This window comes from Microbacterium cremeum, assembly GCF_015277855.1.
Taxonomy (GTDB): Bacteria; Actinomycetota; Actinomycetes; order Actinomycetales; family Microbacteriaceae; genus Microbacterium; species Microbacterium cremeum.
In genome coordinates this window covers 1-114421 of sequence record NZ_CP063812.1, presented here as the reverse complement: position 1 = coordinate 114421, position 114421 = coordinate 1, and the positions used below count along the sequence as shown (strand labels likewise).

Genomic DNA, 114421 nt, shown 5'->3' with positions numbered 1-114421 from the left:
GAGATCACCCTCCGCGTCCGCCTGACCGATGACGGAGCCCGCGTGAGCGAGGTCACGTGGGAGGGCGCCGGCTGCTCCATCTCGCAGGCGTCGGCATCGATGCTCGCCTCGCTCGTCGCCGAGGAGGGCGGGATGACCCGGGCCGAGGCATCCGTCCTCATCGACGGGTTCCGCGAGGCGCTGCGCTCGCGCGGCGGCATCGCCCTCGACGAGGAGACCTTCGGCGACGCCGCCGCCCTGTCGGGCGTCTCGAAGTTCACCGCGCGCGTGAAGTGCGCGATGCTCGCGTGGGTCGCGCTCGAAGACGCCCTGGCCCGCGCCTGACACGCGGGTGCCGGCGCGCCGCATGGATTCCGTGAGGGCACGGCGAGAAGCGGCCGGGGGCGGCATCCGTCGATCTAGGCTTCTCAGCGTGCAGGCCACAGACCGGCCGTCGACCGGCGCCCTCCGCGCCCTTCCCCGCATGACGGGCGGGGCCCTGACCCGACGGCGCATCATCGCCGGGTTCGTGATCGCCCTCGTCGGCGGTCCGCTGCTCACGTGGCTGCTGTACTCGGTGCGCACCCCCGAGTCGATCACGTCGGACGTGCTGTCGTACCAGCTGCTGGTGGTGGTCGTCGCCCTGGTGGGCGGAATCTGGCCGGCCGTGTTCGCCGCGGTGCTGTCTGGGTTGACGCTCGACTTCCTCTTCGTGGCGCCGCAGTTCCAGATCGCGATCGCCGACCCCCTGCACCTGTGGGCCCTGTGTCTCTACGTCGTGATCGCGGTGCTCGTCAGCTACATCGTCGATCAGGCCGCGCGGCGAGAGCGTGCCGCCGTCCGGGCGACGGCCGAGGCCGAGCTGCTCACGGCGGTCGCAGGGAGCGTGCTGCGCGGCGAGAGCGCCGCGCCGACGCTCGTGTCGAAGGCGCGCGAGGCCTTCGGAATGACGGGCGTGCGGCTCGTGTCCGCCGACGGCGGCGTCCTCGCGACCGACGGTGAGCCGGTGCCCGACGGCCGCGTGATCGCGGTGTCGGTCGGGCACGGCACCGGGGCGACCCTCGAGCTTCACGGCGGGACGCTGGATGCCTCGGAGCGCCGCATGCTCGACGTCGTGGTCGCCCAGCTCGGCGCCGCCCTCGAGCGTGCCGAGCTCACCGAGACCGCACGAGCCGCCGAGGTGCTCGCCGAGACCGACCGGGTGCGCGCGGCCCTGCTGTCGGCGGTGAGCCACGACCTGCGCCGGCCCCTCGCGGCCGCCGTCGCCGCGGTGGGCGGACTGCGCTCCGCGGGCGGCGAGCTGTCGGACGACGACCGCGCCGAGCTGCTTGCCACGGCGGGCGAGTCGCTCACCACGCTCTCGCGTCTGGTGACCGACCTCCTCGATGTGAGCCGCGTGCAGGCGGGGGTGCTCGCGGTGTCGCTGCGGCCGGTCGACGTCGCGGAGGTCGTGGCGGCGGCGGTCGACGAGCTCGGCCTCGGGCCCGACGAGATCGAGCTCGATCTCGACCCCGCGCCGCCCGCAGCGAACGCGGACCCGGTGCTGCTGCAGCGCGTGATCGTCAACGTGCTCACCAACGCGGTGCGGCACAGCCCCACCGGAGCGCGCGTGCGCATCGTCACGGCTGCCCGACGCGGGGCGGTCGAGATCGCGGTCGTCGACCGGGGGCCGGGCATCGAGCCCGAGCGTCGCGACGACGTGTTCGCGCCGTTCCAGCGCCTCGGCGACACCGACAACGACACCGGCCTCGGCCTGGGCCTCGCGCTCTCGAAGGGCTTCACCGAGGGGATGGGCGGCACGATCGCCGCCACCGGCACGCCGGGCGGCGGGCTCACGATGCTCATCGCGCTGACCCCCGTGGCAGACCCCCGCGCCGAGCGCTCCGCACCGCGTGGAGCGACGCGGGGCGCCACGCGGTATGGCGCGCCGGGAGCATCCGACGGGGACGCCCGATCGTGAAGGTGCTGATCGCCGACGACGACCCTCAGCTCGTGCGCGCGCTGCGCATCACCCTCGGCGCACACGGCTACGAGGTCGTCGCCGCCCCCGACGGCGCGTCGGCCATCACCCTGGCCGTGAAGGAACGGCCCGACATCTACATCGTCGACCTCGGGATGCCCCGCCTCGACGGCATCGGCCTCATCGAGGCGGTGCGGGGCTGGTCCACGGCGCCGATCATCGTGGTGTCGGGCCGCACGGGTTCGGCCGACAAGGTGGAGGCCCTCGATGCCGGCGCCGATGACTATGTCACCAAGCCGTTCCAGGTCGACGAGCTGCTCGCTCGACTGCGGGCGCTCGCGCGGCGCGCGGTCGCGGCATCCGATGAACCGGTCGTGACGTTCGGCGACGTCATCGTCGACCTCTCGACGACCTCGGTGACGCGGGGCGGCGAGCGCGTGCACCTGACGCCGACCGAGTGGCGGATCCTGGAATTCCTGGTGCGCAACCCGGGTTCGCTCGTGACGCGGCAGACGCTGCTGAAGCGCATCTGGGGCTCGGACCAGGTCACCGACACCGGGTACCTGCGGCTGTACATGTCGCAGCTGCGGAAGAAGCTCGAGGCCGATCCCGCGCACCCGCGTCACCTGCTGACCGAGTCCGGCATGGGCTACCGCCTGCTCACCGACTGACCCTCCGGGCGCGACCCGCCGTTCGCCCGGAGGCTTGGGTCTCCGGGCCGCCCCGCCGAGCCTCGTTCGCTGCAGCGCGCGGAGCGCGCGCCACGCTCTCGCGTCCGCTGCACTTTGCGACGGTGCCAGCTGCACTTTGCGACGAACGTGACGTTTCGCGACGCCGCGGGCGTCGTGAAGTGCAGCGCGGGGTTCCTCCCCAGCCGGGTCCTCCCCAGCCGGGTCGCGCGGGGAAGAGTCCACAGATCCTGGACGGTCGCGCAGCGGCGCGTCTCCCGCACGCGAAGGTCAAACCATGTGGCTTGAACAACCTCCACTTCGCACCGTGTTCCGCCGGAACGAGAACGAGGGTGAGCCGGTCAACGATCGCCGCCTGCGCAGCCGCATCGCAACCGGTGAAATCGAACGGATCGCCCGCGGCGTGTACGCGGACCGCACGGCCTGGCGCTCCCTCACCCCGATCGCGCGCCACGCCCAGCTCGTGTGGGAGTGCGCCGCTCGCATGTCGCCGGGGCAGACGGTGTCGCATTTCGCGGCAGCTGCCCTCCACGGCATCGACATCCTCGGCAACTGGCCCCCCACCTTCGATGTGTCCATCGCGGACGCGTCGGGAGGACGCTCGAGCGGGACCATCCGTCGACATCCGCGCGACATCGAGGTCCTCGCGACCGCGACCTGGGGTCGGCACAGGGTGACCACGCCGCTCCAGACGACGATCGACCTGATCGGATCGGTGCGCTACGTCACCGGTGTCGCCATCGCAGACCAAGCGTTATGGGCACGTCGATCCGCGGGCGCCTTGGTGGAGGGTGCCGAACTCCTCGAGGCCGCGCACAGTGTGGGGGGGCGTGCAGCTGCGCGCACCGTGCGAGCCGCCGAGTTCGCCACCCACCTCTCCGACAGCGTGCGCGAATCGCAGAGCCGCGTGCTCATCTCGGTGATGGGGTTTCCGCCGCCCGAACTCCAGGCGCGATTCGTTCTCGCTCACGGCCGCGAGGCTTTCACCGACTTCTTCTGGCGCGAACACCGGCACATCGGGGAGTTCGACGGCGCGGGCAAGTATCGGGATCCCGCCCTCCTCAGGGGCCGGACGCCCGAAGAGGTGCTCCTGGCTGAAAAGGACCGCGAGGACGCGCTCCGCCGACAGTCGGACGCATTCTCCCGCTGGCGCGTGCCGGCGCTGAATTCGCCCCGCCTCCTCTACGACATCCTCCACGGGGCCGGACTCCCCACCTCGAAGCCGCGCCCGGGTCGGTGAGCGCCGCAACCTCCGGCGTCCGCGCCACTTCGCGACGGCGACCGCTACAGTTCCCGGCACCCGCTACGGCGCAAACTGCAGCGCCCGCCAGAAAGCGCCGCGAGCACCCGGGGCTCCACCGCGACCGCTCCACCCGGGGCTCCGCCCGAGCACCCGGGGCTCAGCCGCGACCACCCCGCGCGCCGGGCTCAGCCGAGGCCCTGACGCTCCTCGCCCGGCGCGGGCGGCACGTCACCGGCCACCGGCTTGCCTGACAGGCCCACCGACCCGGCGTGCGGGTCCTTCGACAGGGCGGCCGCGACGGCGACGGACTCGTCGACGTCGGGGTACTGCGGCCGCAGCTGCACGGCCGTGCTGCGGCGACGCTCGCGCTTGGCCCGCGAGGCCGCGGCCCACAGGTTGAGCGCCTCGACGAAGATCGCGAACGCCATTGGGCCGTAGATGAACGCCTTGTCGATGTGGAACCCGAAACCCTCGGCGACGAGGAAGACGCCGATCAGCAGGAGGAACGACAGCGCCAGCATCTTCACCGTGGGGTGCTTGTTGACGAACGCGAAGATGAAGCGCGCGGCGAACAGCATGATGCCGAACGACAGCACCACGACGGTGATGATGACGACGAGGTTCTCGGTCATGCCGACCGCGGTGATGACGGAGTCCAGCGAGAAGACGATGTCGAGGGCGAGGATCTGCGCGAGCACCGATCCGAACGTCACACCCTTGCGAGCCCCGCCGTCGTGCCCCTCCTCGGCGCCCTCGAGCTTGTGGTGGATCTCGGTGACGGCCTTGTACACGAGGAAGAGGCCACCCGCGATGAGGATGAGGTCCTTCCACGAGAAGCCCATCGCCCCGAGGAAGAAGACGTCCTCCTTGAGCGTGATGATCCACCCCGCGAAGAGCACCAGGACCACCCGCATCACCATCGCGAGCGTCAGACCCAGGTTGCGCGCCTTCGCCTGCTGCTCCTTGGGGAGCTTGGAGGCGAGGATCGAGATGAAGATGACGTTGTCGACGCCCAGCACCACTTCCAGAACGAACAGCGTCAGGAAGACGGCGATCAGGTCGGGCGTGAAGGCGAAGGAGAAGTCCACGGGGACCACAATACGGACGAAGATCCGGATGCCTCGGCACAAGGCATCCGGATCTTCCAGTCCGTGTGGTCAGACGGCCGCCAGCACGCCCTCGAGGCGTGCGTAGCTGGCCTCCATGCCCTCGGTCATGCCGGTGGCGAGCACCATGTCGCGGGTCTGCGCGTCGGGGTACTCGATGAGGATCGTGATGAGCGTCGCGCCGTCCTCCTCGTAGAGGTTGAGGTCGTTGAGCGTGGACGGGAAGTCGGTGCCCGTCATGTGCTCCGTCGTCACGGCGCGGCGCGGGGCGTCGACGAGTAGCGTCTCGCCGTCGAAGCCGAAGCGCTCGCCTTCGACGCCCTCGCCGGGCTCCCACACGTAGCGGTACTTGTCGCCGACGGCCGGCGCGACCTCGCACTCGACGAGGCTCCAGCCGTCGGGCCCGAGCATCCACTCCTTCAGCAGCTCGGGCTCGTGGTGGGCGCGCCACACGAGGTCGATCGGGCCCTCGATGAGCCGCGTGATGCGCACGTGCGTGTCGTCGAGGATCTCGGTCTGCGTACCCTTGCCGGCGGCGTACGCGCGCAGGCCCTCGAGCACGCGGTCGAGCTGGCTCATGGCCATCGTGGCGCCCTCGACCATGCCCATCGCGAGGACCTGCTCGAGGGCATCGGCGGTCGTGAAGTGCGTGACGTTGCGCAGCCGCGAGCCCTCGTCGGTGCTCTCGAAGCTGAAGACCATCCGCGAAGCGGGCATGTCGGGAATCGGCGTGCCGCTCTCATCGGCGAACGCGTCGAGCACCTCGAAGCCGCGCGGCTCGTCGATCGAGAGGAACTCCCACGACCCGCCCGACTTCTCGCCGCGCGGGCTGGTCATGTAGTAGGTCGCGCGGCCGCCGGGCTCGAAGTCGAACGACGTGAAGGTCGCCGGCCAGCCGGGAGGGCCCCAGAACCGCTCGAGCTGCTGGGGGTCGGTGAAGGCCTCCCACAGCCGCTCGACGGGGGCCGCGAACTCGGCCGTGAGCGACATGGTGAGCGCTTCGGGGTCGGTGGTGACATCGGTGACGGGCATCGTCATTCTCCTTGCTCGGGGTTCGTGCGTGTCTGGCTCTTGCGTGAGGGTCGGTCGGTCGAGTCGACGGCGTCGGCGGATGCCGCATCCGCCGTCCGCGGCTCGGCCAGGAGCGCGTCGAGACGGTCGATGCGGGACCGCCACAGCTCCTCGTACCGCGCGAGCAGCGCGCGGGCCCGGGCGATCATCGCGGGATCCGCCCGGACGAGACGTTCGCGCCCTTCGGCGCGCTTGATGATGAGACCGGCCTCTTCGAGCACCGCGACATGCTTCTGCACCGCGGCGAACGACATGTCGTAGTCGCGTGCGAGCGCTGACACCGAGTGCTCGCCCTCGATGGTGCGACGGAGGATGTCGCGCCGCGTCGCCGCCGCGAGCGCGTGGAACACGCGGTCGATCTGTTCATCACTGAGTTCCGTTCGTACAACCATTTGGTTGTAGATTACGGATGCCGCGGACTGATGTCAACCGTTGACTCGTTGTCGTGGAGCTACTCGACGGCGGCGTCCAGCTGAATGTAGTCGAGAGGAAGCTTGTAGCCGTGTGAGCTCGCGTTCTTCCCTATGGCTGTGAACGTGAACTGATGGACTCCCGCGCTCATGGTCACGTTCCCCAGATCGACCTCGACCACCTTCCCCGACGGTCGATACAGATCTATGGGATCGCCGAAGTCGTTCCCGTCGATCTGCAGCTGGTACGTGCCGCTGTCGCTGAATCTCATGACTCCGACGGCGAGATGGTAGGTCCCGGCTTGACTTACAGGCACCGCATAATCGATGTGCTCCGCGACGCCGTACGCATTGAAGATGCGGTACTGACCTCCGCTGGCGTCCGCATTGCTCTTGATGACCCCCGTGCTGGCGGTCAGCACCTCGGCCTCCAGCCTTTCGCTGACGCCGGCGGCAGCCGGAATCAGGCTGAGGTAGTCCAGCATCAGCTTGTAGCCCGAGGCGTTCGCGTTCTTGCCTGTCGTCGTCAGCCGGAACAGGTGGCTGCCAGGCGTCGCGAAGGTGTGCGAGCCGAGATCGAAGTCCTTCCGGGTCTCGGAGGTGTTCCAGAACAGGTCCTGGGGCGCTCCTGCATCCACCCCATCGACCGAGAGCTGGTAAGTGCCGTTGTTACTCGCCTTCAGCACCCTGGCGATGACATCGTAGGTCCCCGGTTGCGTCACATCGACGCTGAACTCGACATAGTCGCCGACCGCGTTGTTGTTGATGCCCAGCTTTCCTCCCCCGCTGGCGTTCGCGTCGGTGTAGATCGAGACGGAGTCCGTGCGGAAGTGCACGGGCAGCGCTTCGGCCTCGTACACGTCCGGGATCGCGATAGGCGCGGGGTTCGGCGCCTGCGCGCCGCTCAGCGAGAACTTCACCGTGAGAGCCTTGCCTCGCGTGCTGTTCACATCCACCTTGAGCATGACCGTGGGGTGGTATTGGATGACGGTGACTTCGGGGTCCTTGGAGATCAGCCCCGTCGCGCTCGTGTCTACTGTCAGGTAGATCGTGCCGACGTTCTTCTGTGTCGGGTCGGAGACCGAGAGCTCGAGTTCGTCGGCCGTCTTGCTCATCATGACCGATGCTTTGCTGTCGGAGGTGACCAGGCCCGCGGTGGTCGGTTCGTCCTTCCAGAAGTTGATCCCTGTGACATCCAGGCTGTTCTCCCGCACCGCCTGCACGGAATCGGAGTTCTCCAAGATGCTGATGTCGGGCGCCGCCGCGTAGTCGCCCACCTGCGAGCTCGTCTTGTCCGGAAGCAGGACGTAGGAGTAGGACTGGTCCGTCGGGTTCGTTCCGTGGCCGACCGCCAGGGCCATGTAGTTCCGGGTGTGGGGAGTCGAATCGCCCCAGGCGGAGGACGAGTTGAGCTGCTTCCAGTTCCCCGTCCGTGCCTCCCGCAACCCGTTGACCGTTGCACCTCCCGGGAAGTAGTAGCCGATGTCCGAACCGGGCACGGTGCCCGCGAGGTGCGCGTAGTCGACACCGGTCAGCGTCTCCGACCATCCGAGTGCGGTCGGCTCTGCCGCGCCGTTCACGGTGAGCGCGTTATCGCCCGCGCCGTTGAGCTTCCGGTTCTCCACGATCGTCTCGGTGGCGATCCCGTCGGTGCTGCTGATCCCCGCTCCGAGCGCGACGATCTCGTCATCGAACATGAACCAGGACTTCTTGGCTTCCAGACTCCGTCCCATCGGGTGCAGTTCCATGCCTGTGACGCCGTACTGTCCGCGCAGGCCGGCGCCGCCGACCCAGTCCTTGTCGTTCCGGGTGTTGGCGGCCTGGGTGGTGTTCTGCAGCACGGTGGTGCCCGGCAGCCGATAGCTGTCGACCGTCGGCCAGAAGTTGTCGTTGAACTGGCTCAGATCGTCGTTGTACAGGTAGGTCATGCCGTCGCCGGTGTGCCAGCCCTTGTTGTTCTCCGAGTTGATCGCCTCGTAGTTGCCGATGCGGCTGGAGGACATGCTGATGCCGAACCCGAAGTCGGGTCGGAGATGGACGGCGCGATCCATGGCGGAGAACTGGCGGTGCGTCGTGAGCTCGCCACGAGCCGTGATGGAGGGATCGCTCAGAATCTCTTTCGCAGCGACGATCAGATCGACCGGGACAAGCTCGAGGAAGGTCTTGTCCGTATCGAGCTGCAGCCAGTACTTGGTCATGCTCCCGAATGCGCCGGCATCCGCGGCCGGAGCGACCTCGGACAGCCGGATGATGGCTGCCACGACGTCGACGGCCTCGTAGAGGTCCTGGGCCCCATGGCGAGATATCTCCCTGCCCCGCACCATGTCCATCAGATTTCCCTTGTAGACGAAAGGCTCGTACGAGTCGTAGATCCACTGGAACACGTTGGCCTTGTTCGGGTCGACGACCTCCCAGGTGGAACCGTCCAGCAGATACAGGAGGTCGGAGATCCCCGCGAGCAGGGATACGCCGTAGCCGCCGTTGTACGCGTAGAAGTTGTGCTGGACGAAGGATCCGTCGGTCGAGAAGCCGTCCCCTGCCGTGACATAGGGGAACAAGGCGCTCAATCCGTCCCGCCCCGCGGCGACCCGGGCTGAGTCCTTGTCGTTGATACCCGAGAGTGCGATGACCTGGCTCTCCCACAGTCGGTTGGCTCCGCTCATCGTCACGCTCGGCTGGGCGTAGGAGACAGCCGCCATGTAGTCGGAGACCTGAGTCGGGGTCAACTCGTCGTAGATCAGCGCGACGATGTCGTTCAGGGCGAGCGGGGCGCCGATCTGCCAGTGCCACCAGTTCTGATACATGGTGACGCCATCGAAGAACTTGTTGGCGTTCATCCAGTCCAGCGCGCTGATCAGGTCGGTCTTGAGCGCGAGGTCCCCCTCCAGCTCGGAGCCATGAGTCTCGTAGGCGAGCGCCATGTCCTTGAGACGGCTGTACGTCGCCGTCATGCTCGCCGAGTCGTTGCCGAACGGGGCATCGTTCCACAGACGCAAGCGGTCGGGCGCCTTCTGCATGGTGTCCCAGTGGCCCTGCGCCGTGTCTGTGATGTGAGCGATTCTTGCGGCGATGTCGGGATCGGAGAGGCTGTAGCCCGTCCCCCCGGTCAGCATGGTCCTGTACTTCTGCCTGAGCCCGTCGAACTCATCCGCGACGGTCGCGTCCGCCGAGAACCCGCTGACGTTCGTCTCGGGAGCCACGTCAGCTCGTGCGTCGACCGGAGTGAACAGCAGGGCGGTCGTGACCATGAGCGCGACCGTCGGTTTCGTCGCGCTCTTCATCCAGATCTTGAACATCATCGTCCTCGTCTTCTCGGTGGCGGTTGTGTGGGGTGGTCATGCGGCAGGGGCTGATGCGGTCGGTCTCATCCGGTACCGCAGGGTGACGATCTGGAATGGACGAGTCTCGAGGGTCACGCGACACGGATCCCCGACGAACGGCACAGCGTCGGAGAGGGGACGCTCGAGCAGGTCGACGATCTGCACATGATCCACCGCGGCATCGGTCGCGACCACCGTGGAGCGACGTCCCCCACTCGATTCATACAGACGCACGATCAGGTCTCCGGTGCGGTCCTCGGCCAGCTTGATCGTCTCGATCCGCACGGCCGGATCGGTCGACCAGACCAACGGTGCGACCTCGCGGACGCCCACGACATCACGGAGGGACCGATCCAAGCGATAGCCCTCGGCGGCCGCATCCGCGACGGACGCATCGGGTCGGAGCGCGAACCGGAGGATGTGCCGACCCTGATCCGACTCCGGGTCGGGGAACGTCGGGGCCCGGAGCACCGATAGCCCCACCCGCGTCGTGGTCCCGCCGTCGGGCCTGGTGTCGCGCGTGACGGAGTGCCCGAACGTCGAGTCGTTGGCGATCGCGACTCCGTAGCCGTCTTCGGCGACCCGTATCCAGCGGTGTGCCACGACCTCGAACCGTGCTTCATCCCAGGAGGTGTTGGCGTGAGTCGGCCGGTCCAGGTGTCCGAACTGGATCTCAGAGGTCGAACGGTCGGCATGCACGTCGAGGGGGAAGACGAGCTTCAGGAGCTTGTGGCGTTCGTGCCAGTCGACCTCGAGCGTGATGTCGACGGCATCCCGGCCCGGCTCGAGCGCGATCGTCTGGACGACGACCGACGTGCCGATGCGGCGGATGGCCTCGACCACCGCGACGCCGTCGCGGATCGATGCCGAGATCTCGTCCGCCGAGTCGAGGTCGACCGCTGTGGCGAGGTAATGCCGGTCGATGTCCCATGCGTCCCATTTGTCGGGCACGTCACGATGGAGCCGCAGCAGCGCTCCGCGTTCACCGGGCGCGATGGCGTCGCGCCCGGACGCGTCGCAGACGGACTGCAGAAGCCCGTCGACGTCGACGACCGCACGCACCCGTCCGTTGTCGAGCACCCACCCGCCGCGGGCGTCGTCGCTGTGATCCGCGGGGCGGATCTCCGCCGGGGCGGGCTGAGCGGACGGCGGTGCCGTGATCGCTGCCGCTGCCGTTCCGGCGAGCGAAACGGGCGCCGAGTTCGCCACGAAGCGCCGATCCCCCCGGCCGGTGAGCGCAAGGATCGCGTTCTCCACCAGCGCCTCCAGCTCGCCGGCGAGGCGTTCGTGATCCGCTTCTGCCTCCCGGTGCACCCACGCGATGGAGCTGCCCGGCAGGATGTCGTGGAATTGCAGAAGCAGCGTCCTCCGCCAGATCCGCTCGAGATCTTCGTAGGGGTAGGGAGAGCCGAGGACGATCGAAGCGGTGGTCGACCAGAGCTCCGCCTCACGCAGGAGCCGTTCGACCCGGCGGTTGCCCTGCTTGGTGCGCAGCTGACTGGTGAGGGTTCCGCGGTGCAGTTCGAGATACATCTCTCCGGACCAGACCGGCAGCTCGTCGCGCTCGGCACGTGCCCGCTCGTAGAACTCGCGCGGGGTTCCGAGGTGCACGCGCGGCGACCCGTCGAGATCGGCCTGGCGGTGTGCTGCGGCCATCATCTCGCGCGTGGGGCCACCGCCGCCGTCGCCCCAGCCGAACGGGGCGAGCGAGACCGTGCCCGCACCGTGGTCGCGATACGTCCGCTGCGCGTGGGCCAGCTCGGCCGGCGAGAGCTCCGCGTTGTATGTCTCGATCGGCGGGAAGTGGGTGAAGACCCGGGTGCCATCGATGCCCTCCCACCAGAACGTGTGGTGCGGCATGGCGTTGGTCTGGTTCCATGAGATCTTCTGCGTCATGAACCAGTCCGATCCGGATAGGCGAACGATCTGGGGCAGGGACGCGGTGTACCCGAATGTGTCGGGAAGCCACACTTCGGTCGTCTCGACGCCGAACTCCTCGAGGAAGAACTTCTTTCCGTGCACGAGCTGCCGCACCGTCGACTCAGCGCCTGGCATGTTCGTGTCCGGCTCGACCCACTGTCCGCCGACCAGCACGAACTGCCCGGCGGCCACCTTCTCCCTGATTCGGGCGAACAGATCGGGATAGCTCTCCTTCACCCAGGCGAGTTGCTGCGCAGAGGAGCAGGCGAAGCGGAAATCGGGATGCTCGTCCATGAGCGCCAGGACATTGGAGAAGGTCCTTGCGCACTTGCGCACCGTCTCACGCACCGGCCAGAGCCACGCCGAGTCGATGTGCGCGTGGCCTGTTGCCACCACGGTGTGAGCGCTTGACGCAGTCGGGACCGCGAGCGCCGGTGCGAGCACAGCGCGGGCCGCAGATGCCGTCGCTCCGACCGCATCCGGGTCGGCGATGTCGAGCATGTCGTCCAGCGCTGCCCACAGCTGTGCCGCTCGCGGGTGGTCGGCAGGCAACTGGCCAGCGAGGCCGCGCACGACGTCGAGGTCCTGCAGCAGCTCCCAGACCTCGTGGTCGACGAGCGCCAGCTCCAGCGTGCGCAGGCGATACAGCTCTTCCGCGCCGGCCGTGGCCTTGTCCCCGAGCCCGGTTGCCAGCCAGTGGGACTCCGGCGGGATTCCGGGGTTCGCGGCGAGCTCGAGGAAAACATCCACCGCTCCACCGGGATCGACGGGAAGATGCGAGTTGCGCGGCGATACGCCCTTGACGATGGTTCCGTCGGGCCGGAACGCGAGCGCCTCGGCCTGGAACCCGGGGGCGAGACCGTCGAAGCCCAGGTCGATCGTGACCTCGGCGCGGTGGCGCGTGTCGAGAGTCCAGTCGTCGGGAACCGCGCCACGCACGCGCAGCCACCGCGTGCTCCATGGCCTTCCCCACCTCGTGCCGACGGCGAACGGCTGAAAACTCTGCCTCCGCGCTTCGGCGAACGGCACCGGTTCGTCAGGCACCTCCCAGCTCGAGATCTCGAGCGGTGCGGTGCGGGTATGGACGGCACCACGCAGGCTCTCCTCCACAAAGCGGGTGAGCCGGTCGCGGACGCGGCGAGGATCGGAATGCACGATGCGTCTCGTCCCGTCAGTGCGCGGACGCGGCGAGGTTCGGAGACGCAGGAGCGACGGCGCGGGAGAAACCGACCGGATAGAGCGGGTCGGCGGTGTCGTCCGGCACGTCCTCTCGCGAATGCCGCACTGCATCCATCGACCGGGGGATCTCGAAGGGCAGCCGGCCGCGCGGCTCGACGGCTCCGGTGAGTGCTGCGATCAGCGCGGCGTCACTCGTCCCGAAGGTGGCGACCAGCGCGGAGGTCAGCGGCACGAGAGGGGTGAGGATCGCTGGCCGGTCCAGTGCGACGTCGAGCACGAGGGGCACGAGCGCGGCGATGCGCGAGAGTCGCGCCACGAGTCCTGGCCGGAAATCGAGCGACCCCTGACGGAACCGCGACTCGAACAGCAGATCGTCGCGCGGCTCGAACGGCGCCGCGATGCGCACCACGGCGAAGTCAGCGTCCTCGGGCCGCTCGACGACGACGCCCAGGACTCTCGCCGCAGCCGGGTCGATTCCCTCGACGTAGACGCGGCGGCCGGGCGTCCGGGCGAGCGGCAGCAGCGGCATGCCGTCCGGCCCGCTGTCGCGGAGGACCGCGACAGCCTCCCCCTGCGCGCGCAGGCCCGAAGCGCGGTGCTCGGGGCAGCCGACGACGTCTTCGGCGGCATCCTCATCGACGAAGGGAGCGTCGAACAGACCCAGACGGAACTTCAGCTCCAGCAGGCGCCGCGCCGACTCGTCGATGCGGGACTCGCTCACCCTGCCCTCGCGCACGAGGTCGATCAGGAGGTCGACGCACTCCTCGCCGCCGAACTGATCGCAGCCCGCGTCGAGCACAGCGAGAAGCCGTTCCGCAGGGTCGAGATGCTCCACCCCCCATGCCTTCGCGGGGAGTACCTGCCCTTGGGCGACGTTGTCGTTGACGAGCTCCCAATCGGTGACGACCACCCCGTCGAACCCGAGCTCCTCTCGGAGCAACCCCGTCACGATCTGGCGGTTGTACCCGAAGCCGACGGCCTCGACCGGCACCCCGTGACGTTCGAGGCCGATCGGCATCCCGTAGTACGGCATCATCCCGGCCGTGCCGGCCTCGATCGCCGTGCGGAAGGGTTCGAGATGAACGTCGAACGCGCCTCCCGGGTAAACCTGCTCCCGGCCGTACGGGAAGTGCGCGTCCTCGCCATCCTTCTGCGGGCCCGCGCCTGGGAAGTGCTTCGTGACGCACGCGACCGATCCCGGACCGAGGGCAGGACCTTGGAAACCGTCGATGTAAGCGGCGAGCGCGCGGCACGTGCGCTCGGGATCTGAGCCGAACGTGTGCAGTTGCCGCCCCCAGCGCGGTTCTGTCGCAAGGTCGACCTGGGGATGCAATGCCATCCGAATCCCCACAGCGAGGTATTCGCGGCGCGCAATGCCCGCGAACTCGCGGATGTCGTCGTCACCCAGTGTGGCCAGCCCGAGCGGCTCCGGCCACTGCGAGAACGACCCCGCGGCGAACGAGGTCCCCTCGTTCTCGAAGAAGCCGTGACGGGGGTCGGTGCTGATCGTGACCGGAATACCGTGGGGTGTCTGCGCGGCCAGGCGTTGCAGCGCATTCGCCCACCGCGCCGCGTCGCGGGCCCTCCCCAGCGCATGGACGTTGAAGTGATTCATGCGCTTGCCGAGCACCACCGCGCTCGTCGGCGACTTGCTCAATGCGCCGGGGGTCTCAAGGAGCGCTCCCTCCGGACCGGCCTCGATGACCGTGTGGAACATGAGCCCGACCTTCTCCTCGAGGCTCAGCCTCGCGAGGAGGTCGGCGGTGCGCTCCTCAGGAGTCAGCCTCGGATCCTCATAGGGATCGAGGCGTCCGTTGCCGTTGAGGTCGCGCCACACGAGGTCGGTGGGAGAACCGGTGGCGGGGAGGTGTGCGGGCACGGCGGTGCAGTCCTTTCGGGGTCGAACGGGGTCAGCCCTTGAGGCCGGTGAATCCGATCCCGCGCACGATGGAGCGCTGGAAGATCAGGAAGATCAGGATCGGAGGGATGCTGGCGATCAGCATCCCTGCGATCAAGTAGGCGGGGTCGGTGGCCTGGGCGAGACGGGGAAGCGCCACGGCCAGTGGCTGGGTGGTCGGGTCGGTGAGCACGATCAGGGGCCAGAGGAATTCCTTCCAGGCCGTCATGATCGACAGGAGCGACACCACTGCGAGGATCGGCCGTGACATCGGGAGCACGATCCGCCAGAAGATCGTCCACCACCCGGCGCCGTCGAGCTGAGCCGCTTCGAACAGGTCGCGCGGGATCTCTTCGAAGAATTGCTTCACGAGGAGGATGGTGAACGCGTTCGCCCCTGCGGGGAGCCACACGGCCCACGGCGTGTCGGTGAGCCCGACCCCGAGGAGCGGCATGTCGAGCACGGTCAGATAAAGGGCGATGAGCGTCACCGTGCCGGGGACGAAGAGAGTCACGAGGAAAGCGCCGTACACGAACCTCCCGTACCACGGCCGGATGACGGCGAGCGCGTACCCGGCAGTCGCCGACACGACGAGCTGCACCACCCAGGACCCCCCGACGAGCACCACCGTGTTCATGAGGTAGTGGCCGATATCGAGGAGGTCCCACGCCGTCGGGATGTTCTCCCAGCGCGCGGGGTCGGGGACGAGGCTGAGCGGACGTTGCACAAGGTCGGTGGTGCTCGAGATCGCGGCGCGCACCATCCACACGATCGGGATCGCACCGAACGCGACGAGGCCGGCGAAGAGGGCCACGTGCATGGCTCGCCAACCGACGAAGATGCGCGGTCGGCGCCAGTCGAAGGATGACAGCAGGCCGCGGTCGTACGTGCCGGACTCGCGCCGCGGCGCACGACGGAAAGGCGCAGTGCGGGTCATCGGGAGCTCCAGGACCGGGTCAACCGGAGGTACGCGGCCGAGACGATGATGAGGACGACTGCGAGCAGGACGCTGAGGGCGGTTGCGACACCGTAATTGCCGAAGAGGAAGGCGTACCTGTAGATCATCAGCAGGATGGTGACCGTGGCGTTCGCCGGCCCGCCATCGGTCATCACGTACGGCTCGGTGAACACCTGGATCGCACCGATGATCTGGAGGAGCAGCAGCACCAGGATGATGCCCCGCATCTGCGGCAGGGTGATGTAGCGCACGCGCTGCCAGACCGAGGCACCGTCGAGCTCGGCCGCCTCGTAGAGCTCGGTGCTGACACCCGCGAGTGCAGCGAGGTAGATGAGGATCGCGGTGCCCGCCCCCGACCAGGTCGCCACGATGACGAGGCTCGGCATCGCGAGTTCAGGCGATTGAAGCCATGGCAGCGGGCCGATGCCGATGAGGGCGAGGAGCGAGTTCACGACTCCGGTCTCGCCTGGGCTGAAGAACACCTTCCACAGGAGCACGGCGACCACTGGCGGCACTACGACGGGCAGGTAGGCGAGCACGCGGGCGAGCGTGCCACCACGGCGCAACTCGGACATGAGAACTGCGCAGAGAAGGGGCACGGGCAAGCCGATGGCGAGCGAGAGAAGGGTGAACCACAGGGTGTTCAGCGCGGCTTTCGGCAGCAGCGGATCAGCGAACAGCATCTCGAAATTGCGAAGGCCCACCCATTCCGCGGGCTCGACCAGATTCGTCTGCTGGAAGGCAAGCATGGCGCTTTGGAGGATCGGCCACCAGGCGAAGTAGCCGAAGGTCACCAGCGCGGGGATCAGGAACACCAGTGCGGCGAGCGCGGCCCGGCGGCGCGACGGGCTGCGGCGGTGCCGCTCCACCACCGCCGCCTGGGCGGCACGGTCGAGGACCGCACCACCCAGGCGCTCGGGAGCGATCGTCATGACGCGTACTGGGCCAGGATCGCGTTGACCCGGGTCTCGGCGTCGCCGAGGAGGGCGTCGATGTCCGCGTTGGGGTCGGTCAGGATCGCCTGGACGAGGGGGTCGAGCGCCGCGTAGATCTCCTGCGAGGCGACCTCGGGCTCGGGGACGTACTCGAACGCGTCGAGCGATTCGACGTAAGGGGCGAAGTTCGCGACCGGGACGTTGACGTACTCGTCGATCGCCTCCCGGTACGCCGCGTACGCCTCGTCGCTGAAGATCGGAGCGATGGGCACACCGACGGGGAGCCCGTCAGCGGCCGAAGCCTCTGCCGTCTCGGCAGCGACCTCCAGGTCGTAGTTCGGTCGAAGCGCCCGCCAATCGATCCACTTCACGGCGGCGGCCTTCTCGGCCTCGGTCGCCTGAGCGTTCACCATGAGGACCGTCGCACCCGCGAGGGTCGCATCGGCACCCCCCTGAGGCATCGGGCCAGCGCCGAACGCCTCCGGGTCGCCACCCGCGGCGATGTAGTTGGGGTAGACGTCCGGCGGAGCGGAGACCCACATGCCGACGTTGCCGGCGGTGAACTCAGCCACGAGGTCCTCCTGCTTGCCGAGCACGTTGTCGCCCAGCGAGTCGTCTTCCCACCGCATCGCCTTCCACAGCTCCAGCACCTCGCGCGTGCTGTCGTCGTTGAACGACGCCTTCCACTCGCCGCTGGAGTCCTGCTCGATGATGCGCCCACCGAAGGTGTAGTCGTATCCCGTGAGGTGCCACCCACCGCTGTTGTTCGTGGTGATCTCGCCGAACCCGGTCTTGCCCGTCGTCTCGGCGATCTGCGCGGCGTACTCACGCACCTCGTCCCAGGTCTCCGGCGGGCTGTCGGGATCGAGACCGGCCTGCTCGAACAGATCCCGGTTGTAGACCAGGCCGAAGGCATAGCTCTTCTCAGGGATGCCGTAGACCGCGCCGTCTCGCTCCAGGAACTGCATGACGCGCGGGTTGAGGTCGTCGAAACTGTCGAGTTCCGACGCCACATCGGCGATGTCGGCCACCTGACCGCGCTCGATGAGCGCGGGGGGTTCGGTGAGAGGTACGCGCAGGAGCGTGGGGGCGCTGCCACCGGCGAGTCGCGTGGCGAAGGTCTTCGCGTCCCACGGCACGTCGGATGCCTCGACGGTGATGTTCGGGTTCGCCTCCTCGAACTCCTCGACCTGACGCTCGAACAACTCCACCGCTGCCGTGTTGGTCGCCGCGGGCTTGCCCATGACGGTAATGGTGACTTGTTCGTCGCCGGCCTCGTCAGGGCCTTCGTTCGGGCTGCTCGAGCAGGCAGCAGTGCCTGCGAGGAGCGGGACCACGACGAGCGCCGCGAGAGCACGTCGGTTGCGTCGATGCATGATTCCTCCGTTTCGGCGCGGCCGCCTGCTGCAGCCGCGATGGTCGCCGACAGGCGGCGTCCGGAGGCTCCGGTCAAACACCACGTCGTGCGTCCCGCCCAGTATGCAGACAGTCGGAACAGTTCGCAACCTTTGTGATCATTTGGTTCCATTTGTCTTTCAATCTTGTGAACTTTGTCGTCTCTGTGCTCTCATTGTCGGCATGGCACACCTCAGCGGAGAGCACCTAGGTCCGGACCGCCCCTCGGGCCTCCTGCTGATGAGTGCGCGCGCGTTCACCGACCTCTTCGACCCCGGCCGCCTCGCGAGATTGCATCGGCTGGTCGCCCTCGACGACCCGATCCGCCTCGACGACCTGCACGATCCCGCCGCGGCGCCCCGCCTCGCACACGCCGAGATCCTGGTGACCGGATGGGGATCTCCTGTGCTCGGCCCCGACACCCTGGCGGCGGCTCCCGCACTCCGTGCGGTCATCCACACCGGCGGCTCGGTCAAACAGCATGTCTCGCCCGCGTTCTGGGATCACGGCATCCTCGTCACGAGCGCCGCCGACGCCAACGCGATCCCCGTCGCCGAGTTCACGCTCGCCACGATCCTCCTCGAAGGCAAGCGCGCCGCGACCTATATCGACGGGTACCGACGTCACCGAGAGGTCGGCGGAGCCTGGCGCGACACGATTCCCTCCGCTGTCAACTTCGGCGGAACCGTGGGCATCATCGGCCTGTCGCGGGTCGGTCGTCGCGTCGCCGAACTCCTGCGCGCGTTCGAGCTCGAGGTGCTCGTCGCCGATCCGCACGCCAGCGCCGACGAGGCATCCGCCGTCGGCGCCCGCCTCGTCGATCTCGACACGATGCTCTCGGCGAGTGACATCGTCAGCGTGCACGCCCCCGAGCTGCCAGACACGCACCATCTGCTGGACGAGCGTCGGATCGCACTGCTGCGCCCGCATGCCGTCGTGATCAACACGGCCCGCGGAACGCTCATCGACACCGACGCCCTTGTCCGGCGCTGCCGCGCCGGCACTCTCCGTGCGATCCTCGACGTGACCGATCCGGAACCACTCCCGCCGGACTCGGACCTGTTCGATACACCAGGAATCGTGCTCAGCCCGCACATCGCTGGTGCGATGCACGCCGAGACCGGGCGGCTGGCCGACTCGGCGCTCGATGAGATCGAGCGACTGCGTCGTGGCCTCCCGCCCGCGCACCGCGTCGAGGGAGAGTCGCTGGGCATCATCGCCTGACAGAACGGGCAGAGACAGACGGATGCGGCGGGGAAGCTCCCCCGCCGCATCCGCTTCTCGGGATCAGCCCACGGCGACGCCGGTCACCACTGGAGTCTCGACGACTGCGGAGGTCGTGTCGGTGGTGCGCACGAAGTAGCTGTGCACTCCCTTCACGAGTGAAACGGCGACGGCGTACTGCGCGCCGTCGGTCACGTCGGTGTCGCCGGGGTCGACGGGCGACATCCGGTGGATCACGCCGTCGACGACGAGTTCGACCGCGAACGGAGCCGCTCCGTCGGCGTCGGTGTACGTCGCCTCGACCGTCACCGGCGTGGACGGCGTCAACGAGCCCGCCGTGTGACTCACGTCCGAGAGGACGGGCGCGGTACCGGCGGCGTCGTTCGTGAACTCCACGGCGTCGACGAACAGCTCGCCGTCGGTGTCGGCCGTCTGCTGCAACCAGAACACGATCTTGGCCTGCGAGCGATCCAATCCGGGGAACGCCGCGAGATCGAAGTCGTACGTCGTCCAGTCGTTCGAGATCGCGATCGGCGTCGTCCCGGTCACACGGTGGTTCGAGTCTCCGTCCGACACCTCGATCCGCAAGCGGAGATTCGACGACGGACTGCGCATGGTCACCGATAGATAGCGGTACCCGTCGGCATCCACCGAGTGATGCCACGGCTGAAACTTCGCCTGCGACATCGCGGTGGCGGGATTCTGGAAGAACCGGCCCGCAGTGCGCCCGTCGACGGTGGTGTTGGTCACCTGCCCCACGCCCGCGTGGTTGTTGTACCAGTTGGCCCACGTGTAGCCCTGCACGCCGAACAGACCGTCACGGCCGAACCCGTCGTAGAGCAGCGGAGCGTCGGGTGTCGGCAGAGGCGGCGCGACCGTGTAGTGGGCGGAGCTGTAGCTGTGCGCTCCGCTCGCCTGCGTGCCGCGCACGTCGATGCGGGCATTCGTGTACGGCGCGAGCCCGCTCACATCGACCACTCCGGTGGAGACACCGGCGGATGAAGTCATCGGCGTCCAGTCCGGTCCGAGCGCGTGTCCCGTGAGCGATGAGCCGCTCTGGGCGAACACCGTCACCTCGTCGGTGACGTACTGACCGATCTGCGGCGATCCGATCGTCAGCGCTGTCGGCGGCGTTCCGGTCGACCAGGGCGCATCGCCAGCGGCGGTGAGTCCGAACATGGCGGAGAACAGCCCCGACTGGATGCTGACGCTGTACTCGTTGTACCGCCACTGCTGGCCGACGTCGGCGGAGCCGGGGCGATCTTCGTACCAGGGGCTCGCGCTGGTCGCATCGAGCGGGTCCTTCACGTTCGGGCCCGACACGAGCGCTCCAGGAAGGACGACTCCCGTTCCGCCCGGGGTCTGCGCCTGCTCGTCGAGCCTGGTGTGCAGGAACATCGTGTGCTTCTCGCCCACACCCGAGACCCAGCTCGTTCCCCAGGGGTTGTTCCCGAACACCCAGTACATCCCCTTCTGCACGGCTCGCAGCGCACGCTGGTCGCCGAACAGCTCCCAGTAACGCAGCGTGTCGGCCATGTAGGAGACGTGCGGCTCGTTCACGCCGAAGTTCTTGAACTGGTTGATCACGCCGTACGGGGTGTCGTCGGTGGACGAGAGAACGTAGTCCAGCTGCTTCTTGAGGTAGCGCTGGATATTGGTCTTGCCGGTCGCGGTCGCCGCCGGATACAGCTCCGCCATCGACAACGGCCCCATGTCCCAGTAGTTCGTGTTGGACAGGATCGTGAACGGCGTCGCCGCGATCGTCGCCTCAGCCGACGTGCGATACGCCGCGTCACCCGTCAGAAGGTGCAGTTGCACTTCGGCGTAGAGGAGCGAGTTCGAGATGCCGCCACGCGTGGTCGAGTACCCGCCGAGCGGGTCTCCGCGGTGCGTGTCCGCGTAGTCGTAGAACGCGACCGCGCCGTCCTCGGCCTCCGCCGCCAGCGCCTCCCACGCCGTGGCGTCCCCGGCGGCGATGTCGCCGCTGTCGATCGCGGCTCTGATCGCCCGCGCGGTGGCGGCGAGCGAGCCTGCCGCCTTGGCCGAACCGCCGACGCCCATGCCCGAGATGCGCCGGTCGTCGGCCGTGCCGATCACTCCGTCGGTGTGGTCCTCGGGATGCTGGAACCCGCCGCTGCCCTTGACATCCCAGAACGGGCCGCCGAACGCGTCGAGCATCCGGAGCAGATACTCGCTGCCGAACCAGGCCTCGTCGACGAGGTCCGGCACGCCGTTCGAGTCTCCGTCAAAAGCGACCTCGGGGGTGTCGCCGTAGCGCAGGTAGGTGATAGCGATGTTGCCCGCGACCCACTGGTTGCCGCCGTAGATGCCGTAGTCGCCGGCGTCGTACCAGCCGCCCGTGAGGTCGTAGTGCTGCGTGCCGTCCTCGGATGCGGCGTCGTCGAGGTGACCGGCTGCATGGAAGACCTTGTCCGAGGGGGCGATGCTGCTGTAGCCCGCAGGGTAGGCGTCCTCGGTATCCACGCCCGAGCGCTGCAGCCGGTAGAACGCCGTCATCTCGTCGAGGTAGCCCGCCCATACGTTCTCCTCGATCGCGAAGCGGGAGGAACGAACGCCCCCGATCTCGAGCGCGAAGTCGGTCCCGACGTCGTCGAAGGCGCTGAAGTCGACCTGGTACACGCGGTCGCCCCAGGTCATGCCGCGATCCAGAAGCGTGCACGACGGAAGCACGACGGTCTCACCCTGCAGGACGCGGCAGCTCGTCGCGCCTGGCATGGCACCGTCGGCGACAGCGAAGCCGACCTTGTAGCCGCCGGCGCTGTAGCCGCCCTGGCTCACCGCGACCTGTTCGATCGTGGCGGCAGCGGCGGGCGGCGCTGCGATCACCGTCCCGCCCAGCACGGCAGCCGTGACGACCGCCACCCCTCTCCACATCGCGCTCGCTCGTCGTCGGGACATGACTTCTCCTTCGAAGGTTGAGTCGGCGTCATCGCCGGCGCCCCAGTATCGACACATATCGAAACCAAGCGCAAGGTTTGTATACTTGCTGCCACATGTTGGCCGCTTTTGGCGCAACGGTGATCGATACCGTTCGCCGCCCTATGATGGGGTCACCGGCTCAGCCCAAGGAGGGGAATATGCTCGCAGCCGAGCGACGGGCACTGATCCTCGATCGCGCTCAGCATGATGGCGCCGTGCGCATCGCCTCTCTGGTGAATGACATCGGCGTCTCCCATGTCACTATCCGTCGTGACCTCGACGCGCTCGTCGCCGAGCGGATCCTCGACAAGGTGCGCGGCGGGGCCGTCCTCCGCGGCGACCATGCTCCCCGCCAGGCTCGTGAGACCTTCACCGGCACGATCGGCGTCGTCGTCCCGACCTCGTACTACTACCGCTACGTCGTCGAGGGGATCGACGATGCCCTCGCCCTCGGCGGCGACATGAAGCTCGTGATCTCCGAGTACGACCTCGAGGAGGAGTACCGGCTCGTCGACGAACTCGTCCGCGAGGGCGTCGACGGACTCCTCTGGGTTCCCACGGTGTCGGAGCGCGAGGCGCCCGCCGAGTTCCGCGAGACCGTCGAACGGCTGCAGGTGCCGGTGGTTTTCGTCGAGCGCGAGATGCCCGGCGGCGGGCTGGGCTCGGTCTCGTCCGTGCGCTCGGCCCATGAGCGGGGAGCGCTCGGTGCGCTGAGCCATCTCCACGATCTCGGTCATCGCCGCCTGGTCATGGTGAGCCGCGGAAGCTCGCAGAGCTCGGAATTCGTACGACGGGGATGGCGCGACGCGATGGGCCGACTCGGCATGGACGAGGAGAGCGTCATCCTCGGGCCGGACGAACTCGGCGCCGGCCCCCGGTGGGAGCGCGGGAGCGCCGACGTCGTGCTCGACACCGTCGAGCGCATCGGGGCCACGGCCCTGTTCTGCCACGGCGACGAGAACTCCCTGTTCGGCCTCCTGCAGAGCGCACGCCCCCGCGGCCTCGCGGTGCCCGAGCGACTCTCGATCGTGGCCTATGACGATGACGTGTCGGCACACGCCGACCCGCCGATCTCGGCCGTCGCTCCTGACCGCCGACGCGTGGGCGCTCTCGCGACGCGACTGCTGATCGATCTCATCCGGGAGCCGAGCGCCGAGCCTCCGCTCCAAATCCAAGTCGAGCCCCGCCTCGTCTTGCGCGCATCGACCGCTCAGGCGTCGTAAGCCGCATCCTCCTCTTCTCCGGCGGCGGCGACTACGTCGATCCGTGGCATCCATTCGCCGAGACCACCGCGAGCGTGTCCGCGATCCTGAGCGACGACGGCCACGACGTCGCGGTGGTCGACACCCTCGACGCCTTGTCCCGCGGGCTCGACGCGGCCGACCTGCTGGTCGTGAACGCCGGGAGGTCACCCTGCGCCGCATCCTCTCGACGATCGACTCGCGAGCATTCCGGCGGGCTACCACGGCCCGCTGCTCGCCTTGCACGTCGCCGGGACCCTGCTCCCCGAGCACGACGAGTGGGAGGACACTCTCGGCGGGCGATGGGTCAGCGGCGTCTCGATGCATCCCGAACGGGGCCGCTGTATCTCCGCGCGGCGTTGAGCTCTCCCCCGTTTGGCGACCTCGCCACGCGGGAGACGACCGTTCGCGCTCGTGGCTGAGCCACATGCGTGCGGGATTCAGCGAGTGGATGAGCAGTGGGCCCGCGCTCGTGGGCTCTTCGAGCTCGCCGAACCAGACGGCCGTGTGCCGGCGATGATCGTCCACCCGTCGATGGCGTCGACGACGATCTGCGTGGCGCGGGCGTGGGCCGCCGCCGGCACGAGGCAGCCGCCCGGGAGCAGCTCGACCTCGCCGTCGTCGGGCACACACCACGCGCCGGGCGGAGCGACCCACTCGGGGATCGTGTATCCCTCGTCGTGGCGGCTTCGTGGAGATCCTGCCGCTGGACGTGGATCGGAACGCCCCGGAACAGGTGATTGCCGCCCAGGTGGTCGAAGTGCAGGTGGGCGTTGAGGCTGCCCCATTCATGAAGGGTGCCCTACGGCAATCTCGGGCGATCAGGAGAGTGTCACCGCAAGGGGAACGGGGAATACGTCAGACGGACTCTCCTGGGTGACATTCAGTGTCACGCCAGCCCGATTCCGACAAGACTTGTCGTCGCATGCGACCTCGGACTTTCGGCCGAGGAACCCGGGCCTCTCGGCCGATGTCCTGCCGTCGCCAGGCCGGGAGCATCGAGGGATGACCTCCTCCGCGCCCCCACGCTCCCGCCGCGAATGGCTCGCCCCCGCGGGGCTCATCGCGCTCTCGCTCGTGCCGATGATCGCGGGCGCCTCGCGCCTGACACAGCTGTCGACGGGCGCTGCGGTGACCGCAGAGAACGCGCGCTTCTTCGACTCGCCCCTCCCGGTGATCGCGCACATCGTCGGATCCTCGGTTTATCTGCTGCTCGGGGCCCTCCAGTTCGCGCCGTCGCTGCGCCGGCGGCGCTGGCACCGGATCGTGGGGCGCGTGCTCGTGCCGGCGGGACTCGTCTCCGCCCTGTCGGGCATGTGGATGGCGGTCGCGTACGACCTTCCCGCCCACAGCGGCCTCGCGCTCATGCTCATGCGCCTCGTCCTCGGCACCGTGATGGCGGCCGGCATCGTCTTGGCGTTCGTCGCGATCCTGCGACGGGATGTGCCGACCCACAGCGCGTGGATGACCCGCGCCTACGCGATCGGGCTGGGCGCCGGAACCCAGGTGTTCACGCTGGCACCCTGGGTCGCACTGGCCGGGCCGCCGGACGAGCTCGCGAACACCGTGCTGATGGGACTCGGGTGGGCGATCAATCTCGCCGTGGCCGAGGTCGTGATCCGCCGGCGAGCCCGGCGGTCGCGCCGGCGTACGCGTACGCCGCAGCCGCGCACGGCTCCCGCCGGCACCCACCTATCATGAGGGCATGACGAGCCCCGTGCGGGCGCTGTGGAACACTCCCGCCGCCGTGCCCGCGCCGCCCGCTCGGGTGTGGCGCGACTGGGTGCTGGTCGGGGTGCTCGGGCCGCTCATCGTCGTCGAGGCCGCGGCGCGCCCCGAGGTGCCGGGGCGCTGGATCTGGGCCGCCGTGCTCGTGGCGTTGCTGCCGACGCTGCTGTGGCGGCGCACCCGGCCATTCACGATGCTCGCGATCGCGTTCGCCGCGACCTCGGTGGTGGGCCTGTTCGCGGGCGCCGACCCGCAGCTCTACACGACCGCGTACGTGATCGTGCTGCTGTACGCCGTGATGCGGTGGGGCAGCGGCCGCGCCATGGTCGGGGGCGGGCTGGTCGTGACGGGCGGCTGGCTGGTGTCTGTGCTCCGCCCGACCACGCCGGGGGATGTCGTCGGCAGCCTCGCTGTCATCGTCAGCACGTGCAGCATCGCCGCGGCACTCCGCTGGCGCGCGGCCGTGCGTGCACGAGAGCTCGACCGCGTCCGGCTGCTCGAGCGCGCGGAGCTCGCGCGTGAGCTCCACGACACGGTGGCACACCATGTGTCGGCGATCGCCATCCAGGCGCAGGCGGGCACGGTGCTCGGAGCGGACGATCCGGATGCCGCAACCGCGGCCCTGCGCGTGATCGAGGACGAAGCGGCTCGCACCCTGTCCGAGATGCGGTCGATGGTGCGCGTGCTGCGTCAGGCCGGCGACGCAGACCTCGAACCGTCACCCGGTATCGCGGAACTCGATCGGCTGACCGCCGCCGGGCCCCCTGCCGTGCAGGTGACGGTGACCGGAAGTGCTGGCGCGCTGCCTTCTCCGCTCGGCACCACGGTCTTCCGCATCGCCCAGGAGGCGGTCACGAACGCGCGACGCCACGCCCGGCATGCCACGCTGGTCGATGTGACCGTCGGCATCGCCCCTGACCGGGTACGGCTCGAGGTGCGCGACGACGGCGAGGCCGCGGCATCCGTTCGTCCCGGCTTCGGCATCACCGGCATGATCGAGCGCGCGACGATGCTCGGCGGCGCGTGCACGGCGGGCCCGGCGCCGGACGGCGGCTGGGTGGTCGCTGCCGAACTGCCGACGTCAGGGGCACGGGCATGACGGTGCGCGTGCTCCTCGCCGACGACCAGGACCTGGTGCGCGCGGGCCTGCGCGCGATCCTCGATGCGCAGCCCGACATCGAGGTGATCGGCGAGGCCGCCGACGGCGAGCGTGCCGTCGCCCTCGCGCGGGAGCTGCGGCCCGACGTGTGCCTGTTCGACATCCGGATGCCGCGCGCCGACGGCCTCGCGGCCACCCGCGCCGTCGCGGGCCCTGAGGTGGCCGACCCGATCCCGGTCGTGGTCATCACGACCTTCGATCTCGACGAGTACGTGTACGAGGCGCTGCGCTCGGGTGCGCGCGGATTCCTGCTCAAGAACGCGGGGCCGGTGCTGCTGCGCGAGGCGGTGCATGCCGCCGCCCGCGGCGACGCCCTCATCGATCCGAACGTCACGGTGCGGCTCATCGAGGCGTTCGCCGGCTCGTCGCGCTCCGCGCGCCGGGCACCGGCATCACCTTTGACCGACCGCGAGGAGGAGGTGCTCGCCGCCGTGGCGCGCGGCCTCGGCAATGCCGAGATCGGCCGCGAACTGCACATCTCGCTCAGCACCGTCAAGACGCACATCGGCAGCCTGATGGCGAAGCTCGGCGCGCGCAATCGCGTCGAACTCGCGATCTGGGCGGCCGAGCAGCCCACGCAGGCGGCGCGGCGAACCGGTGGCGACGGCTGATCCGGTCAGCCGCGCGTGAGTCGCCCGAGTTCTTCGGCGTCGCGGTCGAGGAGGACGAGTTCGCCGCCGTCGAACCCGGCCAGTGACGCGTTCGCGAAGAGCCACGGCACGTTCACGCCCTCGCATCCGATGAGGGTCGAGGGCCCGGCCGTCACGAACAGGTCGCCGGCGTCGCCGATCGCCCATCGACCGCTGCCGCCATTGCATCCGTCGCTCCCCGTCCAGGTCCCCTCCGGCGAGACGTCGACGTGCGGATCGCTGGGATACGACTCGCGCGGCACCCATCGACCCACGAGCGACTCGGTCGTGACCGGCTCGAGGGCGGGTGGGAGGGCGGATGCTGCGGCGAAATGCTCGCGCACGCGCGCATCGATCACGGGGGGCTCGGTGTAGAACTCGGCCGCCGTCTCTATCGGCTCCGGCGCGCCGTCGACGAAGAGCGAGGCCGTGACGTCGCCCTCGGCATCCCGCAGGATCCAGCGATCGCCGTCCTTCTCATAGCTCACCGTCGCGTCGAGCCACGGCACTGCGGGGACCGCTCCGCCGGCCGTGCACTCGCCACTGGCGGCGTAGGCGAACGCGGCGATCAGCTCGTGCCCTGCCCGCCACGAGCCCATGACCATGCCGCAGTCGCGCCAGAGCTGGAACTCGCCGGCGTCCAGGCGCAGCCAGGTGGCGTCGGCCTCTCCCGCGGCGTCCGCGACCCGCCACAGTCCGACCAGATCGATCGGGCCGCCTTCGGCATGAGGCGCCGACGGCACCACCGACGGTCCGGAAGGCGGCGGGCCGCCGGGCCCGCTCGCGCAGGCCGACAGGGCGAGGGCGATGGCGAGTGCCGCCACGAACACCGGGGTGCGTCGCATCCTCAGACCCTACTGTCGGCCGGGATCGACCCCCGCCACCCGTCAGCCCATTCCCAGCCGCGCGCGGTCGTACGCACCGCCGCGTCGGCCGGGCGCCACACGAGACCGACGGATGCCGCGGCCGAACTAGACTGGTCGGGTCCGGCATCCCCCGAATTCCTGGAGTTGAGCCGCGTGACCACCCCCTCTTCGAAGGCCCTGGCCGACACCGTCTCGAACGCCGAGGCCACGCCCGAGAAGGAGCAGCCGTACGCGGCGCTCGGCCTCAAGGACGACGAGTACGCGAAGATCCGCGAGATCCTCGGCCGCCGCCCCACGTCGGGCGAGCTGGCGATGTACTCGGTGATGTGGTCGGAGCACTGCTCCTACAAGTCCTCGAAGATCTACCTTCGCCAGTTCGGCCAGAAGGTGTCGGAGGAGATGAAGGAACGGCTCATGGTCGGCATGGGCCAGAACGCCGGCGTCGTCGACATCGGCGAGGGCTGGGCGGTCACCTTCAAGGTCGAGTCGCACAACCACCCCAGCTACATCGAGCCGTTCCAGGGCGCCGCGACCGGCGTCGGCGGCATCGTCCGCGACATCATCTCGATGGGCGCCCGGCCGGTCGCGGTGATGGATCAGCTGCGCTTCGGCGCCATCGACCACCCCGACACCGCCCGCGTCGTGCACGGCGTGGTGAGCGGCATCTCGTTCTACGGCAACTGCCTGGGCCTGCCCAACATCGGCGGCGAGACCGTGTTCGACGCGGTCTACCAGGGCAACCCGCTCGTCAACGCGCTCGCGGTCGGCGTGCTGCGCCACGAGGACCTCAAGCTCGCCAACGCGTCGGGTGCCGGCAACAAGGTCGTGCTCTTCGGCGCCCGCACCGGCGGCGACGGCATCGGCGGCGCGTCGATCCTCGCCTCCGACACGTTCGCCGATGGCGGCCCGACCAAGCGCCCTGCGGTGCAGGTGGGCGACCCGTTCGCCGAGAAGGTGCTCATCGAGTGCTGCCTCGAGCTGTACCAGGGCGAGCTCGTCGAAGCGATCCAGGACCTCGGCGCCGCCGGCATCTCGTGCGCCACCTCCGAACTCGCCGCCAACGGCGGCTCGGGCATGCGCGTCGACCTCGAGAGGGTGCTGCTGCGCGATCCCACGCTCACGCCCGAAGAGATCCTCATGAGCGAGAGCCAGGAGCGCATGATGGCGATCGTCGCGCCCGAGAAGCTCGACGCGTTCCTCGAGGTCGTCAAGAAGTGGGATGTCGAGACCAGCGTCCTCGGCGAGGTGACCGGCGACGGCCGCCTGCAGATCTTCTGGCACGGCGAGCAGATCGTCGACGTCGACCCCTCGACCGTCGCGGTCGACGGCCCGGTGTACGAACGGCCGGTCGCCTACCCCACGTGGATCGACGCGCTGCGCGAGGACTCGGCATCCGCCCTCCCCCGCGATCTCGACGCCGACACCCTGCGCCGCCAGTTCACCCAGCTCGTCGCGAGCCCCAACCTCGCCGACACGTCGTGGGTGACGAACCAGTACGACTACTACGTCCTGGGCAACACGGCGCTGTCGTTCCCCGACGACGCCGGCATGATCCGCGTCGACGAGCACTCGGGTCTCGGCTTCGCGATCGCGACCGACTGCAACGGCCGCTACTGCCAGCTCGACCCCGCGCAGGGCGCGAAGCTCGCGCTCGCCGAGGCGTACCGCAACGTCGCCGTCACCGGCGCCGTGCCGACGGCGGTCACCGACTGCCTCAACTTCGGCAGCCCCGAGAACCCCGAGGTGATGTGGCAGTTCTCGCAGGCGGTCGAAGGACTGTCGGACGGATGCCTCGAACTCGGCATCCCCGTCACCGGCGGCAACGTCTCGTTCTACAACCAGACCGGCGACCAGCCGATCTTCCCGACGCCGGTCGTCGGCGTGCTCGGGATCATCGACGACGTCGCGCGCCGCATCCCGTCGGGGTGGCAGGACGCGGGCGAGAACATCTACCTGCTCGGCGTCACCGCGACGGAGCTCTCGGGCTCGCAGTGGGCGGGCACGATCCACGGCCACCTCGGCGGTCGTCCGCCGGCCGTCGACCTCGCGCACGAGAAGAAGCTCGCCGAGCTGCTGCACGCCGCGGGCCAGCAGTCGCTCGTGTCGTCGGCGCACGACCTATCGTCGGGCGGCCTGGCCCAGGCCCTCGCGGAGGCCGTCATGCGCTTCGGCGTCGGCGCGCGCGTCTGGCTCGACGAGATCATGGAGCGCGACGGGGTGGATGCCGCAACCGCCCTCTTCTCGGAGTCCACCGGCCGCGTCATCGTCTCGGTGCCGCGCGAGGACGACGTGAAGTTCCGCGGCCTGTGCGAGGGCCGGGGCTACCCCGTGCTGCGGATCGGCGTGACCGATGCTGCGGCCGGCGACGACCCCGCGCTCGAGGTGCAGGGCCTGTTCACGGTGCCCCTCGCCGAGCTGCGCGACCTCGCGACCTCGACGCTCCCGGCGGCCTTCGGCGCCACGGTCGCCGAGCCCGTCGCCTGACTCACTGCGTTTCGTCTCGGGCGCCAGAGCGCCCTTCGCTCAACGACCGGGACCTCAGTCGCCGAGCGAGCCAGGAACGATCGAGACCCCGGTCGTTGAGCGTGCGAGACCCCGGTCGTTGAGCGAGCGAGGAACGAGCGAGACGAAACGTCCGAGACTCTAGGATGGACGCATGGCGGCGGAAGACGAAGAGTACAGCGGTTTCAACGACACGCGGCAGCGCCGCGTCAAGGTGATCGCGTGGGTGACGATCGTCGCCCTCATCCTCGTCGGCGGCGGCGCCACCGTCTTCGCGCTCCTCTTCGGCTAGGCTTCGGCCAGGAGGTCCTCATGGCCAAGAAGCAGTCGCTGTGGACGCGGATCACGCACTTCATCTCTCCCCCGCGGGAGACCTACGACACCCGTCAGGCCCGCCCGGACGCATCCGTCGAGGGCCCCGCGAACCCGGTGTACGAGGCGACGGATCGTCGCCGCAGCGGCGGCTCGATGGGCATCGGCTCGCACTGACCGCACCGAACGCTCGGCAGACTCCCTGCGACGCGTGGCCGGTCCGCGGTTAGCATGACAGGGTGGAGGCGATCCTGCTCATCGTGTCGAGCTGGTGGTGGGTCGCTCCGGCAGCCGCCGGCGTCGGAGCGGTGTCCTACGCCGGCTTGACGACGCGCAGCCGCCGGGCCCGGCGGCTCGAACTCGACGCCGCACGGCACGAGGAGTCCCGCGCGTACCGGGAGCTGGTCGCCGCGAAGGCGCGCGTCCGTGCCGCGCACGCCGATCTGCTCTCCGCCAAGGCTCACGGCGGCGGTCACGCCGTCGGCGCGAGGCACGCCCTGCAGTCCGCGAAGCAGTCCGAGAAGTCCGCATCGCTCGCCCTCCGCGCCACGCGGTCGCGCGTGAAGGGCGTGCGAGCCGAGTACGTCGCCTCGTCCTCCCGCGACCCGCTGCCCATCGACCGGCTGTACGCCGCGCACGATGCCGTCAACGCACGGTGGCTGACGTACGAGACCGACGTCGACAAGGCCCTCGCTTTTCCGCAGCTGACCGACACGCGGCATCCGTCGACCGTCACGTTCCTGCGCGCGCAGCGCGAAGCACTCGCTCGTCGCCCGATGCTGCGCGACCGCGTCTCGCCGCAGCAGTACGCCGAGTACCGCGCCGCCGTGCAGGCGCTCGAGGCCGCGCTCACCGAGGCGGAGCGGCAGGCCGGAGTGCCGGGGTCGGGTCCTGCGCCGGCGTCGCCCGCGGCCTCCGCGGCCGCCGCTGCCGTCACGGCGGCCGCCAATGTCTCGGCCGCGGCAGCCGCGCTGGCCGACCTCGCCGGGCGCCTTCCCGAGCTGCTCGCGAAGCCGCCGGCCGCGCGAGGCGGCGACGTCCCGCCTGACAGGGCGCCTTGAGGCCGGGCCTGCGGGCGTACCCGACGGCTACCATGACAGGGTGGAGCAGATCTTCGAGGCGCTCTCACCGTTCTTCAACTGGCTCGGCGGCAACTGGTGGGTGATCTTCCCGGCCCTCGGCGTGGTCGGGTGGGTGGGCAGCGCGTGGGAGCAGAGCGCGCGCCGACGCCACAAGCGGCGCCTCGAGGTGCTCCACGCGAAGGCCGAGCTGAAGGCCGCGCAGGCGGCGGCCCGCGGCAAGCCGGTGCACAACGCGGCCGCCGGATCGAGCAGCGGGCTTGCGAGCGCATCGAGATCATCCCTCCCTCCGGTCGCGGGCGAGACGCAGGCGACCCAGCTCGAGCGGCTCTTCGCGACGCACGACGCGGTCACCGCGCGGTGGCTCGAGTACGAGCTGGACGTCGCGAAGATCATCGCGTTCCCGGCCATGAGCGATGGGCGCCAGCCGCTCACCGCCGCGTTCCTGCGCGCCAAGCGCATCGCCGACGGTCTGCGGCCCGCCTCGGCGAAGGCCCGCATCACCAATGAGCAGCTCACCGAGTACCGCAACGCGGTCGCCGACTTCGAGGTCGCCTTCGACGTCGCCGAGCGCGACGCCCGGCGCCTCCGCGACTCGAGCTTCAGCGAGGTCGAGCGCAAGCGTCTCGAGACCGCGAAGCAGCTGCTGACCGTCGCCGTCGACGACGCCGCGACGCCGGCCGAGCGCCAGCTCGCCTACCGCCGGGTCCGGGAAGAGCTCGACGGGCTGATCTCGATCTCGGACGAGGCGATCGAGGTGCTCGAGAAGAAGGTGATGCTCGAGCTCGCGCCGTCCGCCGAAGCCGAGACGACGGATGCCGCGGCCGCACCCGCCGCGAATCCCGCGGCCGACCCCGCCGCATCCACCGCGCCGGAGCCCAAGACGTGGCCCATCCCGGCGCGCTCGCCCGGCGCTCCCGGACGCGTGGTGCACCCCAAGAGCCGCCCTTCGGGTTGATCCCGACCACGCGAAACGGCACGCCGCCCGACCGAGGTCGAGACGGCGTGCCGCGCGCGGTGCGATGCCGGGTCAGGAGGTCAGCGCGTCGACGTACTCCTGGTTGTCGGCGATCCACTGCTCGACGACGGGTCCGTAGTCGTCGCCGTCGTACTGGTTGAACATCGCGTCCTCGAGCGAGTACAGCACGTCGCTGGGCATCTTGAAGTTCGAGATCCACTCGAACACCTCGGGGAAGTCCTCCTCGAAGCTCGTGGCCGCGACCGAGTGGATGCCCTCGGCGTCGCCGAGGAGGCCCTGCGGGTCCTCGAGATCCTTCACCGGGAACGCGTTGTACGCCCAGTGCGGACGCCACAGCGTCACGACGACGTTCTCGCCCGCGTCGGTCGCCGACTGCAGTTCGGCGAGCATCGCCGGCGTGGAGGACTCGATGAGCGTCATGCCGTCCAGGCTGTAGCCCGGCACGACCTCGTCACCCGTGATCCGCATGAGTCCCGAGCCGGGCTCGATCCCGACGATCCGGTTGCCGAAGGCGTCGGCGTTCGCCGCGAGCTCGTCGAGCGAGTCGATCGGAGCGTCCTCGTTCACCGCGATGGTGAGCTTGGCCTCGTCGTTCCACGAGCCGAGGTCGACGATGTCGTCGCCGTACTGCTCCAGGTAGTCGGCGTGCGTGATCGGCAGCCACGTGTCGAGCACGAGATCGAAGTCGCCGCGCGCGAGGCCCGCGTAGACGGGGGCGACGTCGGCGTAGGTGAGCTCGACGTCGTATCCCTGCTCCTCGAGGATCGCGGCCCACAGCTGCGAGGCGGCGATCCCCTCGTCCCAGCCGTTGAATACGGCGAGTTCGATGGGACGATCCGCACCGCCCTCGGATGAGCCCGAACCCGCGTCGTCGCCGCCGGCGCATCCGGTCAGCACGAGCGCGGCGGCTCCGGCGAGCGCGATTCCCGAGACGAGGTGCTTTCTCTTGGTCATCATGTCGACTTCCTCTCCATCCGCGGTGTGCGCGGATCGGTCTTGGTCAAGACACGCGAATCTCGCGTGTCTCCGGCGGGCTGATGCACCCGCCTGGTCAGGGAATGACGGATGCCGCGAGCCGCGGCATCCGTCACCGTTCGTCAGCCGGCGATCGGAGCGCGACGGGGCGACGTGAGCAGGCGCTCGCGATCGGCCTCGGCTCCGGCCGCATCCGTCTTCTCCTCCGTCGACGAGCCGCGCGTCGAACGCGTCGCGGCTCTCTTCGCGCGCGCACGGTCGGGGTCGGCGAAGGCGGACGTGATCCGGTCGAGGATCATCGCGATGATCACGATCGAGATGCCCGCTTCGAACCCGAGGCCGACGTTGATGCGGCCGATGGCGCGGGTGATCTCGCCGCCGAGGCCGCCGGCGCCGACGATCCCGGCGATCACGACCATCGACAGGCTCAGCATGATGATCTGGTTGACGCCGGCCATGATGCTCGGCAGCGCGAGCGGCAGCTGGATCTGGCGGAGGATGCGCCCGGGGGTCGCGCCGAAGGCATGGCCGGCCTCGACCACCTCGCGGTCGACGCCCCGGATGCCGAGCTCGGTGAGGCGCACGCCGGGGGCGAGGGCGAACAGGATGGTGGCGATCATGCCGGGCACGGCGCCGACCCCGAAGAAGATGATGGCGGGGATCAGGTACACGAACGCCGGCATCGTCTGCAGGAAGTCCAGGATCGGCCGCACGACGCGCGACACGTGGTCGTTGCGGGCCGCCCAGATCCCGACGGGGATGCTGATGGCCGTCGCGATGAGCGAGGCGACGAGCACGAGCGCCAGAGTGTCCATCGCGTTGTCCCACTGATCGACGAGCACGATCACCAGGAGGCCGAACGCGGTGCCGAGCGCGAGCCGCCAGCCTCTCACCCAGAACGACAGGGCGGCGAACACGACGATGACCACCCAGAACGGGGGAGTGATCAGCACCCAGTCGAGGGCGCCGTACACCGCGCCGAGCACGGCCGCGACGGCGTCGAAGAGCCAGCCGAACACGTCGCCGAGGAAGTCGACGAACGCCTCGATCCACGCGCCGAGAGGCAGTCTGAGGTTCTCCATCACACGCCCCCTTCCGCCGGTTCGGCGACCGCCACGGCGGCGACCGGAGCCATCGTCGCCGATTCGCCGACGGCGACGAGCGTCTGCGCGAACTCCGCCTCGGGCACCGACACCGGCGCCCCCACGATCGGGATCGGCGTGGTCTGCGGGTCGACGTTGCCGAGAGCGGCCAGCAGCGTGACACGCGGGATCATGCCGAGCAGACGCCAGTCAGCGTCCACGACGGCGATGGGAAGGGGGCTCTCGACGGCTCGCTCGACGACGTCGCTGAGCGGTTCGTCGGTGTTCACGACCGGCAGGGTGCGGTCGACCAGGGACCGCAGGTCGGTCTTGCCCTCCTTGACGGCGCGCACGACGACGCGGTCGGTCACGGTTCCGAGGTAGCGGCGGTTCTCGGTCACGGCGACGGAGCCGACCTGCCGGTCGCGCATCACGCGCAGCGCACCGCGCACGCCCGCGCTGACGGGGGTGGTGGCGAGGGCCGGCGCCATGACCGATCCCGCGGTCAGGACGCGGGCCCGGTCGACGTCCTGCACGAACTGGGCGACGTAGTCGTTCGCGGGATCGGTGAGGATCTCCTCCGGCGTGCCGTTCTGCACGATCCGGCCGTCGCGCATCACGGCGATCCGATCGCCGAGGAACATCGCCTCGTTCAGATCGTGCGTGATGAAGATGATTGTGCGGCCGAGCTCCCGCTGCAGCTCGACGAGCTGCTCCTGCATCTCGCGGCGGATGAGCGGATCCAAGGCCGAGAACGCCTCGTCCATCAGCAGGATGTCGGTGCCCGCGGTCAGTGCGCGGGCGAGGCCGACGCGCTGCCGCATGCCCCCCGACAGCTCGTCGGGCATCGCCTCAGCCCGGTCTGCGAGGCCGACCTTCTCGAGGATCTCCATCGCGCGGCGACGACGCTCGGCGCGCGGTACGCCCTGGATCTCGAGCGCGTACGCGGCGTTGTCGATCACGGTGCGGTGCGGCAGCAGGGCGAAGTGCTGGAACACCATCGAGATCGACGAGCGCCGGATCTCGCGCAGCTCCTTCGGCGAAGCCGTGCCGATGCTGCGCCCCTGCACGGTCACATCCCCGGCGGTGGGCTCGAGAAGTCCGTTGAGCATGCGGATGATGGTCGACTTGCCGGAGCCGGACAGGCCCATGATCACGAAGATCTCACCGCGCTGGACGGTGAAGCCCGCATCGATGACGGCGGCGGTTCCGGCATCCGCCACGTCGGTGCGTGTCTCACCCGCCTTCAGCCGGTCGACGATCGCTTTCGGATTCTTCGCGAACACCTTGAACAGATTGCGCGCCTCGAGGGCGGGTTCGACGGTCACGTTGCTTCACCTCCGCGGCGCGCGGAACGCGCTCGGCATCGGTTACGCCCGGGTGACGGTCACCGGCGCCGAAGCCGCGTCGTCGGGTGACGCGGAGGCGCATCCGGCGACGTACATCGGGTTCGTCGCCCAGACCGCCGACCATACGTCCGGCACACGCGATCCCCCAAGGATCGTCTCGCGCGACGGCCGCGGACTGGTCGTCAGGGCCCGGAAGGGCCTCGCCTACGCTAGCGGCGTTGTCGCCGCGATCAAAACCGAGCACCGGAAGGTGATCCGTTCGTTATGGGCTTGACACGCACGCGACTTCGTTGCATGGTTAGTTAGTCAAGTAAGTAACCGAATAGGCGAGGTGCCGCGTGATCGAAGAAGGAAGAGCGCTGTTCCTCCAGATCGCCGAGAGCATGGAGGACTCGATCGTCGAGGGCTCGCTCGCCGAAGAAGAGCGTGCGCCCTCGACCAACGAGCTCGCCGCGTTCTACCGCATCAACCCCGCGACCGCCGCCAAGGGGGTCGCGATGCTCGCCGACAAAGGCGTGCTGTACAAGCGGCGCGGCATCGGCATGTTCGTCGCGCCGGGCGCCCGCGAGCTGCTGCTGCGCGAGCGGCGGTCCGCCTTCACCGACCGCTTCATCGATCCGCTGCTGGCCGAGGCGCGCAAGCTCGGACTCGGACCCGAAGACCTGGCACTGCTCATCCGCGATCGCGCTGAGGCGCTCACCGCGATCACCACCGAAGGGACCACACGATGACGACCGCGAACCACGTCGTCGAGGTGAGGAACCTCACGAAGCGCTACCGCGAGACGCTCGCGGTGGACGACGTGAGCTTCACCATCGAGAAGGACACCATCTACGGACTGCTGGGCCGCAACGGCGCCGGCAAGACGACGGTCATGTCGATCCTCACCGCCCAGAACTTCGCCACTCGCGGCGACGTGCGCGTGTTCGGCATGGATCCGTACGAGAACGCCCGGGTCCTCTCACGCATGTGCTTCGTGCGCGAGAGCCAGAAGTACCCGGACGACGCGCTCCCGCGCCACGCGTTCGAGACCGCACGGCTGTTCTTCCCGAACTGGAGCCAGGAGCTCGCCGACCGGCTGATCGCCGACTTCCAGCTGCCGATCAAGCAGCGCATCAAGAAGCTCTCGCGCGGACAGCTGTCGGCCGTGGGCGTCATCATCGGGCTCGCATCGCGGGCCGAGATCACGTTCTTCGACGAGCCCTACCTCGGCCTCGACGCCGTCGCCCGGCAGATCTTCTACGACCGGCTGCTCGAGGACTACGCCGAGCACCCGCGCACCGTGATCCTCTCGAGCCACCTCATCGACGAGGTGTCGAACCTCATCGAGCGGGTCCTCGTGATCGATCAGGGCCGCATCATCATGGACGAGTCGACGGATGCCGTCCGCGACCGTGCGGCGAACATCGTGGGCGACACGGCAGCCGTCGAGGCGTTCGTCCAGGGCCGTGAGGTCATCCACCGCGAGAGCCTCGGCCACGTGTCGTCGGTCACCGTCCTCGGCGGGCTGACCGCCGACGACCGCGCACGACTGGCGGCGGCAGGACTCGACGTCGCGCCGGTGTCGCTCCAGCAGCTCATCGTGCGCACCACCCAGCACGCGGCCGAGGCCGGGGGGCAGGCATCCGCTCCCGCCGTCGACGCCGATCTCGACGAAGGAGCACTCCGATGAACCGCACCGTCAGCGTGATCCGCATGCAGCTGGTCAACCGCCAGACCTACATCTGGGTACCGCTCGTGGTGCTCGGCGGAGCCGTCGCCATCACCCTGGCGATCTACGCGATCCTGATCAACGCCGGCGTCGAGGGCCCGATGTACGGGGGCGGCGCGCAGGCCCCACTGTGGTACTTCGGCATCGTGGGCGTCCAGGCGCTCACCCTCACCTTCCCGTTCTCGCAGGCGATGAGCGTGACGCGCCGCGAGTTCTACATCGGGACGCTGCTGACGTCGGTCCTCACCGGAGCGATCCTCGCGCTCATCTTCGTCCTGGGCGGTCTGATCGAAGAGGCCACCGGCGGCTGGGGCATGAACGGCTACTTCTTCTACCTGCCGTGGATCTGGGAGACCGGCCCGCTCGGGGCGGGCGTCTTCTACTTCACCGTCGCGATGCTGTTCTTCATCGCCGGGTTCTGGGCGGCCACGATCTACAAGCGCTTCGGCTCGGTCGCGCTGACGACGGTGCTCGTGGGCATCGCCGCGCTGCTCGTCCTCGGCCTGTTCCTGGTGGGTCAGATGCAGGCGTGGGCGCAGCTGTTCGCCTGGTTCGGCGACCAGGGCGCCCTCGGGCTCGCCCTGTGGGGGCTGCTGCTCGGCGCCGTGCTCGCCGCGATCTCGTACCTGACGCTGCGGCGCGCGGTTCCCTAGTCAGAGCCCGGCTGCGCCGTTGCCGTCGCGCAGCACCTCGTGGTGGCGGATCACCTCGGCGACGACGAAGTTGAACCACTTCTCGGCGAACGCGGGGTCGAGGTCGGCCTGCTCGGCGAGGTTGCGCAGCCGTGCGACCTGCTGCTCCTCGCGGGCCGGGTCGGACGGCGGCATGCCGTGCTCCGCCTTCAGGTGGCCGACCTGCTTGGTGGCCTTGAACCGCTCGGCGAGCAGGTACACCAGGGCGGCGTCGATGTTGTCGATGCTGCTGCGCAGCCGGGTGAGCGTCGTCGTCGGATCCTCGGTCATGGCGTCCTCCTCGCACCACGACGATACCCGAGGCGGAAATCACCCAAATCAGACGATGGGTCTGGGCCTAGAGTGTCACCATGACGCAAGACACCAGTGCCCCCCGCGCCGAACGGCCGCACGACGAGGCCGACGGTCCGCAGGAGGCTGTGACGGATCAGGCCGTGACGGCATCCGCCGTCGAAGCGGACCCGACGGTGTTCACGGGGGAGGCGCCGGCAGGCAAGACGTTCTGGGCGAACCTGAACAATCCGTTCTCGCTCGGCCTGCTGATCACGCTGGGCGGCCTCGCCGCTCTCGCGCTGGGGCTCGCCTTCTGGAACCTCTCGACGATCATCATCTACGTCGTCTTCGCGCTGTTCGCCGCGCTCGGGCTCGACCCGGTGGTGCGGTTCCTCGGCAAGCGCGGCATCTCGCGGCCGTGGGCGATCGTCATCGTGTACGGCGCGTTCGCGCTCGTGTTCGCTCTCGTGCTGCTGCTGGTGGTCCCGACACTGGTCCGGCAAATCGGCCAGTTCTTCAGCGACATCCCCGGCCTCATCTCCGAGTTCCAGGCATCCGGCTTCTACTCGTGGCTCAACTCCACGTTCGGCGACCAGGTCGGCGACATCGTGTCGCAGGTCGAGTCCTTCCTCACGAACCCGGCGAACCTCGCGGCGATCGGCGGCGGTGTGCTGAACTTCGCCATCAGCGTGGGCACGACGATCTCGGGCCTGATCATCGTCCTCGTGCTGAGCCTGTACTTCCTCGCGGGCCTTCCCACGATGAAGACGGCGTTCATCCAGTTCGCCCCGGCGCGCAACCGGCGCAAGGCGACGGCGATGACGAACCAGATCACGGACTCGATCGGCGCCTACCTCATGGGCATGGTGGTGCTGGCGTTCTGCAACTCGATCGTCGCGTTCCTGCTGCACCTGTTCCTGGGCCTGCCGTTCCCCGCGCTCATGGGCGTGCTGGCCTTCCTCATCACGCTGATCCCGCTCATCGGTTCGGTGCTGTACTGGATCACCGCGACGACCCTCGCGCTGTTCACCGGATGGGTTCCCGCGCTGATCTTCGCGATCGTCTACCTCATCTACATGCAGCTCGAGGCGTATGTGCTGACTCCCCGCGTGATGAACAAGGCGATCGCGGTGCCGGGCGCGCTCGTCGTCATCGGCGCGATGGTCGGAGGCACCCTGCTGGGCCTGCTGGGTGCACTCGTCGCGATCCCGGTGACGGCCTCGATCCTGCTCATCATCAAGCAGGTCTTCATCCCCCGCCAAGACGCCAAGCTCTGACGGGAGCCTCACGCGTGTGCACGCCCGGCGTGAACGCGTGAGGCCGGCGGCGGCGCGTCAGCGGACGGGAACGATGCAGGTCGGCGACGGTGCCGCTGTGCGGTGGCGCACACGGCCGGGCACGCCGGTGCGCAGATCGAGCGTCAACGAGACGACCTCGTCGGAGAGCTGACCGGCGACGAGCAGGGTGTCGCGGACGACGAGGTGGTGGCGCGGCCAGTCCGCGCCGGCGTCGGCGAGCGCGACGGGCTCGACCGTCTCTCCGGCGCCGCGGACGCGGAGCGTCGCGATCGTGTTGCTGCCCCGCACACCGGCGTAGACGAACTCCGCGTCGCGCGACAGGGCGAGTTCGGCGGCGGAGTCGGTGGGCAGAGTCCCCGCGCCGAGCGGAGACCCTCCGACGAGCCGCCACGTTCCATCGACCGCCGGGGCGAGCACGAACAGCTCGCACGACAGCTCGGTCACGACGTACAGGTGCCCGCTCGGGTGGTGAACCAGGTGTCGCGGGCCGCTGCCCCGGGGCAGCGCGACCTGCTGCACCGCACGCAGCCCCCGCGCACCGGCCCGCCAGAATCGCACGAGGTCGTGACCGAGGTCGGTCGTCACGATGAGTCCGTCCGGCAGGAACACCGCCTGGTGCGCCCTCGAGCGCCGGGCGGCCCCGGCCGCGGGATCGAGTGGCGAGCGTGCGAGCGCGTCGCGATCCTCCGTCGACACCCCCGGCTCGTCCGGCGCGGCACCGGTCTCGTCGCGATCGTGTTCCGGGACCAGGTGCGCGAACTCCGAGCCCGCCGCCTCGCGCAGAGCGCGGGCCGCCGCAGCCAGATCGATGTCGGGCATGGTGTCCGCGGATGCGTCAGGGCCGTACGGGTCGATGCTCGCCGGCGCGATGACCGGCGCAGACGGCCGGCCCGAAGCATCCAGCGCCATCATCACGACGCGCCCGTCACCCCAGCAGCTCGCCACGAGCGAGCGGCCGTCGGGCGCGACCGCGACGTGGCACACTGCCTCGCCGGCGGGCACCGGATCGCCGAGCGGCACGAACGTCGACTCGCCGGTGCGGCGGAAGGCCTGCACTGCCTGCCGCTGCTCGAGTGCGGCGTACACGACGTCGCCCTTCGACAGGCTCGGCGACCCGGGGTGGGGCGCCAGCCACGACGGCGAGTCTGCGGCGACGACCTCGCCGGTGAAGGCCAGGGCACCGCCGGCCGACGCGTCGTCGGCGGCACCGGCCAGCAGCATCCCGATTCCCGATGCGTTCCCGTCCATGTCGGCGGTGTACCCGCCCAGCAGGAATCTCACGTCAGTCGACGAGATCGTGGCGCACGATCACCGCGTCGCGGGCCGCACCGACGCCGATCACCGAGATGCGGGTGCCGCTCATGGCTTCGAGGGCGAGCACGTAGTCCTGCGCCTCGACGGGCAGGTCCTCGAAGGTGCGCGCCCCCGAGATGTCCTGCTTCCATCCCGGGAAGTACTCGAGGATCGGCTTGGCGTGGTGGAAGTCGGACTGGTTCACGGGCACCTCGTCGAACCGCTCGCCGTCGACGTCGTACGCGACGCAGACGGGGATGCGGTCGAGGCCCGTGAGGATGTCGAGCTTGGTGAGCACCAGATCGGTGATGCCGTTGATGCGCGTCGCATAGCGCGTGATCGGAGCGTCGTACCAGCCGACGCGGCGCGGGCGACCCGTCGTCGTGCCGAACTCGAACCCGCGCGAGCGCAGCCACTCGCCCTGCTCGTCGAAGAGCTCGGTCGGGAACGGCCCGGAGCCCACACGCGTCGTGTAGGCCTTCACGATGCCGACGATGCGGTCCAGGCGGTTCGGTCCGACGCCGGAACCGGTCGACGCGCCGCCCGCCGTCGCCGAAGACGACGTGACGAACGGGTACGTGCCGTGGTCGACGTCGAGCATGGTCGCCTGTCCGCCCTCGAACACGACGACATCGCCGCGATCGAGCGCGTCGTTGAGCAGCAGCGCGGTGTCATCGACCATCGGCCGCAGGCGCTCGGCGTACGACAGCAGGTCGTCGACGATCTCGTCGCACGTGATCGCGCGGCGGTTGAAGACCTTCACGAGCAGGTGGTTCTTCTGGTCGAGGGCGCCCTCGACCTTCTGCCGCAGGATGTTCTCGTCGAAGAGATCCTGCACGCGGATGCCGACGCGGTTGATCTTGTCGGCGTACGCCGGGCCGATGCCGCGGCCCGTGGTGCCGATCTGGCGCTTGCCGAGGAAGCGCTCGGTGACCTTGTCGAGCGTGCGGTGGTAGTGCGTGATGAGGTGCGCGTTGGCGCTGACCTTGAGCCGCGATGTGTCGACGCCGCGCGCGTGCAGCGCCTCGAGCTCGGCGAACAGCACCTCGAGGTCGACCACCACGCCGTTGCCGATGACGGCGTTCACGCCGGGCGACAGGATGCCGGAGGGCAGGAGGTGCAGCGCGTACTTCTCGTCGCCGATCACGACGGTATGACCCGCGTTGTTGCCGCCGTTGAACTTGACGACCCAGTCGGTGCGCTCACCGAGAAGGTCGGTGGCCTTGCCCTTGCCCTCGTCTCCCCATTGGACTCCGACGATCACGATGCCTGGCATGGGCTGCTCCCCCGTTTATTGGACGGTTACACCCCATCCTATCGATGCGCGGGCTGACGGCCCGATATGGTGACCGCATGATGCGTTCCTCGGCATGGATGCGGATCTGGTCGGTTGCTCGCGCCGTCATGTCCGGCGTGATCCTCGCGGCGATCATCGCCCAGCTCACCAAGTCGATCTCCACGGCGATCGAGCTCGGTCGCGATGTCGGCACGACCTTCGCGAACTTCTTCAGCTTCTTCACCATCCTCTCCAACCTCTCTGCGGCGATCGTGCTGCTGTGGGCGGCGGTCTGGTACTGGACGAGGGGTCGCCGGGCGGATGCCGAGCCGACCGCACTCGCGGTCGGCCTGGCGTGCGTCACCACGTACATGATCATCACCGGGGTCGTGTACAACACGCTGCTGCGGAACATCGAGCTGCCTCAGGGGAGCCAGCCGATCCCCTGGTCCAACGAGGTGCTGCACCTCATCGCCCCGCTGTTCCTGCTCGCCGATCTCTTCGTCGGGCCGCTCCGCAGAGCTCTGCCGTGGCGTGCGGTCTGGGCCGTCGTCGCCTTCCCGATGATCTGGGTCGTCTACACGATGATCCGCGGGCCCCTCACCACCAACCCCGCCAGCGGTGACCCGTTCTGGTACCCGTACCCGTTCCTCAATCCGAACGGTGCGGGCGGTTGGCCGTCGGTCATCGTGTACATGATCGGCATCGCCCTCGCCATCGTCGGCGTCGGCGCGCTCGTGGTGTGGTGGGGCCGGCGCGTGGGCCGACGGATGCCGGAGCCCGAGGCATCCGTCGAAGCCGCCGGCTCGTCGGCCGTCGTGCCCTGACGCCGGCCACGCCACCGCCTCAGAACCGGCCCGGGACGACCTCGGGCGCGCCGTCTGCAGTACGGCGCGCCCGAGGTGACCCACAGTTTGCGGGGAGAACCCGTGGCCCCAGCCCAGGGGTCCCCCAGCGGGCATCGGTATCGGCCCCCAGTGCCGACGCCCTGCCTGGGATCAGGCTAGCGTGTCCCCCTTAAGGGGGACACACCCGCGTTCGTTTCTCCGAGCGAACTTTCAGGATTCTCCGCTCAGCCCAGTCGCCGGCGCCTCGCCCCGACCACCGCGAGCACGCCGCCGAGCAGCAGAGTCGCCGCCGCCATCGCCCCCGCCGCCAGCATGCCGTCGGTGCCGGTGGCCGGCAACGGTGCGTCGAACCGGTTGTCGACGGTCACGGATGCCGCGGTCCCGGCCCCGACCACGACCAGCGCCCGGCCCGCATCCGCCGGGTCCGCCGGCGTGTACGCGACCGCAGCGGCGCCACCGGTGCCGGTCTCGGTGATCGTGCACTCCGCGCCGACGGGCAGGTCGTCGTAGACGACGGGCGCGGCGGTGGTGAGCGTGCGCTCCGCGCCGCCGGGCACCGCGATCGCCGCGTCGTCCCACACGCAGGAGGCGGTCACCTGGAACGAGTCGTCACGGTGGGCCGCGGCATCCGTCCCCGACACGGTCTTGACGATCTCGATCGAGCCGACGTCGAACGTGTTGGTGACCGTGAGCGCGGTCTCGCCGTCGACGATCTCGACCATCTCGACGGGAGCGCCCTCGGCGTCGGTGATGGTCGTCGCCTGCGCGCCGCCGGTGTCGGTCTCGGTGAGCGTGCACTCGAGGCCGATGAGCAGCGGGGAGTAGGTCGTCGTGTAGTCGTTCGACGAGTCGAGGAGCCGCGCCGCGCCGCCGGGGATCGCCACCGAGGCGCCCGAATGGTCGACGCAGTCGAGTGTCACCTCGAAGGGTCCCGCGCCCCACAGCTCGGCACCCTCTCCGTCGACGACCTTCGTCACCACGAGGCTCCCGGCGTCGAACGTGTTGACGGCCACGATCTCGACGGTCTGGTCCGATCCGATGGTGAAGGTCGACGGCGTGATCTCGACCGACGTCGCGCCTCCGTCGTCGCTCTCCCTCACCGAGCACGTGGCCCCGGCGGCGACGTTCGCGACCTCGGTCCGGTAGCCGTTGCCGTCATCGAGCTCGAGGAATCCCGCCCACACGATGCGATCACCGCTTCCGGTGTCGAGCGTGCACACGACGGCGAACTCGAAGGGACCGGCGCCGAAGTCGTCCGCCGCCTCGCCCTCGCGCTCCTTGACGAGATCGAACGACCCGGCGCCGAACGCGTTGACGGCCACGACCTCCACCGCCGTCCCCTCCGCGATCACCACGTCGACGGAGGTGCCGTCGACGGGCTCCTGGGCATCGCCTCCGACCGTCACGTGCATCGTCGTGGCTTCGGCGTCGAGATCGTCGGTCTCGGTGACCGTGCAGGACGCCCCGACGGGCAGGCCGCCGAGGGCCCACGACTGCTCGGGCGTGAGCTCCGCGACCATCGGCTCGTCCGGCCCGTACCCCACGGCGTACGCGGGCTGGCCGTTGAACTCGCACTCCACCTCGAACGCGAACGGACCGTACGGGACGGGGTCGCCGGAGCTGTCGACGGCGTCCGTCTCGACCGCCTTGCGGACGCGGAGGTCGGCGACGTCGTAGACGTTCTCGACCGTGACGAGACCGATCTCCTCGGTCTCGAGGCCCACGGTCGCCGTCCCGATGATGGTCTCGGTCTGGCCCCACTGGCCCTCGGTCGCCGTGCATTCGGCGCCGAGCGGCAGCCCCGAGACCTCCACGGGGTCTTCGCCGGGGACGAGCACGACCTCGGGGAGCCCCTGGACCGGATCGCCGTCGATCGTGCACGTCAGCTGCACCGGGAACGACTCCGGTGCGAACTCCGAGGCCGGGCCGGTCACCTCCTTCTCGAGGGCGATGCTCCCGGTCGGGTAGGCGACTCCGACCCTGCGGCCCTCTGTGGCCGGCACCGCCACGGTCGTCGCACCGTTGAGCGCCGCCCCGCCGGTCGCGACGGTGTTGTAGGCGGTCGGCTGGTCGTCGGCGACGAGAGCGCCGGGCGTCGTCCGCGTCTGGAACTGCAGCGTGAGCGAGTCGCCGGGCTCGAACTTCTCCTCGCCGGGGAAGTCCACCTGCACCTTCACGCTGCGCACGATCGTGGGGTCGACGCTGTCGTCCAGCGGGAGCCATGCTCCCGGCGCACAGGGGGTGCCCACCGGGTTGAGGTCGGCGGTGCACGGCGTCGACGAGGTCGAATAGAAGAGCGTGATCTGAGCGTTCGCCGGCGTCGTCGGGTCGACGACGAGAGCCGCCCCGCCCGCGTAGGTCGGCTGCCATTGGCTCCCGCGAGGAAGGACGACGATGAGGCCCTGATCGCCCGGGGTCGGGAGGTTGTCGATCGAGACGAGCTGCGAGATCGGCAGCGTCCCGGCGTTGGTGACGCGCACCCGCCACGTCTCGGTGTCACCGGGAAGAGTCAGCGGCACGCACGGGAAGCGATAGAACCCTTCGGCGTCAGCGGTTCCGGCGCAGTCGAAGTTCGTGTCGTCGCTGCGCACATCCGGGATGCCGGGGAGCCCGGGCGGGTTGTCGGCTCGCACGTACTTCACCGTCGACAGCGCCGGCACGGCGAGCGGGCGCACCGTCGCGGTGTCGGAGCAGAGCCCGGTCACCGGGTCATAGCTCGGGACGCACTCGTCCAGCGGCTCGGCGATGTCGATCGACGCCTCGTTCGTGACCGTGTCGTTGGGCGTGAGGCCGGGTCGCAGCATCATCCGCAGGGTGATCGTGTAGGTCTGCCCGGGTTCGAGCACCGCGCCGGCCGGCATCGTGAACACGATGCTCGTGCCGAGGTCCTGCACGTCGACGAGGTCCGGATCGACGGGCAGAGGATCGCCGTTCGGCGGGGTCGGCGCCGGCCCTGTCAGCGCGAACGACCACGGCGGCACGCTCGGATCGCGATCCGGGTCGAAGATCAACTGCGGCCGGCCGTTCGCGTCCAGCGGCAGTTGGTCGGTGAACACGACCTCGGTGAGCGCACGCTCACCGGTGTTGGTGTACGCCAGCGTGAAGGGGATCTCGGTGCCGGGGCGCACATCGCCGGTCGGCGACTTCAGCACGTTGACCGATGCCTGCAGGTGCAGGTTGCGGTATTCCGCCTCGGCGGTCTGCTCATCGGTCAGCCTCACGCCGGGGGCGATCTCGGCCGAGGCACCCTCGACCGTCATCGTGTCGAAGAAGATGCCGGCCTCTTCTTCTCCGGGCGCCGGGACCTGGTCGCTGCGCGTCGTCGGCGTCGGCTCACCGGTCCGCAGATCGACGCGACGCTCGACGAGGAACGGCACGTTCACCACGGGGTTGATCGGGTTCAGCCAGCCGAGCTCGGCCGCCGACCAGAACTGGAAGCTCAGGCCGTGCAGGGTGTCGGGGGCCGCCGCGAGGAACGCCTTCGCCGCGTCGATGGAGAGGTCTCCGAGGCGCGGCATGCACGTCCACGTCCCGCCGACGACCCCGGCCGTCACGGTCAGGTCGGTGAAGGTGCCTCCGTCGAGGTAGCAGACCTGGACCTTCGCGACCGGCGCCGGCAGCTCCCACGCGGGATCGGGCCCGACGAAGTCCATGGCGTTCCAGAACGTCGGGTCGTCGTCGGTCATGATCATCGTCTGAGCGCGCGCGGATCCGCCGGGCTGTCCGGTGAGCGTCACGGTCACCGGCGAGAAGTCGTCCTCCTTCTGCTGTGCGGGCGAGATGGTCTTGCCCGCCGTGACCGAGAAGCTGGGCTCCTCGATCGCGATCGTCGCCGCGGCGGTGTCGCACGCCCAGCGAGCGCCGAGAGGCGGCGGGCACGACAGGAACGGGTCGACGTCGGCGACGACGCCCTGCGCCACGTTGGCGATCGGCGAGTCCGCGGGCGAGACGCGCTCGGTCGTGCCGCGCCAGTAGGGCCGCAGCCGCAGGTCGAACTCGACGACGCCGGCGGCGTTCGCGGCGATGCGACCGGTGAAGGTCACCTCGACACCCGATACGTCGCAGGGCATCGTGGCGGGCGTGAGGGCGAGCGCCTCGTCCCTGGACAGCTCGACCGCGGAGCCGTCGGGACACGACAGGGTGACGACCGTGGCGGTGGCTCCGGACGGGACCACGATGCGGGAGAAGTTGTTGAGGGTGAACGCCTGGAAGGGATCCTCGCGGCGATGGGTCACCGAACCCGGTGCGGTGTCGGTGATCTGCAGCATGTCCACCTTGGCGGGCGTCGTGTTGCGGGTCGTCACGGTGATGCGGCTCAGCGGGAACTGGCCGGTCGCGACATCGGGGTCGGTGGGCGCCGCGAGGGGTCCGCCGCTCCAGTTCTTGTCGGTGGTCGTGGTGAGCGGCACGTCGATGATGATGACGTCGTCCTGGTCGTCGGTCGTCAGCGGCGCGCTCCCGTCGGCGGGGAACCCCGTCGCGTTGGCGATGTTGCGCACCGTCCCGTCGATCGTGAGGTTGTAGAGCTCGTCGCCGAGCACCGGGGTGCCGTCGCTGCGCCGGGTGTCTCGCACCTGCCAGATCAGGGTGATCGGGCGGTCGTTGGCGAACGACCGGGCCACGCCGGAACCGACGGGCGGGGCCGTCACCGGCACGTCGTCTCCGATGCGGCCGTCCTCGTACTCGACGAAGGCGATCCGGACGGCGAGGGTCGTGGCGCGCTCGGCCGTCGTCAGGTCCATGCCGGGGAACTGGCCGTCGCACGTCGGGGCGCACGGGTTGTTCGTCGCGACGACCCACTCCGTGCCGTTGTAGAGCTCGATCGGCAGCACCGAGTCGTAGGCGATGAGCGGATCGGTCGCGGTCGTGATGGGCTCGACCCGCACGAGGTCGAAGGCGTTGTAGATCGAGGCCGTGATCGCGGTGTCCTCGGGGGCCGCGACATCCGTCACCTCGACGCGCTCGAGGTTCGAGAAGCCGCCCGTCGACCACGACAGCGTGGACGGGATGGTGTCTCCCGACCGTGCGATGACGGACTTCACACCGCCGGAGCTCGACGTGCCGAACGCCTTGTCGATGAGGTCGGCACTGCCCGGATCCACCGGGATCAGCTCCACCTGCGGACAGTCGGGCGGGGTGAGCACCGCCTGCCCCGGAGACACCGTCGGGTTGGCGCTCGAGGCATCCGTCTGCGCGCAGTTCTCGACGAACGTGCTGGTGTCGTCGCTGTACGGCGGGCCGGGGACGTACCGGCCGTCGGGACGCAGCGACGACGTGAAGCTCGGCGAGAAGTCGGTGCCGGGCGCGAAGCCGCCGTCGTCGCCGGTGTAGTCGTAGACGAAGCGCACGCCGCCGGCGACGTCGCTGATGTCGGCCGGCACCTGCTGGGAGTAGATCTGCGGCCCGGCGATGGGCCCGGCGAGCGTCTCCCACGTGCCTGTCGTGGTGTCGTAGTACTCGATCGTCAGGGTCGAGTCCGCCGGAACCGGCGTCTGCGCGATGGCGGTCAGATCGAACGCGTTCCACCACGTGTCGCCCTCGATCGGGTCCTCGGGGTCCTGGATCACGACCTGCTGCGCACGGCCGGTGGTGCCGGTGGGCGTCTCGGGCGGGCTGGGCCGCTCGGTGAGTCCGCCGGCGAGCGTCACCGTGACGACCTCACCCGGAACGGCGAGGATCTCGCCCGGACGGATCTGCTTCGAGATGTACGGCTCGATCACCTCGTCGTAGACGTAGAGGTCGGCGGACGCGGTGTCGCTGCCGGTCACTCCCGCGTTCTCGCCGTCGACGCCGACCACGTTGGTCGTCATGAGCGGCAACCCGTCCAGGTCGGGATCGGTCTGCACGGCGAACGGCGCGGACGTCTCGGCGCCGGGCACGATGGCGCCCGTGAACACCAGCTGGAACGACGTCACCTCGGCGGGGTCGATCCCCTCCGGCAGAGCCGGCACCGTCCCGTCGGCGAACGCCACGGTCTCGGTGGATCCGTCCGCGAGCGTGTAGACGACCTCGCCCGAGGCCGCGCCGGCCGGCCAGTCGACCGGACCGGTGAAGCCGCCGAACGTGTAGACGTCGGGGAACGACCCGGTGGCCGGCTCGGTGATCGTCATCGTCTCGATCGGGATCGTCGACGCGTTGCGCCCCTCGATGGTCACGGTGCTCGGCTCGCCGGCGATCACGAGGAACGGATCGAACGACTTTCCGGCGACGACCGACACCTCGTTCTGCCGCAGCGTGAAGAGCGCATCGGCCTCACCCGTCGCGGTCTCGTCGCCGAGGGCGACGGTCGACAGCACGTCGTTGGCGACCTGTGTCCCGTCGGGGGCGGATGCCGCGGCATCCGTCACCGTCAGGTTCAGCGTGACGGCCCCGGTGGCACCCGCGGGGATCGCGCCGTGGAAGGTGACGCGCGTTCCCTTCACCTCGTCGGGCGTCACACCGGCGGGGAGGGCGCCGCCGGGCGCCTCGACCCAGGCGCCGTCGACATAGACCTCATAGGTCGTCAGGGCCGGATCGGCACCCGTCGGCGGCGAGACCGCCCCGAAACCGTCGAACGCGAGCGCATCGAACGGGTTCGGGGCCGCGTCGGGATCGACCGGATCCTGGACCGCGAGCGAGTCGACGGTCGCGTTGGAGGTGTTGGTCGCGCCCAGGTCCGCACCGACCGGGGTTCCCGCAGTGGCGACCGCCTCGGACGGGTCGAACGACTTCGACGCCGTCGTCGCGAGCTCCAGCGGGACGACGGGGGTCACTTCGGCTTCGGCGGTGTCGTCGGCGAAGTTGACGCCCTCGATCGCCGCCTCGTTGACCACGCCGATGCCGCTGACGTCGTACGACGCGTCGGCGGGGAGCTGCGCGGTGATCTCGACGATCCCCGTCGTCGCATCGAGGAGACCGACGGTGCCGTCGCCGAGCGGACTGGTCCACGTCACCGTGACGCTGTTGCCGTCGATGACGGGCGCGGCGGCGGTGTTCGCGCCGGCGCCGACGACGGCGTCGACGACCACGAAAGGCGCCGGCACGACGTCGCTCAGGACCGCGCCGCGACAGCCGAGGTCGGTGATCGCCGAGCAGCCGACGGTGAGCGTGTAGGTGAACGTCTCGCCCGGGGCGATCTCGGTGACGGACGCGGTCTTGTCGAGCGTCGCGACGGCGGTGATGTCGCCGGGCGCAGGATCGGGGAGCACAGGCGCGGCGGCCGCGCCCGGGGTGGTCAGAGTCGTCACGGCGATCGCGAGAGCGGCGATCACCGCGGCCGTCTTGAAGCTCGCCTTAGAGAACACTCTTCCCCCGATCGACGTGGGCGGCCGCGCCGACCGCCACCTGCGAAACCTGAACGACGACCGAAAGACGCACCTCGCGCACAGCCTAGCCACGGCCGCCGTCGGGCCGCCAGGGTGGCCCGTGCGCGCGCGGGTCGGCCGAAGCCGCTCAGGACGCGGCATCCGGATGCCCCTCACTAAACTGGGGTGCTATGTCTAAGGTCCTCCAGTCCCTGCCCGTCGGCGAGCGCGTCGGCATCGCCTTCTCGGGGGGCCTGGACACCTCCGTCGCGGTCGCGTGGATGCGCGACAAGGGCGCCGTCCCCTGCACGTACACCGGCGACCTCGGTCAGCCCGACGAGGACGACATCGCGTCGATCCCCGACCGCGCGCTGCAGTACGGCGCCGAGATCTCGCGCCTCGTCGACTGCAAGCCCGCCCTGGTCGAGGAGGGCTTCGGCGCCCTCGCGTGCGGCGCGTTCCACATCCGCTCGGGCGGTCGCACCTACTTCAACACGACCCCCATCGGCCGTGCGGTCACCGGCACCCTCCTCGTCCGCGCCATGAAGGAGGACGGCGTCGACATCTGGGGCGACGGCTCGACGTACAAGGGCAACGACATCGAGCGGTTCTACCGTTACGGCCTGCTCGCGAACCCCGCACTGCGCATCTACAAGCCGTGGCTCGACGCCGACTTCGTCACCGAGCTCGGCGGCCGCAAGGAGATGAGCGAATGGCTCATCGAGCACGGCTTCCCCTACCGGGACTCGGCCGAGAAGGCCTATTCGACGGATGCCAACATCTGGGGTGCGACGCACGAGGCGAAGACCCTCGAGCACCTGGACGTGTCGCTCGAGACCGTCGAGCCGATCATGGGCGTGCGCTTCTGGGACCCGGCGGTCGAGATCGAGACCGAGGACGTCACGGTGACGTTCGAGGCGGGCCGGCCCGTGGCGCTCAACGGCGTGGAGTTCTCCGACCCGGTCGCGCTCGTGTTCGAGGCGAACCGCATCGGCGGCCGCCACGGCCTGGGCATGAGCGACCAGATCGAGAACCGCATCATCGAGGCGAAGTCGCGCGGCATCTATGAGGCGCCGGGCATGGCGCTGCTGTTCATCGCGTACGAGCGCCTGGTCAACGGCATCCTGAACGAAGACACCCTCGCGACGTACCACGAGCAGGGCCGGCGCCTCGGCCGGCTCATGTACGAGGGGCGCTGGCTCGAGCCGCAGTCGCTCATGCTGCGCGAGTCCATCCAGAAGTGGGTGGGCTCCACGATCACCGGCTCGGTGACACTGCGCCTGCGCCGCGGCGAGGACTACACGATCCTCGACACCACCGGCCCGGGCCTGTCGTACCACCCCGAGAAGCTGTCGATGGAGCGTGTCGGCGACGCCGCGTTCGGCCCCACCGACCGCATCGGTCAGCTCACCATGCGCAACCTCGACATCGCCGACTCGCGCCTGCGGCTGGAGCACTACGCCGCGGCCGGCATCATCGGCGGCGCGACCGGCGAGCTGGTCGGCCACCTGTCGCAGGGCGAGGCCGGCGAGATCACCGAGCGCACCGAGCAGCTCAGCGCCGAGCAGGAAGAACTCGCCGAGGCGACGGATGCCGCGAACGAGGCCTCCGCCTTCGACTCCGGCACCGACTGACCCGGCGCCGGCAGACGCCACCCATTCGAGTGGTAGCGTGATGGCATGCGTACGACCATAGACAAGGCGGGACGCGTCGTCATCCCTGCGGTCGTGCGCGCGCGCCTGGGACTCGTGCCCGGCCCGGTCGACATCGTGATCGAGGGGACCGGGATCCGCATCGAGGTGCCCGCGCCCGACAACCTCGTCGAGCGAGGCGGCCGGATGATGATCGACGCAGACGGACCGGCGCTGAGCGCGGACGACATCCGGGAGCTGCGGCTTGCCGACCAGCGCTGACCTCCTGCTCGACACGAGCGCGGCGGTCGCCCTCGTCACGCCCACGGCCGAGTCGCACGAGGCGATCCTGGCGCGCACGCACGGAGCCACGCTCGGTCTCGCGGGGCACGCCGCGTTCGAGACGTACTCCGTCCTCACGCGCCTGCCGGGCGGGCTGCGCGTCAGCGCGGCCGGCGCGCAGCGGATCATCGAGACGAACTTCCCCGCGACCGTGCACCTCGAGCCCGCCGCCGCCGCGGCCGCCGTCGCCGCACTCGCGGGAGCGGGAATCGCCGGCGGGGCCGTCTACGACGGGCTCGTCGCTCTGGCCGCGGCATCCGTCGACACCGCCCTCCTGTCGTGCGACCGGCGAGCAGCGCCGACGTACGCCGCACTCGCGGTGAGATTCGAGCTGATCTGACGGAGCGAGATCTCCCGATCAGGCGGCGCTCCCGACTGATCCCCTGACGGATTCGGGCGTCGAACGACTCACGGGATACGATGCCGAAACGGTGCCTGCGACCCGAAAGCGTGGCATCCGGTATCGCAGCGCGCGGAATCGCGTTCCCCAGTCGACCAAGAAAGACCTTCAATGTCGAAGCCCCCGACCTCGCCCTACGCCATCGATGACACCCGTCGTGGCAGCTCCGTCGGACGCAAGATCGGCATCACGCTGTTCAGCATCGTCGCGGCGGTCGTGGTGCTGGCGCTGGTGGCCGTCGGCTTCCTCACCTACACGGTGCAGCGGTCGTTCCCGCAACTGAGCGGCGAGCTGGCGGTGCCGGGGCTCGACGACGACGTGACGGTGCAGCGCGATGTGCTCGGCATCCCGACGATCACCGCCGATTCGGCGCACGATCTGTTCTTCGCGCAGGGCTTCGTGCACGCGCAGGACCGGTTCTTCGAGATGGACTTCCGCCGTCACGTCACGAGCGGGCGGCTGTCGGAGCTGTTCGGCGAATCGCAGCTCGAGACCGACATGTTCCTGCGCACGCTCGGCTGGCGCGCGATCGCCGAGCAGGAGGTCGAGGCGCTCAGCGAGACCGAGCGCGCCTACTACGATGCCTACGCCGACGGCGTGAACGCGTACCTCGCCGACAACGACGGGGCCGATGCGTCCTTCGAGTACGCGGTGCTGGGCCTGCAGAACCCCGATTACGAGATCGAGCCGTGGACGCCCGCCGACTCCGTCGCATGGCTGAAGGCGATGGCCTGGGACCTCCGCAGCAACATCGAGGACGAGACCGAGCGCGGCGTCATCGCCGCGGACTTCACCCAGGCTCAGATGGACGAGCTGTACCCGGCCTACCCGTTCGACCGCAATCCGGTCATCGTGCCAAAGCTCTCGACGGTGCCGGCGGTCGGCACGGTTCCCGATCTCGACGACACCGCCGCCGACAGCGAGACGGCGCCCGAGACCGAGGCGGACGCCGCGACCTCGTCGATCGAGTGGAGCGAGGTCGAGGGCGTCGTCGCGGCGGTCAGCGAACTCGTGGGCGGCGCCGGCGAGGGAGTCGGCTCGAACTCGTGGGTCGTGTCGGGCGCGCACACCGCGTCGGGGATGCCGCTGCTGGCCAACGACCCACACCTCGGCGCGTCGCTGCCGAGCGTGTGGCACCAGATCCAGCTGAAGTGCGCGGAACGGACCGAGGCCTGCCCGTTCGATGTCGCGGGCTTCGGGTTCGCCGGAATGCCGGGCGTCATCATCGGCCACAACGACCGCGTCGCCTGGGGCTTCACGAACCTCACGACGGATGTCACCGACCTGTACCTCGAGAAGATCGAGGGCGACTCGTACTGGTACGACGGCGCACTGGAGCCGCTCGAGGAGCGCACCGAGACCCTGAAGGTCGCGGGCGGCGACGACGTCGAGCTCGTCATCCGCTCGACCGCCAATGGCCCGATCGTGTCGGGACTGACCGCCGACTTCACCGCCATCGCCGACGAGCCCGCCACGGGAGAGACCGACGAGGTCGCCACGCCGACGGATGCCCCGGCCGGCGACTATGCGGTGAGCCTGCGGTGGACGGCGCTCGAGCCGGGGACGACGGCATCCGCCATCTTCGCCCTCAACACGGCCCGCGACTTCGACGACTTCCGCGGCGCGGCGGCACTGTTCGATGTGCCGGCGCAGAACCTCATCTACGCCGACGTCGACGGCAACATCGGCTACCAGACGCCCGGCCGGCTGCCCTTGCGAGGCGCGGGCGACGGCTCGATGCCCCAGCCCGGGTGGGACCCGGCGTACGCGTGGCGGGGATTCATCCCGTTCGAGGAGCTGCCGGTGGCCTACAACCCGAAGGACGGCTACATCGTCACGGCCAACAACGCCATCGTCGGCGCCGACTACGCGCACTTCCTGACGCGCGACTGGGACTACGGCTGGCGCGCGGCCCGCATCGAGGAACTCATCCAGCGCAAGATCGCGGAGGGCCCGATCACGGCGGACGACCTGCGCAAGATCCAGGCCGACAACTCCTCGTTCATCGGCATGCGTCTGGCGGCGGCCTACCTCGACATCACGACCGGCCACGACAAGACGGATACCGCGCTCGACCTGCTGCGCGAGTGGGACGGCCAGAACGCGCCCGACTCGGAGGCCGCCGCGTATGCGAACGTGCTGTGGGACACCCTTGCCGCCAACGTGTTCGTGGACGGGCGCGAGAACCCGGCTCCGCTGACGGATCAGGGCCGTCTGTTCCTCGTCGTCGATCAGCTGCTCGACACTCCTGACTCGGAGTGGTGGGTCAACCAGGACTTGGGCGTCTCGGGCATGAACGACATGCTCAAGCGCTCGGCGATCGACGCGCGGGAGCGGCTCACGGAGCTGCAGGGTGACAACCCCGCCCGCTGGAACTGGGGAGGACTGCACGCCCTGCCCCTGGTCAGCGACACGTTCGGCTCGTCGGGCATCGAGCCGATCGAGTGGCTGTTCAACCGCGGCCCGGTCCCGGTGGGCGGCGGTTCGTCGCTCGTGAACGCGACCGGATGGTCGCTCGGCGGCGACTTCGCCACCGAGACGGTGCCGTCCATGCGAATGGTGATCGACCTCGGCGACTTCGACGAGTCGGGCTGGAACCATCTGACCGGTGCGAGCGGCCACACCTTCCACACGAACTACACCGACCAGACCGAGACCTGGCAGCGCGTCGAGCTGACGCCGTGGGCCTACACGTCCGAGGCGGTCGACGCGTCGACGACCGACACGCTCGTCCTGACACCGGGCGGCTGACCCCTTCGCGCTGGTCCGAGGCGTTTCGTCTCGCGGAGCGGCTCCTGAGCTCGTCGAAGGGCGCTCCACGACCGAGGGTCCCCGTCGTTGAGCGAGCGAGGAACGAGCGAGACGAACCGGGCCTACGGCGCGGCTTCGTCGAACTCGCGCCGGAGGTACTTCGGCGCCTGGACGCGCCACGCCTCGGTGACGAGCTCGGCGAGATGGTCGCCGTCGATGGCGGCCATGCGGAACGCGACCTTCGGCTCGCTCCACGTCGTCGTCGTGCGCAAGAACACCTCGGGCGCCATCTCGACGAGGGCGAGCGCGTCGACGCGGTCGGCGACCTTGACGGCGACGACCAGTTCCGACGCGATGATCGTGCGTATCTCTTCGGGGATGCTCGGCCAGGGGTGGCACTCCCAGGCGTAGGGCTTTCCGCGGACGAACCAGGCGGCTCCGCCGGTGGTCGCGCGCTCCTCGCTGCCGGGAAGACCCGCGGCGGTCCGGCGGACGTCGTGAAGCGTGGCCACGGCCCGAGCCTAAGCCGCACCTCCGACAGCAGCGGCGCCGTGCACGAGGTACGCGGCGCCGAGGAGCGGCGCCTGACCGTCGAGCGGCGACGGGAGCACCCGCACGGTCGCGGCGTGCGGCAGCGGAGCGTGACGACGCACGCTCTCGCGCACGAGATCGAAGTAGTCCGGTGCGACATTGACGAAGCCGCCGGCGATGACGGCGACCTCGAGGTCGAGCAGTGCCGCGGTGCTCGCGATGCCTTCGCCGACCGCCGACGCCGACCGGTGCACGGCGGCGACCGCGACCGGATCGCCCTCGGCGTAGGACGCCGCGAGGTCTTCGCCGGTGCTCCCGGCCCACCCGTGCGATCGCGCCCAGGCGACGGTCGGCGGACCCGCCGCAAGAGCCTCGAGCGTGCCGTCGAGCACGTCGTCGCCCGGCTCGCGGAGGCGGATCTGCCCGATGTGACCGGCGTTGCCCGTACCGCCCGACACGACGCGGCCGTCCAGCAGCAGTCCCCCGCCGACGCCGGTCGACACCACCATCGCGAGCGCGTTGCGCACCCCGCGGGCGGCGCCGAGCCAGTGCTCGGCCATCATGAGGCACGCGCCGTCGAGGGCCAGTCGCGCCGGCACCCCGGGCACCACGTCGTGGAGGATTCCCACGACGTCCAGCCCGGCCCCGTTCGGCAGATTGAGCGGAGACGTCGTCCCCGCGGTCGTGTCGACCGGACCCGCCGAGCCTGCGCCGGCGCCGAGGATCTCGACACCCGCGCCCGCCGCCACGGCCGCAGCCGCGGCATCCCGGATCGCCGCGGTGAGCTGCACCCGGGTCGCCTCGCGTCCGGTCGGACGACGGTGCCGGGTGCCCTCGAGCACGACCCCGGCGGCGTCGATCAGCGCGGCCTCGACCTTCGTGCCGCCGATGTCGACGGCGAGCGCAGCGTGCGGCATCGGTGGATTCCCTCAGGTCAGCGATCGCGTCACGACGCGCCGCTCGGCCGCACCCGCAGGAGTGCGTTCGACGCGGTGCACGGCGTTGCCGGCGATCTCGGTCACGAACTCGACGGGTTCGCCGTCGGCATAGACGATACCGGTGCCCTCGTCGAGGCCGAAGCCGTCCGGCAGCCGGCCCCCGGCGATCGCGTCCGCCGCGCCTACTCGACGAGCTTGCCGGCGACGGAGACTTCGCGCATGAGCGCGGCGATCTCATCGGGGATCGGCGGGATCGCCTCCCGCACGACGCCGGTCGCGGGCGACCACACGAGGTTGACCTGAAGCTGGGGATCGAGATCGGGATAGTCGCTGCGGTTGTGGCATCCGCGGGTCTCGCGGCGCTCCAGCGCGGCCTCCAGCGTGGCGCGAGCCGCGAGCGCCGACGACTTGAGATCGAACGCATGCGCCAGGTCGTGGTAGCCCGCGATGTCGGGATGCACGCCGATGTCGGCCATCCGCACCTCGATCGCGTCGAGTTCCGCCAGGCCCGCGCGCAGCCCCCGTTCCTCGCGCACGACACCGGCGTGCTCGGTCATCAGGTCGCGGATCGCGCGCTGAAGGGCACGGACGTTCTCGGTTCCGGATGCCGCGAGCAGGCCATCGATCTCGGTGCGAGCGGTCGCGACGGCCGCCGCCGAACGCGTCTGCGCCGGCAGCGCCGCCGAGTACTCGGCGGCGGCCCGGCCGACGATCCGGCCGAACACGAGCAGCTCGATGAGCGAGTTGCCGCCCAGGCGATTCGCTCCGTGGAGCCCGGACGACGCCTCGCCGATGGCGTAGAGCCCCGGCACATCGGTCGAGTGATCCGACGAGCGCACCCACACGCCGCCCATCGAGTAGTGCGCGGTGGGGGCGATCTCGATCGGCTCCTGGGTGATGTCGAGCATCTGCAGCTCAAGCATCGTCTGGTAGACCCGCGGCAGCCGGGTCATGATGACCTCGCGCGGCAGGTGCGAGACGTCGAGCCAGACCCCGCCGTTCGGCGTTCCGCGGCCCTCCTTGATCTCGGTGTAGCAGGCCAGCGCGACGCGGTCGCGCGTGGAGAGCTCGAGCCGGTCCGGATCGTATCGGTGCATGAACCGCTCGCCGAGGCCGTTGCGGAGGATGCCGCCCTCGCCGCGCGCCGCCTCCGAGATGAGCGTGCCCGCGGCGTTCTCGGGCTCGATGATTCCGCTCGGGTGGAACTGCACGAGTTCGGGGTCGCGCAGCCGCCCGCCGGCCTCGACGGCGAGACGGAACGAGTCTCCGGTGTTCTCGTCGCGCCGCGACGACGTGCGGCGCCAGATGCGGTTGTGTCCGCCGGCGGCGAGGATGACGGCATCCGCGTGAATGAGATAGCGCGTGCCGTCCTCGAGGTCGAACCCGTACGCGCCGAACACCGCGCCGTCGTCGTTCACGAGGAGGCGCGTGACGTAGACGGTGTCGAGGATCGGCACCCGCAGCTGAGCGGCGCGATTGATCAGCGTGCGCTGGATCTCGAGGCCGGTGTAGTCCCCCGCGAAAGCGGTGCGGCGGTAGGTGTGCGCACCGAAGAACCGCTGCGAGATGCGGCCGTCCTCCTCGCGGGCGAACGGCATGCCGTAGCGCTCGAGGTCGTCGATCCCCTGGGCCGCGCCCTTCGTGACGATCTCGACGGTCTCGGGGTGGGCGAGCAGGTAGCTCTCTTTGAGCGTGTCGGCAGCGTGCTGCTGCCAGCTGTCTTCGGCGTCCATCGTCGCGAGGGCGGCGTTGATGCCGCCCGCGGCGAGCGACGTGTGCGCGTCGGACCTGGGTCGCTTGCCGAGGGCCAGTACGTCGACGCCGGCCTCAGCGAGCTCGATGGCGGCGCGGAGGCCGGATCCGCCGGTGCCGATGACGAGGACCGTGGTGGACAGCTGACGCTCGGAGATGCTCACACGTCGACGCTAGGCATCCAGGTTCGATAACTCCAATGCATATTGCTGGTCGCTTCAATAGCCGTACGCTATTCACGTGAATCTCGATCAGCTGCGGGCGTTCGTCGAGGTCGCGCAGCTCGGCAACTTCACCCGTGCGGCGGCGCGCCTGCACCTGGCTCAGCCGTCGCTGAGCCGGCAGATCACGACGCTCGAGCACGACCTCGGTGCCGAGCTCTTCCACCGCGCACGCCGCGGCAGCACCCTGACCGTCGCGGGAGAGTCGCTGCTGCCCCTTGCCCGCCGCATGCTGGCGGACGCCGAGTCGGTCCGGCGCGAGCTCTCGGAGCTCGCAGGCCTGCAGCGCGGCCGCGTCCGACTGGGCGCCACGCCCACGCTCTGCGTCAGCCTCGTCGCGGAGGTGTTCGCGGCGTTCCACGCGGCGCACCCCGCGATCGAGCTGCACGTCTCGGAGCACGGCTCGAGACGTCTGCTCGACGAGCTGGCCGGTGGCGAGCTCGACCTCGCGCTCATCACGACGTCGGGTGCGGCATCCGCCGACCGGTTCACGGTGACCCCGCTGCTGGTCGAAGAGCTCGTCGTGGTCTCGGCGAGCGGCGCGCCGCCCGTCACCGACGGCGACACCATCGCGCTGGCCGATGTCGCGGCGCTGCCGCAGATCGTGTTCAGCTCGGCCTACGATCTTCGGGCGACGACGGATGCCGCGTTCCGCGCCGCCGGCGTCACTCCCGCGACGATCGTGCAAGGGGCCGAGATGGATGCCGTGCTCCGGTTCGTCGAACGCGGGCTCGGGGTGGCGATCGTGCCGGCGATGGTGTTGATCGAGCGCCCGGGACTGCGGTCGGTGCGGCTCGTCGAGCCGACGCTGACCCGGACGATCAGCGTCGCCCGGCCTGCCGACCTCGCACCGACGGCGGCGGTCGAGGTGATGCAGCGCACGATCGCCCGGACCGCCACCGAGCTGGCTGCGCGCGCCGGAGCCACGATGCGGCTCGCCTGACCGAGCTCGACGACCGTCCCGCCGCCGGGGCGCATCCGTCGATGCGCGAACCGGCGAATTCGGAGAGGGTTGTCGAAACGGGCGGTTCGAGTTCGTGGCAGGGGTGTAGACCGCGAACACGCACAGCAAGGGAGCACATCATGAGCACCACTCTCACCGTCGACTTCTTCTCGACCCTGGACGGCTATGGGATGGCAGAGGGCTGGCCCGGCTACTGGGGCAAGGAGGGGCCGGAACTCATCGAAGATCGGGTACGCACGTTCGGGCAGGAGTGCGTACTGGTCTTCGGGGCGACGACCTTCCGGGAGTTCCGCGGCTTCGTCCAGGACTACGACGAGCCGTACTACGACAGTCTCAACGAGCGGCAGAAGATCGTGTTCTCGCGCACGCTCGAGGAACCGCTCGGGTGGCGGAACTCGACGGTCCTCCGCGAGGACGCGGTGACGGCGATCGAGCGCCTGAAGCGTACCACCGACGTGCCGATGCGCTCGCACGGCAGCGTCACGCTGAACCGCGCACTGCTCGCGGCGGGCCTGGTCGACCGGCTCGAGGTCATGGTCTTCCCGGTCGTCGCCGGGCGCGCCGGAGGGTCGGCCCTGCTCCACGGCGGTGCCGAGCTCGACCTGGACCTCATCGAGTCCACGGTGCTGGACGGCCGGACGCTCAAGCTCGTGTACGCGCCGCATCTGCACGGCGAGCTTCCGCCGGGTGTCGGCCCCAAGCGCCGGGGCGAGAAGTAGGGCTTCCCGGGCGTCGCCCGCGTAGAAAGGATGAGGACATGAAGTACCTGGTCAACGTCATCGACAGCCGCAGCAGCTCCGGGACCGCGGAGGAGGCCGTCGCGATCGATGCGTTCAACGACAGGCTGCGCGCCGGCGGTCACTGGGTGTTCGCCGCCGGCCTCGCCGACCCGACGGTCTCGACCGTCGTCGACGGACGCGGCGACGCGCCCGTGATCACGGACGGTCCGTTCGTCGAGACGAAGGAGTGGGCTGCCGGCTTCTGGATCATCGACGCACCTGATCTCGATGTCGCGCTCGAGCTCATGACCGCAGGCTCGCGAGCGTGCAACCGCAGGCTCGAGGTGCGGCCGCTCCTGGAGGAATGATCGACGCGCCGGATGCCCTGACCCGGGCCCATCACGACGAGTGGCCACGGGTGGTCGCGACCCTCGCGAAGCGGTTCGGGAGCCTCGACATCGCCGAGGATGCTGCCGCGGAGGCGTTCGCGATCGCCGCCGAGCGGTGGCCCGCGGACGGCGTCCCGCCGGGCCCGGGCGCCTGGCTCACGACGACCGCCACCCGCAAGGCGATCGACCATCTCCGGCGCGAGAGCAACCGCGTGGCGAGGCACAGGGAAGCTCAGCTCGTGCACGCCGCATCACCCGAGCCGCTCGGCGCGATCGACGACGATCGGCTGCGGCTGCTGTTCATCTGCTGCCATCCCGCACTCGCGATGGAGGCGCGCGTCGCCCTGACCCTGCGCATGGTGGGCGGCTTGAGCGTGGCAGAGATCGCGCGGGCGTTCCTCGTGGCCGACACCACGATGGGAGCGCGCATCACTCGCGCCAAGGCCAAGATCGCTGCGGCGCGGATCCCCTACCGGATGCCGCAGTCCGAAGATCTGCCGCGCCGGGTGGCGGGCGTGCTCGCGGTGCTCTTCCTGATCTTCAACGAGGGCTACCTCGCGTCCGGACCCGGCTCCGCGCCCGTACGAGGGGAGCTGACCGGCGAGGCCATCCGCCTGGCGCGGCTGCTGCACGACCTGATGCCCGGTGACGGCGAGGTCACCGGCCTGCTCGCGCTGATGCTGCTCATCGACGCACGCCGGCCGGCGCGGGTCTCGTCCGCGGGTGCGCTGGTGCCGCTGGGCGAACAGGACCGGAGACGGTGGGATGCCGCGCTCGTCGCCGAAGGCCACTCCCTGGTGCGTGAGCGGCTCGCATCGGGCGTGGCGCCCGGCCGCTACCAGCTCCTCGCCGCGATCAACGCCGTGCACACCGACGGGGACGTCACGGATTGGAGGCAGGTCGTCGCGCTGTACGACCAGCTCGTGCGACTCGACGGCTCTCCGATCGTACGGCTCAACCGCGCGATCGCCGTCGGCGAGTGCGAGGGCACGGACCTCGGCCTGTCGCTCGTCGATGAGCTGGAGCCCGAGCTGCGCGGCTATCACGCGTTCCACGCCGCTCGCGCGGACCTGCTGCGGCGGCTGGGGCACGACGCGGCGGCGGTCGAGGCGTACGACGCGGCGATCGCGCTGGCGGGGAACGCCGCCGAGGTCGCCTACCTCACGCGGAGGCGCGAGCAGCTGTCGTCAGACTGAGGTCCTGCTCGCCCGCGGCTGTCGGCGGAGCATCCGGTTCGGGGTCGGCGCCGGCGGCACCGCAGGGCGACGACGCCGAGCCTGAGCCGGGCGAGCGCGGATCGCGCTGACTGGTCACCATCGTCGTGTCCGACCGCCCACGTTCGTCACGTCGCGGGCTGCCGGTCGAAGGCGAGCTTCACGGCGAAGCCGGCGAGGAAGGTCCCCGACACCCAGCGCTGGATGAGCATCGCGAGCGGGCGGCGGCGCAGGTAGCCGGCGAGGGTGCCGGCGCTCACGACCACGAAGAAGTTCACGGTGACACCGACGAGGATCTGCACGATGCCCAGCACGACGAACTGCGACCACATGGGTTTGGTCGGGTCGATGAACTGCGGCAGGACGGCCGCGTACAGCAACGCGATCTTGGGGTTGAGCAGGTTGGTCAGCAATCCCATCCCGAACAGCCGCGCCGGACGAATCGGGGCCACTTCCGCGGGGTCGAACGGGGAGCGGCCGCCAGGCCGCAGCATCTGCCACGCGAGATATCCGAGGTAGATCACGCCCGCGAACTTGACCACGAGGAAAGCGGCAGGCACGGCGGCGAACAGGGCCGCGAGACCCAGCGAAGCCGCCACCAGGTACACGACGAATCCGACAGCGGTTCCCGACAGCGCGACGAATCCCGCGCGCGTCCCCTGGCTCACCGACCGGGCCGCGAGGTGCACCATGTTCGGTCCAGGCGTGAGAGCCATCCCCAACTCCACGAGCGCGACGCCGAGGATCGCCGTCCACGCCACCGGCATCAGATGTTCTATCGGGCCCACGGTTTAACCCTAGGCTCCTCGCGTGCCACGCGACTCTCACCGGTACTGTCGGAGCGTGTCGAGGATGAGCCGGAAGACCGTTGCGTGGACGACCGCGGGTGCCTTCACGATCGCGGGGTGCATCGTCGTCATCGTCGGTCTGCTCACGCCGGTTTCCTTCGGCTGGTTCGCGTATCAGCCGCTCGCGAACGCCACGTTCACGCCGGCTGGGAGCGGGGTGTACGTCTCGAGGATCACGATCGCGGGGCTCGTCATCCTCACACTCGGGCTGCTCGCGCTGGCGTTTCTCGCCGGGGTGCGCGCGGGGGCGAACCGCCGATCTTGACTGACGGTGCTGCCCTCCGTGTGCGGACGTCGTCCGATCGCGCAAGGATGGTTCTGTGCCCTCGACCTTCACCCACGAACACCGCTTCGAGCCGCGCGAGGGCGGATCACGGATGACCGACCGCATCACCGTGGGTTCCCCGGTCTTCGGCCGGCTGGCGGAGCGTCTGATCCTCGTTCCGTACCTCCGCAGACTCATCGCCAAGCGAAACGCGTACCTCGTGGCCGCTCTCCACTCGTGAGCGTGCGGGCGGCGACAGCCGGACTGTCGGCTCACCTCGGGCGTTCGGCGCGCAGCCTCAGCTGGATCCGCGTGATGTGCTCCCCCAGTTCGCCCGAGGCGAGGAGCCCCGACCCGAGGGGGCCGGCGGAGTCCTCGCCGACGAGCGGCAGACGGCAAAGCGCCACGGCCACGGCATCGCTCATGTGCTCGACCTGCCAGTCGAACTCCGCGGTCGCGGCATCCGTGCTGCCGTCCCTCAGACGAGCGGCCCTCGCGGCATAGGCGGCGGCCCCCAGAGCATGCGCTCCCATGTGCGCCACCCCGGCGGCCTGCGCCGCAGCCCGCGAGGCCGCGACGGCGGCGGGTGACGTCGCCGCGTGCGCCGCGCGCCCTGCGACGAACCGCCGCTTGATCTCGCCTGCCGCGGTGAGCTCGCCGCGCGAAAAGGCGCGCGCGCGTTCGATGGCGTCGCGCGCCCGGTCATCATCGGGAGCCTCAGCCTCGAACAACTCCAGAACTCGCTCGGCACAGTCCGCCGCCCACGCCGCCACCAGCCGACGGTCGGACTCGCTGAGCGACTGAGGAGACGCCATCCCAGCACTCTCGCATATGCCCGGGGGTCAGTCCTTCGTCAGCTCCTGCGCGAGCATCACCAGGATGCCGCTCGGACCGCGGAGGTACGTGAGCTTGTAGACGTCCTCGTAGGTCGCCACCCCCCGCAACGGGTGACAGCCGTGCTTCGCGGCGATCGCGAGCGCCTCGTCGATGTCGTCGACCGAGAACGCGACGCGATGCATGCCGATCTCGTTGGGAAGCGTGGGCTCCGTCTCGATCGCGTCGGGGTGGATGTATTCGAACAGCTCCAGCCGACCGTGTCCGTCCGGCGTCTGGAGCACCGCGATCTTGGCGTGGTTGCCGTCAAGTCCGACTGCGGTGTCGGCCCACTCGCCGCTGACGGTGTCACGGCCGAGGACCGTCAGTCCGAGGTCCGTGAAGAACGCGATGGTCGCGTCGATATCGCGCACGGCGATGCCGACATTCTCGAGCTTGATAGGCATGCCCGCATCGTATCGAGCCGGTCGTCCGCATCTCACCAGCAGGGCCGCCAAGATCGGTCACGCCTGGCGGTTGCCGACGATGCGGCATGCTGGGTACCGATGACGGGCACACCGAGCGGGTTCGAGTACGTCGTGGCGGGAGAATCGGTCGAGATCCGACACCACGGACGCCGCGCGGCGACGCTGCGGAATGCCGCCGCGCGGAGGTTCCTGGACGACGTCGGCCGGAGCGACCCGCAGCAGCTCATGGCGCGCGTCACCGGCAACTACAAGCGAGGCAACGAGCGCTCGACCCGCCGACGGCCGTAGGCGCGGCTCCCGCGAGACCGAACGCCCGCGCGGCGTCGGGTCCGCGCGGCGTCGAACGGGGGACTTCGAGCTCCGCCCCGGCCTGCTGCCGATCCGTCAGCCGCCGGCGGCGGGCGGGGTCCGCTTCGACTCCGCGAGCTCGTCGGCGAACAGCCCGGCCTCGTCGATCGTGCCGTTGCGGTACGCCTGACGCCCGATCATGTGCGCCGACAGCGGAGCGGTCGCGAGTTGGATCAGCACGACGGGAACGAGGAACGCGACCACCTCCCACGACCGCAGCGACAGCGCGATCGCGAGGCAGATGAGGATCAGGCCCAGCACCTGCGGCTTCGTCGCGGCGTGCAGGCGCGTCGGCACGTCGCGGAACCGCAGCAGACCGATCGCCGCGGTCAGGCACAGCACGGCGCCGATCAGGATCAGGATCAGCGCAGCCAGGTCGAGCCAGTGGTCGAGGGTCATCGGTCGGCGTTGTCCCTCCGTGCGACGAACCGGGCGATCGAGATCGACCCGAACACTCCGACGGCCGCGATGATCAGCAGCACCGGCAGAGTCCGCGTGTGGTGGTTGATCGCCATCTCGGCACCGAGCACGCACATCACCTCGGTGAGGAGGACGTCGGATGCCACGGCACGGTCGAGGATCGACGGTCCGATCACGACGCGCCACAGCGTCAACAGCGCCGCCACCGCGAACACCACGTAGATGACCAGAAGCAGGACGTTCATCGTGGAGCACCCCCTTGCAACGGCGAGTCGAACGTCGAGCGCCGGATGATCTCGAGCTGCGCGCGCGACCCCACCGCGCGGACGATGCGGGCCTCCCACCCCAGGATGGCCCGGCGCTGCGCCTCGACCTCGTCGTGGGTGGACGCTCCGATGACATGCAGATACAGGATGCGGCGAGTCCGGTCGGCGTCGATCAGGAGTGAGCCGGGGATGAGCGATGCCGTCACGGCCGTGTGGGTCATGATGAGGTCGTCATCGGTGCGCAGCGGCACCGCGATGATCGAACTCCGCGGGTTCCGCCGAACATCGATCACCTGCCAGGCGACCAGGAGGGATCCGCGGACGACGGCGGCGATGAACGTGGCCACGAAGATCGCGCCGTACCAGAGGTTGACGCGGCCCGACAGTTCCACGGGGGGCAGCCGGAAGATCCGCGTCACGACGATCGCGGCGGCCAGGCCGGTGAGGAAGGCGAGCCACGTGAACTGGCCCCACAGCAGCATCCACAGCGCGATGAGCCAGACGAAGAACGGCAGCTGTCGCCACAGTCGGACGAGCAGACCCCGGACGGTCGTGCGCGGGGCGGGTGCGGCATCCGTCGTCATCGCACACCTCCCTCATCGAGGCCGGTGCTGTCTTCGTGCTGCTGCTCGAGCTGCTCGAGCGTGACCGGCTTCAGCAGCGCCTCGCCGATGCGCGTGCAGACGTCGTAGAGGGGCCCGGCGAAGATCGTCAGCGCGACGGTGATCGCCACCATGCCGGCGGTGGAGGCCGTCATGATGCGAGGGATGACGCGACGCTGCGTCTCGACACCGGCCTCCGGTGCCGAGCCGAGGTACGAGATCCGCGCCTCGGTCTCGGCCGAGTCGTCCTCCTCGCGCCAGAACGACAGGTTCCAGGCGCGCATGAGGGCGTAGAGGGTGAGCAGGCTCGTGACGATGCCGCCGACCATCAGCACGATCATGATGGGCGTGCCGACCTCTGCCGCGGCGTCGAAGAGGGCGAACTTGCCGATGAACCCCGAGAACGGCGGCAGCCCGCCGAGGTTGATGGCGGGGATGAAGTAGAGCACCGCGATCACGGGCGCGACCTTCATCAGACCCTTGACGCGCAGGATCGACGTGCTTCCGGCACGGCGCTCCACGAGGCCGACGGCGAGGAACAGCGTCGTCTGCACCACGATGTGGTGGACCATGTAGTAGATCGTCGCGCCGATCGCCGCCGGGGTGGCGATCGCGAGCCCGAAGATCATGTAGCCGATATGGCTGACGAGCGTGAACGAGAGGATCCGCTTGAGCTCGGCCTGGGCGACCGCGCCCAGCACGCCGACGATCATCGTCGCGAGCGCCACGAACATCAGCAGCATGTTGACGTCGTTGTCGAGGAACATCTCGGTCTCGGTCCGGATGATCGCGTAGACGCCGACCTTGGTCAGCAGGCCCGCGAACACCGCCGTGACCGGTGCGGGCGCGGTCGGATACGAGTCGGGCAGCCAGAACGACAGCGGGAAGACGGCGGCCTTGATGCTGAAGGCGAGCAGCAGCATGAGGTGCAGGATCAGCTGGGTCTCTTGCGGCAGCTCGCCCACGCGCTCCGAGATCTGCACCATGTTCACGGTGCCCAGCGCGCCGTAGATCATCGCGATCGCCGCGAGGAACAGGATCGACGACACGAGCGAGACCACGATGTACACGACCCCGGTGCGGATGCGCGACTCGGTCGAGCCGAGGGTGATGAGCACGTACGACGCGACCAGCAGGATCTCGAACCCCACGTAGAGGTTGAACAGATCGCCGGCGATGAAGGCGTTGAAGATGCCCGCAGCGAGGATCAGGTACGACGGGTGGAAGATCGAGACCGGCGTCTCGTCGTCTCCGTCGGCAGCGCCCTGGCCGACCGAGAAGAGCAGGACCGCGAGCAGCACGATGCTCGAGACCACCACGAGCAGCGCCGAGAGCCGGTCGACGTAGAGCACGATTCCGAACGGGATCGGCCAGCCGCCCACCGACACCGCGATCGGGCGGTCGCCGACATCCACGACGAACAGCAGCACGGCCGCGATCGCGCAGACGACGGTGAGCGTCACGACCGACACCGCGACCTGCGTCTTGCGGTGCCGGCCCGCGATGAGGGCGATCGCCGCGCCGAGGAGCGGCAGCGTCACCAGCAGCGGCACCAGCGCGGGAGCGAACGCGATCATGCGTCGTCCCCCGATCCGTTCGAGCCGCGGTCGCGCCGCGGGCGGTCGACCGGTGCGTCATCGCGCAGGCCCGGGACGTCGCGGCTGCCGAGCACCGTGATGGGGGCGGTGTCGGTGCCCACGAAGTCCGTCGTGGCGTCGTCGTCCTCGTGCTCGATCTCGGTCTCGTCGTCCATGGTCTCTTCGACGTCGGCGGTCCCCTCGCGGACGGCGCGGTCGGCCTCGTCGTCGATGAAGGTGTCGGCCTGGCCCAGCTGCCAGGAGCGATAGATGAGGGCGAGGAGGAACGCCGAGACCGCGAAGGTGATGACGATCGCCGTCAGCGTGAGGGCCTGCGGAAGCGGGTCCGACATGTCGCCGGGCGATTCCGCGGCGCCGAAGAACGGCGCGACTCCGGGCGCGCCCATCACGATGAGCAGCAGCAGGTTCGTCGCGTTGCCGAGCAGCAGGAACCCGATGAGCACGCGCGTCAGGCTGCGCTCGAGCATGGCGTACACGCCGCACGCGAAGAGCACGGCCATCACGATGATGAGGACGAACGACACGTTCACGAGACGCCCACCTCTCCGGTGCGACCCTCGCGGGCTTCGTGGGCCTGGCGGTCGACCTCGGCGCCGAGGCTGCGCAGCACGTCGAGCACGAGCCCGATGACCACGAGGTAGACGCCGACGTCGAAGAGCGTGGAGGTGACGAACTCGACGTGCCCGAGGATCGGGAGGTCCGCCGTGAACCAGGTGCTGGTCAGCGGTGGGGCGCCGAAGAACAGCGGCACGATGGCGCAGGCGACGGCGATCGACATGCCGGCGCCGAGGAGCCGGCCGGCGTCGGTCGGCGCGGCCGCCCCGAGCTCGTACCTGCCGCCCGCGACGTACCGCATCACGAGCGCCATGCCCGCGACCAGCCCGCCCGCGAACCCGCCGCCCGGGAGGTTGTGGCCCGCGAACAGGAGGTACAGCGACACGATGATGATCGTGTGGAAGAGGATCCGCACGATCACCTCGAGCACGATCGAGCGGTTCTCGGGTCGTACGCGCTGACCGCCGACGAGCCACGCCATGCGGCCGGAGCCCCGCGCGTCGCCGCGCTGCTGGAGCCCGTCCGACGTCTCGACGAGGGGCCGGCGCGCGCGCGTGGCGCCCGACGGCAGCGGCGCGATGAATCGCGACAATGTGTCGGCGCGGTGAGTGACGAAGACGAGGGATGCCACGCCCGTCGCCGCGAGGATGAGCACCGCCAGCTCGCCCATCGTGTCCCAGCCACGCAGGTCGACGAGGGCGACGTTCACGACGTTCTTGCCGTGGCCGAGTTCGTAGGCGAGGTCGGGGAACGCCTCCGAGATGGGGTCCTCGACACGCGCGCCGGTGGCGACGATCGCGACGAGCGCCATCGTGATGCCCACGGCTGCTCCCAGCACCGCACGGGCCACCGGCCACACCGACGCGTTGTGCTCGCCCATGCGCGCCGGGATCCGGCGGAGCACGAGTGCGAACGCCACGAGGGTCACCGTCTCGACGAGGATCTGCGTCAGCGCGAGGTCGGGTGCGCCGCTCGTCGCGAACAGCAGCGCCATGCCGAGGCCGGTGACCGAGACCAGCACGACCCCGGTGTAGCGCTTGCGGGCGCGGATGGCCACGAGCCCGGCTGCGATCATGATCGGCGCGACGACGAGCTGCATCGGCGTCTGGAACGCGTCGAGCTGCGCCCTCAGCTCGTCGCTCGCGATGAGCGCGGTCGCCTCGGCGGCGACGAAGACGACGAAGATCGTGCCGACGTACACCGGCAGCGAGCCCCGCTGGGTGAAGCCCGTCGTCACCACCGACAGGCGGGCCACACCCCGCAGCACGCCGTTGTAGGCGTCGGCGGCGGTGAACGGCAGCAGGCGCTTCGCGGGCCGCCACCGCGTGGTCGCCCAGAACACCAGGGCCCCGACCGCGAGCGTCGTCAGCGAGATCCAGAACGCGGGCTCGAGTCCGTGCCACAGCGCCAGATGCGCGGCGTGCTCGGGCGGTGCCACTCCCGGGCTCGCGGCCGGCGCCTGGTCGGCGTACGGCGCGAACGCCGTGTCGAGCCACGGCGCGAAGAGGCCGGCGACGAGCGTGAGCCCCGAGAGCACGACGGGTGCCGCGAGGAATCCCAGCGGCGGGTGGGGCCATTCGGTCGGCGGCACGATGTCGCCGGCGGGGTCGCGCTTGGTCCAGAACGCACCCCACAGGAAGCGGATGCCGTAGGCCGCTGTCAGCACCGAGCCCAGGGTGATCCCGGTCAGGGCGACGATGCCCCACGCCTCTCCGCCGAGCGCCTCGTGCAGCAGCGCCGCGAGCACGCCCTCCTTCGCGACGAACCCGATGGTCGGGATGATCCCCGCCATCGAGGCGATCGCGACGATCGAGAACGTCGCGAGCACGGGCGCCTGGCGGCCGACTCCCGAGAGCTCGGTGAGATCTCGCGTCGACAGCTGGCGGTCGATGACGCCGACGACGAGGAACAGCGCCGACTTGAACAGCGCATGACTCAGCAGCAGCGCGAGGCCGGCGAGCGCGGCATCCCGCGTGCCGTATCCGAGCACGACGGCCAGCATGCCCAGCTGGCTCACCGTGCCGAAGGCGAGCACGCGTTTGAGGTCGGTCTCGCGCAGCGCCTGGAAGCCGCCGAGGAGCATCGTGAACACTCCCAGCGAGATAACGATCGGCCGCCACGTCGGGGCCAGGGCGAACACCGGCGCCAGGCGCGCGATCAGATAGATGCCGGCCTTCACCATGGCCGCCGCGTGAAGATACGCGCTGACCGGCGTGGGCGCGGCCATGGCACCGGGAAGCCAGAAGTGGAACGGGAAGATCGCCGACTTGCTCAGCGCACCCACCAGGATCAGCACGAGCGCGGCATCGACGACCGGTCCTGTCGGCGCCTCGGCGAGGATCGTCGAGATGCTCGAAGTCCCGGCATCCACCACCAGCAGCACGACCCCGATCAGCATCACGAGGCCGCCGAGCGTCGTCACCAGCAGCGCCTGCAGTGCGGCGCGGCGACTCGACGCGCGGCTGTTGTAGTACCCGATGAGGAGGTACGACAGCACGCTCGTGACCTCCCAGAACATCACGAGCACGACGAGGTCGTCGGTGAGGACCAGACCGTACATCGCACCGGCGAACGCGAGCAGCACCGCCGCGAACTGCCCGAGGTTCTCCCTCTTCCCGCGGAAGTACCACCGGCAGTAGATCATCACGAGCGCCCCGACGCCGGTGACGATGAGCGTCATCAGCCACGACAGGGTGTCCATGCGCATCGACAGGTCGATGCCCAGCGGCGGGATCCACGCGTACGACTCGAACGGCACCTCGCCCGCGAGGATGCGGGGCGTCTGCAGCGCCGCCTGCACGAACCCGGCGATCGGCAGCAGGGCCGCGACATAGAACGCGAGGGGGCCGATGCGTGCCACGAGCCACGGCAGCAGGAGCGGGAGGACCGCGAACGCGCCGAGCACGAGGAGCATCCAGGCCTCCTCGGGGTCGTCGGCCGGTGCGTCACTGCATGCGCAGAAGCATCGGCTCGGGCGATCGGGGTGTCCGGTCCAGTCTATCGGCGGCGTCCGCCCCTCCGGACGCGGACCACCCGGGTACGCTCGCAGGCGACCCACGAAGCGAGATCATGAGCGACCTCCCCGGCACCGCACCCGCCCGCGGCAGCCTGCCCCGCCGGCTGCGCGAGGCGCTGGGTGTGGTCGGGGCGATCGCGATCGGGATCGCGATCGTGGCGGCGGTCGCGGCATCCGCCCGGTCGGAACTGCTGTTCCGCGACGGCGACTCGCTCGTGACGACGCTCGTCGTGCGGTCGATCGCGGCCGGCCGGCCGCAGGACTGGGCCCTGTCGACGGTGCTGTTCCTGCCCGAGACGGCGGTGCTCGGGATGCTGTGGCTACTCGGACTCGGCGTGAATGGCACGCTCGCCCTCGCCGGCGTCGTCAACATCGTCGGCCTGTACGGAGCGCTCCGGGTCGCCGCGGGCCGCGTCGGGCGGGGGAGGATGCCGGTGACCGGCGCCCTCCTCGCACTCGGTGCCTTCGGACTCCTGGCCGCGGCCGAGACGTCCCCGTCGCGCGATGCGCTCGAGCTCGCCTCGCTGCTCACGACCACGACGTACTACAGCGCCACCGTGATCGCCGTGGTGCTCACGGTCGGCCTCGCCCGGCGAGCGCTCGACCGCGTCCCGTCCCGCAGCTCCCGCGCCGCGCCCCTCAGCTCCCCCGCCGCGCCCCTCAGCTCCGCAGTCACATTCCGCGCGAACACCCGCCCCGAACCCGCAGAACCTGACCGCGGAGCACCCGACGGCGGAACGCCCGACCGGACCGCGGCCCTCAGCTCCGCAGTCACTTTCCGCGCGAACACCGACCCCGAACCCGCAGAACCTGACCGCGGAGCACCCGACCGCGCCGCGCCCCTCAGCTCCGCAGTCACTTTCCGCGCGAACACCGACCCCGAACCCGCAGAACCTGACCGCGGAACGCCCGACCGCGGAGCACCCGACGGCGGAGCGCCGGCGGGCGCCGTGCCGTGGGGCACGGTCTCGGGGATCGGGCTGGTGGCCGCGGCATCCGTCGTCACGAACCCGATGTTCGCGGTGTGGGCGACCGTGCCGCTGTGCCTGGTGCTCGCGGTCGTCGCGGTCCGGCGCCGCGACATCGTCGCCCTCTGGCTGGTCGTCGCGCTCGTCGCCGGAAGCGCCCTCGGCTTCGCAGGACGGATGCCGCTGGCCCGGCTCATCGCGAACACCGGCGCCGGCTACGCCGACCCCACCCGCTGGCTCGAGTCGCTCGCGCACTACGGGGCGCTGCTCGCGGAGCGGTGGAGCGCGCCGTGGGGCGCGGCATCCGTCGTCTTCGTCGTCGTGCTGTGGGGCTGGAGCATCGTCGCCACCGTGCTGCTCGCACGCCGCCGCGAGGTCGGTGCCGCGGTGGTCGCCGCGTGCGGGTGGGCCATGCCGCTCCTCGTCGTCGTGGGGGCGATCGCGCTCGGCACGCACGCCGCGCGCTACCTGCAGCCCGTCGCCTTCGGACCCGTGCTCGGACTCGTGGTGCTGCCCGCACTGCTGCCCGCTCGAGTCGTCCTGCGCTCGGGCGCCGTGCTCGCGACGGGTGCCGCGGCCGCGGCTCTCGTGATCGCGGCGGCCGTCGGCATCCCGCGCATCGCCATCGCGGCGAGCGCTCCAGACCCCGACCTCGCGTGCGTCGTGGACTGGGTCGACGACGCGGGTCCCATCGGCGGCGGGCAGTTCTGGACGGTCCGCCTGCCGAAAGCCCACCTCGCCGACCCCGCCGCACTCGTGCAGGTCGACCACCAGCTCAACGGCTACGCGTGGCTGGTGAACCGCGACGACTTCGGGGCCGGCGAGGTGTCGTTCCTCGTGGTCGACGCGCTGTCTCCCGCCTTCGATCTGCCGGCAATGGCACACAGCGAGGATGCCGAGATCATCGCGTGCGGCCGCTACACGATCCAGGACTTCGGCGAGCGCCCCCTCCCGCTCGGCCCGCAGCGCTCCTAGCCCGACCTCTGGGGGAGAGGGCGGGCCCGTCACCCGGCGCGCGACGTGGGAGGCGGAGAGCGGTCAGCTGCGGTGATAGGTCAGGACGGCGCACCCGTTGCTGAAGGTGCGCGCGTCTTCCAGAGCGAACCGCGTCGGCGAGAAGTCGGTGGCGAACGCCGCAAGCCCGCTGCCGGCGACCACCGGATACTTCTTCACCACCAGGCGATCGATCTCGGGCAGGAGCTCGCCGGCGAGTCGCCCGCCGCCCGCGAGGTAGATCCCGAGCCCGTCCTCGGCCTTGAGCTCCCGCAGGCGGGCGCGCGGGTCGTCGCGCACCAGCTCGACCGCGGGGTCGGGCGACGCGTCGAGCGATCGGCTCACCACGATCTGGCGCAGGTGGGCGTAGGGGCTCGTGATCCCCGCCTCCAGGGCCGGGTCGTAGGTGCGACGGCCCATGACGATCGTGTCGAACCGGCGGTTCGGCACGTCGTCGAGCCCGATCGCCGATCGCACGTGCGTCGGCAGCATCTCGGGATAGTGCTCGTTCATATAGGCGCTGTGGTCGTCGGCGAGCGGGTAGAAGTCGACCTCGTCGTCCGGTCCGGCGATGAAGCCGTCGATGGTGAGAGCGATGTAGTAGGTGAGTTCGCGCATGGGGCATGGTCCTTCCCGCGGTCGCTGCGGCGACCGCACGGCGAACAGTTAACCACTACACATGGAGTACTGCAAGTGGAGTGGTTGTATGCGAGACTGTCGACATGGTCTCGAACCCCGAACGCCGCCGTCGCCTCCTGGACGCCGGGATCGACGTCCTCGCCCGGCAAGGTGCCCGCGGCCTGACCTTCCGCGCGGTGGATGACGCGGCCGCCGTCCCGCAGGGCACCACATCGAACTACTTCACCAACCGCGACGAACTGCTGCGCGAACTGGGACGCCACGTGTTCGATCGCCTGACCCCCGACCCCGTCCCCGAGACCGAGGCCCCCACTCGCGCTCGAGAAGCCCAGCTCATGAAGGAGCTGCTCGGCCGGGCACGCGCCGATCGTGAGGGCTTCCTGGCGCTCTACGAGCTGCGCCTCGAGGCCGCGCGCCGCCCGGACCTCGCCGACGCCATCTCGGACCGCTACGCCGCGAACCTCGAGGCGATCTCGGCGGGGCATGTCGAGGGCGGATTTCCGGGTGACCGGCGCACCGCTCTGCTGCTGTACCTCGGCATGAGCGGCCTGATCCTCGAATACCTCACCCTCCCCGGACTGCTCCCCGCCGACGAGCAGGGGATCGACGACCTGGTGGCCGATCTCGTCACGGCGATCGTCCCGCCCGGGTAGCGCGTCGCGACAGCGCCCGGCTCAGCGCTCGGGCGCCGGAGCGGTGGTGTTGCCCTCGCGGAAGACGCACGTGAAGTGGATGGTCGCGGCGGGGCGGCCGTCCAGCATCGCCGCGACGGCGGCTCCGGCGGCACGGCCCTTGTCGGTCGCGGGCTGCACGAGGGTCGTGAGCTCGTACGGCGCGAGCCCGTCGACGACGATGCCGTCGAAGCCGGTGACGCTGACGTCCTCCGGCACCCGGAGTCCGGCCTCCTCGGCCGCGCGGATCACGCCGGCCGCGAGCAGGTCGCTCTGTGCGATCACGCCGGTCGGACGCCGCGACGCATCGGCGAAGAGCACGCGGCCCGCGGCGAGCCCCTCGTCGATGAAGCTTCCGGCCGCACCGTAGGCCGGGGCATCCGGGAACACGTCCATGGCGCCCGCGAGGCGTTCGCGCGTGACATCGACGGCGATCGCGGTGTCGTCGCTCAGCCAGCCGCGCTCCCATCCGGCACGCGCAGGAAGCGCGACCACCGCGACATCGCGGTGCCCGAGCGCCCGCAGGTGACTCGCCGCCTGGCGCTGCGCCTCCCGGTTGTCGAGGCCGATGCGCGGCACGTCGTCGCCGGCATCGCCCTCGATGACGACGACGGGGATGCCGCGTGCCTTGACCACGTCGAGGGACTGGCGCAGCAGACCGCTGCAGCCGATGAGTACCGCCGCATCCAGCGGTGCACTCGTGAGCGAGGGTCCCGCGCCGGTCGGATCGTGATCGCGCAGCAGCAGCAGGCCGGCGCCGAGCGGCTCGACCGCATCCGCGAGGCCGTCCATCATGAGGGTCTTCACCGGATCGAGGAACGCGGTGCCGAGGTGCTCCTCGAAGACGACGCCGACGATGCCGGAGCGTCCTCGCCGGAGGGAGGCGGCGCGGGGGTCGGGCCCGGCGTACCCGAGCGCGGCGGCGGCGTCGAGCACGCGGCGGCGGGTCGCGTCCGACACCGGGGTGTTGCCGCTGAACACCACGGACGCCGTCGAGGGAGAGACACCGGCCTGGCGGGCGACGTCCGCGATCGTGGCGCGTCGGGTGCTCATGCGCCCCGATGGTACTCGTGCGGACGGGCATCCGCCGAATCGATTCGAATGCGTCGAATCGATTCGCTACTCTTACCGCATGGAACTCGTCCTCAGCCGTTCGCAGTACGTGCGCTGGCGCACCGCGGTCTTCGCGATCTTCCTCGCGAGCGGACTGAGCATCGCGACGTGGGCGTCGCGCGTTCCTGCCATCAAGGTGACGCTCGACGTCGACAACATCCAGATCGGCCTCATGCTGCTCGGCGCGGGCATCGCGTCCATCGTGGGACTGTCGCTCGCGAACGTCGTGCTGGCGCGGTGGGGAGCCCGCAAGGGGATGCTCGCGTCGATGTTCGTCTTCGCGGCGGGCGTCGCGATCATCGGCATCGGCACCGACGTGCTGCACTCCTACCTCGTCGTGATCGCGGGCCTCGCGCTGTTCGGCCTCGGCAACGGCGCCGTCGACGTCATGATGAACGTCGAGGGCGCGGCGATCGAGAAGCAGTCGGGCAAGACGATCCTGCCGCTGTTCCACGCGTTCTTCAGCTTCGGCACCGTCGTCGGCGCCGGCATCGGCGCCCTCGCGGCCGCGTGGCACGTCAACGTGCTGGTGCACACGCTGGTGATGGCGCTCATCATCGTCGGCATCGCATTCGCCGCGTACGCCAACGTGCCCGCGCGGGAGATCACCGGAGACACTTCCGCCGAGGCCGACAAGCCGCACTGGCGGGAACGGCTGCACGCCTCACTGTCGGCCTGGCGTGAACCGCGCACCTACGCTCTGGGCGTCATCATGCTCGGCATGGCGTTCGCCGAGGGCGGCGCGAACGACTGGCTCGCGCTCGGGATGGTCGAAGGGCACGGCGCCACCCCGGCCCTCGGCGCGCTCGGGCTGACCGTGTTCTCGGTCTCGATGACCGTGGTGCGCATCTTCGGCGGCCCGCTCGTGGACCGCTTCGGCCGCGTCGCGACCCTGCGGGTGCTCTCGGTGCTGGCAGCCGGCGGCCTGCTGCTGTTCATCCTCGCGCCGACCATCCCGCTCGTGTTCGTCGCCGCCGCCCTGTGGGGTGCCGGCACGTCCCTCGGCTTCCCCCTCGGCATGTCGGCCGCCGCGGACGACCCCGCCAAGGCCGCCGCCCGCGTGAGCGCCGCCGCGACCATCGGCTACGTGTCGTTCCTGTGCGGCCCGCCGATCCTCGGGTTCATCAGCGAGCAGATCGGCCTCCTCAACACGCTGTACATCCTCGTGGCACTGGCCGTGGCCTCGGGCCTCGCCTCATCGGCCGCCAAGCCGATCGCCGGCTCGACGGTCGGCGCCGGCCACCACCACTGAGCGGACCGGGGGCTCACCCGGTCATGCGGCTCGGCCGGTCATGCGGCTCGGCCGGTCACGCGGCTCGGCCGAGGTCGGCGGTGACGTCGAGCAGGTGCGGCAAGGCGCGGTCGATCATGTCCATCGTCGCGGTGAGCGACACCCGGAAGTGCTCGGGACGCTTGAAGAGGGTGCCGGGCATCAGGTACACCCCGCGCGCGGCGAGCGCGTCGCAGAACGCCGTGGAATCTCCACCCGGCGCGCGTCCCCAGAGGTAGAACGTGCCTTCGGGACGCGTGACCTCGAGTCCGGCATCCGTCAGCGCCCCGTACAGACGGTCCCGCTTGCGGGTGAGCTCGGCGAGGTCGATCGAGAGGTTCTCGAGCGCGGGCACCGAGTACTGCATGACCGCGTCGGGGAAGCCCCACCCGATCGCGAGACCGATGGGCATGAGGGCCTCGCGCAGCTCCTCGCGCGCGGCCGCCGGGATCAGCGGCGACAGTGCGAGGTAGCCCAGCCGCTGCCCGGGTGCCAGCAGCACCTTTCCGTAGCTGTAGTCGATGACGGTCCACGGGTAGGAGCCGGCGGGGCTCGCGAACTCGACGCCGTCGAAGCGGATGCGGCGGTACGGCTCGTCCGACATCAACCAGATGCGACGGCCGTGCTCGCGCGAGGCCCGCTCGAGCACGTCGGCGAGCGCCTCCCACACCGCCTTCGGATACACGCGGCCGGTCGGGTTCGCCGGCGAGTTCACGATCACGATCCTGGTGCGCGGCGTGATGGCACGGGCGATCGCGTCGATGTCGAGATCGAAGGTCGCCGCATCGAGAGCCGCGGGCACGGGCACGAGGTTGTACGCGTGCAGCATCGGCTCGTAGCAGAACCAGCCCGGGACGGGGATGACCACCTCGTCTCCGGCATCCGCCAGCAGCGCCAGCGCCAGCGACATCGCGCCGAACGCGCCCTGCGTCATCGCGATGTCGTCGGGCTCGAAGGCGAGACCGAGTTCCGACGCGAGCCCGGCCGCGACGACCTCCTGCGCCCCGCGCTCGCTGGTCTTGTACGCGAACCAGTCCACGGACTGCGGCTCGGCCTGCGCACGGATCGCCGCGGGGAGCCCCGGCAGTGCCATCTCGTGCGGATTGCCGAACGTGAAGTCGAGTGCGGCAGGGTCGTCGACCAGATCCTGGATGCGCCCGAAGAACTCGGTCACGACATCGACCGCGGCCTTCGCTTCGCTCGCACGAGCAGACATCGCCATCGCGATCACCTTTCGTCCCCAGCGTCGTTCGTGATCCGGTCGCGGCTCGGCGCCGAGACGACGGCGTCCCGCGAACCGGCGGCACCGGGTGTCCGGCACCGGCGCGCAAGGATACCGCTCCGCGCGGTGCTTGGGAAGGTGGCCGCACCCGCTACGGCGCGTTGTTAGCGTGATCGGCACCCACCGGACCCCACCCCTGGCCCGGTGTTCTCAACCCGAAGGAGAGATCATGCTCTGGACCATCCTCGGCCTCATCATCATCGGCCTCATCGCAGGTCTCATCGCCCGCGCCATCATTCCCGGCAAGCAGAGCATGGGCATCCTCATGACGATCGTCCTGGGCATCGTGGGCTCGTTCGTCGGCGGGTTCCTCGGATTCCTGCTCTTCGGGGCCGACCCGAACGGCGGATTCCTGCAGCCGGCGGGCATCATCGGGTCGATCCTCGGGTCGATCATCGTGCTCGGGCTCTACGTCTTCTTCGCCCGACGTCGCACGTCGCGGCTGTGACGTACGGCGGCCGCCGGGGCCCCTGACCCGTGCGGCCGCCGTCAGGACTGGCCCGCGGCGAGCGCGACGGCGTGGGCACGGCTTCGGGCGCCGAGCTTGGCGAGCACGTTCGAGACGTGGGTCTTCACGGTGGCGACCGAGATGCCGAGGTCTTCCGAGAGCTGCTGGTTCGAGCGGCCCGCGCGCATCGCATCGAGCACCTCACGTTCGCGCACGGTGAGAAGCTCCAGCCCCGCCGCCCCCGCGTCGGGCGTCGATCCGGCGTCGTCCGGGCCGCGCGGGATCAGCGACAGCGCGCGTCGCGTCACGCGCGGATCCAGTACCCCCTCGCCCGCGGACACGCGGCGCACGGCGTCGACGAGAGTCGCGGCATCCGTCGTCTTCAGGAGGAACCCCGCCGCGCCGGCGCGCAGCGCACCTTCGACGAGGTCGTCTTCGTCGAAGCTCGTGAGCACGAGCACGGCGGCCGATCCCGCCTCGACGATCTCGCGGGTCGCGGACACGCCGTCGACACCGGGCATCCGCAGGTCCATGAGCACCACCTCGGGTCGCAGGGCCGCGGCGTTGCGCACCGCGACCGCACCGTCGGCCGCCTCGCCGACCACCTCGATGCCGTGCGCCTCGAGCATGATCCGCAGGCCCTCTCGAATCGCGCCGTGATCGTCGGCGAGCAGCACGCGGGGCCGGGTCACGCGGCGACCTCGAGGGGTATCGTCGCCCGCACCGACCAACCGGCGTCGGTCGGCTCGGCGTCCAGGCGGCCGCCGAGCGCCCGTGCCCGCTCGCGCAGGAGCTCGAGACCCCAGCCGCTGCCCCGGATCGGCGGGTGCGTCACCGCGCTGCCGCCGCGCGAGTCCACGCGCACGCGGACGCCCTGCGCGACCGCGTCGAGCACCACCTCCACGTCGGCTCCGGCCGCGTGGCGCACGCAGTTCGCGAGCGACTCCTGCACGATGCGGGTGACCGCCTGATCGACGGGCGAAGGGATGCCGCTGGGCAGCGCATCGTCGAGCGTCACCGTCAGTCCATGCCGGCGTGCATCGTCGACGAGCGCGGGCAGCGCATCGCGCCGGGGTGCGGCGATCATCCCGTCGCCGGTGCGCAGCACCGAGATCATCGACCGCAGCGCCTGATGCGCCTCGAGGCTCGAGTCGCGCACGGCATGGAGAGCGGCGCGATCGGAGCCGGCCGTGGCCTCGACCGAGAGCGCCGCCTCGGCGCGGATGGCGATCGCCGAGACGTGCCCCGCGACGAGGTCGTGAAGCTCGCGGGCCATCTGCTCGCGCTCGCGGCGCACCGCCTCGTCACGGTCGCGCGCGGCGAGCCGCTCCGCGTCCTCGGCGCGTTCCCGGTGCAGCGCGACGAGCTCGTGCGCCTGCGCGACCGACGTCGCGTACCAGTAGTCCATCCCGGCGAGGGCTCCGAGCTGCAGCGACATGAGCAGAGCGATGCGGATGTCGTCGGCCGCGGCCAGCGCGGCGACCCCGATCGCAGCGACCGCCACCGCGATCCCGGCGAGGATGCGGCGGCGGCGCGCCGGGGATGCGGCCACGGTCGCGGCATACAAGAGGTCGAGCACGACGATGAGCGTGACGATGCCGCCGACCGTGACCAGGTCGACCACGAGCAGCGCGAGCGACACCCACAGCAGTGCCATCGGAGCCCGGTCGCGCTGCAACACCAGCGCGCACGCCGGCAGCGCGGTGGCCAGCGACCACCACGGCGAGACCGGCTCGGGCAGCGCCGAGAACACGGTCCAGAGCCCGACCATGCCGAGCGCCGCGAACGCCACCGCCAAGAGAGCGAACCCGAGCGCGTCGGCCATGGGCCGGTGGGCCCGCACCCATGCGACGACCCCCGCGTCACGGTCAGCCGCGGCCGCGGCTGGAGCAGCCGAACGCGAGGGCGCCGTCGCGCCCTGTCGCATCGTTCCGCTCACGCTCTCATGCAACCATGCGCACCGGGCCGCGGCATCCGTCGAAAGGACGAGGGCGGGTTCGCACGCCTCGTCCTTCCGCCCGATCCGCGCGCGGGCGCGTCACGCGAGCGTGGACAGATGGAGCTCCTCGCAGACACACCCCTCGCCATCACCCTCGGCGTGCTCGCACTCGCCGACGGCCTGAGCATCGGCACGCTCCTGATCCCGGTGTTCTTGCTGCTCGCCCCCGGGCGCGTGCGCGTCGGTCGGGTGCTCCTCTACCTGGTCACGATCGCGGCGTTCTACCTCGGGGTGGGCATCCTGTTCACCCTCGGGCTCGTGAACCTCGTCGACGTCGCGCAGGACTTCCTGTCGTCGACCGGGGGCCAGGTCGCGCGCCTCGTGGTGGGCGCGGCGCTTCTCGTGTCGTCATTCTTCATCGGCGGCAGCTCGTCGGCGAAGGTGAAGGATGCGGCGACCGCCCCGCACTCGACCGGGATCGGCGCAACTTCCTCGCCCGAGAACGACCTCTCGCCAGTCACCGGCGTGCCGCGCGCCGCTATGGCAGGCTCCGCCGGCCCCGCCGAGCCCGCGCCGACGCGCCTCACGCGGTGGCGTGACCGGCTCCTCGCGCCCGAGGTTTCGGGGGCCGCGGTCATGGCGGTCGCCGTCGGTGCCGGCCTCGTCGAGGTCGCCACGATGCTGCCGTATCTCGTGGCCATGGGCATGCTCGCCGAGGCGCCGATCGCGATGCCGGTGCGCTTCGGCGCCCTTGCCGCGTACTGCGGGGTCATGGTGCTGCCGGCCGTCGTGCTGCTCGTGCTCCGCGTCGCCGCCGCCCCGCTCGTGGAGCGGCCGCTGACGCGCCTCGCGGCTTGGATGGAACGCACCGGCCGCGAGAACACGGCGTGGATCGTCGGCATCGTCGGGTTCCTCATCGCCCGGGGCGCCGCCACCGAGCTCGGGCTGTTCGACAGGATCGGCGACATCCTCGGCTGACCGTGCCAGGCGCGCACCTCGCAGTATCGCGACGGGCAGTCTGCGCAGTCCGCGCCGGGCCGGTCGCGGACTAGGCTCGTCAGGTGCGTCTTGTCATCGCCCGCTGCTCCGTCGATTACACCGGCCGGCTCAACGCCCACCTGCCGCTGGCGACGCGGCTGCTCGTGCACAAGGGCGACGGCTCGCTGCTGGTGCACTCCGACGGCGGTTCGTACAAGCCGCTGAACTGGATGAGCCCGCCGTGCCGCCTGGACGTCGAGATCCCGGATGCCGAGTCCGCCGCCGCAGGAGTGCTCGAGCACTGGCGGGTCACGCATGCCAAGACCGGCGACGCGCTGCTGGTGCGCATCTACGAGGTGCTGCACGACACGTCGCACGAGCTCGGAATCGACCCGGGGCTGCAGAAGGACGGCGTCGAGGCCGACCTGCAGCGCCTGCTCGCCGAACAGGTCGACGTCATCGGCGACGGCCTCACGCTCGTCCGCCGGGAGTATCCGACGGCGATCGGCCCCGTCGACCTGCTGTTGCGCGACCCCGCCGGCGGCACGATCGCCGTCGAGGTCAAGCGCCGCGGCGACATCGACGGCGTCGAGCAGCTCACGCGCTACCTCGACCTGCTCGGCCGCGATCCGCACCTGGCCCCGGTGACGGGGGTCTTCGCGGCGCAGGAGATCAAACCTCAGGCCAAGGTGCTCGCGGCGGATCGCGGCATCCGCTGCGTCACCCTCGACTACGACGGCATGAAGGGCGTCGAGTCCGGCGCTCCCCGCCTCTTCTGAGCCCCGTTCGGTCCCTCCGCCCCACCCCACCGCGCCCGCGCCCTCCCTCGACCGCATCGAGGTTGAGAAACCACGCGGAGGTTGAGAAACCACCAGCCGTGTGACGTCTCAACCTACGCATGGTTTCTCAACGTCAACTCGGGCCCGCTTAGGCTGGAGCACATGCCGACCCGAACACCGTCGCCCTCGCCATGGACCTGCGTGCTGTGGGACGTCGACGGCACGATCGTCGACGCGTCGGAGGGGATCCTGCGGCGCCTGACGATCGCCCTCGAGCACTTCGGCAAGCGTCCGCCGACCCGGGCCGAGCTCGTGCACTGGATCGGCCCGCCGATGTACGAGTCGTTCCAGGTGAACGTCGGCATGACCCCCGCTGAGGCGGCCGAGGCGGTCACGTTCTACCGCGGGCTGAACAAGATCGACGGCTACTCGACCGGCGCGAAGCTGTTCCCCGGCATGGGAGAGCTGATCCGGGATGTCGCGACCGCCGGCATCCCGCAGGCGACGGCGAGCTCGAAGCCCGAAGTGCAGGTCGTCGCGCTGATGGACCACTTCGACCTGTCGACCTCGCTCACCGCGATCGTCGGCGCCACACCCGACGAGAAGACGCTGAGCGCCAAGTCCGACATCGTGGCCGAGGCCCTGCGCCGACTGCAGGCCTCAGGCGCCGATACCAGCCGGCCGGTGCTGGTGGGGGACCGCCATCACGACGTCGAGGGGGGCGCGGCCCACGGGGTCCCGGTGATCTTCGTGCGCTGGGGCTTCTCGTGGCCGCACGAGTCCGACGGCGCGCAGGCGGCGGTCGACGACGCCGGCCAGCTGCGCGCGCTCCTGCTGCTCGACGACCCCAGCTCCGCTCCCGCCGACGCCGCCGCGGCGCCCGCCGAGGGCGCGCATGCCTGAATTCGCCGACGCGATCCTCGAGTGGGTGATCCCGCCCCTGATCGCCCTCGGCATCGCGGCCGTGCTGATCGCCGCGCTGGTCTGGGCGCTCCGGCGCGCCCGCCGCTCTCCGCGAGCGCGCGCCGCGGCGCAGCAGGCGCGAGCGAAAGCCGGCGCGACCCTCGTGCGCCTGGACGACGAGGTCGGCGAGCTCGAGCTCGAGGTCGGGCTGTCGGGAGCTCTCTACGGCGGCGGCGCGCCCGCGTCGCTGCGCCGGGCGCGAATGACCGCGCAGCACGTGCGCGACTCCTCGTTCGACGAGTACCGCGAGATCAGCGAACCGGATGCCGCACCCGCCGACATCCGCCGCGTCGCGACCCGCATCGATCGCCGGGCCGGTGAAGCCCTCGCGCTCATCGCGTCGGCGCGTGCCGAGCACGGCGCCTGGGTGCGTGCGAACGTGTCAGCCGCGGCCCAGGTCGAGGCCGCCCGCCGACGACTGTCCGAGCTGCGCGCGTCGATGGGCGACCCCGCGGCGCTGGTGGCCGAGCTCTCCTCACGCTTCGACGAAGCCGAGTGGCAGGATGCCTCGCGCGCGGCGCACACGGCGGCTGCAGAGATCTCCGAGGCCGAGGCGCGGCTCGATGCCGCCGCGGCCCAGGCGGCCGACCCGTCGCTCTGCGCGCTTCCCGAGCTCGCCGCGGCGGAGCGCGCGCTGCGCCAGGCCGAGACCGACGCCCGCATCCTCGAAGAGACCCATCGGCTCGTGGTCCAGGCGGCGCAGGCGGTGCCCGACGAGATCGCCGCCGCGCGCGGCGCCCTCCGCCAGGCGTCCGTCACGCGGGAGCACCTCGAACCGCCCGACGCCGAGCGGCTCGGCGCCGAGCTTCACGCCATCGAGGACGCCCTGAACCACATCGAGTCGGATGCCGCCCGCCGGCCCACCCGCGCGGTCGACGGCATCGCGCGTCTGCGCGGGCGACTCGACCTCGCGCTCGGCGACGCCCGCACCGCGCAGCAGCGGCTGCGGGGTGCGCGCACCGCGCTGCCCGGAACCCTCGCGGCCGCGCGCGGCGCGATCGCGCATGCCGAGGCATCCGTCGCGCACTCTCAGGCCGGAGCCGACGCGAGGTCACGGCTGCTGTCGGCCCAGCACGAGCTGGCCCAGGCCCGTCAGACCCACGACCCAGTGGCGGCGCTCGACGCCGCACGCCGAGCGATGCGCCACGCGGAGGACGCGAAGGCCCTCGCCGACCACGCCCGGCTCTCGCGCCGCCACTGAGCCGGACCGCCGGCACACCCCCACCGCGTTTCGTCTCGGTCGCTGACGCTCCCTCGCTCAACGACCGACACCCCCCGGGTTTCGGCACACCCCCACCGCGTTTCGTCTCGGTCGCTGACGCTCCCTCGCTCAACGACCGACACCCCCCGGTCGTTGAGCGAGCGAAGCGAGACGAAACGCACGAAACCCCCGGCCAGTACCCTGAACGCATGAGCGCCGCGAAGACTCAGACACCGAACCGTGTTGTCGCGACGATGCGCCGCATCCCGGCGACGCTCGCGATGGTCGCCCTGATCCTCGCTGCCGGGGTGATCGGGCAGGGGCTGTGGCGGCCCTTCGAAGACAGCGGGATGTACGACGTCGTCGCGTACGGACTGCCCGCCTTCGCCGACGGCCGCTGGTGGACGCCCGTGACCGGGACGTTCTTCGTCAACCAGCCGTGGGTGTACCTCTTCACGATCGCCGGGTTCGCCGGCATGGCCTATCTCGAGTTCCGGCGCGGCTCGCTGGTCGCCCTCGCGTACTACTGGGTGGGGCAGCTGTTCGCGATCTTCGCGACGGCGCTCGTGCTGTGGCCGCTGTCGCAGCTCCCTTGGGCGTGGGCCGAGACTCAGGCGCAGGCGCTCGACGTCGGCGCGTCGGGGGGCACGATGGCGTGCATCGCCGCGGCGGTCGGTCTCTTCGTGCCGCCGTGGCGGGTGCGCGCGTGGCTCGTGCTCCTCGGCTTCGTGTTCATCGCGATGATCTTCTGGGGCACCCTCGCCGACCTCGAGCACCTGATGGCGGTGCTGCTGGTGCTCTTCGTCGACCGGTCGCTGCGCATCCAGCGCACCACCGTGCGCGAGCAGCGCCTGCTCGCGTTCATCGCGGTGCTGGTCATCGGGGCGACGCAGGTCGTCTCGATCCTGGTGCCCACCGACGGCCCCTTCGGGCCCACCGAGCCGGTGTCGGGCGGGTTCGTCGACTTCGCGATCGACACCGTCGTCATCCTGCTCATCGCGAACGGACTGCGCCGCGGCCGTCGCTGGGCGTGGGTGCTGGGTGTCATCCTCGGCGTCTTCAACGTGCTGACGGCCGCGCTGATCGTGGTCGGCATCGTCGTCACGAGCGAGGCGCAGGTCGAGTCGGTGATCGACGGCGAGACCGAGCTCGCGATCGCGAGCGGCATCCTGTGGCTGCTCATGCTCGGCTATCTGATCTGGGTCCGCCGCGCCTTCCGCGCACGCCGCACCTCGACGATCGGCGGGCAGCCCGCACCCTCGGTCGACGATGTGAAGGCCATGCTGCGCGCCGACGGCGGCGGCACGCTCTCGTGGATGACCACGTGGGACGGCAACTCCTACGCCCGGACCACGCACGGCATCGTGGCGTACCAGCGTCGCGCGGGCGTGGCGCTCGCACTCGCCGACCCGCTGGGCCCCGCGGCGACGCGCGCGGCATCCGTCGACGAGTTCGTCCGGATGGCGGAGCACGCCGGACTCGTACCGTGCTTCTTCAGCGCCGACGAGAACACGCGCGCGGCCGTGCCGTCGACGTGGCGCAGCCTCGTGGTCGCCGACGACACGATCGTCGACCTGCCGGGCCTGCAGTTCACCGGCAAGCAGTGGAACTCGGTGCGGTCGTCGCTCAATCGCGCCGGGCGCGAAGAGATGACGTTCCGCATGACACGTCTCGCCGACGAGCCGTGGGGGGTGCGTCAGCAGCTGCGCGCGATCTCGGAGATGTGGGTCGGCGACAAGGGCCTGCCCGAGATGGGCTTCACGCTCGGAACGTTGGTCGAGGCCGAGGCCCCGGAGGTGCGCCTCGCTCTCGCGATCGCGCCCAACGGCGATGTCGACGGCTTCCTGTCGTGGCTGCCGGTCTTCGGCGGCGACGGGAGCATCCGGGGCTGGACGCTCGATCTCATGCGGCGCCGCGAGGGCGGGTTCGGACCGGTGATGGAGTTCCTCATCGGATCCTCGGCCAAGCTCTTCTCCGAGGAGGGCGCCGAGATCATGTCGCTCTCGGGCGCACCGCTGGCCCACGACTACCCGCCCGACGCCGGCATGATCGCGACCCTCAGCGACAAGCTCGCCGAGATCCTCGAGCCGGTCTACGGCTTCGGGTCACTGCACCGGTTCAAGCAGAAGTTCCACCCGCGGTACGAGACGATGTACCTGCTCTACCGTGACGAGAGCGACCTCACGCGCATCGGCGGGGCGCTCACGCGCGCGTTCCTCCCCGACGCGACCCTGCGTCAGTTCGCGGGCGCGGGCCTGGAACTCGCGCGCGGCGAGCGCGACTGAACCGTCCACCGCGGGTGCGGCGCACGGTACGCGCGCACGCTCGCGGGCTGCGGTATCCGTTCGGTGCAGAAGAGGGATGCCGCAGCCCGCAGCCGTTCGATAGGCCGGGTGCTCGCTCGACTCAGAGCGGGCGGATGTTCTCGGCCTGGAGGCCCTTCGGTCCCTGCGCGATGTCGAACTCCACGCGCTGGTTCTCTTCGAGGGAGCGGTATCCGGACGACTCGATGGCGCTGTAGTGCGCGAAGACGTCTGCGCCGCCCTCATCCGGCGCGATGAAGCCGAATCCCTTCTCCGAGTTGAACCACTTGACGGTGCCCTGCGTGCTCATTACTTGCCGTTCTTCGTTGGACTCGCTGCGATCTGCGGCGAGTTCCTCCCAACGTAGTGAAGCGGGCGGCGCGCGGCGAGAGTCGGGCCGAAGATGGTGACACAAATGTTGCAGAGAGTCACACGCGGGCCCATCGCACGCCCGGGCCGAGCGGTGCTCCAAGCCCGGGCGTCGACGGATCCCCCCGGATAGGCCACGCCGTAGCGTGAACATCGCAATCGTACCGATATATCCCCTTCGTGGCGACAGTCGGATGCCGCGGCCCGCCGCTTTCGACGACCGCCGGCGATGGGGTCGAGGGCGCGGAATTCCGGGTCTATGCAGATGAATCGTCCGTCGTACACTTGTCGCACCCATGACAGCTCCCTTCATCGCGATCGAGCCGCGCGGCACCGTCCTCGGAGACGAGGTCTACGCCCGGCTCGGCGAAGCGATCCTCGACGGCCGGCTCGCGCCGGGGGAGCGGCTGCGCGACCAGGAACTCGCCGAGCGGCTCGGGGTCTCGCGCACCCCGGTGCGCGAGGCACTGCAGCGGCTCGCGCGCACCGGCCTGGTCGAGGTGTCGCCGAACCGCTACACGCGCGTGTCGATCCCCGACACGGCGCTGCTGAGAGAGACGCACGAGTTCGCCGTCCTCATGCTGGGCAACATCGTGCGCCTCGCCGTCGCACGCTGCACCGACGACGAGCTCCGCGTGCTCGTCGAGCAGCTCGACGACGTCATCGCCGCCTCCCGCGCCGACGACCGGCTCGGCATCATCGACGGCAGCACGACGCTCTTCGCCACGCTCACGCACGCCGCGCGCAACCGCGCGTACGTCGTGGTCATGCGCGAGGCCGAGTTCGTCATCCGCCGCAACCTCGCCGGGTGGCACCCGTACATCGAGTGCCCGATCCGCCGCAGCGAGGCGTACGAGGACTTCCGCGCCGCGCTGCTGGCGCGCGACGCCGACTGGGCGGAGCGCGCGCTGCGCGCCCAGCACGGCCTGGACTGACGCCGCTTCTCGCCGTCGGCGGTCCTCGCTACGTTGGGCACGTGAAGCACATCGAGCTGCGCCCGCTGGACGACGACGATCTCGACGCGGTCTTCGAGATGATGCGCGACCGCGAGGCGATCGCGATGGCGGCGTTCACCGCGAAGGATCCCGACGACCGGGCCGCGTTCGACGCCTGGATCCGGCGACAGCGCGCATCCGACGACGTGCAGTTCCTCGTGGTCACCGAGAACGGCGGATTCGCCGGCACGGCGGGTGCCTTCACCGTCGACGGCGACCGCGAGGTGACCTACTGGATCGCCCGCCACGCGTGGGGACGCGGGGTGGCGACCGAAGCGCTGCGACTGCTGATCTCGCGCGAGCCCACGCGGCCGCTGTTCGCCCGTGCCGCCGCCCACAACACGGGGTCGATCGCCGTGCTCGAGCGCAACGGCTTCACTGAGGTCTCGCGCAACGTCGACTTCGCACCGGGCCTCGGCCGCGAGGTCGAGGAGATCGTCTTCACGCTCGTTCCCGCCCTCGACGGCGTCTGAGCGGACGGGCGCGAGGTGCCGGCCGCGAACGCGAAGAGGGCCCCCTCTCGGGAGCCCTCTTCACCGCTGTGCGCGAGGGGGGAGTTGAACCCCCACGCCCTTTCGGGCACTGGCACCTGAAGCCAGCGCGTCTGCCTATTCCGCCACTCGCGCGAATCGCGGCATCCGTGGACTCCGCGAAACTCAACTTGCCGAGGATATCACGCACCGCCACCGCAGCCGAACTCGCCCGTCCACAGCGCCTCCATCGCTGATACAGACTGTGCAATTAGCATGTACCAACCGGCACCCCCCGTCCGAGGAGCCCCGTGGGACTACTTGACAGCTTCGAGAAAGGTCTCGAACGCGCTGTGAACAGCGCGTTCGCCAAGACCTTCCGCAGCGGCATCCAGCCTGTCGAGATCGCTTCGGCACTCCGCAGCGAACTCGACAAGAAGGCCGCCGTCGTCACGCGCGACCGCATCCTCGCGCCCAACACGTTCTCGGTCCATCTGTCGGCGTCCGACGATGACCGGATGTCGGCGCTCGGCGACGCCCTGATCCACGAGCTCGACACGCTCGTGCACACGCATGCCAAGGCGCAGGGCTATTCGTTCGCAGGACCCGTCTCGATCTCGCTGACACGCGACGAGCAGGTGTCGACCGGCACCCTGCGGGTCGAGTCGTCGACCGCGCAGGGCGGGCGCGTCGCATGGCGGGGAGTGGTCGACGTCGAGGGGCGCCGCATCCCGCTGGCGAAATCCCGCACCGTGATCGGCCGCGGCAGCGACGCCGACATCACGATCGCCGACGCCGGAACCAGCCGCAAGCACGTCGAGATCCTCTGGGACGGCGAGCGCGCGATGGTGCGCGACATGAAGTCCACCAACGGCACCAAGCTCAACGGCAAGCCCGTCACCGAGGCCGCGCTCCCGCCCGACTCGACCGTCACGATCGGACGCACCGATATCGTCTTCCGCGTGGTGGCCCAGGCCTCACCCCCCAAGCCCTCGATGCCCGCCGACGAGGCGACGCGCAGGTTCGACCTCCGGGAAGGAGGCCCGCTGGCATGAGCGAGCTGACTCTGCTGCTGCTGCGCATCGCGTTCCTCGTGCTGCTGTGGGCCTTCGTGTTCTCGGTCGTCTACTCGCTGCGCGCCGACCTGTTCGGTGTGAAGGTGCGACGGATGCCGGAGCCCGCGGCCGCCGCCGCGCCCGGGGTCGCGGCATCCGCCCCCTCGGCGTCGTCGGCCACCGCCCCGGTCTCGTCCCGGCCGGCAGCGACCGGAGCCGCGGCGGGCGGGCCGGCCACGACCGACGCCGTCTCGCGCATCGTGATCACCAGCGGACCCAAGGCGGGACTCGAGCTGCCGCTCGGCAACGAACCCCTCACGATCGGGCGCTCGAGCGAGTCGGGGCTCGTGATCCGCGACGACTACACCTCGAGCCATCACGCGCGCCTGGTGCTGTGGGGCGACCAGTGGATGATCCAGGACCTCGACTCCACCAACGGCACATGGCACGACGGCGTCCGCGTCACCGCACCCGTACCCGTGAAGGTCGGCGCCCCGATCAAGGTCGGCGCCACGACCTTCGAGCTGCGGAAGTAGCGGGCGGTCCCCTCGCATATGGTCTTCCAGGGCTCGAGCGCCGCGATCTCGCACACCGGCAAGGTGCGCTCCAACAACCAGGACTCGGGCTACGCCGGCTCGAACCTGTTCATCGTCGCCGACGGCATGGGCGGCCACGCCGGGGGCGACGTCGCCTCGAGCCTCGCGATCACGCGCCTGGAGCGGCTGGACCAGCCCTATGAGTCGACGGTCGCGGCCGAGAAGGCCCTCGGCGACGCGATCTCGGCCACCGCGGTAGAGCTCATCGACACCGTGCAGCTGCGGCCCGAGCTCGCGGGCATGGGCACGACGGTCAGCGCGATGATCATGGTCGACGACTACGCCGTCATCGCGCACATCGGCGACTCGCGCATCTACCTGTACCGCGACGGCGCGCTCACCCAGATCACCACCGACCACACCTTCGTGCAGCGGCTCGTCGACTCCGGCCGCATCACCCCCGAAGAGGCGCGCTACCACCCGCGCCGCTCGGTGCTGATGCGCGTGCTCGGCGACATGGACCCCGATCCCGAGATCGACACGTTCATCATGCCGACGCAGCCCGGCGACCGCTGGCTGCTGTGCTCCGACGGCCTGTCGGGTGTCGTGGACGAACCCCATATCGCCAAGACCCTCGGCCTCGGCCTCGCGCCGGGACGCACCGCGGACCACCTGCTCAAGCAGGCGCTCGACGGCGGCGCACCCGACAACGTCACGGTCGTCATCGTCGACGTCGGCGGTCAGCACCCGCTCTTCTCGGGCACGCCGACGATCGTCGGCTCCGCGTCGAACCCGGTCGGCATCGAAGTGCCCGCCGCGGCGCCGCGGCGGTCGAGCTGGCTGCATCCGAGCCGTCAGGCGGCGAACGAGCCGACCCACTTCGAGCCCGCTCCCGAGTTCCTCGAAGAGCTCATCGAGGAGGACCGGCGCCGTGCCCGGCGCCGGCGCGTGGGATGGATCACGGGCGTCGCTCTCGTGCTCCTGCTCCTCGGCGGCGCCGCCTGGCTCGGCTACCAGTGGACGCAGACGCGCTACTTCGTCGGCGCCGATGAGGACACGGTGGTGATCTACCAGGGCGTGCAGCAGAACATCGGCCCGATCTCGCTGTCCACGCCGTACGAAGACACCCAGATCCCGCTGGACGACCTGTCGGACTTCGCGCGCGCCACCGTCGTGGGAACAATCTCGGCGAGCTCCCTCTCAGACGCACGCCGTATCGTCGCCGACATCAGCGAACTGGCGGGAGGGAGTCGATGAGCGCGTCCACCAGCAGCCCGGCGACCGCCGCGGTCTCCGCCGACACCGCCGTCATCCGCGCGCTCCGTCGCATCCGGGTGCCGCAGACGCAGCGCAACCGCGAGCTCGGCCTGCTGATCTTCGCGTTCCTCATCAACGGCTCGGCGGTCGCCCTCGTGCAGCTCGGCGAGCTCGGCGCGATCGACTGGACCTTCCTGGTCTACTGCGGCGGGCTCACCGCGCTGGTCGTGGCCCTGCACATCGTGCTGCGACTGCGGGCGCGCGACGCCGACCCCTTCGTCGTCCCCATCGCCACGCTGCTGACCGGCGTCGGCCTCGCGATGATCTACCGGCTCGATCTGCACTGGGACCGCCACGGCTGGGACGCGTTCTCCACGCGGCAGCTCGCGTGGGCCGCCATCGCGCTGGTGGCCGCCATCGCCGTCGTGCTGGCTCTGCGGAACTATCGCGTGCTCTTCCGCTACACGTACATCTTCGGCTTCGTCGGCATCGTGCTGCTGATCCTGCCGATCATCCCCGGACTCAGCGGCGGCGGGAACGCCGATGTCTGGGTTGACCTGGGCTTCTTCACGTTCCAGCCGGGGGAGCTGGCGAAGATCGCCCTCGCGATCTTCTTCGCCGGCTACCTCGTGCGCACCCGTGAGAGCCTCACGTCCACGGGCACCCGGTTCCTCGGCATGAACTGGCCGCGCGCGAGAGAGCTGGGCCCGCTGCTGGTGATCTGGCTGGTCTCTCTCGGCATCATCGTCATGCAGCGCGACCTCGGAACCGGCGTGCTCATCTTCGGCATGTTCGTGGCGATGCTGTACGTCGCCACGGGCAAGACGAGCTGGGTGCTCATCGGTGTGGTGCTGGCGGTGTCGGGGGCCTTCCTCGCGTCGCGGATCCTGCCGTACGTCGGGGCGCGGTTCACGAACTGGCTCGACGCCTTCAACCCGGCGCTCATGGACAACTCCAGCTTCCAGCTCGTCAACGGCCTCTTCGGCATGGCCCACGGCGGGCTCATCGGCACCGGACTCGGGCAGGGCCGCCCCTACCTCACGCCGGTCGCCGAGAGCGACTACATCCTGCCGGCGCTGGGGGAGGAGCTCGGTCTGGTCGGCGTCTTCGCGATCCTGGCGCTTTACATGGTGTTCACGAGCCGCGGCATCCGCATCGGCCTGGCCGGCCAGGACGATTTCGGCAAGCTGCTCGCGACGGGGCTGTCGTTCACGATCGCGCTGCAGGTGTTCATCATGGTCGGCGGCGTGACGCGCATCATCCCGCTCACCGGTCTCACCACGCCGTTCCTCGCGGCGGGCGGCTCGTCGCTCGTGGCGAACTGGATCATCGTGGCGCTCCTGCTGCGGATCTCCGACGCGGTGCGCAGCCGGCCCCGGGTGGTGATCGGCTGACATGACGAAAGCCGTTCGGCACGGTCGCTTCGCGACCTGCTCAGGAACCGCCTCGCCGCGCGTCCGAGGGAGGTGCCGGTCGTGACGAAAGAGCTCAGGCGTCTCAGCATCCTGATGCTGATCATGTTCCTCGCGCTGTTCGGCTCGACCAGCTGGATCCAGGTGGTGCAGGCCGACGAGCTCGGCGCCAATCCCGCGAACCGGCGCGCGCTCTACGACTCGTACGAGGTGCAGCGCGGTTCGATCATCGCGAGCGGCTCGGCCATCGCGTCGTCGGTTCCGTCGGGAGACCTCTACAGCTGGCAGCGGGTCTACACGGATGCCGACATGTGGGCGCCCGTGACGGGGTACATCAATCCCGCCCTGGGCTCGGCCACCCAGATCGAGCAGGCGATGAACCAGCAGCTCAGCGGCACCGGCGGTTCGCAGTTCTTCTCGCGCATCGAGCGGATCTTCACAGGACAGCCTCCGCGCGGGTCGAACGTGGTCCTCTCGCTCGACGCGAACGTGCAGCGCGCCGCCTACGAGGCCCTCGGCGACCTGCAGGGCGCCGTGATGGCGATCGAGCCGGCGACCGGGCGCGTGCTCGCGATGGTCACGAGCCCGAGCTACGACACGAACATCCTCGCCTCCCACGCCACCGGTGAGGTCAACGCCGCGTACGACGCGCTCGTCGCCGACCCCGGCAAGCCGCTGTCGAACCGCGCGATCGCCGGCGACCTCAACCCGCCGGGCTCGACGTTCAAGCTCGTCGTCGCGTCGGCGGCGCTCGCCTCGGGCGACTACACCCCGGAGTCGACGCTGCCCAATCCCGCGACGTACCAGCTGCCGCAGTCCAGCAGCATCGTCCACAACGCCAGCGGCGGCGCGTGCGGCCCCGGCCCGACGGTCACCCTCGCCGATGCGCTCCGCCTGAGCTGCAACATCCCGTTCGCCGAACTCGCCGTCGAGCTCGGAGACACCGCCATCCGCAAGGAGGCCGAGAAGTACGGCTTCAACATGTCGCTGGAGATCCCTCTCGTCTCGACGCCGTCGGGCTACCCGCGCACGATCATGGACGACGCGCAGACTGCGCTGAGCGGCTTCGGCCAGGGCCAGGTGACGGCCACGCCGCTGCAGATGGCGATGGTCTCGGCCGGGATCGCGAACGGGGGCGTCGTGATGAATCCCCGTATGGTGGACCGCGTGATCGGACCCGACCTGTCTGTGCAGCAGACCTTCGACGACGTCGAGTTCGGCCGCGCCCTGGAACGGGGACTCGCCGACGAGCTCGCGGCGATGATGGTCGCCAATGTCAGTGACGGTGCGGCGTCGGGTGCAAGAATAGACGGGGTCGACGTGGCCGGTAAGACCGGCACCGCGGAGAACACCGGGGCCGAGCCGTACACGCTCTGGTTCACGGGGTTCGCTCCGGCCGACAACCCCGAAGTCGCCGTGGCAGTCGTCGTGGAGGACGGCGGCGGGCAGGGACAGTCGGGAAGCGGCAACACGATCGCCGCTCCCATCGCGAAGAAGGTCATGGAGGCGGTGCTGGGCAGATGAGACCGACGCAAGGCGTGACCTTCGGCGGCCGTTACGAACTCGATTCGCGTATTGCGATCGGCGGCATGGGTGAGGTCTGGGAAGCGACTGACCACGTCATCGGACGAACGGTCGCCATCAAGATCCTCAAAGACGAGTACATGGGCGATCCGGGGTTCCTGGAGCGCTTCCGCGCCGAGGCGCGCCACGCGGCTCTCGTGAATCACGAGGGCATCGCGAGCGTGTTCGACTACGGCGAGGAGAACGGCAGCGCGTTCCTGGTGATGGAGCTCGTTCCCGGCGAAGCGCTGTCGACGATCCTCGAGCGCGACGGGTCGCTGTCGACCGACAAGACGCTCGACATCGTTGCGCAGACCTCGGCCGCGCTGCAGGCCGCGCACGCGGCGGGCCTCGTCCACCGCGACATCAAGCCCGGCAACCTGCTCATCACGCCCGACGGCCGCGTGAAGATCACCGACTTCGGCATCGCGCGCATCGCCGATCAGGTGCCTCTCACCGCCACCGGCCAGGTGATGGGCACGGTGCAGTACCTGTCGCCCGAGCAGGCGTCCGGGCATCCGGCATCCCCCGCCACCGACATCTACTCGCTGGGGATCGTCGCGTACGAGAGCCTCGCCGGCAAGCGCCCGTTCACGGGCGAGTCGCAGGTCGCGATCGCGATGGCCCAGATCAACGAGCAGCCGCCCCCGCTTCCGGCAACGGTCGCAGCCCCGGTGCAGAACCTCGTCATGGCGATGATCGCCAAGAAGCCCGAGGAGCGGCCGGCCACCGCCGCCGCCGTCGCACGCGCCGCCACCGCGCTGCGCCGTGGCGATGTCGCCGCCGCTGCGGCCGCCGTGCCGGCGATCGCGGGCGGCGTCGGCGGCGACGACGCCACGCAGCTTCTGGCCGCAGGGGACACGGCTGCCGCCACGCGGGTCATGACGACCGCCGAGGAAGAGGGCGTCACCGAGGAAGAGGGCGAGAAGAAGAAGCGCAGCCCGTGGACCTGGCCGCTCATCGCGCTCATCGTGCTGCTTCTGCTCGTGCTCGGCGGCACCATCTGGGCCATCCTCGCCAACCAGGGCGATCCCGAGCCGGGACCGTCGACGCCGTCGGCGACCCGCTCGACCACCCCGAGCCCGACGCCGTCACCCACCGCGGAGCGGGTCGACGTGGGGGCGCTCGGCCTGGTCGGCATGACGTGCGACCAGGCGACCGCCGTGCTCGTGGAGAACGAGCTGGTCGCGGACTGCCAGACCGGCAACGCCGCGCCCACCGAAGGCGACCAGGGCGTCGTCTACGACGTCAACCCGATCGGTCGGGTCGAGCCCGGCACGACGATCACGCTGATCTCGTACGGCCCTCAGGTGCCCATGGACACGCCCGGTGCGCCCACCCTCGCTGCGGCCACCGTGACGCCCGGCGGCTCCGTCGGCGTGAACTGGCCGGGGTACTCCTGCCCGGCAGGGGAGGGCTCGCCCAGCTCGTACAACTTCACCACGAGCATCGGCACGTTCCCCAACGGCCAGTCGACGTCGGCGTTCGGCGGCTCGGAACGGTCCACGCAGATCACGATCCCCGCGAACGTCACCTCCGGCACCGTCATCGTGACGTACACCGTCACGTGCACGGGCGGCAGCTCGGGCGAGCGCACCTCGGGGACCTCCGGTGAGGCCAACGCCACGGTCCAGCCCGCCCCCAGCCCCGCGCCGAGCGAGGAAGCGGACGACGAGGGGTGATGTCGCAGCGGGTGGGCCGCGTCTCGCGCGTTCTGCGTGACGTGGCCCTCCCGTGGCATCGGTAGTCTGGCTGAAGTTCCACGCAGGGAGTGACCGTGACAGCTGAGCCGCGCGTGCTTTCGGGGCGCTATCGCGTCGACGACCGCATCGGTCGTGGTGGCATGGCCAGCGTCTATCGCGGTTACGACCTCACGCTCGGACGCGAGGTCGCCATCAAGATCCTCGATCGCGAGCTCGCCGACGACAACGCGTTCCGCACGCGGTTCCGTCTCGAGGCGCAGGCCGCCTCGCGCATGGCGCACCCGACCATCGTGCGGGTGTACGACGCAGGCGAGGACTCCTTCACCGCTGCCGACGGCACGCCGCGTCCGGTGCCGTACATCGTGATGGAGCTCGTCAAGGGCCGGCTCCTCAAGGACATCATCGCCGAGGGCCCGGTTCCCGTGACGGACACCGTGCGCTACGTCGACGGCATCCTCGAGGCCCTCGAGTACTCGCACCGCGCGGGTGTGGTGCACCGCGACATCAAGCCCGGCAACGTCATGGTGACCGACGCCGGGCAGGTCAAGGTGATGGACTTCGGCATCGCCCGCGCGGTGTCGGACAGCTCGTCCACGGTCGCCGAGACCACGCAGATCCTCGGCACGGCCGCGTACTTCTCACCCGAGCAGGCGAAGGGCGAGCCGGTCGACGCGCGCGCCGACGTGTACTCGACCGGTGTCGTGCTGTACGAGCTGCTGACGGGGCGGCAGCCGTTCCGCGGCGAGTCGCCGGTGGCCGTGGCGTACCAGCACGTCAGCGAGGCTCCGATGGCGCCGTCCGAGGTGAACGAGACGGTGCCCCGGGCGCTCGACACCGTCGCGCTGCGCGCACTCGCGAAAGACCCGTTCCAGCGCTATCAGGACGCCGCGGGCTTCCGCGAGGCGCTCGATGCGACCGTCGACGGCCGCCAGCCCTCGAAGCGGCAGGTGGGGGCGCTCACGAGCGAGCTCTACGGGCCCAATCCCCGCCACGCGGCAGAGACGGCGCGATCGCTGCGGCAGCTCAGCACCGACACCACCATGAAGCGCACGCAAGCCGGTCCGCCGGTCGCGTGGATCTGGGCCGGCGTCGCGCTGATCGCGGTCCTGCTGATCTCGCTGCTGTTCTGGGTGCTCACCATCCAGCCCGCCGAGCTGCCCGATGTCCGCGAGGTGCCGGATGTGACGGGCATGCCGTACGACCAGGCCAACGGCGTGCTCGCCGAGCACGATCTGCTCGCCATACGGATCGATGAGGAGAACCCCGACGTCGCCGCCGGGGACGTCATCCGCACCGATCCCGTCGCGGGGACGTCGGTGGAGGAGGAGCAGGAGGTCCGCGTCTACGTGTCGACGGGCCAGGAGATGTCGACCGTGCCCGCCCTGAAGGGATTGACGCAGGATGCCGCGACAGCGGCCCTCGCGGACGCGGGCCTCCAGCTCGGCACGATCACGCAGCGCAACGATCCCGACCTGTCCGCGGGAACGGTCATGGAGGTCGATCAGACCGAGGGGTCGACCGTGCCGGCGGGCACGACGGTGAACCTCGTGGTCGCCTCCGGCCGCGTGACGATCACCGACGTGCGGGGCTACACCGTCGAGGCGGCGACCCGTGAGCTCGAGAGCGCGAAGCTCACGGTGCTGACGCAGGAGGACGCGAACTGCGCCGCGTCGTCTCCGCCGACCGTGTCGACGCAGTCGCTCGCCCCCGGTGACGTGGCCGTGCACTCCGAGATCACGCTCACGTTCTGCTCGGGGTCCTGACCCTCGGTCCCCGATCCGCCGCGCCGGTCCCGCAGCGTCGTTGCGGTCCGCGGGCCGGTCGAAGCGTCAGCGGCGTGGGCTCAGCGTCGCGCCGCGGGTCGCGGCATCCGGGTACCCGACCGACGCGAGCCAGTTGCCGAGCAGCCGGTATCCGCCGTCGGTGAGCACGCTCTCGGGGTGGAACTGCACACCCTGGATCGGTGCGGTGCGGTGCGCGACCCCCATGATCACGCCGCCCGCCGTCCAGCTCGTCACGACGAGCTCGTCGGTCAGGGTCTCGGGCACGATCGCCAGCGAGTGGTAGCGGGTCGCGGTGAAGGGGTCGGGAAGACCGGCGTACAGCGGCGCCCCACGGTGATGCACTAGCGAGGTCATGCCGTGCATCAGCTCGGGGGCGTGATCGACGGTGGCGCCGAACGCCGCGCCGATCGCCTGATGACCGAGGCAGACACCGAGGAGCGGGATGCCGGAGGCCGCTGCCGCGCGGACCACGTCGATCGACGCTCCCGCGGCCTCCGGCGTGCCGGGGCCGGGCGAGACGAGCACTCCACGGCGCCCGGCCACGGCGGCGCCGGCGTCGTCGATCGCATCCGCCTCGATCAGGTCGGTGTCGGCCCCGAGCTCGCGGAGATAGCCGATGAGGGTGTGGACGAAGCTGTCGTGGTTGTCGACGACGAGGATCGGCACCGGGGGCGTACCCGCCACGTCACGCCGGCCGCAGGACGGCCCACACCGACGGCAGGCCCACCGTCACGTCCTGCGGGTTGACGAACTGGCTGACCCACGGGAAGGCGTAGAAGAACAGGCCGTACAGCGCCGCGGCGGCCAGCACGAGCAGGATCAGCACCCGCACCCACCACGGGCCGGGGAGGACTCGCCACAGCGCCGCGTACATCAGCTCACCGCCTGGAGAGAGGGCGGCAGCTCGCCGCCCGCGGTGCGAGGGGTGAACGACTCGAACACGCCGTACGCGACGATCCGCTCCGCGAGGGAGAACATCGGGCTGCAGCTGGTCATCGTGATGTAGGGGGTCCCTGCGGGGACATCCATCGCCTGGGGCACGGGCAGCAGCACCTCGACCTCGCTGGGGGTGACGTACTCGAGCGTGCGGAACCGGTATGTGTACCAGCCGCCCGGAGTCTCCACGACGATCGCGTCGCCGACGTGGAGGTCGGCGATGCGGTTGAACGGAGCGCCGTAGGTCGTACGGTGCGCCGCGACGGCGAAGTTGCCCGGCTGTCCGGGCATGGCCGTGCCGGGGTAGTGTCCGATCTTCTTCTTGTCGAGCGTGCCCGACCGCGTGACCCCACCGGCCATCGTGAAGGCGTAGTCGTCGCCGAGGCGCGGAATCCGCATGATCGCGAAGTCCTCGGTGTCGGCGGGCTCGGGCAGCAGGATCGGCTCGGCGGTGACCGGCACCGGCTCGCCGCCGTCGCCGGTCGCGGTGGGAAGCGGTGCCGGCTCGTACTCCTGCGCCCACTGCTGCGACAGCGATTCGCTCTCGGCCTTCGCCTCGGCGCCGTAGATGAGATCACCCAGCCACAGCTGCCACACGACGTACAGCAGCACGATCACACCGGCGGTGACGAGCAGCTCGCCGATCACGCCGATGACGGACGTGCGCCTGCGCGGGCGAGCACGTGCATCCCCCCGCAGCGCCCCAGTCCCCACGGGTACGGCCGCTTCATCCACAGGTGGATTCTCGCACAGCACGGCTGAGGCCCGGCTGGCAGTTAGACTCTTGTTCATGGCACGACCCGGCAAAGACGACGACTCGCTCGTCGAGCGCGCAGAAGGCGAGGCCGCACCCAACCCGGTGTGGTTCAAGCCGATCATGATCGGACTGATGCTCATCGGTCTGGTCTGGATCCTCGTCTTCTATCTGAGCGGCATGCAGTATCCGATCCCGGGTATCGACGCCTGGAACCTCGTCATCGGCTTCGGCATCGCCTTCCTCGGGTTCCTGATGACGACGCGCTGGCGATAGCGACTTTCTGGAACACGCCCCGGTCTGAGACGACCGGGGCTTTTCCGTTCCCTGATGCCTCGGCGCACGGCATCCGGGAGTTGTTAACAACTCTGTTAACAGGTGTGAATTACACAGGTGTGATTCTCCCCACCTGTGGATGAGCCTGTGGATAACTCCCGCGGTGCTATCTGATCACGGCGGTCGGGAAGACCACGGGCACGAACAGCAGGGCCACGAGCACGGCCGCCACCGCGACCAGAAGTGCGATCTGGAGGCCGCGTTGCCGCGCCGCGCGCGTGCGCGTGAAGATGAAGCCCACCAGCAGGCCGACGACCAGGCCGCCGACGTGCGCCTGCCACGAGACGTTGAAGCCCGGGATGAATCCGATGACGAGGTTGATGCCCAGCACGATCGCGATACCGGCGATGTTGGCCCCCAGGTGCCGGCCGATCACGAGGAGCGCGCCGAACAGGCCGAAGATGGCCCCGGATGCCCCGACCACCGGCGTCCCGAACGACAGCAGGGTGACGGCCACCGAGCCGCCGAGCGTGCTCAGGAGGTAGAGCGTCACGAAGCGCCACCGGCCGAGAAGCGGTTCGAGGCTGCGGCCGATCAGGAACAGCGCCAGCATGTTCAGGCCGATGTGCCAGAAGCTCGAGTGGACGAGCGAGACGGTGAACAGCCGCCACGGCTCGACCAGCCCGCCGAACTGCGGGAAGAAGCTCGGGTAGAGCGTGGGCGCCCAGAACAGCAGCGCGCTCTGGATCGCGTCGCCGATCCCGGGGATGAGCGTCAGCAGGTATACGAACGCCGTGATCCCGATGATCACGTACGTGACGATGGGGCGCGTGTCGCGCACCGCGACCGCCTGAGGGCGTGACCACCGACGCTCGGCTCTGCGCTGCGCAGGCGACTGCGCCTTCTGCTGATCACGCAGGCACTCCGGGCAGATCACGCCGACCGCGGCCTGAGTCTGGCATTCGGGGCAGATCGTGCGCAGGCACCGCTGGCACAGCACGAAGCTCTGTCGATCAGGATGCCGGTAGCAGAAGTTCTCGCTGTTGCGGCGGAAGTCGTCGGTGGTCACGCGAGGCTGTTCGGGAGACGCGGCGGCTCAGACCGCGACGACGTCGATCGACTCGATGACGACGGGCTCGACCGGGCGGTCGCCCGCAGCCGTCGGCACCTCGCTGATCGTGTCGACGACCGACTTCGACGCGTCATCGGCGACCTCGCCGAAGATCGTGTGCTTGCCCTGCAGCCACTCCGGCCCACGGCCTCCCTGGCCGGGCACCGTGATGAAGAACTGCGAGCCGTTCGTTCCCTCGGGCTGGCCGGTGATCGCGTTGCGGCGAAGACCGGCGTTCGCCATCGCGAGCTTGTACGGCTCGGTGAAGGTCAGTTCGCCGTTGATCTCGTCGTTGAAGTTGTAGCCGGGACCGCCCACGCCCTGACCGAGCGGGTCGCCGCCCTGGATCATGAAGCCGGAGATGATGCGGTGGAAGATGACGTCCTTGTAGAGGGGTCCTTCGCCGGGCTTGCCGGTCGCGGGATCGGTCCAGGCCTGCGTGCCATCCGAGAGGCCGATGAAGTTCTGGACGGTGCGCGGCGCGTGGTCGCCGAACAGGTTGACGACGATGTCGCCATGGTTGGTGTGGATCGTTGCGACTGCGGTGTGAAGCGGCATTGTGACATTGTCTCAGAGTTCCCTGCAACCCCTGCCGTCTCGGCACCGGTCTGGCAAGATGGGGAGACCGACATCCCACGACAGGGAGGGCATCGTGAGCCTCAGCCGCAAGCGCAAGAAGGAACTTCAGAAGCTGCAGAAGCAGGCCAACAGCCTGTGGGAATCCCAGCAGGTGCTGGTGGGCGAAGCCGCGACGGTCGCACGCGAAGCCGGCCGCCAGCTCGGGCACTACAACCGCGAGCACGTCAAGCCGCAGGTGCAGGCGGGTTATGAGAAGTACGCCGCTCCGTATGTGGAGAAGGGCAAGCACGTGGTCAGCCACACCGTCATCCCCGCAGCAGGAGCCGTCGTCGGCTCGGCCATGTCGGTGTGGGACGCCGCGAACGAGCAGCGCTCCCGCCTCGCGTCGGGCCGCGGTCTCGAGCTGCCCGACTCGAAGAAGTACGCCAAGAAGTCCGACAAGTACGCACGGCAGGCGAGCGGGTTCCTCTCGGCGAAGCTCGACCGGGCGGTCCCGCAGAAGAAGGGCATCGGCGCCGGCGGCGTCATCGCGATCATCCTCGGCGTCGCCGCGGCCGTCGGCGTGCTGTACGCCGCCTGGCAGACGCTGCGAGCCGACGACGAGCTCTGGGTCGCCGACGACCCGCTGCGCGCGCCGGACGCGTAACCGCTGTCGTTGAGCGAGCGGAGCGAGACGAAGGGTCTCGAGGGCACCGATCGAGTTCGCGCGGCGGCGTCCGCGCGCGGTCTCGAGATCGAGATCAGGGAGCGGCCCGCCGCGAGGAGCCTCCCGGAGGCGGCCGAGATCCTCGGCATCCCTCCGTCGGGCATCGTCAAGACGCTCGTCGTCAAACGGAGCGACGACACCTATCTGTTCGCGCTGATCCCGGGCGACCGCGCGATCTCGTGGCCCAAGCTGCGCGCGGTCGTCGGCGTCAACAAGCTGCAGCTGCCCGACCCTGACCTCGCCTTCGCTGCGACCGGGTACGAGCGCGGCACGATCGTGCCGCTGGGCAGCGCGAACGACTGGCCGATCTACGCCGACAGCGGCATCGTCGGCCGCCGCATCGCCATGGGTGCGGGCGCGCACGGGTACAGCCTGTTCGTCGAGGCCGACGACCTGATCGCCACGTACGGCGCAACGGTCGCCGACATCTCGCAGCCGCTCGAGTAGCGGCATCCGTTCCCGTCGCGGTGACCGTCGCTCAGCCGAGTCCCGCCATCTCGAGCGCGATGTCGACGAGCTTCACCCGCTGCAGCGCGGGAACCTCGGAGAGCGGGAACCACTCGGCACGGTCGGTCGAGCCGTCGGTCTCGTTGCGCAGACGCCCGCCGACCACGCGGGCACGGTACACGATGCGCAGTGTGTGCAGCGGCTCGGTGACGCCGGGCGTGAGGCGTCGTCCGGGCGGGATGACGCGCGAATGGATGCCGAGAAGCTGCTCGATCGCGACCTTGTAGCCGGTCTCCTCGCGCACCTCGCGGCGGGCGGCGCGCTCGGGCTCTTCGCCCGGTTCGAGACCGCCGCCCGGCATCGTCCAGGCGCCGCGGCGACCTTCGTTCCAGTGCGCCAGGAGCAGGCGGTCCTCGTCATCGATGATGACGGCGTAGGCCGCGACGCGCAGGTCCATGCTTCACCCTACCCGGGGTGTGGCGACCGGATTGTGGAGCCTAGGAGATTCGAACTCCTGACATCCTGCTTGCAAAGCAGGCGCTCTACCAACTGAGCTAAGGCCCCGGGGCTTACGGTGGGGCTACCAGGACTTGAACCTGGGACCTCTTCATTATCAGTGAAGCGCTCTAACCGCCTGAGCTATAGCCCCGTTTCGTGCGGCGCTTGCGCCCCGCAACCTCCAAGACTTTACCCGACGATCGCCGATTTCACGAATCGGAGACCGTCGGCGCAGTCAGTTGGAGGTGAACCCGACGAGCAGGCCGCCGGTCACCTTCACGGCGAGGTTGTAGATGCCGGCGATCACCGCTCCGAGCACGGTGACGACGACGAGATTCAGGAGCGCGACGACCGCCGAGAACGCCAGCACCTGCGGGAAGCTGACGAACTGCGAGAGCAGGATGCTGCCGTCCGAGAAGCTCGAGAAGAACTCGTCGGCCTTGGCGATGAGGCCCGTGGTCTGCACCACGAGGAACACCATGACGAATGCGACGACCGTGACGATCGCGATCGCGATCGCGGCGAGGAACGACAGCTTCACAGCCGACCAGAAGTCGATGTACACCAGGCGCAGGCGCACCTGCTTGGCGCTGGTCTTGTGGCTGGATTTCTTCGCGAGCTTGTCGGCTACCGTGCTCATGCGTCAGTGCTCTCTTCCGGGGTCTCAGGCGAGGCGTCCGTCCCGAGGGGGGCTTCGGGCGACGGACCTTCGTCAGCGGCCTCGGCAGCTGCATCCTCGGGGTCTTCGGCCAGGCCCCGCTCACCGTTTCGGGCGATCGCGATGATGCGATCGTCGCCGCCGGCGCGGGCGAATACGACACCCATGGTGTCTCGTCCCTTGGCAGGTACCTCGGCCACGGCAGAGCGTACCACCTTGCCGCTGGCAAGAACCACCAAGACCTCGTCGTCCTCCGAGACGATGAGACCGCCCGCCAGATCGCCCCGATCCTCGTTGAGCTTGGCCACTTTGATGCCCAGCCCGCCGCGGTTCTGGACCCGGTACTGGTCCACCGCGGTGCGCTTCGCGTAGCCGCCTTCGGTGACCACGAACACGTACTCGTCGTCCTTCGCGACGGATGCCGACAGCAGGCTGTCGCCGGCGCGGAAGTCCATGCCCTTCACGCCGGACGTCGACCGGCCCATCGGCCGCAGTGCGGCATCGGTCGCCGAGAAGCGCAGCGACATGCCGTGACGGCTGATGAGCAGGATGTCGTCGCCCTCGTCGACCAGCAGCGCGCTGACGACCTCGTCGTCGGACTCGACGGACCCGTCGTCGGACTCGTCCGCGCCGTTGCCGCGGAGCTTGATCGCGATGATCCCGCCCTGACGGTTCGTGTCGTACTCGGTCAGGCGCGTCTTCTTGACCAGGCCGCCGCGGGTCGCGAGCACGAGATAGGTCGCCACCGTGTAGTCGCGGATGTCGAGGATCTGTGCGATCTCCTCACCGGGCTGCAGCGCCAGCAGGTTGGCGACGTGCTGACCCTTCGCGTCGCGGCCCGCCTCCGGCACCTCGTACGCCTTCGACCGGTACACGCGGCCCTTGGTGGTGAAGAACAGCAGCCAGTGGTGGGTGGTCGTGACGAAGAAGTGCTCCACGACGTCGTCGGCGCGCAGCTGCGCACCCTTGACGCCCTTGCCGCCACGGTGCTGCGAACGGTAGTTGTCGATGCGCGTGCGCTTGATGTACCCGTCGCGCGTGACCGAGACCACCATCTCCTCTTCGGGGATGAGGTCCTCGATCGACATGTCGCCGTCGAAGCCGTGCAGGATGTGGGTGCGGCGGTCGTCGCCGAACTTGTCGACGATGGCGGTGAGCTCGTCGCGGACGATCGCGCGCTGACGGCTCGGCGTGGCCAGGATGTCGTTGAGGTCGGCGATCTTCGCCTCGAGGTCGGTCGCCTCGTCGACGATCTTCTGGCGCTCGAGTGCGGCCAGGCGACGCAGCTGCATCTGCAGGATCGCGTCGGCCTGGATGTCGTCGATGTCGAGGAGCGACTTCAGTCCTTCGCGCGCATCGTCGACGGTCGGCGAACGGCGGATCAGCGCGATGACCTCGTCGAGCGCATCGAGCGCCTTGAGGTACCCGCGCAGGATGTGCATGCGCTTCTCCGCCTCGCGGAGGCGGTACGCGGTGCGCCGGACGATGACGTCGATCTGGTGGTCGACCCACAGCGAGATGAACCCGTCGAGGGGAAGCGTGCGCGGCACGCCGTCGACGATCGCGAGCATGTTCGCGCCGAAGTTCTCCTGCAGCTGTGTGTGCTTGTACAGGTTGTTCAGCACGACCTTGGCGACGGCATCCCGCTTCATCACGACCACGAGACGCTGGCCGGTGCGGTCGCTCGTCTCGTCGCGGATGTCGGCGATGCCGGTGATCTTGCCCTCACGGGCCAGGTCGCCGATCTTCACGGCCAGGTTGTCGGGGTTGACCTGGTATGGCAGCTCGGTGATCACCAGACACGTGCGGCCCTGGATCTCTTCGATCGACACGACGGCGCGCATCGTGATCGATCCGCGGCCCGTGCGGTAGGCCTCGCGGATGCCCTTGGTGCCCAGGATCTGCGCGCCGGTCGGGAAGTCCGGTCCCGGGATGCGCTCGAGCAGCGCCTCGAGCAGTTCCTCGCGCGGGGCTTCGGGGTTGTCGAGCGCCCACAGCGCGCCGGAGGCGACCTCGCGCAGGTTGTGCGGCGGGATGTTGGTCGCCATGCCGACCGCGATGCCGACCGACCCGTTGACGAGCAGGTTCGGGAAGCGCGCCGGCAGGACCGTCGGCTCCTGCGTCTGACCGTCGTAGTTCTCGGTGAAGTCGACGGTCTCTTCTTCGATGTCGCGCACCATCTCGAGCGCGAGCTGAGCCATCTTCGTCTCGGTGTACCGCGGGGCCGCGGCGCCCATGTTGCCGGGGGAACCGAAGTTGCCCTGACCCTGTGCGAGCGGGTATCGCATCGACCACGGCTGGACGAGCCGCACCAGCGCGTCATAGATCGGGGCGTCACCGTGCGGGTGGTACTGACCCATCACCTCGCCCACGACGCGCGCGCACTTGGAGAACGACTTGTCGGGACGGAAGCCGCCGTCGTACATGCCGTAGATGACACGGCGGTGCACGGGCTTCAGCCCGTCGCGCACGTCGGGGAGCGCGCGACCCACGATGACGGCCATCGCATAGTCGAGGTAGCTGCGCTGCATCTCCAGCTGCAGGTCGACCTGGTCGATGCGGCCGTGATCGTGTCCGGCGTTCACGTCGGGGCGCTCTTCGTCTGCCATATCTCGTCTTTCGTCTTCTGCGTTTCGTCTCGTCGCTTCGCTCCTCGCTCAAACGAACGAGGATGTGCCGGTCGTTGAGCGAGCGAAACGCCCACGACCATGTATTCAGATGTCGAGGAAGCGGACGTCCTTGGCGTTGCGCTGGATGAACGTGCGGCGGGACTCGACGTCCTCGCCCATGAGCACCGAGAAGATCTCGTCGGCCGCGGCCGCGTCGTCGATCGTCACCTGACGGAGCGTGCGGGTGCTGTGGTCCATCGTGGTCTCCCACAGCTCTTTGGCGTTCATCTCGCCCAGACCCTTGTAGCGCTGCACGCCGGAGTCCTTCGGCAGCCGCTTGCCGTTGGCCAGGCCGTGCTCGAGCAGCGCGTCGCGCTCCTTGTCGGAGTACACGTACTCGTGCGCCGAGTTCGACCACTTCAAGCGATACAGCGGCGGCATCGCGAGGTAGACGAAGCCGGCCTCGATGAGCCCGCGCATGTAGCGGAACAGCATCGTCAGCAGCAGCGTGGTGATGTGCTGACCGTCGACGTCGGCATCCGCCATCAGCACGATCTTGTGGTAGCGCGCCTTGTCGATGTCGAAGTCCTCGCCGATGCCCGTGCCGAAGGCCTGGATCATCGCCTGGACTTCCTTGTTCGACAGGGCCTTGTCGAGGCGCGCACGCTCGACGTTGAGGATCTTGCCTCGCAGGGCGAGGATCGCCTGCGTGTGCGGGTCGCGCCCCTGCACCGCCGAGCCGCCGGCCGAGTCGCCCTCCACGAGGAAGATCTCGCTGATCGACGGGTCCTTGCTCGTGCAGTCCTTGAGCTTGTCGGGCATCGCGGCCGACTCGAAGACGCTCTTGCGTCGTGCGGTCTCACGCGCCTTGCGGGCAGCCATGCGGGCGCTGGCCGCGTCGATCGCCTTGCGGATGACGTTCTTCGCCTGCACCGGGTTGCGGTCGAACCAGTCGCCGAGCTGATCGCCGACGACCTTCTGCACGAAGGCCTTCGCCTCGGTGTTGCCGAGCTTGGTCTTGGTCTGCCCCTCGAACTGCGGCTCGGACAGCTTCACCGAGATCACCGCGGTCAGACCCTCACGGATGTCTTCGCCGGTGAGGTTGTCGTCCTTCTCCTTGAGCATGTTCTGCGCACGGGCGTACCGGTTCACGAGCGTGGTCAGCGCCGCGCGGAAGCCCTCTTCGTGGGTGCCGCCCTCGTGCGTGTTGATCGTGTTCGCGAACGTGAAGACGTTCTCGGTGTAGCTCGTGGTCCACTGCATCGCCAGCTCCATGGCGATCTTGCGACCCGTGTCCTCCGACTCGACCTCGATGATCTCGTCGTTGACGACATCCGCGTGGCGCACCTTGTTGAGGTGCTCGACGTAGTCCACGAGGCCGCGCTCGTACAGGAAGCTGTCGTGACGCGGCTGCGGTTCGTCGACGCCGTCGCCCGGATGGTCGTCGGGAACGAGCGCGTTCGCACGCTCGTCGCGCAGGCTGATGCGCAGGCCCTTGTTGAGGAAGGCCATCTGCTGGAACCGGGTGCGCAGCGTGTCGTAGTCGAACTCGACGGCGTCGAAGATCGTGGGGTCGGGCCAGAACGTGATGATCGTCCCGGTCTGGTCGCTCTTCTCCTCCTTGGCGAGGGGGGCCTGCGGCTGGCCGCCGTCGCGGTACGACTGCCGCCACACGTGACCCTCGCGCCTGACCTCGACCTCGAGGCGGCTCGACAGTGCGTTCACCACCGACGAGCCCACGCCGTGCAGGCCGCCCGAGACCGCGTATCCGCCGCCGCCGAACTTGCCGCCGGCGTGCAGCACGGTGAGCACCACCTCCACGGTGGACTTGCCCTCGGTCCGGTGCATGCCGACGGGGATGCCGCGGCCGTTGTCGACGACGCGCACGCCGCCGTCGGAGAGGATCGTCACCTCGATGAGGTCGCAGTAGCCGGCGAGAGCCTCGTCGACGGAGTTGTCGACGATCTCGTAGACCAGGTGGTGCAGACCGCGCTCGCCCGTCGACCCGATGTACATGCCGGGCCGCTTGCGGACGGCTGTCAGGCCCTCCAGCACCTGGATGTCGTCTGCCCCGTACTCGCTCGGAGTCTTCTCGGGAGTGGCGGGTTCCTCGGGAACGATATCGGGGGTGTCGGACGTCATCTTCGCGAGGGCTCCAGATCCTTCTGAGGGTGCCTCGACAGTCTATCGGGTTACGACGGGATCCCGAGGCTATACGCCATTCTGACGCTGTGAAACCTCGTTCGAGGGTTCCAGACGTACCTCAGCCGTAGGTATCGCGCGGGCCACGCCCTGCAACCGTTCTGGGACCCCATTTCCAGGAGGGGACGTCCGGCCCGATGAAACGTACCGCCGTGACCCCCGCGTCGGGGAAGCGGCGGATGATCTCCGAGAGGATGTGCGCGCGCATCAGCTGAAGCTGCTTCGCCCACGCCGTGGAGTCGGCCTGGACCGTGAGCGTGCCCTCCGAATAGGCGACCGGGCGCGTGTGCCGGGCGGTGTCGTCGCCGGCGACCTCCGACCACGCGAGCACGACATCCTCGCGTGCGAGCTCCTTGTCCCACCCCGACTCGCGGGTCAGGTCGGCCAGCACATCCCCGACCCCGCGCGGATCCCGGCCGGGTGCGAACGGCACGTTGTCGTCGTCGGCGTCGCGGCGGCGGCGCTTGCGGTACGACCGGGCCGAGGGCTCGAGTCCACGCAGGCGCAGATACGTCGCGATCGTCTCGGGAACCCGGTCGGCACCGGTTCCGGAGTTCGCCGAAGGGTCAGGCATCCGTCGCCTCCAGGATGCGACCCGCCTCGACGCGCACCGTTCGCGCACGCAGCTCGTGCGGGACGTCGCCCTCGACAGCCGCCGTGACCACGACCTGCTCGTAGCCGCCCGCGAGCCCGGCCAGACGCGCGCGACGGTCGGTGTCGAGCTCGGCGAAGACGTCGTCGAGGATGAGCACCGGGTCGCCGAGGCGTGAATCCGCGCGCAGCAGCTCGGCCGACGCCAGCCGCAGCGAGAGCGCGACCGACCATGACTCGCCGTGCGAGGCGTAGCCCTTCACCGGCAGACCGCGGATCCGCAGCAGCAGGTCGTCGCGATGCGGCCCCACCAGCGTGAGGCCCCGTTCGAGTTCGGCGGAACGGCGAGCGGCGAGCGCCTCGCGGAATCGGTCCGCGATGCCGGCGGGATCGAGAGGACCCGCGCCCGCTGCCGAGCTCGCGGACCCGGCCGCCGGTTCGGCATCGGCATCGGCGCCCCGCTCCGCACCCGCGTCACCGTCCTCGCCGCCCGCGATCGACAGGGCCCATTCGATCCGCGGATCGTGATCGGCACCGGCGATCGCCGTGTACGCGGAGGCCAGCGGTGCGGCGAGATCGGCCGCGAGCGCCAGGCGCGCCTGGATCAACTCGGTGCCGAGGGCGATGAGCTTGTCGTCCCACACGTCGAGGGTCGACAGCGCGTCACCGCGAAGGCCCCGGGCCTTCGCGGATTTGAGCAGAGTCGTGCGCTGCTTCAGCACCCGGTCGTAGTCGCCGATCACGCCGGCAAGGCGCGGAGCACGCTGCACGAGCAGCTGATCGGCGAACCGACGCCGCGCGGACGGATCCCCGCGCACGATCTGCAGATCCTCGGGCGCGAACAGCACCACCTGGGCGTACCGCGGCAGCTCGGCCGGCTTCACCGCGGCGCCGTTGACCCTGGCCTTGTTCGAACCCTGGCGGTTGATCTGCACCTCGAGCTGCACACGACGCTCGCCGTGCGCCAGCCGGGCGCGCACGATCGCGGCATCCGCACCATCGCGCACCATCGGGGCATCGTTCGACACGCGATGCGAGCCGAGCGTCGCGAAGAACCCGATCGCCTCGGCGAGATTCGTCTTGCCCTGACCGTTGCGGCCGACGAACACGTTCGGACCGGGGAAGAGCGCGACATCGGCGACCGCATAGTTGCGGAAGTCGACGAGACTCAGCTGCTCCACGATCACTGCGTCAGCCTAATTCGAGTGTGCGACGTTTCGCCTGGCTCGACGACCGGTCGTTGAGCGAGCGGAGCGAGACGAAACGCAGAGACGAAACGCAGAACCGAGACCGACCTACCGCAGCAGGAGATTGGGCTGCAGCAGGTAGCGGAACGAGTCCTGGCCGGCCTTGTCGACCGAGGTCTGCGGAGTGATCAGCACCGGGCTGAGCTTGTTGGCGTTCTCACTCGAGGTGAACGTGATCCGCACGAACTCGCTGCGCACCGCGCCGAGCGACTCCAGCAGGTACTGGGGGTTGAGGCCCAGCGTGACATCGTCTCCGACGAGGTTGGCGTCGACGGACTCGGTCGCGCGCGCCTGCTCGGTGCCCGAGGCATCCATCGACACGGCATCGGTCGAGAAGGTGAAGCGCAGCGGCGCCGACCGGTCGAGCACCAGCGACACCCGTCGCACCGCCTCGGCGAGATCCGCCGTGTTGACCACGGCGTGATGCTCGGTCTGCGCGGGGAACAGCCGGCGCACCGGCGGGAAGTTGCCCTTGATCAGCAGCGAGGTGACCGTCTTGTTGCCCGCGGTGAACGCGATGATCTCGCGATCACCCGAACCCGAGAACGCGATCGAGATGTCGCCGCCGTGCGCGAAAGTCTTGCCGACCTCGGTGAGGGTGCGGGAAGGGACAAGGGCTGTCGTCGGCTCGTCGGACGCGGTGCCGCCGCCATCCCACGGGATCTCGCGCAGCGCCACACGGTACCGGTCCGTCGCGACGAGGCTCAGGTTCGTGCCCGACACCTCGAGCTGCACGCCCGTCAGCACCGGGGTGACATCGTCGCGCGATGCGGCGAACGCGACCTGCGCGATCGCGGTCGCGAAGTCCTCGGCCGGGACGAGTCCCGAGTCGCCGGTGACCTCGGGGATCGCCGGGTACTCCTGCACCGGCATCGACGCCAGCGTGAATCGGGCCGAGCCGCACGTGAGAAGGATCCCGCCGTCCTCATCGACCTCGACCTGGATCGGCGCGTTCGGCAACCGGCTGGCGATGTCGGAGAGGAGCCGGCCGTGCACCAGGATCGTGCCCGGGTCGTCGACCGTGGCCTCGATCGTCGTGCGTGCGGACGCCTCGTAGTCGAAGGCCGCGAGCGAGAGTCCTTCGGCGGATGCCTCGATCAGCACGCCCGCGAGGATCGGCTGAGGGTTTCGCTGCGGCAGGAGCTTGACGACGAACGATACGGCTTCGCTGAACACATCGCGATTGACGTGGAACTTCACGAACGCTCCCTTTGCGGCGGACCCGCAGGCTGCGGGCTCGGGGTTCTCATGCTAGTGCCCGCCCCGAAGAATGCCAGTCCTGCTCGGGCAGAGGCCCGGCCCACCGGCCCTCCACCGCACAAGGTGATCGAACGGGTTCTCATGAAGGATCTCTTTGTCATGGTGTTAACGGCTGTGGAAACTGTGGACAACTCTCGCGATCCCAGTCGCCGCACCGAAACCACACGCGTGTGAGTTGTGGAGCGGCTGCGGAATCACATCGGGATGAGGGATGCCGCGGCCTGCGGCATCCCTCATCCATCCACAGGCCTCGACACGTCGCCCACAGCGGTTTCCGCAGGCTTCGGGAGTTATCCACAGGTTTTCCACACTGGGGAGAACCCGAATAATGGCCCTGGTCCCGGCGCGTGTCAAGAACTTCTTGCGGCATATGCCGCACGCCGGCGTCAGCGGCCGTTGCGGCCGAGCTGAGCCGTGATCTCGGAGACCTGGTTGTAGATCGAGCGGCGTTCCTTCATGAGGTCGCTGATCTTCTTATAGGCGTACATCACCGTGGTGTGGTCGCGGTTGCCGAACAGCTGGCCGATCTTCGGCAGCGACAGGCTGGTGCGCTCCCGGCACAAGTACATCGCGATCTGGCGGGCCGTCGCGACGGACTGCGATCGGCTGGAGCCGTAGAGGTCGTCGACCGTCAGCTTGAAGTAGGCCGCGGTCGCCGTGATGATGTCGGTCGGCGAGATGACGTTGGCATCGTCCTGGTCGACGATGTCGCGCAGGACGGTCTGGGCGAGCGACATGTCGAGGGTCGAGCGGTTGAGGCTGGCGAACGCCGACACCCGGATGAGGGCGCCCTCGAGCTCGCGGATGTTGCTCGAGACCACCGTCGCGATGTACTCGAGCACCTCGTCGGGGATGTGCAGTCGCTCGGACTGCGCCTTCTTGCGCAGGATCGCGATGCGGGTCTCGAGGTCGGGCGCCTGCACGTCGGTGATGAGGCCCCACTCGAACCGGCTGCGCATGCGGTCCTCGAAGCCCGTCAGGTGCTTCGGCGGCACATCGCTGGTGATCACGACCTGCTTGTCGTGGTCGTGCAGCTGGTTGAACGTGTGGAAGAACGCCTCCTGCGTCTCGGCGCGACCCTGCAGGAACTGGATGTCGTCGATGAGGAGGATGTCGACATCCCGGTACCGCGCCTGGAATGCCGAGCCGCGGTTGTTGGCGATCGAGTTGATGAAGTCGTTCGTGAACTCCTCGCTCGACACGTATCGCACCTTGATGCCGGCGTACAGGCTGATCGCGTAGTCGCCGATCGCGTGGAGCAGATGCGTCTTGCCCAGACCGGAGTCGCCGTAGATGAACAGCGGGTTGTACGCCTTCGCGGGCGCCTCGGCCACCGCCACCGCCGCGGCATGCGCGAAGCGGTTCGACTGCCCGATGACGAAGTTGTCGAACGTGTACTTCGGGTTCAGACGGGTGTCGCTGCGAGAGACGGATGCCGGCTCCACCGGCTCCTCGAGCGGCGTGCGTCCGACGGGCGGCGAGACAGGAGCACCCGACGACGGGAGCGAACCCTGCTGGATCGGAATCGGCACGGTCAGATGCGCGCCGGCCAGATCGGGGTTCACCACGACGCGGAACGACGACGCCGCGTTGTGGGAATCCTGCTCGACGCGCGACAGCGCCTCCATGATGGGCGCCCTCATGCGCTTGGTGAACTGCGCGGCCGTGAGATCGTTCGGCACGTCGAGGTAGAGCGTGCCGCCCATCACGCCCTGCGGAACTGCGAGGCTGATGAAGCCGTGGAGCTGAGGCGTGATGCGGTCGTCCCTCACGAGTTCTTCCAGCACGGCCGACCAGACCGGAACATCTGGAACTTCGTGCGGTGACATGGCCCCCCCGGGTTGTTGATGATTCCACCGGATGCCGCGGAAACGCCATGCCGAGCCTGTGGATAACTGCCGGAGCCACGCTAGTCAGCGGGCGTCGTGTGAGCAAACTCCACTGTAGATCCCGCCCGCGTGTCGGTGCCAGGCTCGGATCCGCG

101 protein-coding genes, 3 tRNA genes and 1 pseudogene (1 of these 105 cut by a window edge) are annotated in these 114421 nt (G+C 69.7%); 52 read left to right on the top strand and 53 right to left on the bottom strand.

All coding sequences use genetic code 11. The features are described 5' to 3' along the window. The 4 genes and pseudogenes from sufU to IM778_RS00510 form a co-directional block, all read left to right on the top strand. Nucleotides 1–324, top strand: partial view of a Fe-S cluster assembly sulfur transfer protein SufU gene (sufU, locus tag IM778_RS00525; protein WP_194410168.1) — the 3' portion only. Its footprint begins 129 nt before the window's first position; 324 of the gene's 453 nt are visible here — the last part of the coding sequence; its start codon lies off the left edge, out of view; it ends in the stop codon at nt 322–324. A 64-nt stretch (nt 325–388) separates the two neighbouring features. Further along, nucleotides 389–1939, top strand: a pseudogene (locus IM778_RS00520) (sensor histidine kinase); the annotation flags it as partial. After that, nucleotides 1936–2610, top strand: coding sequence for a response regulator (locus IM778_RS00515; RefSeq protein ID WP_194410166.1), 675 nt, complete (start codon nt 1936–1938; stop codon nt 2608–2610). The pseudogene IM778_RS00520 and the gene IM778_RS00515, both read left to right, overlap by 4 nt. Before the next feature lie 325 nt (nt 2611–2935). Then, nucleotides 2936–3868: a hypothetical protein gene (locus tag IM778_RS00510; protein ID WP_194410165.1), complete on the top strand. Its 933-nt coding sequence runs from the start codon at nt 2936–2938 to the stop codon at nt 3866–3868. Nucleotides 3869–4056: 188 nt separating this feature from the next. Here IM778_RS00510 and IM778_RS00505 read toward each other — a convergent pair whose 3' ends face one another. The 9 genes from IM778_RS00505 to IM778_RS00465 form a co-directional block, all read right to left on the bottom strand. Continuing rightward, nucleotides 4057–4959 (bottom strand): TerC family protein, encoded by a 903-nt coding sequence (locus IM778_RS00505; protein ID WP_194410164.1) that lies wholly within the window; start codon nt 4957–4959, stop codon nt 4057–4059. A gap of 69 nt (nt 4960–5028) precedes the next feature. Further along, nucleotides 5029–6009 carry an SRPBCC family protein gene (locus IM778_RS00500; protein WP_194410163.1) on the bottom strand — a complete coding sequence of 327 codons (981 nt, stop codon included), beginning with the start codon at nt 6007–6009 and terminating at the stop codon, nt 5029–5031. A 2-nt stretch (nt 6010–6011) separates the two neighbouring features. Beyond that, entirely contained in the window at nt 6012–6440 is a 429-nt protein-coding gene (locus IM778_RS00495) for an ArsR/SmtB family transcription factor (RefSeq protein WP_228484662.1), read from the bottom strand. A gap of 59 nt (nt 6441–6499) precedes the next feature. Then, nucleotides 6500–9757, bottom strand: a complete 3258-nt coding sequence (locus IM778_RS00490) for a polysaccharide lyase family 8 super-sandwich domain-containing protein (RefSeq protein ID WP_194410162.1) — start codon at nt 9755–9757, stop codon at nt 6500–6502. A 36-nt stretch (nt 9758–9793) separates the two neighbouring features. Further along, nucleotides 9794–12853, bottom strand: a complete 3060-nt coding sequence (locus tag IM778_RS00485; RefSeq protein WP_228484661.1) for an alpha-mannosidase — start codon at nt 12851–12853, stop codon at nt 9794–9796. 16 nt (nt 12854–12869) lie between these two features. Beyond that, nucleotides 12870–14756, bottom strand: a complete 1887-nt coding sequence (locus IM778_RS00480) for a glycoside hydrolase family 3 protein (RefSeq protein WP_194410160.1) — start codon at nt 14754–14756, stop codon at nt 12870–12872. A gap of 31 nt (nt 14757–14787) precedes the next feature. Beyond that, a complete protein-coding gene (locus IM778_RS00475; RefSeq protein WP_194410159.1) occupies nt 14788–15711 on the bottom strand; it encodes a carbohydrate ABC transporter permease in 924 nt (307 codons plus the stop codon). Beyond that, entirely contained in the window at nt 15708–16664 is a 957-nt protein-coding gene (locus tag IM778_RS00470) for a carbohydrate ABC transporter permease (RefSeq protein ID WP_194410158.1), read from the bottom strand. The genes IM778_RS00475 and IM778_RS00470 overlap by 4 nt, the downstream gene beginning before the upstream one ends. Continuing rightward, complete coding sequence (locus IM778_RS00465; RefSeq protein ID WP_194410157.1) at nt 16661–18043, bottom strand: ABC transporter substrate-binding protein; 1383 nt, start codon at nt 18041–18043, stop codon at nt 16661–16663. The genes IM778_RS00470 and IM778_RS00465 overlap by 4 nt, the downstream gene beginning before the upstream one ends. A 202-nt stretch (nt 18044–18245) precedes the next feature. Between IM778_RS00465 and IM778_RS00460 the strand changes: the two genes are divergently transcribed. Then, nucleotides 18246–19286 (top strand): hydroxyacid dehydrogenase, encoded by a 1041-nt coding sequence (locus IM778_RS00460; protein ID WP_194410156.1) that lies wholly within the window; start codon nt 18246–18248, stop codon nt 19284–19286. 63 nt (nt 19287–19349) lie between these two features. Here the strand turns inward: IM778_RS00460 and IM778_RS00455 are convergent, their stop codons facing one another. Then, complete coding sequence (locus IM778_RS00455) at nt 19350–22205, bottom strand: glycoside hydrolase family 9 protein (protein WP_194410155.1); 2856 nt, start codon at nt 22203–22205, stop codon at nt 19350–19352. Nucleotides 22206–22300: 95 nt separating this feature from the next. Here IM778_RS00455 and IM778_RS00450 point away from each other — a divergent pair, with 95 nt between their 5' ends. After that, on the top strand, nt 22301–23449 hold the full coding sequence (locus IM778_RS00450; protein WP_194410154.1) for a substrate-binding domain-containing protein: 1149 nt from the start codon (nt 22301–22303) through the stop codon (nt 23447–23449). Nucleotides 23450–23907: 458 nt separating this feature from the next. Here IM778_RS00450 and IM778_RS00445 read toward each other — a convergent pair whose 3' ends face one another. Then, entirely contained in the window at nt 23908–24096 is a 189-nt protein-coding gene (locus IM778_RS00445; RefSeq protein WP_194410153.1) for a hypothetical protein, read from the bottom strand. 376 nt (nt 24097–24472) lie between these two features. Here IM778_RS00445 and IM778_RS00440 point away from each other — a divergent pair, with 376 nt between their 5' ends. Genes IM778_RS00440 through IM778_RS00430 form a run of 3 tightly spaced genes read left to right on the top strand, consistent with a single transcriptional unit; the run spans nt 24473 to nt 26965 of the window. Beyond that, nucleotides 24473–25168: a DUF2306 domain-containing protein gene (locus IM778_RS00440; protein WP_194410152.1), complete on the top strand. Its 696-nt coding sequence runs from the start codon at nt 24473–24475 to the stop codon at nt 25166–25168. A 4-nt stretch (nt 25169–25172) separates the two neighbouring features. Further along, nucleotides 25173–26294: a sensor histidine kinase gene (locus tag IM778_RS00435; RefSeq protein WP_194410151.1), complete on the top strand. Its 1122-nt coding sequence runs from the start codon at nt 25173–25175 to the stop codon at nt 26292–26294. Continuing rightward, nucleotides 26291–26965 carry a response regulator gene (locus IM778_RS00430; protein ID WP_194410150.1) on the top strand — a complete coding sequence of 225 codons (675 nt, stop codon included), beginning with the start codon at nt 26291–26293 and terminating at the stop codon, nt 26963–26965. The genes IM778_RS00435 and IM778_RS00430 overlap by 4 nt, the downstream gene beginning before the upstream one ends. Before the next feature lie 5 nt (nt 26966–26970). Here the strand turns inward: IM778_RS00430 and IM778_RS00425 are convergent, their stop codons facing one another. Further along, complete coding sequence (locus IM778_RS00425; protein WP_194410149.1) at nt 26971–27828, bottom strand: META domain-containing protein; 858 nt, start codon at nt 27826–27828, stop codon at nt 26971–26973. A gap of 174 nt (nt 27829–28002) precedes the next feature. Here IM778_RS00425 and purL point away from each other — a divergent pair, with 174 nt between their 5' ends. The 5 genes from purL (at nt 28003) to IM778_RS00400 (ending at nt 32700) form a co-directional block, all read left to right on the top strand. Next, nucleotides 28003–30333 carry a phosphoribosylformylglycinamidine synthase subunit PurL gene (purL, locus tag IM778_RS00420; RefSeq protein WP_194410148.1) on the top strand — a complete coding sequence of 777 codons (2331 nt, stop codon included), beginning with the start codon at nt 28003–28005 and terminating at the stop codon, nt 30331–30333. 172 nt (nt 30334–30505) lie between these two features. Then, nucleotides 30506–30643, top strand: coding sequence for a hypothetical protein (locus tag IM778_RS00415; RefSeq protein ID WP_194410147.1), 138 nt, complete (start codon nt 30506–30508; stop codon nt 30641–30643). Between the two features lie 20 nt (nt 30644–30663). Next, nucleotides 30664–30840 (top strand): hypothetical protein, encoded by a 177-nt coding sequence (locus tag IM778_RS00410; RefSeq protein WP_194410146.1) that lies wholly within the window; start codon nt 30664–30666, stop codon nt 30838–30840. 62 nt (nt 30841–30902) lie between these two features. Beyond that, nucleotides 30903–31724: a hypothetical protein gene (locus tag IM778_RS00405; RefSeq protein WP_194410145.1), complete on the top strand. Its 822-nt coding sequence runs from the start codon at nt 30903–30905 to the stop codon at nt 31722–31724. A 40-nt stretch (nt 31725–31764) separates the two neighbouring features. Next, nucleotides 31765–32700, top strand: a complete 936-nt coding sequence (locus IM778_RS00400; RefSeq protein ID WP_228484660.1) for a hypothetical protein — start codon at nt 31765–31767, stop codon at nt 32698–32700. Nucleotides 32701–32772: 72 nt separating this feature from the next. On the opposite strand, the gene IM778_RS00395 is transcribed toward IM778_RS00400, so the two are convergent. The 3 genes from IM778_RS00395 to IM778_RS00385 all read right to left on the bottom strand — a co-directional run bounded on the left by IM778_RS00395 (nt 32773) and on the right by IM778_RS00385 (nt 36106). Next, nucleotides 32773–33678, bottom strand: coding sequence for a glycine betaine ABC transporter substrate-binding protein (locus IM778_RS00395; RefSeq protein ID WP_228484659.1), 906 nt, complete (start codon nt 33676–33678; stop codon nt 32773–32775). A 140-nt stretch (nt 33679–33818) separates the two neighbouring features. Further along, the gene (locus tag IM778_RS00390; RefSeq protein ID WP_194410144.1) at nt 33819–34778 is read right to left on the bottom strand and encodes an ABC transporter permease; all 960 of its coding nucleotides are present in this window, start codon (nt 34776–34778) and stop codon (nt 33819–33821) included. Next, a complete protein-coding gene (locus IM778_RS00385) occupies nt 34778–36106 on the bottom strand; it encodes a quaternary amine ABC transporter ATP-binding protein (protein WP_194410143.1) in 1329 nt (442 codons plus the stop codon). Before IM778_RS00385 ends, IM778_RS00390 begins: the two co-directional genes overlap by 1 nt. A 52-nt stretch (nt 36107–36158) precedes the next feature. Here IM778_RS00385 and IM778_RS00380 point away from each other — a divergent pair, with 52 nt between their 5' ends. The 4 genes from IM778_RS00380 to IM778_RS00365 all read left to right on the top strand — a co-directional run bounded on the left by IM778_RS00380 (nt 36159) and on the right by IM778_RS00365 (nt 38491). Then, entirely contained in the window at nt 36159–36401 is a 243-nt protein-coding gene (locus IM778_RS00380) for a hypothetical protein (RefSeq protein ID WP_194410142.1), read from the top strand. Between the two features lie 64 nt (nt 36402–36465). Then, on the top strand, nt 36466–36858 hold the full coding sequence (locus IM778_RS00375) for a GntR family transcriptional regulator (protein ID WP_194410141.1): 393 nt from the start codon (nt 36466–36468) through the stop codon (nt 36856–36858). After that, on the top strand, nt 36855–37799 hold the full coding sequence (locus tag IM778_RS00370; protein ID WP_194410140.1) for an ABC transporter ATP-binding protein: 945 nt from the start codon (nt 36855–36857) through the stop codon (nt 37797–37799). The genes IM778_RS00375 and IM778_RS00370 overlap by 4 nt, the downstream gene beginning before the upstream one ends. Further along, nucleotides 37796–38491 (top strand): hypothetical protein, encoded by a 696-nt coding sequence (locus tag IM778_RS00365; RefSeq protein ID WP_194410139.1) that lies wholly within the window; start codon nt 37796–37798, stop codon nt 38489–38491. Before IM778_RS00370 ends, IM778_RS00365 begins: the two co-directional genes overlap by 4 nt. On the opposite strand, the gene IM778_RS00360 is transcribed toward IM778_RS00365, so the two are convergent. Then, nucleotides 38492–38800 (bottom strand): chorismate mutase, encoded by a 309-nt coding sequence (locus tag IM778_RS00360; RefSeq protein WP_194410138.1) that lies wholly within the window; start codon nt 38798–38800, stop codon nt 38492–38494. It abuts the gene before it with no gap. 80 nt (nt 38801–38880) lie between these two features. Between IM778_RS00360 and IM778_RS00355 the strand changes: the two genes are divergently transcribed. Beyond that, entirely contained in the window at nt 38881–40080 is a 1200-nt protein-coding gene (locus IM778_RS00355) for an AI-2E family transporter (protein ID WP_194410137.1), read from the top strand. Nucleotides 40081–40137: 57 nt separating this feature from the next. On the opposite strand, the gene IM778_RS00350 is transcribed toward IM778_RS00355, so the two are convergent. Then, entirely contained in the window at nt 40138–41382 is a 1245-nt protein-coding gene (locus IM778_RS00350) for a lactonase family protein (protein WP_194410136.1), read from the bottom strand. A 1-nt stretch (nt 41383) separates the two neighbouring features. Then, nucleotides 41384–42670 carry an adenylosuccinate synthase gene (locus IM778_RS00345; protein WP_194410135.1) on the bottom strand — a complete coding sequence of 429 codons (1287 nt, stop codon included), beginning with the start codon at nt 42668–42670 and terminating at the stop codon, nt 41384–41386. A gap of 77 nt (nt 42671–42747) precedes the next feature. On the opposite strand from IM778_RS00345, the gene IM778_RS00340 reads away from it, so the two are divergent. Next, entirely contained in the window at nt 42748–43497 is a 750-nt protein-coding gene (locus IM778_RS00340) for a Pr6Pr family membrane protein (RefSeq protein ID WP_228484658.1), read from the top strand. A 245-nt stretch (nt 43498–43742) separates the two neighbouring features. On the opposite strand, the gene IM778_RS00335 is transcribed toward IM778_RS00340, so the two are convergent. Further along, nucleotides 43743–50801, bottom strand: a complete 7059-nt coding sequence (locus IM778_RS00335; protein ID WP_194410134.1) for a DUF5979 domain-containing protein — start codon at nt 50799–50801, stop codon at nt 43743–43745. A 191-nt stretch (nt 50802–50992) separates the two neighbouring features. Between IM778_RS00335 and argG the strand changes: the two genes are divergently transcribed. The 4 genes from argG (at nt 50993) to IM778_RS00315 (ending at nt 55925) form a co-directional block, all read left to right on the top strand. Then, nucleotides 50993–52435: an argininosuccinate synthase gene (gene argG / locus IM778_RS00330; RefSeq protein WP_194410133.1), complete on the top strand. Its 1443-nt coding sequence runs from the start codon at nt 50993–50995 to the stop codon at nt 52433–52435. 45 nt (nt 52436–52480) lie between these two features. Beyond that, nucleotides 52481–52714, top strand: a complete 234-nt coding sequence (locus IM778_RS00325) for an AbrB/MazE/SpoVT family DNA-binding domain-containing protein (RefSeq protein ID WP_228484657.1) — start codon at nt 52481–52483, stop codon at nt 52712–52714. Continuing rightward, the gene (locus IM778_RS00320; protein WP_194410132.1) at nt 52698–53114 is read left to right on the top strand and encodes a PIN domain-containing protein; all 417 of its coding nucleotides are present in this window, start codon (nt 52698–52700) and stop codon (nt 53112–53114) included. The genes IM778_RS00325 and IM778_RS00320 overlap by 17 nt, the downstream gene beginning before the upstream one ends. A 171-nt stretch (nt 53115–53285) precedes the next feature. Next, nucleotides 53286–55925, top strand: a complete 2640-nt coding sequence (locus tag IM778_RS00315; RefSeq protein ID WP_194410131.1) for a penicillin acylase family protein — start codon at nt 53286–53288, stop codon at nt 55923–55925. Between the two features lie 122 nt (nt 55926–56047). Here the strand turns inward: IM778_RS00315 and IM778_RS00310 are convergent, their stop codons facing one another. From IM778_RS00310 to IM778_RS00300, 3 genes are all read right to left on the bottom strand, one after another. After that, nucleotides 56048–56437, bottom strand: a complete 390-nt coding sequence (locus tag IM778_RS00310) for an MmcQ/YjbR family DNA-binding protein (RefSeq protein WP_194410130.1) — start codon at nt 56435–56437, stop codon at nt 56048–56050. A 9-nt stretch (nt 56438–56446) separates the two neighbouring features. Beyond that, the gene (locus IM778_RS00305) at nt 56447–57373 is read right to left on the bottom strand and encodes an ROK family protein (protein ID WP_194410129.1); all 927 of its coding nucleotides are present in this window, start codon (nt 57371–57373) and stop codon (nt 56447–56449) included. A gap of 203 nt (nt 57374–57576) precedes the next feature. Continuing rightward, nucleotides 57577–59310 carry an L-aspartate oxidase gene (locus IM778_RS00300; protein ID WP_194410128.1) on the bottom strand — a complete coding sequence of 578 codons (1734 nt, stop codon included), beginning with the start codon at nt 59308–59310 and terminating at the stop codon, nt 57577–57579. Nucleotides 59311–59386: 76 nt separating this feature from the next. Between IM778_RS00300 and IM778_RS00295 the strand changes: the two genes are divergently transcribed. The 4 genes from IM778_RS00295 to IM778_RS00280 all read left to right on the top strand — a co-directional run bounded on the left by IM778_RS00295 (nt 59387) and on the right by IM778_RS00280 (nt 62635). Beyond that, nucleotides 59387–60310, top strand: a complete 924-nt coding sequence (locus tag IM778_RS00295; RefSeq protein ID WP_194410127.1) for a LysR family transcriptional regulator — start codon at nt 59387–59389, stop codon at nt 60308–60310. A 140-nt stretch (nt 60311–60450) separates the two neighbouring features. After that, the gene (locus IM778_RS00290) at nt 60451–61050 is read left to right on the top strand and encodes a dihydrofolate reductase family protein (protein ID WP_194410126.1); all 600 of its coding nucleotides are present in this window, start codon (nt 60451–60453) and stop codon (nt 61048–61050) included. 38 nt (nt 61051–61088) lie between these two features. After that, nucleotides 61089–61418 carry a YciI family protein gene (locus IM778_RS00285; protein ID WP_194410125.1) on the top strand — a complete coding sequence of 110 codons (330 nt, stop codon included), beginning with the start codon at nt 61089–61091 and terminating at the stop codon, nt 61416–61418. Continuing rightward, nucleotides 61415–62635, top strand: a complete 1221-nt coding sequence (locus IM778_RS00280) for an RNA polymerase sigma factor (RefSeq protein WP_194410124.1) — start codon at nt 61415–61417, stop codon at nt 62633–62635. The genes IM778_RS00285 and IM778_RS00280 overlap by 4 nt, the downstream gene beginning before the upstream one ends. Nucleotides 62636–62781: 146 nt before the next feature. On the opposite strand, the gene IM778_RS00275 is transcribed toward IM778_RS00280, so the two are convergent. After that, nucleotides 62782–63420, bottom strand: coding sequence for a LysE family translocator (locus IM778_RS00275; RefSeq protein ID WP_194410123.1), 639 nt, complete (start codon nt 63418–63420; stop codon nt 62782–62784). Nucleotides 63421–63505: 85 nt separating this feature from the next. Between IM778_RS00275 and IM778_RS00270 the strand changes: the two genes are divergently transcribed. Together IM778_RS00270 and IM778_RS00265 are read left to right on the top strand one after the other, a co-directional pair. After that, entirely contained in the window at nt 63506–63766 is a 261-nt protein-coding gene (locus IM778_RS00270; RefSeq protein ID WP_194410122.1) for a hypothetical protein, read from the top strand. A 55-nt stretch (nt 63767–63821) separates the two neighbouring features. After that, the gene (locus tag IM778_RS00265; protein ID WP_228484656.1) at nt 63822–64007 is read left to right on the top strand and encodes an SRPBCC family protein; all 186 of its coding nucleotides are present in this window, start codon (nt 63822–63824) and stop codon (nt 64005–64007) included. A 31-nt stretch (nt 64008–64038) separates the two neighbouring features. On the opposite strand, the gene IM778_RS00260 is transcribed toward IM778_RS00265, so the two are convergent. Together IM778_RS00260 and IM778_RS00255 are read right to left on the bottom strand one after the other, a co-directional pair. Continuing rightward, complete coding sequence (locus IM778_RS00260; RefSeq protein WP_194410121.1) at nt 64039–64581, bottom strand: putative immunity protein; 543 nt, start codon at nt 64579–64581, stop codon at nt 64039–64041. A gap of 27 nt (nt 64582–64608) precedes the next feature. Then, entirely contained in the window at nt 64609–65046 is a 438-nt protein-coding gene (locus IM778_RS00255; protein WP_194410120.1) for a VOC family protein, read from the bottom strand. 99 nt (nt 65047–65145) lie between these two features. On the opposite strand from IM778_RS00255, the gene IM778_RS00250 reads away from it, so the two are divergent. Continuing rightward, entirely contained in the window at nt 65146–65355 is a 210-nt protein-coding gene (locus IM778_RS00250; protein ID WP_194410119.1) for a hypothetical protein, read from the top strand. Nucleotides 65356–65451: 96 nt separating this feature from the next. On the opposite strand, the gene mnhG is transcribed toward IM778_RS00250, so the two are convergent. The 6 genes from mnhG to IM778_RS00220 are packed head-to-tail and all read right to left on the bottom strand — an operon-like array spanning nt 65452 to nt 71770. Continuing rightward, nucleotides 65452–65814 carry a monovalent cation/H(+) antiporter subunit G gene (mnhG, locus tag IM778_RS00245; RefSeq protein ID WP_194410118.1) on the bottom strand — a complete coding sequence of 121 codons (363 nt, stop codon included), beginning with the start codon at nt 65812–65814 and terminating at the stop codon, nt 65452–65454. Continuing rightward, nucleotides 65811–66080 (bottom strand): MrpF/PhaF family protein, encoded by a 270-nt coding sequence (locus IM778_RS00240; RefSeq protein ID WP_194410117.1) that lies wholly within the window; start codon nt 66078–66080, stop codon nt 65811–65813. Before IM778_RS00240 ends, mnhG begins: the two co-directional genes overlap by 4 nt. After that, nucleotides 66077–66685, bottom strand: coding sequence for a Na+/H+ antiporter subunit E (locus IM778_RS00235; protein WP_194410116.1), 609 nt, complete (start codon nt 66683–66685; stop codon nt 66077–66079). The genes IM778_RS00240 and IM778_RS00235 overlap by 4 nt, the downstream gene beginning before the upstream one ends. Beyond that, complete coding sequence (locus IM778_RS00230; RefSeq protein ID WP_194410115.1) at nt 66682–68280, bottom strand: Na+/H+ antiporter subunit D; 1599 nt, start codon at nt 68278–68280, stop codon at nt 66682–66684. The genes IM778_RS00235 and IM778_RS00230 overlap by 4 nt, the downstream gene beginning before the upstream one ends. Further along, the gene (locus tag IM778_RS00225) at nt 68277–68831 is read right to left on the bottom strand and encodes a Na(+)/H(+) antiporter subunit C (RefSeq protein ID WP_194410114.1); all 555 of its coding nucleotides are present in this window, start codon (nt 68829–68831) and stop codon (nt 68277–68279) included. Before IM778_RS00225 ends, IM778_RS00230 begins: the two co-directional genes overlap by 4 nt. Beyond that, nucleotides 68828–71770, bottom strand: a complete 2943-nt coding sequence (locus IM778_RS00220) for a Na+/H+ antiporter subunit A (protein ID WP_194410113.1) — start codon at nt 71768–71770, stop codon at nt 68828–68830. The genes IM778_RS00225 and IM778_RS00220 overlap by 4 nt, the downstream gene beginning before the upstream one ends. 155 nt (nt 71771–71925) lie before the next feature. Between IM778_RS00220 and IM778_RS17655 the strand changes: the two genes are divergently transcribed. Continuing rightward, nucleotides 71926–73815, top strand: a complete 1890-nt coding sequence (locus tag IM778_RS17655; protein WP_228484655.1) for a hypothetical protein — start codon at nt 71926–71928, stop codon at nt 73813–73815. Nucleotides 73816–73878: 63 nt separating this feature from the next. Here the strand turns inward: IM778_RS17655 and IM778_RS00210 are convergent, their stop codons facing one another. Beyond that, nucleotides 73879–74451, bottom strand: a complete 573-nt coding sequence (locus tag IM778_RS00210) for a dihydrofolate reductase family protein (RefSeq protein WP_194410112.1) — start codon at nt 74449–74451, stop codon at nt 73879–73881. Nucleotides 74452–74555: 104 nt separating this feature from the next. On the opposite strand from IM778_RS00210, the gene IM778_RS00205 reads away from it, so the two are divergent. Further along, nucleotides 74556–75125: a TetR/AcrR family transcriptional regulator gene (locus tag IM778_RS00205; protein WP_194410111.1), complete on the top strand. Its 570-nt coding sequence runs from the start codon at nt 74556–74558 to the stop codon at nt 75123–75125. A gap of 21 nt (nt 75126–75146) precedes the next feature. On the opposite strand, the gene IM778_RS00200 is transcribed toward IM778_RS00205, so the two are convergent. Beyond that, nucleotides 75147–76196: a LacI family DNA-binding transcriptional regulator gene (locus tag IM778_RS00200; protein WP_194410110.1), complete on the bottom strand. Its 1050-nt coding sequence runs from the start codon at nt 76194–76196 to the stop codon at nt 75147–75149. A gap of 79 nt (nt 76197–76275) precedes the next feature. On the opposite strand from IM778_RS00200, the gene IM778_RS00195 reads away from it, so the two are divergent. After that, the gene (locus IM778_RS00195) at nt 76276–77508 is read left to right on the top strand and encodes an MFS transporter (RefSeq protein ID WP_194410109.1); all 1233 of its coding nucleotides are present in this window, start codon (nt 76276–76278) and stop codon (nt 77506–77508) included. Nucleotides 77509–77563: 55 nt separating this feature from the next. Here IM778_RS00195 and IM778_RS00190 read toward each other — a convergent pair whose 3' ends face one another. Beyond that, nucleotides 77564–78748 carry an aminotransferase class I/II-fold pyridoxal phosphate-dependent enzyme gene (locus IM778_RS00190; RefSeq protein ID WP_194410108.1) on the bottom strand — a complete coding sequence of 395 codons (1185 nt, stop codon included), beginning with the start codon at nt 78746–78748 and terminating at the stop codon, nt 77564–77566. Nucleotides 78749–78977: 229 nt separating this feature from the next. Here IM778_RS00190 and IM778_RS00185 point away from each other — a divergent pair, with 229 nt between their 5' ends. Next, nucleotides 78978–79256: a GlsB/YeaQ/YmgE family stress response membrane protein gene (locus tag IM778_RS00185; RefSeq protein ID WP_194410107.1), complete on the top strand. Its 279-nt coding sequence runs from the start codon at nt 78978–78980 to the stop codon at nt 79254–79256. Between the two features lie 41 nt (nt 79257–79297). Here IM778_RS00185 and IM778_RS00180 read toward each other — a convergent pair whose 3' ends face one another. Then, nucleotides 79298–79885, bottom strand: a complete 588-nt coding sequence (locus tag IM778_RS00180) for a response regulator (RefSeq protein WP_420488861.1) — start codon at nt 79883–79885, stop codon at nt 79298–79300. Nucleotides 79886–79944: 59 nt separating this feature from the next. Next, entirely contained in the window at nt 79945–81195 is a 1251-nt protein-coding gene (locus IM778_RS00175) for a sensor histidine kinase (RefSeq protein WP_228484654.1), read from the bottom strand. Nucleotides 81196–81312: 117 nt separating this feature from the next. On the opposite strand from IM778_RS00175, the gene IM778_RS00170 reads away from it, so the two are divergent. The 5 genes from IM778_RS00170 (at nt 81313) to IM778_RS00150 (ending at nt 87401) form a co-directional block, all read left to right on the top strand. Further along, nucleotides 81313–82173, top strand: a complete 861-nt coding sequence (locus tag IM778_RS00170) for a GAP family protein (protein ID WP_194410105.1) — start codon at nt 81313–81315, stop codon at nt 82171–82173. An 83-nt stretch (nt 82174–82256) separates the two neighbouring features. Then, on the top strand, nt 82257–82952 hold the full coding sequence (gene nucS / locus IM778_RS00165) for an endonuclease NucS (RefSeq protein ID WP_194410104.1): 696 nt from the start codon (nt 82257–82259) through the stop codon (nt 82950–82952). A 162-nt stretch (nt 82953–83114) separates the two neighbouring features. After that, the gene (locus IM778_RS00160) at nt 83115–83855 is read left to right on the top strand and encodes an HAD hydrolase-like protein (RefSeq protein ID WP_194410103.1); all 741 of its coding nucleotides are present in this window, start codon (nt 83115–83117) and stop codon (nt 83853–83855) included. Further along, nucleotides 83848–85116, top strand: a complete 1269-nt coding sequence (locus tag IM778_RS00155; RefSeq protein ID WP_194410102.1) for a hypothetical protein — start codon at nt 83848–83850, stop codon at nt 85114–85116. The genes IM778_RS00160 and IM778_RS00155 overlap by 8 nt, the downstream gene beginning before the upstream one ends. Nucleotides 85117–85325: 209 nt before the next feature. After that, nucleotides 85326–87401, top strand: coding sequence for a bifunctional lysylphosphatidylglycerol flippase/synthetase MprF (locus IM778_RS00150; protein ID WP_194410101.1), 2076 nt, complete (start codon nt 85326–85328; stop codon nt 87399–87401). Between the two features lie 121 nt (nt 87402–87522). Here the strand turns inward: IM778_RS00150 and IM778_RS00145 are convergent, their stop codons facing one another. Next, nucleotides 87523–87729 carry a cold-shock protein gene (locus IM778_RS00145; protein WP_127819216.1) on the bottom strand — a complete coding sequence of 69 codons (207 nt, stop codon included), beginning with the start codon at nt 87727–87729 and terminating at the stop codon, nt 87523–87525. A 355-nt stretch (nt 87730–88084) separates the two neighbouring features. Between IM778_RS00145 and IM778_RS00140 the strand changes: the two genes are divergently transcribed. Both IM778_RS00140 and IM778_RS00135 read left to right on the top strand, forming a co-directional pair. After that, a complete protein-coding gene (locus tag IM778_RS00140) occupies nt 88085–88723 on the top strand; it encodes a GntR family transcriptional regulator (RefSeq protein ID WP_194410100.1) in 639 nt (212 codons plus the stop codon). A gap of 41 nt (nt 88724–88764) precedes the next feature. After that, the gene (locus tag IM778_RS00135; RefSeq protein WP_194410099.1) at nt 88765–89256 is read left to right on the top strand and encodes a GNAT family N-acetyltransferase; all 492 of its coding nucleotides are present in this window, start codon (nt 88765–88767) and stop codon (nt 89254–89256) included. Between the two features lie 69 nt (nt 89257–89325). On the opposite strand, the gene IM778_RS00130 is transcribed toward IM778_RS00135, so the two are convergent. Next, nucleotides 89326–89409, bottom strand: a tRNA-Leu gene (locus IM778_RS00130). 155 nt (nt 89410–89564) lie between these two features. Between IM778_RS00130 and IM778_RS00125 the strand changes: the two genes are divergently transcribed. The 7 genes from IM778_RS00125 (at nt 89565) to pknB (ending at nt 98542) form a co-directional block, all read left to right on the top strand. Continuing rightward, complete coding sequence (locus tag IM778_RS00125; RefSeq protein WP_194410098.1) at nt 89565–90308, top strand: FhaA domain-containing protein; 744 nt, start codon at nt 89565–89567, stop codon at nt 90306–90308. Then, complete coding sequence (locus tag IM778_RS00120; protein WP_194410097.1) at nt 90305–90844, top strand: FHA domain-containing protein FhaB/FipA; 540 nt, start codon at nt 90305–90307, stop codon at nt 90842–90844. Before IM778_RS00125 ends, IM778_RS00120 begins: the two co-directional genes overlap by 4 nt. An 18-nt stretch (nt 90845–90862) precedes the next feature. Continuing rightward, the gene (locus tag IM778_RS00115) at nt 90863–92101 is read left to right on the top strand and encodes a PP2C family protein-serine/threonine phosphatase (protein ID WP_194410096.1); all 1239 of its coding nucleotides are present in this window, start codon (nt 90863–90865) and stop codon (nt 92099–92101) included. Beyond that, on the top strand, nt 92098–93495 hold the full coding sequence (locus tag IM778_RS00110; RefSeq protein WP_194410095.1) for an FtsW/RodA/SpoVE family cell cycle protein: 1398 nt from the start codon (nt 92098–92100) through the stop codon (nt 93493–93495). Before IM778_RS00115 ends, IM778_RS00110 begins: the two co-directional genes overlap by 4 nt. An 81-nt stretch (nt 93496–93576) precedes the next feature. Next, nucleotides 93577–95037 carry a peptidoglycan D,D-transpeptidase FtsI family protein gene (locus IM778_RS00105; RefSeq protein WP_194410094.1) on the top strand — a complete coding sequence of 487 codons (1461 nt, stop codon included), beginning with the start codon at nt 93577–93579 and terminating at the stop codon, nt 95035–95037. Continuing rightward, on the top strand, nt 95034–96758 hold the full coding sequence (locus IM778_RS00100; protein ID WP_194410093.1) for a serine/threonine-protein kinase: 1725 nt from the start codon (nt 95034–95036) through the stop codon (nt 96756–96758). Before IM778_RS00105 ends, IM778_RS00100 begins: the two co-directional genes overlap by 4 nt. 95 nt (nt 96759–96853) lie before the next feature. Next, entirely contained in the window at nt 96854–98542 is a 1689-nt protein-coding gene (gene pknB / locus IM778_RS00095) for a Stk1 family PASTA domain-containing Ser/Thr kinase (protein ID WP_194410092.1), read from the top strand. 66 nt (nt 98543–98608) lie between these two features. Here the strand turns inward: pknB and IM778_RS00090 are convergent, their stop codons facing one another. The 3 genes from IM778_RS00090 to IM778_RS00080 are packed head-to-tail and all read right to left on the bottom strand — an operon-like array spanning nt 98609 to nt 100234. Next, nucleotides 98609–99247, bottom strand: a complete 639-nt coding sequence (locus tag IM778_RS00090) for a glutamine amidotransferase-related protein (protein WP_194410091.1) — start codon at nt 99245–99247, stop codon at nt 98609–98611. 1 nt (nt 99248) lies between these two features. Then, nucleotides 99249–99437 (bottom strand): hypothetical protein, encoded by a 189-nt coding sequence (locus tag IM778_RS00085; RefSeq protein WP_194410090.1) that lies wholly within the window; start codon nt 99435–99437, stop codon nt 99249–99251. Continuing rightward, entirely contained in the window at nt 99437–100234 is a 798-nt protein-coding gene (locus IM778_RS00080; protein ID WP_228484653.1) for a class E sortase, read from the bottom strand. Before IM778_RS00080 ends, IM778_RS00085 begins: the two co-directional genes overlap by 1 nt. A 55-nt stretch (nt 100235–100289) precedes the next feature. Between IM778_RS00080 and IM778_RS00075 the strand changes: the two genes are divergently transcribed. Then, nucleotides 100290–100529, top strand: a complete 240-nt coding sequence (locus tag IM778_RS00075) for a cell division protein CrgA (protein WP_127818422.1) — start codon at nt 100290–100292, stop codon at nt 100527–100529. Between the two features lie 166 nt (nt 100530–100695). Here the strand turns inward: IM778_RS00075 and IM778_RS00070 are convergent, their stop codons facing one another. After that, nucleotides 100696–101598: a rhomboid family intramembrane serine protease gene (locus IM778_RS00070; protein WP_194410088.1), complete on the bottom strand. Its 903-nt coding sequence runs from the start codon at nt 101596–101598 to the stop codon at nt 100696–100698. Between the two features lie 27 nt (nt 101599–101625). Continuing rightward, entirely contained in the window at nt 101626–102198 is a 573-nt protein-coding gene (locus IM778_RS00065; RefSeq protein ID WP_194410087.1) for a peptidylprolyl isomerase, read from the bottom strand. 94 nt (nt 102199–102292) lie between these two features. On the opposite strand from IM778_RS00065, the gene IM778_RS00060 reads away from it, so the two are divergent. Continuing rightward, entirely contained in the window at nt 102293–102865 is a 573-nt protein-coding gene (locus IM778_RS00060) for a DNA helicase (RefSeq protein ID WP_194410086.1), read from the top strand. Between the two features lie 87 nt (nt 102866–102952). Next, on the top strand, nt 102953–103372 hold the full coding sequence (locus tag IM778_RS00055; RefSeq protein WP_420488860.1) for an aminoacyl-tRNA deacylase: 420 nt from the start codon (nt 102953–102955) through the stop codon (nt 103370–103372). 31 nt (nt 103373–103403) lie between these two features. Here IM778_RS00055 and IM778_RS00050 read toward each other — a convergent pair whose 3' ends face one another. The 10 genes from IM778_RS00050 to dnaA form a co-directional block, all read right to left on the bottom strand. Next, nucleotides 103404–103829, bottom strand: coding sequence for an NUDIX hydrolase (locus IM778_RS00050; RefSeq protein ID WP_194410084.1), 426 nt, complete (start codon nt 103827–103829; stop codon nt 103404–103406). Nucleotides 103830–103863: 34 nt separating this feature from the next. Further along, nucleotides 103864–103936, bottom strand: a tRNA-Ala gene (locus IM778_RS00045). 11 nt (nt 103937–103947) lie between these two features. Further along, nucleotides 103948–104021: transfer RNA gene (locus IM778_RS00040), tRNA-Ile, on the bottom strand. An 84-nt stretch (nt 104022–104105) separates the two neighbouring features. After that, nucleotides 104106–104510: a DUF3566 domain-containing protein gene (locus IM778_RS00035; protein WP_194410083.1), complete on the bottom strand. Its 405-nt coding sequence runs from the start codon at nt 104508–104510 to the stop codon at nt 104106–104108. Then, a complete protein-coding gene (gyrA, locus tag IM778_RS00030) occupies nt 104507–107137 on the bottom strand; it encodes a DNA gyrase subunit A (RefSeq protein ID WP_194410082.1) in 2631 nt (876 codons plus the stop codon). Before gyrA ends, IM778_RS00035 begins: the two co-directional genes overlap by 4 nt. Before the next feature lie 105 nt (nt 107138–107242). Continuing rightward, complete coding sequence (gyrB, locus tag IM778_RS00025) at nt 107243–109279, bottom strand: DNA topoisomerase (ATP-hydrolyzing) subunit B (RefSeq protein WP_194410081.1); 2037 nt, start codon at nt 109277–109279, stop codon at nt 107243–107245. Between the two features lie 121 nt (nt 109280–109400). Beyond that, on the bottom strand, nt 109401–109913 hold the full coding sequence (locus tag IM778_RS00020; protein ID WP_194410080.1) for a DciA family protein: 513 nt from the start codon (nt 109911–109913) through the stop codon (nt 109401–109403). After that, the gene (gene recF, locus IM778_RS00015; RefSeq protein WP_194410079.1) at nt 109906–111117 is read right to left on the bottom strand and encodes a DNA replication/repair protein RecF; all 1212 of its coding nucleotides are present in this window, start codon (nt 111115–111117) and stop codon (nt 109906–109908) included. Before recF ends, IM778_RS00020 begins: the two co-directional genes overlap by 8 nt. Before the next feature lie 108 nt (nt 111118–111225). Beyond that, nucleotides 111226–112377 (bottom strand): DNA polymerase III subunit beta, encoded by a 1152-nt coding sequence (gene dnaN, locus IM778_RS00010; RefSeq protein WP_194410078.1) that lies wholly within the window; start codon nt 112375–112377, stop codon nt 111226–111228. Between the two features lie 446 nt (nt 112378–112823). Then, nucleotides 112824–114266: a chromosomal replication initiator protein DnaA gene (gene dnaA / locus IM778_RS00005; protein WP_194410077.1), complete on the bottom strand. Its 1443-nt coding sequence runs from the start codon at nt 114264–114266 to the stop codon at nt 112824–112826. Nucleotides 114267–114421: the final 155 nt, after the last annotated feature.

What these genes read in the sequence shown, in the direction of transcription:
- IM778_RS00500 (WP_194410163.1), bottom strand. Translation starts at nt 6,009, where the DNA reads ATGCCCGTCACCGATGTCACCACCGACCCCGAAGCGCTCACCATGTCG.
- IM778_RS00495 (WP_228484662.1), bottom strand. Translation starts at nt 6,440, where the DNA reads ATGGTTGTACGAACGGAACTCAGTGATGAACAGATCGACCGCGTGTTC.
- IM778_RS00490 (WP_194410162.1), bottom strand. Translation starts at nt 9,757, where the DNA reads ATGATGTTCAAGATCTGGATGAAGAGCGCGACGAAACCGACGGTCGCG.
- IM778_RS00475 (WP_194410159.1), bottom strand. Translation starts at nt 15,711, where the DNA reads ATGACCCGCACTGCGCCTTTCCGTCGTGCGCCGCGGCGCGAGTCCGGC.
- IM778_RS00470 (WP_194410158.1), bottom strand. Translation starts at nt 16,664, where the DNA reads ATGACGATCGCTCCCGAGCGCCTGGGTGGTGCGGTCCTCGACCGTGCC.
- IM778_RS00465 (WP_194410157.1), bottom strand. Translation starts at nt 18,043, where the DNA reads ATGCATCGACGCAACCGACGTGCTCTCGCGGCGCTCGTCGTGGTCCCG.
- IM778_RS00460 (WP_194410156.1), top strand. Translation starts at nt 18,246, where the DNA reads ATGGCACACCTCAGCGGAGAGCACCTAGGTCCGGACCGCCCCTCGGGC.
- IM778_RS00455 (WP_194410155.1), bottom strand. Translation starts at nt 22,205, where the DNA reads ATGTCCCGACGACGAGCGAGCGCGATGTGGAGAGGGGTGGCGGTCGTC.
- IM778_RS00450 (WP_194410154.1), top strand. Translation starts at nt 22,301, where the DNA reads ATGTTGGCCGCTTTTGGCGCAACGGTGATCGATACCGTTCGCCGCCCT.
- IM778_RS00440 (WP_194410152.1), top strand. Translation starts at nt 24,473, where the DNA reads ATGACCTCCTCCGCGCCCCCACGCTCCCGCCGCGAATGGCTCGCCCCC.
- IM778_RS00435 (WP_194410151.1), top strand. Translation starts at nt 25,173, where the DNA reads ATGACGAGCCCCGTGCGGGCGCTGTGGAACACTCCCGCCGCCGTGCCC.
- IM778_RS00430 (WP_194410150.1), top strand. Translation starts at nt 26,291, where the DNA reads ATGACGGTGCGCGTGCTCCTCGCCGACGACCAGGACCTGGTGCGCGCG.
- IM778_RS00425 (WP_194410149.1), bottom strand. Translation starts at nt 27,828, where the DNA reads ATGCGACGCACCCCGGTGTTCGTGGCGGCACTCGCCATCGCCCTCGCC.
- IM778_RS00415 (WP_194410147.1), top strand. Translation starts at nt 30,506, where the DNA reads ATGGCGGCGGAAGACGAAGAGTACAGCGGTTTCAACGACACGCGGCAG.
- IM778_RS00410 (WP_194410146.1), top strand. Translation starts at nt 30,664, where the DNA reads ATGGCCAAGAAGCAGTCGCTGTGGACGCGGATCACGCACTTCATCTCT.
- IM778_RS00395 (WP_228484659.1), bottom strand. Translation starts at nt 33,678, where the DNA reads ATGATGACCAAGAGAAAGCACCTCGTCTCGGGAATCGCGCTCGCCGGA.
- IM778_RS00390 (WP_194410144.1), bottom strand. Translation starts at nt 34,778, where the DNA reads ATGGAGAACCTCAGACTGCCTCTCGGCGCGTGGATCGAGGCGTTCGTC.
- IM778_RS00370 (WP_194410140.1), top strand. Translation starts at nt 36,855, where the DNA reads ATGACGACCGCGAACCACGTCGTCGAGGTGAGGAACCTCACGAAGCGC.
- IM778_RS00365 (WP_194410139.1), top strand. Translation starts at nt 37,796, where the DNA reads ATGAACCGCACCGTCAGCGTGATCCGCATGCAGCTGGTCAACCGCCAG.
- IM778_RS00360 (WP_194410138.1), bottom strand. Translation starts at nt 38,800, where the DNA reads ATGACCGAGGATCCGACGACGACGCTCACCCGGCTGCGCAGCAGCATC.
- IM778_RS00355 (WP_194410137.1), top strand. Translation starts at nt 38,881, where the DNA reads ATGACGCAAGACACCAGTGCCCCCCGCGCCGAACGGCCGCACGACGAG.
- IM778_RS00345 (WP_194410135.1), bottom strand. Translation starts at nt 42,670, where the DNA reads ATGCCAGGCATCGTGATCGTCGGAGTCCAATGGGGAGACGAGGGCAAG.
- IM778_RS00340 (WP_228484658.1), top strand. Translation starts at nt 42,748, where the DNA reads ATGATGCGTTCCTCGGCATGGATGCGGATCTGGTCGGTTGCTCGCGCC.
- argG (WP_194410133.1), top strand. Translation starts at nt 50,993, where the DNA reads ATGTCTAAGGTCCTCCAGTCCCTGCCCGTCGGCGAGCGCGTCGGCATC.
- IM778_RS00325 (WP_228484657.1), top strand. Translation starts at nt 52,481, where the DNA reads ATGCGTACGACCATAGACAAGGCGGGACGCGTCGTCATCCCTGCGGTC.
- IM778_RS00315 (WP_194410131.1), top strand. Translation starts at nt 53,286, where the DNA reads ATGTCGAAGCCCCCGACCTCGCCCTACGCCATCGATGACACCCGTCGT.
- IM778_RS00305 (WP_194410129.1), bottom strand. Translation starts at nt 57,373, where the DNA reads ATGCCGCACGCTGCGCTCGCCGTCGACATCGGCGGCACGAAGGTCGAG.
- IM778_RS00290 (WP_194410126.1), top strand. Translation starts at nt 60,451, where the DNA reads ATGAGCACCACTCTCACCGTCGACTTCTTCTCGACCCTGGACGGCTAT.
- IM778_RS00285 (WP_194410125.1), top strand. Translation starts at nt 61,089, where the DNA reads ATGAAGTACCTGGTCAACGTCATCGACAGCCGCAGCAGCTCCGGGACC.
- IM778_RS00280 (WP_194410124.1), top strand. Translation starts at nt 61,415, where the DNA reads ATGATCGACGCGCCGGATGCCCTGACCCGGGCCCATCACGACGAGTGG.
- IM778_RS00275 (WP_194410123.1), bottom strand. Translation starts at nt 63,420, where the DNA reads ATGCCGGTGGCGTGGACGGCGATCCTCGGCGTCGCGCTCGTGGAGTTG.
- IM778_RS00270 (WP_194410122.1), top strand. Translation starts at nt 63,506, where the DNA reads ATGAGCCGGAAGACCGTTGCGTGGACGACCGCGGGTGCCTTCACGATC.
- IM778_RS00260 (WP_194410121.1), bottom strand. Translation starts at nt 64,581, where the DNA reads ATGGCGTCTCCTCAGTCGCTCAGCGAGTCCGACCGTCGGCTGGTGGCG.
- IM778_RS00255 (WP_194410120.1), bottom strand. Translation starts at nt 65,046, where the DNA reads ATGCCTATCAAGCTCGAGAATGTCGGCATCGCCGTGCGCGATATCGAC.
- IM778_RS00250 (WP_194410119.1), top strand. Translation starts at nt 65,146, where the DNA reads ATGACGGGCACACCGAGCGGGTTCGAGTACGTCGTGGCGGGAGAATCG.
- mnhG (WP_194410118.1), bottom strand. Translation starts at nt 65,814, where the DNA reads ATGACCCTCGACCACTGGCTCGACCTGGCTGCGCTGATCCTGATCCTG.
- IM778_RS00240 (WP_194410117.1), bottom strand. Translation starts at nt 66,080, where the DNA reads ATGAACGTCCTGCTTCTGGTCATCTACGTGGTGTTCGCGGTGGCGGCG.
- IM778_RS00235 (WP_194410116.1), bottom strand. Translation starts at nt 66,685, where the DNA reads ATGACGACGGATGCCGCACCCGCCCCGCGCACGACCGTCCGGGGTCTG.
- IM778_RS00230 (WP_194410115.1), bottom strand. Translation starts at nt 68,280, where the DNA reads ATGATCGCGTTCGCTCCCGCGCTGGTGCCGCTGCTGGTGACGCTGCCG.
- IM778_RS00220 (WP_194410113.1), bottom strand. Translation starts at nt 71,770, where the DNA reads ATGCTCCTCGTGCTCGGCGCGTTCGCGGTCCTCCCGCTCCTGCTGCCG.
- IM778_RS17655 (WP_228484655.1), top strand. Translation starts at nt 71,926, where the DNA reads ATGAGCGACCTCCCCGGCACCGCACCCGCCCGCGGCAGCCTGCCCCGC.
- IM778_RS00210 (WP_194410112.1), bottom strand. Translation starts at nt 74,451, where the DNA reads ATGCGCGAACTCACCTACTACATCGCTCTCACCATCGACGGCTTCATC.
- IM778_RS00205 (WP_194410111.1), top strand. Translation starts at nt 74,556, where the DNA reads ATGGTCTCGAACCCCGAACGCCGCCGTCGCCTCCTGGACGCCGGGATC.
- IM778_RS00200 (WP_194410110.1), bottom strand. Translation starts at nt 76,196, where the DNA reads ATGAGCACCCGACGCGCCACGATCGCGGACGTCGCCCGCCAGGCCGGT.
- IM778_RS00195 (WP_194410109.1), top strand. Translation starts at nt 76,276, where the DNA reads ATGGAACTCGTCCTCAGCCGTTCGCAGTACGTGCGCTGGCGCACCGCG.
- IM778_RS00190 (WP_194410108.1), bottom strand. Translation starts at nt 78,748, where the DNA reads ATGGCGATGTCTGCTCGTGCGAGCGAAGCGAAGGCCGCGGTCGATGTC.
- IM778_RS00185 (WP_194410107.1), top strand. Translation starts at nt 78,978, where the DNA reads ATGCTCTGGACCATCCTCGGCCTCATCATCATCGGCCTCATCGCAGGT.
- IM778_RS00180 (WP_420488861.1), bottom strand. Translation starts at nt 79,885, where the DNA reads ATGCTCGAGGCGCACGGCATCGAGGTGGTCGGCGAGGCGGCCGACGGT.
- IM778_RS00170 (WP_194410105.1), top strand. Translation starts at nt 81,313, where the DNA reads ATGGAGCTCCTCGCAGACACACCCCTCGCCATCACCCTCGGCGTGCTC.
- IM778_RS00160 (WP_194410103.1), top strand. Translation starts at nt 83,115, where the DNA reads ATGCCGACCCGAACACCGTCGCCCTCGCCATGGACCTGCGTGCTGTGG.
- IM778_RS00155 (WP_194410102.1), top strand. Translation starts at nt 83,848, where the DNA reads ATGCCTGAATTCGCCGACGCGATCCTCGAGTGGGTGATCCCGCCCCTG.
- IM778_RS00150 (WP_194410101.1), top strand. Translation starts at nt 85,326, where the DNA reads ATGAGCGCCGCGAAGACTCAGACACCGAACCGTGTTGTCGCGACGATG.
- IM778_RS00145 (WP_127819216.1), bottom strand. Translation starts at nt 87,729, where the DNA reads ATGAGCACGCAGGGCACCGTCAAGTGGTTCAACTCGGAGAAGGGATTC.
- IM778_RS00140 (WP_194410100.1), top strand. Translation starts at nt 88,085, where the DNA reads ATGACAGCTCCCTTCATCGCGATCGAGCCGCGCGGCACCGTCCTCGGA.
- IM778_RS00120 (WP_194410097.1), top strand. Translation starts at nt 90,305, where the DNA reads ATGAGCGAGCTGACTCTGCTGCTGCTGCGCATCGCGTTCCTCGTGCTG.
- IM778_RS00115 (WP_194410096.1), top strand. Translation starts at nt 90,863, where the DNA reads ATGGTCTTCCAGGGCTCGAGCGCCGCGATCTCGCACACCGGCAAGGTG.
- IM778_RS00110 (WP_194410095.1), top strand. Translation starts at nt 92,098, where the DNA reads ATGAGCGCGTCCACCAGCAGCCCGGCGACCGCCGCGGTCTCCGCCGAC.
- IM778_RS00100 (WP_194410093.1), top strand. Translation starts at nt 95,034, where the DNA reads ATGAGACCGACGCAAGGCGTGACCTTCGGCGGCCGTTACGAACTCGAT.
- IM778_RS00085 (WP_194410090.1), bottom strand. Translation starts at nt 99,437, where the DNA reads ATGTACGCGGCGCTGTGGCGAGTCCTCCCCGGCCCGTGGTGGGTGCGG.
- IM778_RS00075 (WP_127818422.1), top strand. Translation starts at nt 100,290, where the DNA reads ATGGCACGACCCGGCAAAGACGACGACTCGCTCGTCGAGCGCGCAGAA.
- IM778_RS00065 (WP_194410087.1), bottom strand. Translation starts at nt 102,198, where the DNA reads ATGCCGCTTCACACCGCAGTCGCAACGATCCACACCAACCATGGCGAC.
- IM778_RS00050 (WP_194410084.1), bottom strand. Translation starts at nt 103,829, where the DNA reads ATGGACCTGCGCGTCGCGGCCTACGCCGTCATCATCGATGACGAGGAC.
- IM778_RS00035 (WP_194410083.1), bottom strand. Translation starts at nt 104,510, where the DNA reads ATGAGCACGGTAGCCGACAAGCTCGCGAAGAAATCCAGCCACAAGACC.
- gyrA (WP_194410082.1), bottom strand. Translation starts at nt 107,137, where the DNA reads ATGGCAGACGAAGAGCGCCCCGACGTGAACGCCGGACACGATCACGGC.
- gyrB (WP_194410081.1), bottom strand. Translation starts at nt 109,279, where the DNA reads ATGACGTCCGACACCCCCGATATCGTTCCCGAGGAACCCGCCACTCCC.
- IM778_RS00020 (WP_194410080.1), bottom strand. Translation starts at nt 109,913, where the DNA reads ATGCCTGACCCTTCGGCGAACTCCGGAACCGGTGCCGACCGGGTTCCC.
- dnaA (WP_194410077.1), bottom strand. Translation starts at nt 114,266, where the DNA reads ATGTCACCGCACGAAGTTCCAGATGTTCCGGTCTGGTCGGCCGTGCTG.